Consider the following 85,691-nt stretch of genomic DNA (forward strand, 5'->3'; position numbering starts at 1 on the left):
TCTCACTCAGCACATCAAGCAAGTGATGCGCCTTTTTTTGCCCGAAGCGCTCTTGTATGGCTTTCTGGACTTCAAAGGGAAATAGATTGTCTTCACTCACGGCGCGCTCCTCTAGGGATTCACATATCGTAGGCTAGGATGCGTGGCCACAGCTGTCAATAGCCGTGGCCACGCCACTTAGCCCACCCTCACAAAAATGAATAAATCAGCAAAATTGCTGCCTAACCAACCTGTTTCAGCCTACTCGTCCGTGTTGTGGCAGATAGGAAGCGGCTCTTCATTGGTCATCAACTCGGCATTAATGGCCCAAGCAAGTTTTGAATGACAAGCCTCAGCCAACGCCGTCGGACTGAACTCCGTCTCATACGCATGGGCATGCTCCTGCCGGTCCGACAACTCGTGCCCGGTGTATTCCTCCCGCATCTCCCGGTGGACCCCAGCCGCCTTCAACGCGCCGATGACCGTGTCCCGGAAGCTGTGGTGCCCCACCCTGCCACCGCCGCGCGCCTTGATGCCCAGCTTGACCAGGTAGCGTGAGAACGCGTGTTGGGTCCGGCCCGCAGGCCCGTTCTTGGCGTCGAAGCTGAGCTCCGGGAAGAGCTTCGTCTCGCCGGCGGCCTTGAGCCGCTCCACACGCTCCCACAGCCCCAGCTTGATGAGGTCCGGGTGCACCGGGGTCTTCCGATCGCTGGCGTCGGTCTTAAGGCTCTTGTCCTCGCCCATCCAGGTGAAGTGGAAGATCGGGATGCCGTCTTCCTCTCGGCAATCTTCCAGCTCCAACCGGGCCACCTCGTTGGAGCGCGCACCCGTGTAAAGCAGGATGAGCGGGAGCCACCGCGCCGCATCGCCCTTCAACTGCTTGAAGTTCTCCGGGTCGAAGATGCGCTTGACCTGGTCCGGGGTGAACGCCTGCGAGCCATGGCTTTTCGCCCGCTGCTTCTTCAGCTGCTTGGGCACAGAGGCATGACCAGACGCAGGGTTGTCGCCTTGCGGGTAGTGGCCAGCCGTCTGCGCCCACTTGATGAAATCCGCGCAGGCCGAGAACCGGTTGGTGATGTATGTGATGACGCGCTTCTGTGCGGTCTCGTGCAGGAACCACTCCGAGAAGTCGGTCCGCGTCAGTTCCTTCAACATCACCGACTGTTTTTCTTTGCTCTTGCCCTTGCGCTGGCTCGCCACGAAGGCCTCGAGGTCTTTGAGGGCGCGGGTCTTCTGGACGATGGTCTTGGCGGTGTTCTTGCCCTGGATGCTGACCAGATACTTGTCGCGCGCAGCCGCGAGGGTCAGGCCAGCGGGGCGAGCCTCACCGATGGGCTTGACGACCCTGCGCGGCGGGAACGGTGTGGGCGACGGCACGGGCACCGCGTGCTGCGCCGCCAGCTTCTGGAACAACGACAAGTCGTTCTGGTCGTTGATCTCCACCTGGCCGAACGAGGCCCCACCCGGCAGCTTCACGTCCTTGAGGATGAGCTCGAGCGACGACGTGCCCTCCAGGCTCCTCAAGAGCTCATCCAGCTCCGATCCCATGCTGCCGTTCCTGATGGCTGCGAAGGCTCGAGCATAGCGCTGCTGCAGGAGGAGCGCGTAGCCAAGCGCGGCGCGATCGCACGTCGTGCCGGCACTGCGTTTGATGACCTTGCGCCCGAAGCGCGCCTGCAAATCAGCAGGAATGCGCAAACGAACGTAGTAGCGGCCGGTCTCGCCGCGGGTGAGGTAGTGCGCGACTCGCATGGAAGTGTCCAAGCGAGTGTCCAAGGTGGCGAAAAAGAAAAACGCCCACAAATCGTTGATTTGCGGGCGTTTCCTTGACACTGGCGGAGTGAGAGGGATTCGAACCCTCGATAGAGCTTTTGACCCTATACTCCCTTAGCAGGGGAGCCCCTTCAGCCACTCGGGCATCACTCCGGATTTCTGCGCTGCGGATATTCCGCGACCGGGCGCGAAGAATACCGGGTTGTGGGGTCTCAGGTAAACCCTTTCGACGCATCAATCGGCAGATTGATCGCCGTGACCACCGCCGTGGGAGTTCGGCTCGTCGCCGCGCTGGATGCGCTGGTAGATCTCTTCGCGATGCACCGCCACGTCCTTCGGCGCGGTGATGCCGATACGCACTTGATTGCCCTTGACCCCAAGCACCGTCACGGTGACCGAATCGCCGATCATCAAGGTTTCGCCTACCCGGCGAGTCAGGATCAACATTTTTAGAATTCTCCAGGGAACCGGTGGGTCTCACCGGCACGGCGCCCGCGCTGCGGCACGCCCCATAATGAAAGTGAAAAGAGGGGTGATGTTACGGGAAGCCGCGCCCTGCCAGCAAGGCACGGCGTTCGGATGTTCAGGGGAGATGTTGCTTGACCCAGGCGGGGACGCCGGCGAGTGCGGGGGCAAGGGCGGGCCCGTCCTCGCCACCACCCTGGGCGAGGTCCGGGCGGCCGCCGCCCTTGCCCGAGATCTGACCGGCGATATGGCTCAACAGTTCCCCGGCCTTGACCCGTCCCATTGGGCTGCCGTTCACGCCGGCGACCAGGGCGACCTTGCCCTCGCTGGCGCCGGCCAGGACGATCACGCTATCGCCCAGCTGCTGCTTCAGACGGTCCATGGCCTCGCGCAGGGCCTTGGCATCGAAGCCTTCCAGCCGCACCGCCAGGACCTTCACGCCGTCGACGTCGACCGCAGAGCCGGCCAGGTCGGCGGTAGCGCCGGACGCCAGCTTGGCCTTCAGCGCCTCCAGCTCGCGCTCCAGGCGCTTGTAGCGGTCGCCGAGCTGACGGATCTTGTCGACCACGTCATGGCTGTTGCCGCCGACCAGGTCGGCCGCCTCGCGCAGCCGGGCCTCCTCGGCCGCCACGTAGTCCAGCGCGCCCTGCCCGGTCACCGCCTCGATGCGGCGGACGCCGGCGGAGACGCCGCCTTCGCTGGTGATCTTGAACAGGCCGATGTCCCCGGTCCGGCCGACGTGCGTGCCACCGCACAGTTCGGTGGAGTAGTCGCCCATCTTCAGCACGCGCACGCGCTCACCGTACTTCTCGCCGAACAGCGCCATCGCGCCGAAGTCCAGCGCTTCCTGCATGCCCATCTGGTGCACTTCGGCCGCATTGTTGGCGCGGACCTGCTGGTTGACCTTGCGCTCGATCAGCGCCAGTTCCTCGGCCCCGATCGACTGGAAATGCGAGAAGTCGAAGCGCAGCCGATCCGGCGCCACCAGCGAGCCCTTCTGCTGGACGTGGGTGCCCAGTACCTCGCGCAGGGCCGCATGCAGCAGGTGCGTCGCCGAGTGATTGAGGATGGTGGCGCCGCGGCGCTCGGCATCGACCTCACCGGCGAGCACGTCGCCGAGCTTCAGGCTGCCTTCTTCCAGGGTGCCGACGTGGCCATGGAACTGGCCGGCGAACTTCTGCGTGTCGGTGACTGTCACCCGGGTGCCGGCGGCAGTCAGTGTGCCGAGATCACCGACCTGGCCGCCGGATTCGGCATAGAACGGCGTCTTGTCGGTCAGCACGATCACCGCATCGCCGGCCTGGGCCGACTGGACCGGACGACCGTCCTTGAGCAGGGCGACCACGCGCAGGCCGTCGGCCTGCAGGCTGTCGTACCCCAGGAACACGGTCGGGGCCAGCGTCGCCACCAGATCCGCCGGCAGCTGCACGCCGCCGCCGAACTTGCCGGCTTCGCGCGCGCGCCGGCGCTGCTCGTCCATCGCCGTCTCGAAGCCCTGCTCGTCCACGCGCAGATCGCGCTCGCGGGCGATGTCCTGGGTCAGGTCCAGCGGGAAGCCGTAGGTGTCGTACAGGCGGAAGGCGTCCTCGCCGGCGATCATCCCGCCCTGCGCCTTGGCGGCGACGTCCTCGAAGATCTTCATGCCGGCATCGAGGGTTTCGGCGAAGCGCTCTTCCTCGGCCTGCAGGGCGCGCAGCACGGTGTCCTGGGCGGCGGTCAGTTCCGGATAGGCCTCGCCCATCAGTTCCACCAGGGTCGGCACCAGCTTGCTGAAGAACGGCTGGCGCACGCCGAGCATCCAGCCATGGCGCAGGGCGCGGCGGATGATCCGGCGCAGCACGTAGCCGCGACCTTCGTTGGACGGCAGCACGCCGTCAACGATCAGGAATGCGCAGGCACGGATGTGGTCGGCGATCACGCGCAGCGACTTGTTCTCCAGGTCGGCGGTACCGGTCAGCTCGGAGGCCTTGCGGATCAGCGTCTGGAACAGGTCGATCTCGTAGTTGGTGTGCACGTGCTGCAGGATCGCGGCCAGGCGCTCCAGGCCCATGCCGGTGTCCACGCAGGGGGCCGGCAGCGGCACCAGGGTGCCGTCGGGCTGACGATCGAACTGCATGAACACCAGGTTCCAGATCTCGATGAAGCGATCGCCATCCTCGTCGGGCGACCCCGGCGGGCCACCGGCGATGTGCGCGCCGTGGTCGTAGAAGATCTCGGTGCATGGGCCGCAGGGACCGGTGTCGGCCATCTGCCAGAAGTTGTCCGAGGCGTAGGGCGCGCCCTTGTTGTCGCCGATGCGCACGATGCGCTCGGCGGGCACGCCGATCATGTCGCGCCACAGGCCGTAAGCCTCGTCGTCGGTATGGTAGACGGTGACCAGCAGGCGCTCGGCCGGCAGCTTCCAGACCTGGGTCAGCAGCTCCCAGGCCCAGGCGATGGCGTCCTTCTTGAAGTAGTCGCCAAACGACCAGTTGCCGAGCATCTCGAAGAAGGTGTGATGGCGGGCGGTGTAGCCGACCGAATCCAGGTCGTTGTGCTTGCCGCCGGCGCGCAGGCAGCGCTGCACGTCCGCTGCGCGCACGTAGCTGCGCTTCTCGGCGCCCAGGAACACGTCCTTGAACTGCACCATGCCGGAATTGGTGAACAGCAGCGTGGGATCGTTGCCGGGCACCAGCGGTGCGGACGGCACGATGGTATGGCCCTTGCCCTTGAAGAAGTCGAGGAAGTCGCTGCGGATCTGGGAGGTGGAGAATTTGGCGGGTGCGTTCATGGGCTGGCTATAGACGAGCGGACGGGCGTCCTGGCGCTCCCTCGTAGATGAGGGCGCCACGGAAACCGGACAAGACAACTCGCCAAGGGTAGCAGGCCCGGCCCGCTCAGTCCTCCGCAGCGTCGCGCACCGCGGCGCGGATGCTGTCCCCATCGAAACCGCGCCGCGCCAGCAGATCGGCAGCCTTGCGCTGCTGCGGCAGGTCCATCGCCGCGGCAGTACCGAAGCGGCGCCGGACCAGATCCCGCGCGTTTTCGGTCCAGTCGCCCTCGAAGGCCCCCATCGCGGTGGCGATGACCTCACTGTCCAGGCCGTGGGTCCCAAGCTCGGCACGGATATGCAGCGGGCCATACCCTGCTCCGGCGCGGCTGCGCACCAGCAGTTCGGCAAAGCGCCCGTCGTCCTGCCAGCCCTCGCCGCTCAGGCGTTCCACTGCCTCCGCGGCGGCGTCGGCTTCCACGCCACGCGCACGCAGCTTGCGGGTCAGCTCCTTGCGCGAATGCTCGCGCCGCACCAGCAGACCCAGCGCCTTCTGCAGCGGCGTCTGTTCCGGTTGCCGGCGACGCCGACGTGGTGCTTCTTGTGCCTGTTCGTCGCTCATGGGCGATGCCACCCCATTCAAAATGCGCCGTCCCTGGCGCGCGCCCTCCTGGCTTGCTCAAGACTGCCGAGGGAGACGAGCGGCACTGACTCCACCGCTCCCCCGGCAGAAAACCATTACGCGTCGTCGTCTTCCGCCTCGGCCTCGCTCGGGGCGATTTCCGTGGGCTGGAACTTCTCGCGCAGCTCGCTTTCCAGCTTGGCGGCGACCTGCGGGTTGTCGCGCAGGTAACCGCGGGCGTTATCCTTGCCCTGGCCGATGCGCTCGCTGCCGTAGCTGTACCAGGCACCGGCCTTCTCGACCAGCTTGGCTTCCACGCCCATGTCGATCAGTTCGCCCTCGCGGCTGATGCCCTCGCCGTAGAGGATTTCGGTGACGACCTGCTTGAACGGCGGCGCCAGCTTGTTCTTGACGACCTTGATCTTGGTCTGGTTGCCGATGATCTCGTCGCCCTTCTTGATCGCGCCGATGCGGCGGATGTCCAGGCGCACCGAGGCATAGAACTTCAGCGCGTTGCCGCCGGTGGTGGTTTCCGGGCTCTGGCCCGGCATCATCACGCCGATCTTCATGCGCAACTGGTTGATGAACACCACCAGGGTGTTGGAGCGCTTGATGTTGCCGGTGAGCTTGCGCAGCGCCTGGCTCATCAGGCGCGCCTGCAGGCCCGGCAACTGGTCGCCCATCTCGCCTTCGATTTCGGCCTTGGGGGTCAGCGCGGCGACCGAGTCGACCACCACGATGTCCACCGAGCCCGAACGCACCAGCATGTCGGCGATTTCCAGCGCCTGCTCGCCGGTGTCCGGCTGCGACAGCAGCAGCTCGTCGACGTTGACGCCCAGCTTGGCGGCGTAGATCGGGTCCAGCGCGTGCTCGGCGTCGATGAACGCGGCGGTGCCGCCGTTCTTCTGGCACTGCGCGATGGCCTGCAGGGTCAGGGTGGTCTTGCCCGAGGATTCCGGACCGTAGATCTCGACCACGCGGCCCTTCGGCAGGCCGCCGATGCCCAGTGCGATGTCCAGCATCAGCGAGCCGGTCGGAATCACTTCCACCGCTTCGATGACGCGATCGCCCATCCGCATCACCGAGCCCTTGCCGAACTGCTTCTCGATCTGGCTCAGGGCGGCAGCAAGCGCGCGCTTCTTGTTCTCGTCCATTGTGGTGTCCTTGGAAGGTGAGGAGGATTTGCGGAGTGAGGTCAATGTAAGGGCCTGGTATCGCACGGACTGAGACAGTGCGTGGCGAGATGAAAATAATTCGTCCGGACCGGGCGACGGCAGCGGCGAATGGCGATATCCGGGGTCGGAAAAGTCCGGCCGGCGCTGTAGTGGATGCCCTGCTCCACGCGCGGCATCAGCGGTTGGGGCGCAGCAGGCCGCAGTACAGGCCTTCGATGGCGAACTCCTGGTCCGGCAGCACCTCGATCGGCGCATAGTCCGGGTTACGCGGGAGCAGGCGGATGCGGTCCTTGCCGATCTTCAGCAGCTTGACCGTGATCTCCTCGTCGATGCGCGCCACCACGATCTGCCCGGAGCGTGCATCGCGGGTGCGGTGCACGCCGATCAGGTCGCCGTCGAAGATGCCTTCGTCGCGCATGGAGTCGCCCTGCACCTTCAGCAGGTAGTCCGGGGCCGGCGAGAAGAACACCCGGTCCAGCACCACGAAGTCGTCGGAGCCGATGTCCGCGCCGATCGGCAGGCCGGCCGCGACGCGCCCGAGCACTGGCAGGCGCAGCACGTCGGCGCTGTCCACCTGCGGCGCGGGGGCCGGGGCGGCTGCCCCACCCAGCAGGCGGATGCCGCGCGCCTGCCCGGGCACCCGGCGGATCGCGCCGGCCTGTTCGAGCGCTTCCAGGTGGTACTGGGCCGCGCGCACGCCTTTGAAGCCGAAGGCACGGGCAATCTCGGTCTGCGACGGCGGCACGCCGTCGTGTTCGATGCGCTCGGCGATCAGGTCGAGGATCGCCTGCTGGGTTTCGGTCAGGTCCATGGTTAGTAGTAATACTACTAAATTAGCTGGCGAGCAACTGGCGCGTGGGTCTGGAGTGCCGGCGCGCTTCGCTGCCGCCAATGATGGATGCTCCGCGCGACCGCCCGCAATGCCGTCGTCGGCAGGCGCGCGGCTTCTGATCATGGCGGCCTTTTTGGACCCCGCACAGCGTCAGTGCGATGTGTACCGGGTGATTCGAGTGCATCGCGTCGGGGCTGAAGCCCCTCCCACAAGGGATCGCGTGCGCGCCGACACTCCTGTGAAGCGGGGCGCTGCCTGCGAACCAGCCGCCTCAGCTTCCGGCGAACCGTGCTTGAGAGCATGCGCCGCGCTCAGCGCCCGCTGCGCCAGATCGAGAACAGGATCCACACCCCCGACAGTGCCGCGCCGACGAAGCCGCAGACGCCGATCGCCAACAGCCAGCGGCTGGAAATGCCGCCGACGCTGTTCATCACGATCGACGAGCCGATGATCAGCGCGGCGGTGACGATGCCCATGGTCAGGCGGTTGGCGGCGCGGTTGACCTGGTCGCCGAAGCCCTTCAGCGAGCCGGTCTCCACGTTCAACTGCAGGCGCCCGCGCCGCGCCGCCTGCAGCAGCCGGCGCGTGTCGCGCGGCAGGTCGCCGAGCAGTTCCAGCGCGCCCAGCACGGTGCGGCGGCCGCGCCTGGCCATCGCCCGCGGCGCGAACCGCTGCAGCATCACCCGCTCCAGGTACGGGGCGGCGGCGCCGGCCATGTCGAAATCCGGATCGAGCTGGCGCCCGACCCCTTCCAGGGTCAGGAAGGTCTTGATCATCAGCGCCAGGTCGGCCGGCAGCGCCAGCGCGTGCTGGCGCAGCAGCGCGGTGACGTCGCCGAGCATCGCACCGACCTGCAGATCCTTCAGTGGCACGCCGCGGTACTGGTCGACGAAGGCGGCGATTTCCAGGTGCAGGCGCGCCTCGTCGACCTCGACTTCGCCGTCGGTCCACTCCAGCAGAATGTCGGCGACCGCCTCGGCGTCCTGGGTGACCAGCCCGTGCAGCAGTTGCACCACCTGGTAGCGGCGCTGTTCGGAGATGCGCCCGACCATGCCGAAGTCGATCACCGCGATGCGCTCGCCGGGCAGGTAGAAGATGTTGCCCGGATGCGGATCGGCGTGGAAACAGCCGTCCTCCAGCACCATCTTCAGCACGATGTCGGCCCCTGTGCGCGCCAGTTGGCGACGGTCCAGGCCGGCGGCGTCGACCGCGGCCAGGTCGCGGCCGCCGATGCCGTCGACGAAGTCCTGCACATTGAGCGTTTCGCAGGTCCACTGCCAGTGCACCCGCGGGATCACGATCTCGTCGTGTCCCTGGAAGTTGGCGGCGATGCGCTCGGCATTGCGGCATTCGCCGGCGAAATCCAGCTCGCGGCGCAGCGACAGGGTGAACTGGTGCACCACCGCGGCCGGGTGATAGCGCTTGAGGTCCGGCGCGCGCGCTTCGACGATCTCCGCCAGCCGCGCCAGCAATCGCAGGTCGGCCTCGATCACCTCGCGGATGCCGGGGCGGCGCACCTTGATCACCACGGCGGTGCCGTCGTGCAGCCGGGCGCGATGGGTCTGCGCCAGCGAGGCGGCGGCCAGCGGGGTTTCCTCGACCTCGGCGAAGATCGCTGTCGGCGCCTCGCCGAGCGCCTCGATCAGCTGCGGCAGGATCTGCGGGTAGTCCAGCGCCGGCGCGGCGTTCTGCAGTTCGCCCAGTTCGTCGATCCACTCCGGCGGCAGCAGGTCCACGCGCGTGGCCAGCACCTGGCCCAGCTTGACGAAGGTCGGGCCGAGATCCTGCAGGGCGCGCCGCACCCGCTGCGGGGCCGACATGCGCAGCATCTCCTCGGCGTTGTGCCAGTGCAGCAGGCGCCCGGCGCGCTCCAGCACGTCGGCCATGCCGATGCGCCGGACCACGTCGCCGAACCCGTAGCGGATCAGCACCGAGGCGATTTCCTGCAGGCGTCCCAGATCGCGGACGGTGCTCAACGCCTCCCACATCGCGCTCATCCTCGGGGAAGGCGCGCGGCCACGATCACAGCAACGCGTCCAGGCCGCGCAGGGCCGCCGCCACGGTCTGCCGGCGCACCGCGTCGCGGTCGCCCGGGAACTGGAACAATTGCGCGCTGGCATAGCCGCCGCGGCGCTTCCAGCCCAGCCAGACGCTGCCGACCGGCTTGTCCGCCGAGCCGCCGCCCGGCCCGGCGATGCCGGTCACCGCGACCGCGACGCTGGCGCCGGAATTGACCAGCGCCCCGGACACCATCTCGATCACCGTCTCCCGGCTGACCGCGCCATGATGCTCCAGCGTCTGCGGACGCACGCCCAGCAAGGCCTGCTTGGCCTCGTAGCTGTAGGCGACGATGCCGCAGTCGAACCAGGCCGAAGACCCGGCGACGTCGGTCATCACCTTGGCGATCCAGCCGCCGCTGCAGCTTTCGGCGGTGACCAGGCGCTCGCGCGCGGTGCGCAAGCGATCGCTGAGGGCGGTGGCCTGTTGCAGCAGATCCGAATCGGTGGGAAGCGTCATGGCACAGCTCGGGAAACCAGTGCGCTTTGTAGCCCAATTCGCCGTGGCTGTCGCGCCTGCGCGTGCCGGCGGATGGCCGGCCGTCAGCCAACGCGGCGCATGGGCCGCGACCACGCCGGCCCGCCCATCGGCGTCGAGCGTGCCGACGCCGGCGTCGACGCGGCACTCAGCGCTGCTGCCACTCCTCCTGCTCGCGCGGCGGCAGCAGCACGCGGATCGGTGCGCCGTCGGCCGCGGCGGCCAGACGCTCGGCCTCGGTGATCGGGATGTCCACCTGCAGCAGCCAGCCGTCCTCGTCGGCCTGCTCGCTGCGGATCACCTGCAACTGGTGCAATTGCGAGCGCAGGCGCCCGGCGCTCGGCGGCAGGCGCAGGCTGCCCTGCACGTGGCGCAGGCCCAGGCGCTGGCCGAGCACGTGCTGCAGCAGGTCCAGGCCGCGCCCGTCGCGCGCGGAGATCCACACCCGCTCGCGCCGCGCCGTGTCCGGCACGCCGTCCTGCGCATCGTGACGCACCTCGGCGCCCTCGATGCGGTCGATCTTGTTGAACACCAGCAACTGCGGCAGTTCGCCGGCGCCGACCGCGTGCAGCACCTCGTCGACCTGGGCGATGCGCTCCTCGCGCAGCGGATCGGCGGCGTCGACCACGTGCAGCAGCAGATCTGCCTCGCGCGCCTCGGACAGGGTCGAGCGGAACGCCGCCACCAGCTCATGCGGCAGGTTGCGCACGAAGCCGACGGTATCGGCCAGCATCGCGTTGCCGCCGGGCAGCGCGATGCGCCGCACGGTCGGGTCCAGGGTCGCGAACAACTGGTCGGCGGCGTAGGCTTCGGCGCCGGTCAGCGCGTTGAACAGGGTCGACTTGCCGGCGTTGGTGTAGCCCACCACCGCGATCCGCGGCAGCTCGCTGCGCACCCGCGCGCGGCGCATCTGGGTGTGCTGCACCTCGACCTTCTCCAGCCGCTTCTGCAACTGCTCCACACGCTTCTGCAGCAGGCGGCGATCGGTTTCCAGCTGGGTTTCGCCGGGGCCGCGCAGGCCGATCGAACCGCCGCGCTGGCGCTCCAGGTGGGTCCAGCCGCGCACCAGCCGGGTGGCCATGTGCCGCAACTGGGCCAGTTCGACCTGCAGCTTGCCTTCGTGGCTGCGCGCGCGCTGGGCGAAGATGTCTAGGATCAGCCCGGTGCGGTCGATCACGCGCCGCTCCAGGTATTTCTCCAGGTTGCGCTCCTGGCCGGGGCTGAGCGCGTGGTTGACCAGAACCAGGTCGGCACCGCTGGCGTCGGCGGCGGCCTTGACCTCTTCCAGCTTGCCGCTGCCGATCAGCGTCGCCGGACTCGGCTTGTCGATGCGCGCAGTCACGGTGGCGGCGATGCTGGCACCGGCCGAGCGCGCCAGGTCGGCGAACTCCTCCAGCACATCGTCTTCCAACGGACCGCCCGCGTAGGGCTGGATCAGGAGTGCATGTTCGCCGCGGCGGGACCGATCAAACACCCGCGGCTCCGCACTTCGTTACGGTACTACTCGACTTCATCATCACCCGCACTGCCACCTTCGTTCTGCTGCACATAGCCGCCGCCCGGTCCCACGCGCACGTTGCGCGCCGGCACCACGGTGGAAATGGCGTGTTTGTAGACCATCTGGCTGACGGTATTGCGCAGCAGGACCACGAACTGATCGAACGACTCGATCGTGCCCTGCAGCTTGATGCCGTTGACCAGATACACCGAGACAGGGACCCGTTCGCGACGCAACGCGTTGAGGAAAGGATCCTGCAAGGATTGCCCCTTGGACATGCTTCACTCCCAAATTATTGTTTTTATTGTCCGGGACGGCACCGCAGCTCCCCTGCCGTGGTCCGGAACGTCGATGTTACACAACCGCGGGCGCCAGCACAGCGCGGCGGCGCGCCCGATCAGCCGAGAAAGGCGTCCAGGGCCGCCTGCAGGCGCCCGGCGTCGCGCGCCGGGTCGAACCAGCGGGCATCCTGCTCGCCGCGCAGCCAGGTGAGCTGGCGTTTGGCCAGCTGCCGGGTGGCGGCGATGGCGCGGACGCGGAAGTCCGCCGCATCGCCGACGCCGTCCAGGTACTCCCAGGCCTGGCGGTAGCCGACCGCGCGCACCGCCGGCAGCGCCAGCGGCTGCGCCACCGCCTGCATCCCGGGCAGCGCGCGCAAGGCGCGCACTTCGTCGAGGAAGCCCTGCCCCAGCATCGCGTCGAAGCGGGCCTCGATGCGCGCGTGCAGCACACTGCGCTCGGCCGGCGCCAGCACCAGCTTCAGCACCCGCAGCGGCAGCCGCGGCGGACCCGGGTCCGCCTGCCAGGCACTGATCGGCCGGCCGCTGAGCCGGTACACCTCCAGCGCACGCTGGATGCGCTGCGCGTCGCCGGGACGGATGCGCTGCGCGGCCGACGGATCGATCCGCTGCAGTTCCGCGTGCAATGCCGCCCAACCCTCGGCATGCGCCTGCGCGGTCAGCGCCGCGCGCAGTTGCGGGTCGGCCGCCGGCATCGGCGCCAACCCTTCCAGCAGCGCCTGGAAGTACAGGCCGGTGCCGCCGGCCAGGATCGGCAGGCGGCCGCGGGCCACGATCGCCTCCAGCGCGGCGCGCGCGTCGGCGGCGAATTCGGCCGCCGAATACGTCTGCCAGGGATCGCGCAGGTCCAGCAGATGGTGCGGCACCCGCGCGCGCTCGGCGGCATCGGGCTTGGCCGCGCCGATGTCCAGGCCACGGTAGACCAGCGCCGAATCGACACTGACGATCTCGCCGCCGCAACGTTCGGCCAGGGCGATCGCCGCGGCGGTCTTGCCCGAGGCGGTCGGGCCCATCAGCGCGATCGCGCGCGGGCGCCGGTCGGCCGCCATCAGTCCTCGTCCGGCCAGCGGATCGTCGCCGCGGCCGACGCTGTGGCGGCGCGCGGCAACGGCACGGCCTGCAGCGCCTGCCAGACCTTTAGCGCGTCGACGGTGGCAGCGACGTCGTGCACGCGCAGCAGCGCGGCACCGCGCTGTGCAGCCAGCAGATGCGCGGCGACCGAGCCGGCCACCCGCTGCTCCGGCGCCTCGCGCCCGGTCAGCTCGCCGATGCTGCGCTTGCGCGACAAGCCGGCCAGCACCGGCACGCCCAGCTCGACCAACCGCGCCAACTGGGCCAGCAACTGCAGGTTGTCGGCGGTGCTCTTGCCGAAGCCGAAGCCCGGGTCGACCAGGATGCGTCGCTTGTCGATGCCGGCCATCTCCGCGGCGAAGATGCGCTCGGCCAGGAACCGGTGCACCTCGCCGACCACGTCGTCGTAGCCGGGCGCGCTGCCGGCGGCATAGGCATCAGCGGGCATGTGCATCAGCACCACCGGCACCCCCAGTTCCGCGGCAGCGTCCAGTGCGCCGGGCTGGCGCAGGGCCTGCACGTCGTTGATCATGCCGGCGCCCGCCGCGACCGCGGCGCGCATCACCTCCGGCTTGAAGGTGTCCACGCTCAGCGGCAGCGCGGTCTGCGCGGCCAGCCGCTCGATCACCGGAATCACCCGCCGCAGTTCTTCTTCCACCGGCACCGGCGTCGCGCCCGGACGGGTCGACTCGCCGCCGATGTCCAGCACGTCGGCGCCCTCCCCGGCCAGGCGCAGGCCGTGCGCCACCGCCGCGTCCACGCTGGCGTGGGCGCCCCCGTCGGAGAACGAATCCGGGGTGACATTGACGATGCCCATCACCCGCGGGCGATCGAGCAGCAGCCGGTGGGCGCCGCACTGCAGGCTGGGCGAGGTGTCGAACATCGGTGAGTCTCCTGGTAGTGGCCGTGGCGGGCGGCGGAATGGCGCTGCGCAGCGCCATGCGGCATCCGCGACACACGCATGGCGGCAGCGGCGTGCGCGACGTTTCCGCGGCACATCGCATCGACGCGGCAACCTGCGGCCAGCGCAGTGCCATTGTCGCCCACGCGCATGCAGGCGGCGAGTCGGCGTAAGCCGATGCGACCGGCCCCGCACCGCCACCAACAAAAAAGCCAGGGATCGCTCCCTGGCTTTTCGACGCTTGAAGGGCGCTCCTGCGCTTACACCTGCTCGGCAGGCCCGGCGATCGGCGGCAGCGGACGCGAATTGCCCTTGTCGTTGTTGCCGCCGTCCTTGCCGGACTTGTTCCAGCCCATCGGCGGCGGCGGATCGCGGCCTTCCATGATCGCCTCGATCTGCGGCGCGTCGATGGTCTCGTACTGCAGCAGCAGCTGCGACATGGTGTGCAGCTTGTCCAGATTCTCGGTGAGGATCTGCGTGGTCTTCGCATACGCCTTGTCGAGGATCGACCGCACCACTTCGTCGATGCGCCGCGCGGTGTCGTCGGAGACGCTCTTGTGCTGGGTCACCGAACGGCCCAGGAAAACCTCGTCGTCCTCCTCGCCGTAGGCGATCGGCCCCAGCTCGTCGGACAGGCCCCACTTGGTGACCATGTTGCGCGCCATCTTGGTCGCGCGCTCGATGTCGTTGGACGCGCCGGTGGTGACCTTGTCGGTACCGAAGATCAGTTCCTCCGCCACGCGGCCGCCGTACAGCGAGCACAACTGCGACTCGATCGCCACACGGTTCATCGAGTACTTGTCGCCTTCCGGCAGATACATGGTCACGCCCAGCGCGCGGCCGCGCGGGATGATCGTGACCTTGTAGACCGGGTCGTGCTCGGGCACCAGGCGGCCGACGATGGCGTGGCCGGCTTCGTGGTAGGCGGTGAGCGTCTTCTCGTCCTCGCTCATGGCCATCGAACGACGCTCGGCACCCATCAGGATCTTGTCGCGGGCACGGTCGAAGTGGTCCATGCGCACTTCCTTGACCGACTCGCGCGCGGCGAACAGGGCCGCCTCGTTGCACAGATTGGCCAGGTCGGCGCCGGAGAAGCCCGGCGTGCCGCGCGCGATCACCATCGGCTCGATGTCGTCGGCCAGCGGCAGCTTGCGCATGTGCACCTTGAGGATCTGCTCGCGGCCGCGCACGTCCGGCAGGCCCACCACCACCTGGCGATCGAAGCGGCCCGGGCGCAGCAGCGCCGGATCCAGCACGTCCGGACGGTTGGTCGCGGCGATCACGATCACGCCTTCGCCGCCCTCGAAGCCGTCCATCTCCACCAGCAACTGGTTGAGGGTCTGCTCGCGCTCGTCGTGACCGCCGCCCAGGCCGGCGCCGCGATGGCGGCCGACCGCATCGATTTCGTCGATGAAGATGATGCACGGCGCATGCTTCTTGGCCTGCTCGAACATGTCGCGCACGCGGCTGGCGCCGACGCCGACGAACATTTCCACGAAGTCCGAACCGGAGATGCTGAAGAACGGCACCTTGGCCTCGCCGGCGATGGCCTTGGCCAGCAGGGTCTTGCCGGTACCCGGCGGGCCGACCATCAGCACGCCGCGCGGGATCTTGCCGCCGAGCTTGGTGAACTTGGTCGGATCGCGCAGGAAGTCGACCAGTTCGCCGACCTCTTCCTTGGCCTCGTCGCAGCCGGCGACGTCGGCGAAGGTGATCTTGATCTGGTCCTCGCCCTGCAGCTTGGCGCGCGACTTGCCGAAGGACATCGCGCCCTTGGCGCCACCGCCGCCACCCTGCATCTGGCGCATGATGAACAGCCAGAAGCCGATGATCAGGATGACCGGCAGGAAGTTCAGCACCAGCGACCAGAAGCCCGGACCGTTGTCGGGCTTCTGCCGGGTGATGTCCACGTTCTTGCTGTACAGCACGTCGATCAGCTTGCCGTCGCTCGGGCCGTACACCGAGCCTTCGCTGCCGTCAGCGCGCTTGAAGCGGATCGCGTTGACCGACAGGTTGGTGGCATCGGTGAAATCGACCGACTTCACCCGCCCGGCGTCCACGTCCTTAAGGAACTGGGAGTAGGTCACGTTGTCGGTGCCCGCGCCGCCGGCGAGCCGCGGCGAGAAGCTCTGGAACACCACCATCAGCACGACGGCAACGACTACCCACAACAGCAGATTCTTGGTCAAGTCGTTCATCCTCATTGGCTCCGGTGTCCCTTCAACTCTGTCTCGATGCGTGGCATTGCGGATTCAGCCTTACGTTCAGCTTACTTGATCTGGGCGCGCTTGCCCTGTCCGAGGGCGTAGACCTCCGGCGAGCGCTTGCGCGACGCGGCCGGCTTGCGGATGGTCACCTTCTCATAGCGGCGGCGCATGTCGCGGATGTAGTCGTCGAACCCCACGCCCTGGAACAGCTTGATCAGGAACGCGCCGTTCGGCTTCAGGTGGCTGTCGGCGAACGCCATCGCCAATTCCGCCAGATGCATCATCCGCGGCTGGTCGACCGCATCCATTCCGCTCTTATTGGGGGCCATATCCGACAGCACAAGGTCCACCGGGGTATCGCCCAGCATGGCCTCGAATTGCGATAGCACCGCGTCCTCCCTGAAGTCACCGTGAAGGAACTCCACGCCGGCCAGCGGCGGCATCTCCAGGATGTCCAGGGCCAGCACGCGACCGCGGTCGCCCATCGACTTGCGCACCTGCTGCGACCAGCCGCCCGGCGCGGCGCCGAGATCGACCACCACCATGTCCGGCTTGAGCAGCCTGTCGCGCTGCAGCAGTTCCTCCAGCTTATAGGCCGCGCGCGAGCGCATGCCTTCGGCCTGGGCCTTCTTCACGAAGGGATCGGCGAAATGTTCGCGGAGCCAGCGTTGGCTGCTTTTGCTGCGGGTGGCCATGGACGCACGGTCGGGAGGGGCGGCCATGATACCCTGATCGCCCTTGCCAACCCTGCTCCCACCTGCATGTCGATCAGCCTGACCTCGGCCCAGAACCGCTTCCTGCGCGGCCTGGCCCACGACCTCAAACCCCTGCTGCAGATCGGCAGCAAGGGCGTCACCCCGGCCTTCCTGGCCGAACTGGACGAGGTGCTGGAGCGCCACGAACTGGTCAAGGTGAAGGTCGGCGGCGACGACCGCGAGGCCCGCGACGCCGCCATCGGCAGCCTGGTGGAGCAGTCGCACAGCGTGCTGGTGCAGCGCATCGGCCATACCGCGATCCTGTATCGCCCGGCCAAGGAAGACCGGCAGATCGTGCTGCCGCGCGCCTGAGCGCGCTCCGGTGACCTCATGCAACTGACCCAGGACCTGCCCGACTACGCCTATGCCCTGCGCATGGCCGACGGCCGCCAGGCCAAGGTGAACGACCGGCTGTTGACCCGCAGCTTTGTCCTCGCGCCGGACACCCTGGTCGAGGACTGGCAGGCCCCGCCGGCCGGCGACCTGCAGCCGCAACATCTGCAGCCGCTGCTGGAGCTCAACCCGGCCCTGGTGATCCTCGGCACCGGCGAACGCCAGGTGTTTCCCGCCGCGGCGGTGATGGCGCTGTTCCTGACCCGCGGCATCGGCATCGAGGTGATGAACAATGCCGCTGCGGCGCGCACCTACAACGTGCTGGCCGCCGAAGGCCGTCGCGTGGCGGTGGGGTTTCTGCTCGAAGGCTGAGCCAGGCGTCGCGGGCCGGGCACTGCGACCTCCTCATCGTTGACCTCAGCGGCCTCAACCACGGCCTGGCCGCGCCGCGGACAACATGCGATCGAGGCAGAGAGGACGCCTGTCGTTCCTTTCGTCTCTTGCAGATCGCTGCGCGGCGTCTGCCGCGCGATGCGAGCACAGCGCGTCGGGGCTGAAGCCCCTCCCACAAAAGAATGCATGCACGGTGGCACCCCGTATGAGCCGGCGGCGCTTGCGGCCCACTGGGCCGCGCCGATGGCGAACGCCCGGCGCGCTGCGCCGGGCCGGGGATCCGCCCACGTAACGACGCAACCGGTTACTTCGGCGGCAGATACAGCAGCGGGTCGACCGGCTTGCCGTTGTAGCGGGTGAGCCGGCGGCGCTTGCGGCCCACTGGGCCGCGCCGTTGGCGAACGCCCGGCGCGCTGCGCCGGGCCGGGGATCCGCCCGCGCAACGACGCAACCGGTTACTTCGGCGGCAGATACAGCAGTGGGTCGACCGGCTTGCCGTTGTAGCGGATCTCGAAGTGCAGCATGTCGCGCGCCGCGCCGCTGTGGCCCATTTCGGCGATCTGCTGGCCGGCCTTGACGTTCTGGCCTTCGTTGACCAGGCGCTTGCGGTTGTGGCCGTAGGCCGACAGCCACTGTTCGTTGTGCTTGACGATGATCAGTTCGCCATAGCCGACCAGGCCGGCGCCGGAATAGACCACCACGCCGTCCGCCGCGGCGCGCACGGCCTCGCCGTTGCTGCCGCCGATGTCGATGCCCTGCTTGGTCGCCTCGCCGCCGACGAAGCGGCTGACCACCACGCCATCGGCCGGCCAGCGCCAGGGGAAACCGCTGCTGACCGGCGCCGGCACCGGAACAGACGGCGGCCGAGCGGCGGCGCCGGCACCGGAGGCCGGCGGCGTCACCGGGCCGCTACCGGGCCGCACGGCGACTGCCCCACCCGGCGGATACAGCTTCAGCGACTGCCCCGGATAGATGGTGTACGGCGGCTGCAGGCCGTTCCAGCCGGCCAGGTCCTGCGGGGTGATGTTGTTGGCGCGGGCGATCGCGTACAGCGTGTCGCCGCGCCGAACGGTGGCGCTGACTCCGGGCTTGGGCACGGACACGCGAGGCGCCGAGGCAGCAGCGGTGCCGCGCACCGGCGCGCCGCCCGGCGTGCGCACCACCGTGGCGCTGCTGCAGGCGCCGAGCGCCACCGCCACCAGCACCCCCAGGCCGCAACGCAGGCCGTTCCGCACCACCCGATCCACGCTCATCCGACCTTCGCTCTCCATATGACCCACACCACCAGCAGCGCCAGGATCGCCGAGGCGACCCAGCCGAGCGGCTCGATCCAGCGGCGCAACGCGGCTTCCGCGCGCGGCCCGCCGAGACGGATCGCCCCGGCCACCAGGTACACGCGCTTGCCGCGCCCCACCAGCATGCTCGCCAGGAACGGTAGCAGCGGCACCCCGACGATGCCTGAGGCCCAGGTGAATATCTTCAGCGGGATCGGGGTGAAGCCGGCCAGCACCAGCAGCCAGAACGCACGCCACGGCGACTCGGCGATGACCTCGCGCAAGTGGTTCACCTGCGCGTCGATCTTCTGCGTCCAACCGAGCCATTCGATCAGCGGCTGCACCGCGGCGAAGGCGAAATGCCCGAGCAGATAGCCGATCACCGCGCCAGCCAGGGAGCCGAGCAGGCTCAACGTGGCGAACCACAGCGCGCGCCGCGGCTGTGCCAGCGACATCGGCGCCAGCATCACTTCCGGCGGCACCGGGAACACGATGGCCTCGGCGAAACTGAGACCGGTCAGCAGGGCCGGCGCGCGGCGATGCCGCGACCAGGCGATGGCGCGTTCGTACAACGGCCCGAAAATCTTCATCCAGTGCGGCTCCGGGAGGTCAATCCAGCATGCCCGACAGCAACGGGACGAAGGTCACCGGCGCCAGGACGTCTTGTTCGATCTGGCCGTCGGCGGCGCGGCGCAGGCGGATCAGCGATTGCGCGGACGGGCCACCGACCGGCGCCACCAGGCAGCCGCCCGGGGCCAGCTGTTCGATCAGTGCGTCGACCAGCGCCGGTGCCGCCGCCGTGACCACGATCGCGTCGAACGGGCCATGCTCGGGCCAGCCGATGCGGCCGTCGTCGTGCTTGCTGCGCACGTTCATGCCGAGCTGGCGGAAACGCTTGCGCGCCTGCCGCAGCAGATCGCCGATGCGCTCGACGGTATGCACTTCCAGACCCAGCGCGGCCAGGATGGCCGCCTGGTAGCCGGAGCCGGTACCGACTTCCAGCACCCTCTTCGGCGCCGCTTCCAGCACCGTCTCGGTCATGCGCGCCACCACCCACGGTTGCGAGATGGTCTGGCCGTGGCCGATCGGCAGCGCGGTGTCCTCGTAGGCGCGCGAGGCCAGCGCCTCGTCGATGAACAGATGCCGCGGCACGGTGCGCACCGCGTTGAGCACGCTCTCGTCGCGGATGCCGGCCTCGCGCAGGCGCTCGACCAGGCGGTCGCGCACGCGCTGCGAGGTCATGCCGATGCCGATCGCTTCCGGCTGCAGGCGCAACCGCGGGGTCATGCCGGGCGGCCCAGCGCGGCGGTCAGGCCGCCGACCCAGCTGGCGACCTTTTCCAGTGCCTGGTAGCGGGTCAGATCGACCTGGATCGGGGTGATCGAGATGAAGCCGGTGCGTACCGCGTGGAAGTCGGTACCGGGACCGGCGTCCTGCTCGCGCCCGGCCGGGCCGATCCAGTACACGGTGCCGCCGCGCGGGTCGGTCTGCGGCAGGCACGGTTCGGAGCGGTGGCGGTTGCCGAGCCGGGTGACCTCGAAGCCCTTGATCTCCTGCCACGGCAGGTCGGGCACGTTGACGTTGAGGATGGTGTCGGCCGGCAGCGGATCGGCCTTGAGCTGGGCCACGATCTCCACTGCGGCGCGTGCGGCGGTCTGGAAATGCCTGGGGTCGTGGTTGTGGCTGACCAGCGACACCGCCACCGCGGGCAGGCCGAGGAAGCGGCCCTCCATCGCCGCCGAGACGGTACCGGAATAGATCACGTCGTCGCCGAGATTGGCGGAATTGTTGATGCCGGAGACCACGATGTCCGGGTCGAACTCCAGCATGCCGGTGAGCGCCAGATGCACGCAGTCGGTGGGCGTGCCGGCGACGCTGCAGGTGTAGTGGTCGATGCGCTTGAGCCGGATCGGCAGATCCAGGGTCAGCGAATTGCTGGCGCCGGACCGGTCGCGGTCGGGTGCGACCACCGTCACCTCGTGGCCGGCGCCGCGCAACTGCTCGGCCAGCATGCGGATGCCGGGGGCGTCGACGCCGTCGTCGTTGCTCACTAATACGCGCATGGTGCTCCTCGAAAACCGGGGGCATGATACCGGATGCGCCCTGCCAGGTCGCTGACAGCGCGACGACGACCGCGGTGACGGCCATCGCGCCGCGCACTGGAGCGGCGTCGCGCCGTGCGACCGCAGCGCACTGGTCCGCACGCCAGACGCTGCCGGCAACGCCGCGCTCACCTCAAACCGCGCCGCACGCTCTAAGCTGTGCGCATGGCGCATTCCGACGACGAAGATCCCGCCGCGCTGTTCCGCGCGGCCATCGGCAAGGTGGCCCCGCTCAACGCGACGCCGCCGGCCAATGCCAAGCCGCGCCCCAAGCCGCGCGCGCGCATGGCCGAACGCGACGACGCCGAGGCGCAGGGCGAGTTCCAGCAATTGCTGCGCCAGAGCACGCCACTGGAAGCCGGCGACGTGGCCAGCTACCGCCGCGAGCATCTGCCGGCGCGGGTGTTCCAGCGCCTGCGCAAGGGGCAGTTCTCGGCCCAGGACGAACTGGACCTGCACGGTGCCACCGCGGCGCAGGCCGAGACGCTGCTGCGCCAGTTCCTGGCCGAGGCGCACGCGCACGAGTTCGGCTGCGTGCGGATCGTGCACGGCAAGGGCCTGCAATCGGGCGGCGTGCCGCTGCTGAAGAACCTGGTGGACCGCCTGCTGCGCCAGCGCAACGACGTGCTGGCCTTCCATTCGGCGCCGACCGCGCAAGGCGGCACCGGCGCGATGCTGGTGTTGCTGGCGCGGCGCTGAGCGGCGCCGCAACTGCTGCGGGCACCGCGGCTCGCGGGCCCCATCGGGAACCTGTGCATGGCCGAGGTGGAGGGCGCCGGATCGTGGCGCCGCCGAATCCGGCATCGCCCACTGATCTGTCATTCGCGTGCAAGAGCGGCTTCACCGCGACCGGCGTGAACGGGAACGCCCGTCGCGGCTATCGCGCGCGCCCGCTGCCTGCATGACGCAGATCCGGCCAGGCCGGGACGCCGCGGACGCGGCCGAGCACCGCGCGTGCGGACCCATTTCAATTTTCGCCCCTTGAAACGTCTTGTCAGAGAGCACCGTCCCTCTGCGAGCCGAACGTGACCGAAGCGACCACCGAATTCTTCCTGCAACCCACTGATCTGGTGGACGTTTCCGCGAGCGCCGCAGCGTTCGAAACGGCGCCGACCCGCCTGGCCCGGCCTGCGCCGCCACCCCGGCCGAGCGCCGATGCCGCACCGTCACGGTGGTGGCCGCTGTTCCTGGCCTCGTTCCAGCGGCGCACGGACTGGCACGGCAACCGCCTGCAGCGAGGGATCAAGGCGACCAAGTACCTGCTGCGCGCGTTGAGCATGCCGACCGAGCACGGGCGGTTCCTCGACGCAGTGCGCCGCGATCCGCGCATGCGTGGCTATGCCGAGCGCGACCCGCGCCTGCTCGAGCGCCACCTGCACCGCTTCGTCAATACCCGCTGGAGTAGCAAGGCGCGGCTGCGTCACCTCCGGCAGCACTACCGCCTGATGCTCGAGCGCCTGCCGGCCGCGTTGTTCGACGCCATCTACCGTCAAGGCCAGGCGGACCTGGGGACGCTGCCGCTGCACGATGGCAGCCTGCTGACGCTGTCGCTGCTGCCGCCGGCGCCGATGAGCTGCGAAGGCGAGCTCTGGTTGCAGCTCAGCGACGCGGCGGGACGCGAACTGTATCGCCTGGTGCTGACCGTGACCGGCGACGACGCCCATCCGACGGTACTGATCGGTTGCCTGCAGGGCCCAAAGGGTGCCGACGCCCGCGACGTGGTGCGCGCGCTGACCAAGCAGATGCACGGGCTGCGGCCCAAGCAACTGATGCTGTCCCTGGCCTGCACCTTCGCCGAGCGCCTCGGCGCGCACGCGATCCGCGCCGTCTGCAATGGCGCGCATCCGCTGCAGCGCAAGCGAGACGTGTTCCTGTCCGACTACGACGCGTTCTGGATCGAGCAGGGCGGTACGCCCATCGTCGATGGCTGGTTCGCGCTGCCGCTGACCCCGGCACGCAAGACCGCAGCCGATGTACCCAGCCAGCACCGCTCGGCGTTTCGCCGCCGCGAGGCATTGCGGACGCATGCGGAAGGCTTGCTGGCCGCGGCGCTGCCGGCCGCTTGCGGTGCTGCGTCGCGTGGCGGCCAGTGAGCCTGGCTATACTGCCGCGGCCGCTTCCCTCCAGGAGCATCAGCAGTCGTGAGCCGGGCCGAGCACACCGAGGGCGCGCCGTCGCCGGAGCAGGCGCCTGCGCACCAGGTCGACGCGCTGTTCAAGGAACATCACCGCGCCCTGCTCGCGTTCCTGCACTGCAAGCTCGGCTCGATGGCGGACGCGCAGGACGTGGCGCAGGAGGCGTACATGCGCATCGTGACGCTTGAGCGTCCCGACGCGCTGGCATCGCCGCGCGCCTACCTGTTCCATGTCGCCTCGAACCTGGCGGTGGACCGGCTGCGCATGCGCAAGGTCCGCGAAAACGCCGCAGTGGAGCTGCCGGAACACGATCTGCCGCTCCCGCCGGTTCCGGAGCGGCACGCCACGGCCAGCGAGCAGCTGCGCGCGTTGACCCGGGCGTTGAAGGAACTTCCCGCAAAGACCAGCCGCGCCTTCGTGCTGCACGTGATCGAAGGCAAGGACTTCGGCATGATCGCCAAGGCGATGAACGTGAGCGAACGGATGGTCCGCTACCATGTGGCCAACGCGCTCGCGCATTGCCGCAAACGCTTCGACGAAGCGGAGATCCCGTAATGGACAGCGGCATCGACCAACACATCCTCGACGACGCCGCGCGCTGGTGGGCCCTGCTGCGCGAACCCGACAGCAACGAGGACACCGTGGCGCGCTGGCTGGACTGGACGGAGGCCGACCCGCGGCATCTGCAGGCGTTCGAACGCATCAATGCGCTCGGCGGCGACCTGGCGACGCTCGATGCGACAGCGCGGGACGAGGTGGTGCGCAGGTTCGCGCCGCCGCGTTCGCGCTGGCGGCCGCTGCAGGTCGCGGCCTGCGTGGGCGTGCTGGCGCTCGGCGGCGCCCTGGCCTGGCGGCAGCTGCACCCGCCGCCACTCACCCAGGTCTACAGCAGCGCGACCAGCCGCCACCAGGACATCGTGCTGGCGGACGGGTCCAAGATCGCGCTCGGCGGCGCATCGAAGTTGAGCACCCGCTTCAGCGCCGCGCAGCGCCACGTGGACCTGATCGCCGGCGAGGCTTTCTTCGACGTGGCGCACCACGCCGGGCGCCCGTTCGTGGTCGACGCCGGCGGCGTGTCGATCCTGGACGTGGGCACCGCCTTCGACGTCAGCCGCGACGGCGAACGCGTCGAAGTCGCGGTCACCGAGGGCCGGGTCCGCATCTACGGTGCCGGCCAGGTGCCGGCCGACGGCAGCGGCGGGCTGGAAGCGGTGGCCGGACAGCGCGTGTCCTACGATCCGGCCAAGCCCGCGCTTCAGGTCGGCCAGATCGACGTGGCGCAGGCCACCGCCTGGCGCGATCACCGGCTGGAGTTCGTCGATACGCCACTGGACACGGTGATCGCGCGGGTCAACCGCTACAGCGACCGGCCACTGCGCCTGGACGACCCGGAGCTTGCGCGGCTGAGCTTCACCGGTACCGTCGACACCCAGGCGACCGCGCAGTGGATCGAGGCCTTGCCGCAGGTGTTCCCGCTGCGGGTGCGCCAGGGCAAGGACGAGATCGTGCTGAGCCGCCGTTAGGCGATACCGCGCGCCGCCCGGGCTTAGGGGCGGCGGGCGCCCCCGCGTCGACGTCGCCGCGCGTGGCATAATTCGCGCTTCCGCTGGGGGGCGACGGGCAGTGCGTGGGCTGAGGCGACTGATCATCTGCGGCAGCCTGGCATTGCAACTCGCACCCTGCCCCCCTGCCCTCGCCGTGCCACTCGCGCCCGACGCACGGCAGATCGGGTTCTCGATCCCGCCGCAGGCGCTGTCCACGGCGCTGATCGCGTACGGCAAGCAGGCCAACGTGCAGGTGCTGACCGCCAGCCCGACCCTGGCCGGGATGCGCAGCGACGGGCTGCAAGGCATGTTCACCCCGGACGCGGCGCTGCAGCGCCTGCTGCAATCGAGTGGGCTCGCGTACCGCATGCTCGATGCGAACACGGTGGCGGTCACCCCCGCCGCCACGGCGCCGGTCGATCCTGCGGATGCCGCCGATGCGCACCGCGCCGGCGCGCCAGCCAAGCTGCTGGAACAGGTCGACGCCGCGGCGCTGACCGATCACGCCATGGGCGACGTGCCAGCCTATGCCAGCGACGCGCTGCGTTACGCCGCCGATTCCATCGCCGTGCCGCAGTCGGTGAATGTGGTCGCTCCGCATCTGCTGGCCTCGCAACAGGTGCGCACCGTCGCCGACGCCCTGCGCAACGTGGCCAGCGTGCAGCAGATCGAAAATCCGTTGCGCGCGCCGCTGTTCAAGATCCGCGGCATCTACACCGGCAACGGCATGACCGACGGGATGCCGAACAGCTTCGTCGGCCTCGGCGGCTACCCGCCGATGATCGGCGTGGAGCGGGTCGAAGTGCTCAAGGGCCCGGAATCGATCCTCGGCGACAGCAACGGCGGCGACATGAGCGGACTGATCAACGTCGTCACCAAGCAACCGCTGCGCACACCGAAGCGCGAACTGAGCTACGTCCTCGGCGAGCGCGGCGACGTGCAGGCCGGGCTCGATGCGACCGGACCGATCGGCGCCACGCCGCTGAGCTATCGGCTCGTCGTCTCCGGCCAGCATGCCGATTCCACGGCGCAAGGCTACGGCCCGCGCAATGCCGCCTACCTGGCGCCGTCCATCGCCTGGCAGGGAGACGACAACCGCCTGGTGCTCGGCGTGCAGCGCGTGACCGATCGGCAGCCGGCCGCCGACCATGCCCTGCTGCTGCGCAACCGCGTGTCGGCGATGACGCCCAGGAGCTTGCGGCTGGGCAACGCACAGGACCATACCGCCTACCGCACCCAGCGCGCCTATTACCTGTTCGATCAGCGGCTCAGCGACCGCTGGCAACTGCGCAGCCGCGGCCAGTACGTGACCCAGGCGATCGACGCGCGCAACTGGGGCATGCTGTCGCCTTCGCCGAAGGGCGCCGTGCGCGCCTATGCCGAGGCATACCGCAATACGACGGCGTACTACACCATCCAGAACGACCTGGTCGGCAGCTTCGGCGACGGGCCGCTGCGGCAGACCGTGACCCTGGGCCTGGATTACACGCGCGCGCGGCTGGGCAGCAGCGATTACTTCATCCGCATGCACCGCAACCGCTACGACGTGTTCGGCGACGAGCGGCTGGGTCCGGTGCACTGGCCGCATTCGCGGCGCGGGATTCTGCATTACCCCGGCAGCCCATGGTCGAGCCGCAGCGGCATCCTGCTGCAGGACCAGATCAGCATGGGCGAACGCTGGGACGTGCTGCTGGCGCTGCGCCGCTCGGCGTACGAGATTTCCAGCTACGATGCCAAGGGCAAACTGCGCCAGTTGCGCCGGCGCCGCTGGGTGCCCAACGTCGGCGTGGTCTACAAGCTGACCCCGGAGGCGTCGCTGTACGCCAGCACCATGAACGGCTTTGCGCCGAGCGCCGTGCTCGGCAAGAACGGCCGGCCATTGCCGCCCGCGTTGTCGCGGCAGGTGGAGGTGGGGGCGAAGATCGATCTGTTCGAGCACCGGGCGCGGCTCAGCGCCGCCTACTACCAGATCACCGTCGACCGCAGCTTCGACCTGGTGCTGGCGCATCCGTCGTACTTCGCCAGACCGATCGACAGCCAGAGCAACCACGGGCTGGATCTCGACTTCGTCGGCGCCCTCGCCCCCGGCCTGGAACTGAGCAGCAGCCTGGCGCTGGCCCGCATCGGCCGGCGCGACGGTACGCCGACCCTCGGCGTGCCGCGCACCCGTTTCACCCTGTGGAGCAGCTACCAGTTCCAGGATAGCCGCTGGAGCGGCTGGGGCGTGGCCGGCGGCATCCTGGCGCGCGATCACACCCTCGGCCGCCGCCTGGCCGGCGGCTATTTCAAGATTCCCGGGCAGGCCAGCGTGGACGCGAACGTGTCCTATCGCACCGAGACCTGGGGCGTGACCGTGGGTATGCGCAACGTCTTCGATCGGCGACTGTACGCCGACGAGTTCGACGAAACCTTCGTGCCGCTGCCGGACGGCAGCAGCCTGCTGCTGACCGGCACCTATCGGTTCTAGCGCGCGTCGTCGCGACCGACGCGGCAGGCGTCGGCCGCGCTCAGGCCTCGGTGGAGGCCTGCGGCGCCTCTTCGACCTGGCCGAGTTCGTGCAGCAGTGCCGTGGCGTAGCTGCCCGGCGGCAATGCGAAGCGCAGTTCCAGCGCGTCGTCCTGCCCGTCCAGCCAGCGCCATTGCAGGTCGGCCACGCGCAGGCGGGTCGCCCGCCGCTCCTGCTTCAGGCCCTCGCGCTCCAGGCCGTCGCGCAGACGCTGCGCGACCGCCTCGTCCAGCACCGCCAGTTCCAGCGCACGCGCCGCCTCGGCGCTGCGCAGCTCGCCGGCGCCCCACAGCGGCGCGGACGGATGGATGTCGAAGCGCTGCAAGCGCTCGGCCAGCGCCTCCGACCACGGCTCCGGACCGAACACGCTGCGGCTGCCGTCGAGCATCCACACTTCGCCGTCCAGCGCGCTGTCCCAGTTGCCGGCGGCCACGCGGGCGGCCAGCACCCGGTTGAACAGCTCCGAACGGGCCGCCGACAGCAGCAGCGAGCGCTGCTCGCGGCGCACGCGGCGGCCGCCGAACATCGCCAGCGCGGCGCCGACGTTGCCGCCATCGCGGCCGAAGCGCTGTTCGCCGAACCAGTTGGGAATGCCGCGCGCGGCGATCTGCGCCAGCCGCGTCTCGATCGCGCCGCGCTCGCCGCGCACCTCGCGCAACACCAGCACGAAGCCGTTGCCGGCCAGCGCGCCACGCGGCAGCTTGCGGTTGTGCCAGTGCGCTTCCAGCACCTGCAGATCCGCGTCCTGCAAGCTGTCCAGCGCCGGCGCCACACGCTTGGGCAGATGCACCGAGAAGCGCTGGGTGGTGACCGCATGGCGGTCCTTCATGCCGGCGTAGCCGATCGCCAGTTCCGCCACCCCGGCCCACTGCGCCAGGCGGCGCGCGGCGAAGGCGGTGTTCATGCCGCGCTTGCGCACGGTCAGCAGCAGGTGCTCGCCCTCGCCGCTGGGCGCGAACGCGGGCAGTTCGTCGACCTGGAAATCCTCGGCGGTGCTGCGCATGCGCGCCTGCAACGGCGCGGCGCCGAACGCACGCGGCAACTCGCTCACAGCGCCACCAGCAGGGCCACGGCCTGCGCCGCGATGCCTTCGCCACGGCCGGTGAAGCCGAGCTTCTCGCTGGTGGTGGCCTTGACGCTCACGCAGTCCAGTTCGACCTGCAACAGCGCCGCAAGGCGCTCGCGCATCGCCTGCGCATGCGGGCCGACCTTGGGCCGTTCGCAGATCACGGTGATGTCGGCATTGCCCAGGCGCCAGCCGCGCGCGTGCAGCAGGCCGACGCAGTGATCGAGAAACTGCGCACTGTCGGCGCCCTTCCAGCGCGGATCGGATGGGGGAAAATGCTGGCCGATGTCGCCCAGCGCCAGCGCGCCGAGCAAGGCGTCGCACAGGGCGTGGATCACCACGTCGCCGTCGCTGTGGGCAAGCACGCCGCGCTCATGCGCCACGCGCACGCCGCCGAGCATGATGTGGTCGCCCTCGCCGAAGGCGTGGACGTCGTAGCCCTGGCCGATGCGGAAGGGAGGAACGGAAAGGGAATCGTGTGACATGGGAATCCTGTTCGTAGAAGCGTCGACGCCGTCCGGCGGTCAGACGCCGGAGTGCAGCGTGCGCACGTAAACCGGGAGCGGCTCGGAAGCCGGCATGGCCTCTCGTTCGTCCGCTGCGCCCCACAGCGGGTTGAGCCAGTCGTCATGGACGATGCGTGCGACCAGCGCCGGCAGCGGCGTGTGCCGGGTCGGCACGCGGAACGGCAGACGGCCGTGCGCCGACGACACCAGGCTGAAGCGCAACTGCCGCGCCTGGCCATCATGCCAGCAGTAGAAGGTCATCGCCGGCGCCGCCTGCGCGCGCAGCGTGGCCTGGCGATCGTCGGCGGCCGCCTCCACGAACCGCGCCACGCTCGCCACGTCGATGCCTGCGGCGTGATCCTCGCGCGGCGAGAACGCCCACAGGTTGGCATTGGCCTCGTGCTGGATGTCGTCGCCATCGACCACGATCGCAGCGTTCGCGGCCTGCTGCAGCCAGGCGTGCGCCACCGCGTCCTCGAACCGCATCAGCCGCCCTGCCGCTGGAACAGTTCGAACTCGAAACGCGCCAAGTCGGCCGGCGTGGTGATCTTGAAGTTGTCTTCGGCGCCCTCGACCAGCAGCGGCCGCAGCCCCAGCAACTCCATCGCCATCGCGTCGTCGGTGACCTCGACCCCGGCCGCGGCGGCCTGCTCCAGGGCCCGGCTCAGTTGCATGCGCCGGAACAGTTGCGGGGTCAACGCGCGCCACAGGCGCTCGCGCGGTTCGGTGCCATCGATGCCGCCGTCGTCGCCAGCGCGCTTGAGCGTGTCGCGCACCGGTGCAGCCAGGATCGCGCCGACCGGATCGCCGCGCCCCGCCTCCAGCAGCCGGTCCAGGTCGGCCAGCGCCAGATTCGGCCGCGCCGCATCGTGCACCAGCACGAAGTCGTCCGCCTTCACCGACTCCGGCAAGGCATGCAACGCGGCCAGCACCGAGCCGGCACGGCTGCCGGCGCCCAGGCAGGTCAGGACCGGCTTGCCAGCCAGTTCGGTCCAACCCGGCCACTGTGCATCGTCCACGCCCAGCGCCACCATCGCCCCGGCCACCGCCGGATGCGCCAGCAGCGCTTCCAGCGCATGCGCCAGCAACGGGCGCCCGCCCGCCTGCAGGTACTGCTTGGGCGTGGCGCCGCCGAAACGGGTGCCGCGGCCAGCCGCCGGGACCACGGCCCAGACGGTGGCCATCAGGGCTGCTCGCCCGGCGCCGGCGTCACAGGCGCCGGCTGCGCGCCGGCTGCCGTACCGGCCGGCGCGGTCGACACCGGCGCGTTCTCGACCACGCGGTAGAACTTTTCGCCCGGTTTGATCATGCCCAGTTCGCTACGCGCGCGCTCCTCGATCGCCGCCTCACCGTCCTTGAGGTCCTTGACCTCGGCGGCGAGCGCGGCGTTGCGTTGCTGCAGACCTTCGTTGTCGCGCTTCTGGTGCTCGACCTGACTTTCGAGCACCAGCACTTCGCCGGAATTGCCCGGGCCGAGCCAGAAACGGTACTGCAGCCACGCCAGCAGTCCCGCCAGCACCAGCAGCAGCCAGCGCCAGTTGCGCACGGCTTATCGCTTGAGCGAGACGAACGCGTCGCGCCCGGCGTAGCGCGCGGCGCTGCCGAGCGCTTCCTCGATGCGCAGCAGCTGGTTGTACTTGGCCACGCGATCGCTGCGGCACAGCGAGCCGGTCTTGATCTGGGTGGCGGTGGTGGCCACGGCGATGTCGGCGATGGTGGTGTCCTCGGTCTCGCCGGAACGGTGCGAGACGATCGCCGCATAGCCGGCCTTGTCGGCCATGGCAATGGCTTCCAGGGTCTCGGTCAGGGTGCCGATCTGGTTGACCTTGATCAGGATCGCGTTGGCGGTGCCGGACTCGATGCCCTGCTTGAAGATCTTCGGGTTGGTCACGAACAGGTCGTCGCCGACCAGTTGCACCTTGCTGCCGACGCGGTCGGTGAGCAGCTTCCAGCCGGCCCAGTCGTCCTCGGCCAGGCCGTCCTCGATGCTGACGATCGGATACTGCGCGGCCCAGTCGGCGAGGAAGTCGACGAACTGCTCGCTGGTCAGGCGCTTGCCCTCGCCCACCAGGTGGTACTTGCCGTTGTCGTAGAACTCGCTGGAGGCCACGTCCAGGCCCAGCAGCACGTCCTCGCCAGCGGTGTAGCCGGCCTTGCCGATCGCTTCCAGGATGGTGTCCAGCGCTTCCACGTTGCTGCGGAAGTCCGGGGCGAAGCCGCCCTCGTCGCCGACCGCGGTGGACAGGCCGTGGCCCTTCAACACCGACTTCAGCGCGTGGAAGATCTCGGTGCCGGCGCGCAGCGCCTCGGAGAACGAGGCGGCGCCGACCGGCAGCACCATGAACTCCTGGAAATCGACGTTGTTGTCGGCATGCGCGCCGCCGTTGATGATGTTCATCATCGGCACCGGCAGCGCCAGGTTGGCGGTGTTGCCCGCGGCCAGCGACTGCCACAGCGGCTGCTTGCGCGAGGCGGCAACGGCATGCGCGTTGGCCAGCGAGACGCCGAGCAGCGCATTGGCGCCCAGGCGGCCCTTGTTCTCGGTGCCGTCCAGGTCGATCAGGCGGCGGTCCAGGCCCTGCTGGTCGGCGGCGTCGAAGTCCTTCAGCGCGCCGGCGATGGTGGTGTTGACGTTCTCCACCGCCTTGCGCACGCCCTTGCCCAGGTAGCGGGTCTTGTCGCCGTCGCGCAGCTCGACCGCTTCCTTGGTGCCGGTGGACGCGCCCGAAGGCACCGCGGCACGACCGAACGAACCGTCCTCCAGGATGACATCGGCTTCCAGCGTGGGATTGCCGCGGCTGTCGAGGATTTCACGGGCGTGGATGCTGCGGATCGTACTCATGGGCGGGCCGGTTACCTGTAGGAAGAGGGGGCGGAAACGAATGCCGGCTGATTATCCCCGGCCGCCGGTTCCTTGCCAAATCCCGCCTCAGCCGGCGCCCATCAGGCCCAGCGGGATTCCGCTGAGGAAGAGCAGGATCAAGACCAGCATCGCCAGCAGCAGGCCGCCGGCGATGCCGGCTAGGAGGCGGCCGCGGCGCTGCGTCCAACTCAGCGCGGCGGCGATCGTCGCGCCCACCGCAGCCACTGCCACTACCAGCAGGGCGATCACCATCCAGAACAGCATGGCCAGGAAATGATCGCCGTGGCTGGGCGTGCCAATCCCACTGGAGAAGGCGAACAGCGCCACGACCAGCGCCGCCCACGCCAGCAACGACAACAACAAGGCACACAGCCCCCAAGGCCAGGCGCCGGCCCGCTCGGGTGCGGTCATCGCCGCGGCTCCGAGAAGGCGGCGAACACCCGGCAGCCCGCACCCGGCCAGGATCGGCACAGCCGCAGCGGCGGCGGCGCGCGCCTCACGCGAAGCGCGAGAACCCGTGTTTCTTGGTCACCGCGTCCAGTTCCATCAGCGTTTCCAGCAACGCTTCCATCTGATCCAGCGGCCACGCATTGGGGCCGTCGGACAGTGCCTTGGACGGGTCCGGATGGGTCTCGGCGAACACGCCGGCCACGCCCACGGCCACCGCCGCGCGCGCCAGCACCGGCACGAACTCGCGCTGGCCGCCGGAACTGCCGCCCTGCCCGCCCGGCAGTTGCACCGAATGGGTGGCATCGAACACCACCGGGCAGCCCGTCTCGCGCATCACACTCAGCGAGCGCATGTCGCTGACCAGGTTGTTGTAGCCGAAGCTGGCACCGCGCTCGCAGACCATGATCTGCTCGTTGCCGGTGGACTTGGCCTTCTCCACCACCGGCTTCATGTCCCACGGCGACAGGAACTGGCCCTTCTTGATGTTGACCGGCTTGCCGGCGGCGCACACGTTCTTGATGAAATCGGTCTGCCGCACCAGGAACGCCGGCGTCTGCAGCACGTCCACCACCGCCGCCACCTCGTGCATCGGCGTGTACTCGTGCACGTCGGTCAGCACCGGCACGCCGATCTGGGTCTTCACCGCCTCCAGCACCTTCAGCCCTTCCTCCAGGCCGGGGCCACGGAAGCTGGTACCGGAGGTGCGGTTGGCCTTGTCGAAGCTGGACTTGAAGATGAAGTTGATGCCCAGCCGGCCGGTGATCTCCTTGAGCCTGCCGGCCACGTCGAGCTGCAGTTGCATCGACTCGATCACGCACGGGCCGGCGATCAGGAACAGCGGCCGGTCCAGGCCGACGTCGAATCCACAGAGCTTCATTGATTACCTTCCGGAGGTTCAGAGGGGCGCGGGAGGGGCGCAGGGACGGAGCCGCCGCCGAACCTGCCGGCAGCCCAGATGAGTGCGCCGATCAGCGCCAGCGGCGCAGCTAGCCCCACCGCCGCGATCAGGCAATACATCAGCCCCATCCCATAGCTATCGGCCAAGCCGGTGCTGCTGCGCCAGGAGAAATAGACCAGCAAGGCCGCAGGAAACACCAGCACCGCCGCCGCAAAGAACCAGCGCGCGACCCTGCTCTCGCTGCTGCGCCCGGTCGCAGTCACGCCCTGGCTTCCTTGAGCAGCTTGCCGCCGGCCTTGCGCTCGCGCGCGGCGCGCACGAAGCCGATGAACAACGGGTGGCCGTCGCGCGGCGTGGACAGGAATTCCGGGTGCGCCTGGCAGGCCAGGAACCACGGATGCGTCTCGCGCGGCAACTCCACCATCTCCACCAAGGTGTCGTCCATCGACTTGGCGGCAATCACCAGGCCGGCGTCCTCGAGCTGGGTGCGATAGCGGTTGTTGAACTCGTAACGGTGGCGATGGCGCTCGGCGACCACGTCCTTGCCGTACAGCTCGCGCGCCAGCGTGCCCGGCTTGAGCCGCTGCTCCTGCAGGCCCAGGCGCATGGTGCCGCCGAGATCGGACTTCTCGTCGCGCTTCTCGACATCGCCAGTGGCGGTGCGCCATTCGGTGATCAGGCCGATCACCGGGTACGGCGACTGCCGGTCGTTCTCGGTGCTGTTGGCCGCGTCCAGCCCGGCGACATGCCGCGCATAGTCGACCACCGCAGCCTGCATGCCGTAGCAGATGCCGAAGTACGGCACGCCGTGCTGGCGGGCGTAGCGCGAGGTCAGCACCTTGCCTTCGAAACCGCGGTCGCCGAAGCCGCCCGGCACCAGGATGCCGTCCACGTCGGCCAGGGCCCCCATGTCGCTGCCTTCCAGGTCCTGCGCTTCCAGCCACTTCAGGTTGACCTTGGTGCGCTGGCGCAGACCGCCGTGCTTGAGCGCCTCGCCGACCGACTTGTATGCGTCCTGATGGTCCACGTACTTGCCAACCACGGCGATGGTGACCTCGTCGAGCGGATGCTTGATCGCGTCGACCACGGCTTCCCACTCCGACAGGTTGGCCGCGCCGACCTTGTCGCGCAGCTTGAACTGGTCGATGACGATCTCGTCCAGGCCCTGCCGGTGCAACTCCAGCGGCATGCCGTAGAGCACGTCGATGTCGGCGGCGCTGATCACCGCGCGCTCGGAGACGTTGGTGAACAGCGCGATCTTGCGCCGCTCCGAATCCGGGATCGCCTGCTCCGAGCGGCACAGCAGCACGTCCGGCTGGATGCCGATCGAGCGCAGTTCCTTGACCGAATGCTGGGTCGGCTTGGTCTTCAGTTCGCCGGCCGCGGCGATGTACGGCACCAGGGTGAGGTGCATGAACATGGCCTTCTCGGCGCCGCGCTCGGTGCGCACCTGGCGGATCGCCTCCAGGAACGGCAGCGACTCGATGTCGCCGACGGTGCCGCCGATCTCGACCAGCGCCACGTCGTAGCCGGCGGTGGCTTCATCCACGCAGCGACGGATCTCGTCGGTGATGTGCGGAATCACCTGCACGGTGGCGCCGAGGTAGTCGCCGCGGCGCTCCTTGCGGATCACGTTCTCGTAGATGCGCCCGGTGGTGACCGAATTCTTGCGCGACAGGCGCGTGCGCACGAAGCGCTCGTAATGCCCCAGGTCCAGGTCGGTCTCGGCGCCGTCGTCGGTGACGTACACCTCGCCGTGCTGGAACGGGCTCATCGTGCCCGGGTCGACGTTGATGTAGGGGTCCAGCTTCATCATCGTGACCGACAGGCCACGTGCTTCGAGAATGGACGCAAGCGAAGCGGCCGCGATGCCCTTGCCTAGCGAGGACACTACGCCGCCGGTAACGAAGATCAGGGGGGTCATGGCTCAAAGGCCTCCCGGAAAGCCATAGTTTAACGGGTGAAGCGGATTTGCCCAAGCGCTTTTGCGCAACAGCCGCCCCACAAAAAAGCGACGCCCCGGGCGACCGGGGCGTCGTGTGCAGGAAACCGTGCGCAGACTCAGGGCTTGCGCGCTTCCTCTTCCTCTTCCTTCTTCGGCGCGGCCGCATCCTTGCCGGCCTTGTGCTCGGCGGCCGCGGCGGCGCGGCGCTTGGCCTTGGCATCGGCCTCGGCCTTTTCCTTGGCGACCTGCGCCTCATAGGCGGCGGCACCGGAGGCGGCCGGATCGGCGCTCTGCGCCTGGGCCATCGCGACCGGCACGGCCACCGCGGCGGCGACCAGGGCGGCCAGGGTCAACAGCTTGCGAACGTTCATGGCGGACTCCTTTGGGACGTGCGACGAAGATGTGGGCGACGTCGCGGTTTTTCCAGGGCCAGCGTAGCGTGGAGCCCCCGCACCCGCCCTGAACACCGGCGACGTGCAAAAAACCGCCGCAGACCGCACACTTCCGGATCTGCTTCGCGCCACCTGCTGAGACGCATGAATACCCGCTACAACGCCGCCGACATCGAAGTTCTCTCTGGCCTGGACCCGGTCAAGCGCCGGCCCGGCATGTACACCGACACCGCACGCCCCAACCACCTGGCCCAGGAAGTCATCGACAACGCCGTGGACGAGGCGCTGGCCGGCCACGCCCGGCACATCGAGGTGACGCTGTACAAGGACGGCAGTTGCGAGGTGTCCGACGACGGCCGCGGCATGCCGGTGGACATCCATCCGGAAGAGAAGATCTCCGGCGTCGAACTGATCCTCACCCGGCTGCATGCCGGCGGCAAGTTCAGCGACCGCAACTACACCTTCAGCGGCGGCCTGCACGGCGTCGGCGTCAGCGTGGTCAATGCGCTGTCCAATCGGGTGGAACTGTTCATCAAGCGCGAAAGCAACGAGTACCGCATGGCCTTCGCCGACGGCCACGCCGCCTCCAAGCTGGAGATCGTCGGCAGCGTCGGCAAGAAGAACACCGGCACGCGTCTGCGCTTCTGGCCGGATCCGAAGTACTTCGACACGTCGAAGTTCGCGGTGCGCGCACTGCGCCACCTGCTGCGCGCCAAGGCGGTGCTGTGCCCCGGCCTGACCGTCAAGCTGCACGACGAGGCCACCGGCGAGCAGGACACCTGGTACTTCGAGGACGGCCTGCGCGACTACCTGCGCGGCGAACTGGCCGAGCGCGAGCTGCTGCCGGCGGAGCTGTTCGTCGGCAGCCTGAAGAAGGACCGCGAGATCGTCGACTGGGCGGTGGCCTGGGTGGTGGAAGGCGAACTGGTGCAGGAGAGCTACGTCAACCTGATCCCCACCGCGCAGCACGGCACCCACGTCAACGGCCTGCGCAGCGGCCTCACCGACGCGCTGCGCGAGTTCTGCGATTTCCGCAACCTGCTGCCGCGCGGCGTCAAGCTGGCACCGGAAGACGTGTGGGACCGCGTGGCGTTCGTGCTGTCGCTGAAGATGACCGACCCGCAGTTCAGCGGCCAGACCAAGGAACGCCTGTCCTCGCGCCAGGCCGCCGGCTTCATCGAGGGCGCCGCACACGACGCCTTCAGCCTGTGGCTGAACCAGAACGTGGAGACCGGCACGCGCATCGCGCAGATCGCCATCGACCGCGCCAGCGCGCGGTTGAAGACCGAGAAGCAGATCGTGCGCAAGAAGGTCACCCAGGGCCCGGCGCTGCCGGGCAAGCTGGCCGACTGCATCAGCCAGGACCTGTCGCGCACCGAACTGTTCCTGGTCGAGGGCGACTCGGCGGGCGGCAGCGCCAAGCAGGCCCGCGACAAGGATTTCCAGGCGATCCTGCCGCTGCGCGGCAAGATCCTCAACACCTGGGAAGTGGCCTCCGGCAGCGTGCTGGCCTCGGAGGAAGTGCACAACCTGGCGATCGCGATCGGCTGCGACCCGGGCAAGGAGGAGATCGACGGCCTGCGCTACGGCAAGGTGGTGATCCTGGCCGACGCCGACTCCGACGGCCTGCACATCGCGACCCTGTTGACCGCGCTGTTCCTGCGCCACTTCCCCGCCCTGGTGCGCGCCGGCCACGTGTTCGTGGCGATGCCGCCGCTGTTCCGCGTGGACGTGGGCAAGCAGGTGTTCTACGCGCTGGACGAGGAAGAGAAGCGCTCGCTGCTGGACAAGATCGAACGCGAGAAGATCAAGGGCCAGGTCAGCGTCACCCGCTTCAAGGGCCTGGGCGAGATGAATCCGCAGCAGTTGCGCGAATCCACCATCCACCCCGACACCCGGCGCCTGGTACAGCTGACCGTGGACGACGGCGACCAGACCCGCTCGCTGATGGACATGCTGCTGGCCAAGAAGCGCGCCGGCGACCGCAAGCAGTGGCTGGAGACCAAGGGCGACCTGGCGTCGCTGGAGGTCTGAGGCGACGCAAGCGCGGCTGCTTGCTGCCGTCGCAGGAGCGGCTTCAGCCGCGACCTGGCGTTGTCGGGAAAGCCCTGTCGCGGCTGAAGCCGCTCCTGCGACAGGCGGCGGCGGAGCCTGGGCTTTCGCACCAGCACGCCTGTTAGTCGGGCATCCAGCGATCGACCGCCATTCTGGGGCTTAGCCGCGCGCAGGCGCCGCCGGCACCACGCCGGTGCAGTCGTGATCCTGCAGTTCTTCCGCCCCGACCCCATCACCGGGAAGCGCGGTGGCGGCCAGCAGCACGAAGCCCGGACGGCCATCGAACTCCGCGCCGACCACCGCCAGGGTCTGGTGGGCCATGTGCTGGTGCGGCGGCAGGGCGCGCGCCAGCAGGGTCAGCGGATTCGCATCCAGCGCCTCGCCTTCCAGGCGCATGGCCCGATAGGCGTGCCCGTGCAACGGCTGCGGCAACGGCGCCCAGGTAGGGCCGATCGACGCCTGCATCGCCTGCAACTGATCGCGCACCTGCGGCGCCAGGCAATCGATATGGACATGCAACTGGTCCTGCGAACGCGCCGAGGGCGGGTTGATCGTCAGGCTGGTCAGTTCGCGCGGCAGCGGCCGGTTCAACAGCCGCTCGACCCGGGTGCGCGCCTGCCAGGCCAGGCCCAGCCAGTTCGGCGCGCCGGCGGCACGCGCGCGCGGATCTTCGATCCCGCTCACCGGCACCGTCGGAATCAGCAGGTACTGGTAGTCGCCGCGCAGGTCCTTCATCAAGGCATAGCGTTGGCCTGGCTCGGCATGCACTTCGCTGCAAGGGGCCGGATCGGCGCCGGCGCGCGCCTGCGGCAGGCAGCGCGTGCTCAACAGCCGCCACAGGCGCTGGCGATCGTGGGCATGCGGATCGTGCGCCGCCGGCGACTCGGCCACGGACGGCGGCGCTGGCACGCTGGCGCAGCCGGCCAGCAACACCGCCAGGAACAGGCTTAGCGGCAGGCGAAAACGAAGGACGGGCATGCGCAGCGGACCGGACACGGGACGGACCGGCGATTGTAGCCAGCGCCGATGAACCGGCATGACTAGGGCGTGTCACCCATCCCCGAGCATGCCGCGCCGCGATTGCGCGTGCCTGTGGCAAGGAAGAGCGAGGAAGTGGACGTCCGTCCACGCCCGAGCGATGACGCGGCCACGGGCGCGCGCAACCGCGGCCCTTCGGGTTGGGCCTGGCAGGCGCGCTGCCGGCGCCGCGCGGCTTGACCTGACGGCCAGTCAGGCGCTGCGCCACGCAACGCCGGCAACGCGCCTGCCAGACCCAACGCGGCATACTCGGGGATGGGTGACACGCCCTAGGCCGCGCCGCCACCGACCATGGCTTTGTGCACATCCGCCGCGCCGACGCCGCGGCCTAGCATGCCGGCTCCCTCCCTGCGAGCGACCGCCCGTGCCGACCTTCCCTTCCGTGCTGCTGGCCGTGCTGCTGGCGGCGATGCCGATGACCGCGGCGCTGGCCGCCGATGCCGATGCGGGCAATGCCGACAAGGGCGACAAGCCCACCACCGCCGAACCTGCGCCACTGCCGGCCGACGCGCAGACCAGCCAATCCACCCAGCTCGACGGCCGCACCCTGCGCTACACGGTCAAGATCGGCACGCTGCCGGTGAAGGACAAGCAGGGCAAGGTCGTCGCCGACGTGGTCTACACCGCCTACACCATGGACGGCAAGGACCGTCCGGTCACCTTCGCGCTCAACGGTGGCCCCGGCGCGGCCTCGGTGTACCTCAACCTGGGCGCGATCGGGCCGAAGGTGGTGGCGTTCGGCAGCGAGGGCGACAGCGCCTCGGCGCCGGCGCAGCTGCGCGACAACCCCGGCACCTGGCTGGACTTCACCGACCTGGTGTTCATCGACCCGGTCGGCACCGGCTTCAGCCGCTCGCGCGTACCCGACGAGCAGGCCAAGAAGCAGTTCTACAACCCGCAGGCCGACATCGAATACCTCTCGCGCACCATCTACGACTGGCTGCTGAAGAACCAGCGCCTGCAGTCGCGCAAGTACCTGGTCGGCGAGAGCTACGGCGGCTTCCGCGGCCCGCGCATCACCCACTATCTGCAGACCAAGCTCGGCGTGGCGATGAACGGCGTGGTCCTGGTCTCGCCGTATCTGAACCCGACCCTGGACGACAACGGCGACGTCTCGCCGCTGCCGTGGATGCTGACCCTGCCGTCGATCGCCGCCGCACGCCTGGAACGCGAGGGCAAGCTGACCCCGGAAGCGATGCGCCAGGTGATCGACTACACCCGCGGCGACTACGTCACCGCGCTGCTGCGCGGCCGCTCCGACCCGGCCGGCACCACCCGCATGATCCAGCAGGTGACCGCGATGACCGGCCTGGACCCGGCCTTCGTGCGCCGCGCCGGCGGCCGCCTGGAGACCCAGGCCTACCTGCGCGAGGTGTTCCGCGACAAGGGCGAACTGGGCAGCCGCTACGACTCCAACGTCACCGCCTTCGACCCGTTCCCCAACGCCCCCGAGCAGCGCGCCAACGACCCGCTGCTGGACAGCATCATCGCCCCCACCACCACCGCGATGGTCGATTTCGTGACCCGCGTGGTCGGCTGGAAGGTCGACGCCCGCTACGAGGCGCTGAACTACGACGTGAACCGGCTGTGGGACTGGGACGACGAACTGCGCAAGGGTTCGGTGACGCAGTTGCGCCAGTCGGTGGCGATCGACCCGAAGCTGCGCGTGCTGATCGTGCACGGCTGGAACGACCTGTCGTGCCCGTTCATGGGCTCGGTGCTGACCGTGGACCAGATGCCGGTGATGGGCAACGACCCGACCCGCGTGCAGGTCAAGAACTACCCCGGCGGCCACATGTTCTACAACCGCGCCGACAGCCAGCGCGCGTTGCGTCAGGACGTGATGGCGATGTATCGGGCGAATTGATGGGAATGGGGAATTGGGAATGGGGAATCGCAAAAGCGGTTCCCCAGTCGTCGAGACAATACCCCGACCTGCGTGGTTCGGGAGTGCTATCGCGATGGAGTCACTTGGCTACGCGACGTCGCCACGCAGGCAACACTCGTTGCGACAAGAGGACGTAAGACGTATCCAGATTCCTTTCGGAGGGCGACATCGTCACCGTTCGCGGGAAATCTACGCTTTTACGATTCCCGTTTCCCCACTCCCGATTCCCGACTCCCTCACACCCACCCAGCCAAGGCGAATCCGCGGAAAATCAGGTACGCCACGCCGGCAGCGGCCGGGATCGTCAGGATCCAGGCCCAGACGATGCGTTCGATGACGCCGAAGCGCAGCGAGCGCGGATTCTTGGCGAAGCCCACTCCCATGATCGCGGTGGAGATGCTGTGGGTGGTGGACACCGGCATGCCGAAGTGCGCGGCCAGGGTCAGGATCGTGGCCGAGCTGGTCTCAGCGGCGAAGCCGTGGATCGGATGCAGCTTGACCATCTTGTGGCCCAGGGTCTTGATGATCTTCCAGCCGCCCGAGGCGGTGCCGGCAGCCATCACCACCGCGCAGGTCAGCACGATCCAGGTGGCGATGCCCTGCCCCTGGCTGGCGTCGGGATGCAGGAACGCCAGCCACGACGGCAGGTCGTCCAGGGCGCCGGTGCTCTGCGCGCCGATCAGGGTCATGGCGATGATGCCCATGGTCTTCTGCGCGTCGTTGTGGCCGTGCGCGTAGCCCATGTACGCGGCCGAGGCGATCTGCGCCTTGCCGAAGAAGGCATTGACCCAGCGCGGCCGCGCCAGCCGCCCGAGCGGGCCGCCCAGCCTGGCCAGGCCGGCGATCGCCGCCCACAGCAACAGCATCACCGCGATGCCGAGCAGGAAGCCGGCGATCGGGGAGGTGACCATCGGCACGAACACCTTCCACAGCAGGCCCTTGTTCTTGGCCCAGTCGCCGAGGTTCTGCGACCAGATCAGCGCGCCCCAGTTGTTGTGCGCGGCAGCCAGGCCGGCGCCGCACAGGCCGCCGATCAACGCATGCGAGGACGAGGACGGGAGGCCCTTCCACCAGGTGATCAAGTTCCAGACGATGCCGCCGAGCAGCGCGCACAGCACCACCTGCGGGGTCACCGCGATCACGTCGGTATTGAGCAGGCCGGAGGCGATGGTCATCGCCACGGCGGTGCCGGTCAGCGCGCCGACCAGGTTCATCGCCGCGGCCAGCATCACCGCCCAGCCGGGGCTGAGCACCTTGGTGGCGACCACCGTGGCGATCGAGTTGGCGGTGTCGTGGAAGCCGTTGATGAACTCAAACACCAGCGCCGCCAGGATCACGATCAGGACCAGGGTCAGCATCGGCGCGCCTCCACGCACGCGGCGGCGGCGGCCGGCGCGCGCAGGGCGCCACGGCCGCGCAGGCAGCAACTCCGCAGCGCGTCCATCAGGAGTTCTTCAGCACGATCTGGTAGACCACCACGCCGGCCTCGCGGCAACGGTCGATGGCCTTCTCCAGGATTTCGAAGAACTCCTTGAGCAGGAACATCTGCAGGTTGTCCAGGCGCCCGGAGTAGATGTCGCGGTACAGCTCCAGCATCAGCCGGTCGGCCTCGTTCTCCAGCGAGCGCAGCTTGTCGTTGAGCGCGCTCATCCGGTCCAGGTTCATGTGGCGCAGGTCGTGGACCATCTCCACGACCACCGCCGCGGCCTGCTCCAGCATCGCCGAGCGCGGCGCGAAATCGATGTGCTCCAGGTGCTGGATCGCCAGCGAATAGCGATCGGCGAACTTCTCCACCTGCTTGGGGATCTTGTACAGGGCCGAGCCCAGGGCCTCGATGTCCTCGCGCTCGATCGGGGTCATGAAGCTGTCCACCAGCGCCTGGCCGATCTTGTCGGACGCGGCGCGCTCGCGCAGGCGCGCCAGCTTGAAGCCGTCCAGCGCCGGCTGCCGGTCGGACTCGCGCATCATCGCGTGCAGGGCCTTGGTGCTGTCGTAGGCGGCCTGTGCCGCCTCGTCGAGCAGGGTGTAGAACTGCTTGCCGGAACCGAAGATGGTCTGCAACGAAAACATGCAACGCGCTTCCCGCCGTCGCGGGGAGGACGGCACTGGGGCGGAATTATGACTGTTTGCTGACATCTGCGGGTAGTCGCGGCCCCGGGCCGGACCTGGCGACGTCGGCGAGGCGTGGACGCGGCCCCCGCCCGGGTTTGTTACCATCGCCGCCGCGCCCTTCGCGGGCGCACCCTATGGACGACCACCCCACACCCCCTCCCCCGCGCCGCAACGGCGCCCATGTCCCCGCTTTCCTTGGCGCCAAGGAGCGCGCGCATGCTTGAACTGTTGATCGTTGCAGCCCTCATCCTGCTCAACGGTTTCTTCGCGATGTCCGAGATGTCGCTGATGACCTCGCGCAAGAGCCGGCTGAAGCAGATGGCCCAGTCCAGCACGCGCGCGGCCAAGGCCCTGGCGCTAGCCGAGAACCCCGAGCACTTCCTGTCCACCGTGCAGATCGGCATCACCGCCATCGGCATCCTGACCGGCACCTTCGGCGGCGAAGCCATGGGCGTGGCGATCGCGGCCAAGCTGCAGGCGCTGTTCCCGGCGCTGGCGGCCAACTTCACCCTGTTCGGCGATCCGCAGCCGTGGTCGGCGCTGATCGGCAAGACCCTGGCGATCGTGCTGATCACCTTCCTGACGCTGATCTTCGGCGAACTGGTGCCCAAGCGCCTGGCCCTGACCCGTTCGGAGGTCATCGCCGGCGTCGTCGCCATCCCCATGGGCTGGCTGGCCAAGGCCGCCGCGCCGTTCGTCTGGGTGCTGTCGCGCTCGACCCGGCTGGTGCTGCGCCTGCTCGGCCTGGGCAAGGAGGAGTCGGCCTCGGTGACCGAAGAGGAGATCCGCATGCTGGTGGCCGAGAGCCACGAGGCCGGCGTGATCGACGCGCACGAGCGCGACATGATGAACCGGGTCATGCGCCTGGGCGACCGCACCGCCGACAGCCTGATGACCCCGCGCAACCGCATCGCCTGGCTCGATGCCAACGCCGAGCCGCAGCGCAACCTGCAGGTGATGCGCGAACACGAGTTCTCGCGCTACCCGGTGTACCGCGGCAGCGACCAGGACATCGCCGGCGTGCTGGAGGTGAAATCGCTGGTCACGCGCATGGACGGCGACGCCACCCAGTTGTTCCAGAGCCTGCGCGACACCTTGTTCGTGTCCGAGTCCACCCACGCGATGAAGCTGCTGGAGATCTTCCGCGAAGAGCAGCAATCGATGGCGCTGGTGGTGGACGAGTACGGCGAGATCCAGGGCCTGGTGACGATCAGCGACCTGATGGGCGCGGTGGTCGGGCGCCTGCAGTCGGCCGACACCGCCGACGAGGACGCGCTGGTGGTGACCCGCGCCGACGGCTCGCTGCTGATCGACGGTTCGCTGGCGATCGAGGACCTGCGCGAACTGCTGGGCGGCGCCGAGCTGCCCAGCGCCGAGGAAGGCGACTACAACACCCTGGCCGGCCTGTGCATCTACTACTTCGGCCGCATCCCGCACGCCGGCGAGTTCTTCGACTGGGCCGGCTGGCGCATCGAGATCGTGGACCTGGACGGCGCGCGCGTGGACAAGCTGCTGCTGCGCAGGCTGCAGGACGAGAACAGCGATGACATCACCGGGTGACGCACCCGGCGGTGCGCCGCACGAGGGCGACCACGGCTACAGCGCCGAGGGCATCCGCACCCTGCTCGACACCTTCGTCCTCGGCGACCCGGACGAACACCTGCGGCTACGGCTGATCCTCGCCGACCTGCAGCAGAGCGCGTTCGGCGTGTTCCTGTTCGTGGCGATCCTGCCGGCGTTCCTGCCGGTGCCGGGCCTGGCCGGCGGCATCAGCGGGCCGCTGGTGACGCTGATCGGCCTGCAGATGCTGATCGGCCTGCGCAAGCCGTGGCTGCCGCGCTTCATCGGCGAGCGCGGGCCGCGCCGCCGCACCATGCAGCGCTTCGTCGGCCGCATCGCGCCGTGGCTGCGGCGCCTGGACCGACTGCTCAAGCCGCGCCTGCCGATGCTGGTCGATACCCTGCCGGCGCGCGCCTTCAGTGGGCTGCTGCTGATCGTGCTGGGGATCCTGCTGTCGCTGCCGATTCCGTTCACCAACTACGCCTTCGGCGCGATGCTGTTGCTGTTCGCGCTGGCGCTGCTGGAACGGGACGGCGGACTGATGCTGCTGTCGTGGCTGGGCAGCATCGCCGTGGCGCTGAGCCTGGGATTGGCCTCGGACCAGGTGGTCGACCTGGGCCGGGAGTGGATGCACAAGCTGCGCTGAGCGCAGGCGGCAGTGGAGCGCCCGCTGTCCGCTTACTTCACCAGGTACAGTTCCGTCTCGCTGGCGAACACGTTGCGCATGTGCGACGGCCGCACGGACGCACCCTTGGCTGGGCGTTCCGGCGTCTGGGCGCGCAGGCGCTCCAGGCATTTGCTCATCTGTTGCAAGGCCGCCTCCAGTCCACATTCGTGCACCGGCGCCATCGGATGCTGTGCGTTCATTGCCGATCCCCCTGTTCGCGTCAGTTGTACGGCCGTGTCCCGAGGCCGAACGCCACGCTGATGCGCGACGCGAAACGATGACATACCCGGGAAAATCAAGACATCGTGAAAGCGGCGCGCGATGTGATGCCCATCAACGCAAATATGGCAATGAGCGCCCGCGCGCGTCTGCGCGTGTAGACACCCGCGCAGATACGCGCATCACGCGGCCGCGGCGACCTGCGTCCAGGCGTCCGACGCCAGTTGGAACGAGCGCAAGCGCGCCGCGTGATCGTGGATGTTGGCGGTCAGCAGCAACTCGTCCGGGCGGTGCCGCGCGACGAAGTCCGACAGCCCCTGTGCGACCGCGTTGACATCGCCCAGCACCGTGCAGGCCAGTGCGCGTTCCACACCAAGCTTCTCGTGCGGTGCCCAGAACGCCTCGATGTCGTCGATCGGCGGCGGAATCAGCCCGGGACGGCCGCGGCGCAGGTTGACGAAGCTCTGCTGTTGGGTGGTGAACAGACGCCGCGCCTCGGCCGTGGACGCGGCGGCCACCACGTTCAGGGCCAGCACCGCATATGGCGCCTGCAGGCGCGTGGAAGCGCGGAACTCGCGGCGATACACCGCCAGCGCCTCGTCCATCGCATCCGGGGCGAAATGCGAGGCAAAGGCGAACGGCAGGCCCATCGCCGCAGCCAGGCGCGCGCTGAACAGGCTGGAGCCGAGCAGCCACACCGGCACCTCGATGCCGGCACCGGGCACGGCGCGCACCAGTTGTCCGTCGACTGCCGGCTCGAAATAGCGCAGCAGTTCGGCCACGTCGTGCGGGAACTGGTCGGCACTGTCGAAGTAACGGCGCAACGCGCGTGCCGTGGCCTGGTCGGTGCCGGGTGCGCGCCCCAGCCCCAGGTCGATGCGACCGGGATACAGCGAGGCCAGCGTGCCGAACTGCTCGGCCACCTGCAGCGGCGCATGGTTGGGCAGCATGATGCCGCCGGCGCCGACGCGGATGCGCCTGGTGCCGCCGGCCACATGCCCGATCAACACCGCGGTGGCGGCGCTGGCGATGCCGGGCATGTTGTGATGCTCGGCCAGCCAGTAGCGGTGGTAGCCCCAGCGTTCGGCGTGCTGGGCCAGGTCCAGCATGTTGGCGAAGGCGGCGCTGGTGTCGCTGCCTTCGCAGACCGGGGCGAGGTCGAGAATGGAGATCGGCATCATGGTGAGGCGGGTTCCTGCAGGCGATGCCGACGAGATGGGGGCGCGCGGCGCCGCTTGCAGGGCGCGCGACCGGAACGCTGATTTGCGCTGGGTGTGGGTGTGGGCAGGAGGATGCTTGGCTGGCGGTCGTACCCTCACCCCAACCCCTCTCCCGGCGGGAGAGGGGCTTTGGCTCTCCCTTCTCCCGCCGGGAGAAGGTGCCCCGCAGGGGCGGATGAGGGTACGGGCGAAGCCCCGCATCGTCAGATCCGCGCGAGCGCTACGCGCTCCGTCCCCTCACCCCCTCTCCCGGTGGGAGAGGGGCTTTGGCTTCTCCCTTCTCCCGCCGGGAGAAGGTGCCCCGAAGGGGCGGATGAGGGTACGGGCGAAGCCTCGTGTCGCCAAACCCCCGCGAGCGCTGCGCGCCGTACCCTCACCCCAACCCCTCTCCCGAGGGAAAGGGGCTTTGGCGAGCTGCACTACGGCGCTACCACGCCGGTTGCACGGTGCGCCGGCTACGCTGGCGCCCCCTGCTTTTCTCCTGGTCGCCGCCATGCCGCTGATTCCATCGCCCGCCCCCGTCCCAGCCCTGCCCTTACGCGACCGTGTGGTGCTGGTCACCGGCGGCGCCCAGGGCATCGGCCGCGGCGTGGTGCAGGCAGTGCTGGGCGCTGGCGGCAACGTCGTGTTCGGCGATCTCGATGCCGATGCCGGGCGTGCCTGCGTGGCCGAGCTGGACGTCGGCGAACGCCTGCTGTTCCGTCGCGTCGACGTGGCCGCCGAAGCGAGCGTGCGCCGCTTCGTCGATGCCGCGCTGACCCGGTTCGGCCGCATCGATGGACTGGTCAACAACGCCGGGATCGCCGATCCGCATACCGGCCCGCTGGCGCAATTGTCGCTGCGCGAATGGAACCGGCGGCTGGGGGCGAGCCTGGGCGGTGCGTTCCTGTGCAGCAAACATGCCCTGCCGGCGTTGCGCGACAGCCGCGGCGGCGGCGCCATCGTCAACATCGCCTCCACCCGCGCGCAGCAGTCCGAACCGGACACCGAGGCGTACGCCGCGTCCAAGGGCGGACTGGTGGCCTTCACTCATGCGCTGGCGATCAGCGCCGGGCCGGCGGTGCGGGTCAACTGCATCAGCCCCGGCTGGATCGCCACCGACGCCTGGCGCAAGCCGAATGCGCGGCGCACGCCCAAACTGTCGCGCCAGGACCATGCGCAGCACCCGGCCGGGCGGGTCGGTGAGCCGCCGGACATCGGCTCGCTGGCAGTCTATCTGTTGTCGGCGCAGGCCGGCTTCATCACCGGCCAGGAATTCGTGGTCGATGGCGGGATGACGCGCAAGATGCAGTACGCCTGACGGCGTGGGGATTGGGGAGTCGGGATTGGGGATTCGTTAAAGCGGGTGTTGCCTTACCTGACGGGCCACGTGCATAGCTGGCAGCAACCCGCCTTTGCCAATCCCCAATTCCGACTCCCCAATCCCGCGGCAATCAGCCGCCCACCATCGGCTCCAACTGCGAATCCAGCGCCACGCGCTCGTCGAAGACGAAGCAGCGGCCGTCGTAGCCTTCGCCCCCCACTTCCTCGAAGTAGCCGAGGATGCCGCCGTCCAGTTGCAGCACGTTATCCATGCCGTCGGCGCGCATCCACAGCGCGGCCTTCTCGCAGCGGATGCCCCCGGTGCAGAAGCTGACCACGGTGGCGTCGGCCAGCGCCGCGCGATGCGGGGCCAGCGCTTCCGGCAGGTCGGTGAACTTGACGATCGGCAGGGTCAGCGCACCGGCGAAGGTGCCGTAGGCCACTTCCTGCGCATTGCGCGTATCCAGCAGCACCACACGCCGGCCGGCGTCGTCGTGGCCCTGGCGCAGCCAGCGCTGCAGGGTGGCCGGCGCCACCGCCGGCGCGCGCGCCGCCTCCAGCGGCGAGGCGGCGTCGCGGCGGAAGCTGATGATCTCCGGCTTGACCTTGACCTTCAGCCGCGCGAACGGCTGCTGCGCGCTGGGGCTGGTCTTGACGCGCAGATCGGCGAAGCGCGGGTCGGCGCGCAGCTGCGCGTAGAAGCCGTCGATCGCCGCCGGCGTGCCGGCCAGGAACAGGTTGATGCCCTCGCCCGCCACCAGCACCGTGCCGCGCAGGTCGCCGTCCTGCGCCCAGGCGTGCAATTGCGCGGCGAGCGCGTCGGGGTCGGCGATGGCGACGAAGTGGTAGGCGGCGGTGTTGGCGATCATCGGTGCATTTTAGAGCCTGCGACGCATGCCCGCTGCAGGAAACGGCCGCCCCACCGCACACCGGCACCTCGGCGACGCGTGTTGCAGCGCGCGCCGCTAGCCGCGCAGCAACAGGAACGGCAGCAGCACCAGCGAAGCGACCAGCAGCATGCCCAGCAGCGTCGCCAGCACGAACAGCGGGCGCTGCCGCAGCAGGCGGGCGAAGGTCTCCGCGCTGCCGTCGCGCAGCGCCGCGGCGCGCTCGGCGCGGGCACGTTCGCCGCGCTGGGCCTGGTACTCGGCCAGCAGCGCCTTGGCCCGCGCCTGCTCGGCGTCCTCGCGCAGCCAGATGCCACCGGCGGAGATGCCGAAGGTGCCGGCGCGGGTTTCGTAGTAGCCGATGCCGGCGGCGTCGAGCAGCGCGCAGACCTCGGCGCGTTCGTCGCCGGGCACGTGACGCAGATTGAGCAGCAGTTTGGCCATGCGCCGCATGATAGCCGCTGCGACGATGCGCTACCCTTGCACGCCCTGCCCGCCGTGGACGTCCCGCATGCGCCGAATCCTGCTGCTGTTGAGCCTGTCGTTGCCGGCGTGGCTGCTGATTGGCTGCACCCCGCCGGGTCCGCCGCCTGGCGGCAGCATCGCCGCGTTCCAGGCCACCGACGAGCGCGTCGGCGACGGCGCCGAGGCCCGCCCCGGCAGCCGGGTCACCGTGCACTACACCGGCTGGCTGTACGACGAGCACGCCAAGGACAAGCGCGGCGAGAAGTTCGACGCCTCCGCCGACCACGGCCAGCCCTTCAGCTTCGTGCTGGGCGGCGGCCAGGTGATCCGCGGCTGGGACGAGGGCGTGGCCGGCATGCGCGTGGGCGGCAAGCGCCTGCTGATGCTGCCGTCGGACTACGGCTACGGCGCCAGCGGCGCCGGCGGGGTGATCCCGCCGGGCGCCTCGCTGGTGTTCGAGGTCGAACTGCTCGATGTCCAGCCGCGTTGAGTCGACTGCGCCGATGCCCGCCAGCAAGCACGCCGCGCCGGTGCGCGGCCGTCTCGCCATCGTCGGCGGCGGTCCGGCGGGGCTGATCGCCGCCGAGACCGCGCGTGCCGCCGGTGCCGAGGTCGACGTGTACGAGGCCAAGGGCTCGGTGGGACGCAAGTTCCTGATCGCCGGCAAGGGCGGCCTCAACCTGACCCACTCCGATCCGTTCGAGCGCTTCGTCGCGCGCTATCGCGAGCGCGCGACGGCGGTCGGCGAGTGGCTGGCCGACTTCGATGCCGACGCGCTGCGCGCCTGGGCGCAGGCGCAGGGCGTGGAGACCTATGTGGGCAGCTCCGGCCGGGTGTTCCCGCTGGATCGCAAGGCCGCACCGCTGCTGCGCGGCTGGGTGCGGCGGCTGAAGGACGCCGGCGTGCGCTTCCACGTGCAGCAGCGCTGGCTAGGCTGGGACATGGACGGCGCGCTGCGTTTCGCCGGCGCCGACGGCGAGCAGCGCGTGCAGGCCGATGCCTGCGTGCTGGCGCTCGGTGGCGGCAGCTGGCCGCAGCTCGGCTCCGACGGCGCCTGGCAGGACACGCTGCGCGCGCGCGGCGTGGAAGTGGCGCCGCTGCAGCCGGCCAACTGCGGCTTCGACGTGGACTGGAGCGCGCACTTCCGCGAACGCCACGCCGGCGCGCCGCTAAAGCCGGTGGTCGCGCACTGGCACGATGCGCAGGGCCAGGCGCAGTCGCTGCAGGGCGAATGCGTGGTCGGCGAACACGGCATCGAAGGCAGCCTGATCTATGCGCTGGCCGCGGACCTGCGCGAGTCCATCGCCGCGCACGGCCCGGCCACGCTGTGGCTGGACCTGGCGCCCGGCCGGGATCTGCCGCGGCTGCAGGCCGAACTGGGCAAGCCGCGCAGCGGCCGCAGCTTCGGCGAGCATCTGCGCCGCCAGGCCGGCATCGACGGGGTCAAGGCGGCGCTGCTGTTCGAGATCCTCGGCAAGCAGGCCGGCCAGGATCCGGCGCTGGCCGCGGCCACGCTCAAGCGCCTGCCGCTGACCCTGCTGCGCCCGCGCCCGCTGGCCGAGGCGATCAGCAGCGCCGGCGGCGTACGCCTGGAGGCGCTGGATGCGCAGCTGATGCTGCGGGCGCTGCCCGGCACCTTCTGCGCCGGCGAAATGCTCGACTGGGAAGCGCCGACCGGCGGCTACCTGCTCACCGCCTGCTTCGCCAGCGGCGTGCGCGCCGGGCGCGGCGCGGTGGCCTGGCTGCAGCGTCAAGCCGCGCACTGACCTCCAGCGCACGCGGCACGCGGCGCTCAGAGCACCGCAATCTGTACCCGCGCCTGCGGATCGCGCTTGGCCACGTACATGGCCTCGTCGGCGCGCTGCGTCAGCAGCACCGGATCGAAACCGGGCCCGGCCTGCACGGCGATGCCGATGCTCGGCTGCAACGGCAGGTGCCGACCACTGACCTCGCAGCCGTCCGCGCACGCCTCCATGATCCGCGCCGCGGCCGCCAGCACTTCGCGCCTGGCGTCGGCCAGGCCTTCCAGCAGCACCACGAACTCGTCGCCGCCCAACCGCGCGATGCTGTCCTGCCCGCGCAGGCAACGCTGCAGCAGCCGCGCGAAGTGCACCAGCAGCGCATCGCCGACGTGATGGCCGAAACGGTCGTTGACGCTCTTGAAGTCGTTCAGATCCAGGAACATCACCGCCACCTGGCCCTGGCCACGGCGCTCGTTCATGCGCCGCCGCAGGGTCTGGTTCCAGGCCATGCGGTTCGGCAGCCCGGTCAGTTCGTCGCGCAGCGCGCGCTCTTCCAGCAGCCGCGCCAACCGGGTCTGCCCGGTGATGTCGCTGATCATCAGGTGCAGGCCGACCCGCTGCGGCGCCAGCGCCACATCCGGGATGAGGCTGAAATGCATGATGCGCAGGGCATCGGCGGCATCGCACAACTCCGCATCGAACTGCGCCGGCACGCCCTGCAATGCCGCCGGCAGATGCGGTTGCAGCAAGGCCAGTTGCTGCGGGTCCAGCACCTCGTGCAGGCGGCGGCCGATGATGCGCTCCGGCGCCAGCCCGAACCATGCCGCATACGGCCGGTTGACGAACTGGTAGCACAAGTCGTGGTCGAGGTAGGCGATCAGCGCTGGCGCGTTGTCGGCGATGGTGCGCAGCTGCGCTTCGCTGTCGCGCAGGCGGTGTTCGGCCAGATGCTGCTCGGTGATGTCCTGGATATGGGTGACGAAGTGCAGCGGACGCTGCTGTTCGTCGCGCACCAGCGATACCGAAAGGCGCGCACGCACGGTGTGGCCGTCGCGATGGCGATAACGCTTTTCGCTGCGGTAGTCGCTGCGGCGGCCGGCGATCAACGCGGCCACCTGTTTCATGTCCTCGGCCAGATCTTCGGGATGGGTCAGATCCTGGAAACGCAACTCCAGCAGTTCCTCGCGGCTGTAGCCGAGCATCGCGCACAAGGCGTCGTTGACGTCCAGCCAGTGCCCTTCCAGCGACACCAGCGCCATGCCGTGCGCGGCCGCCGAGAACGCGCCGGAGAAACGCTGCCCGGCCAGCAGCGCCGCATGCGACGCCGCGCGTTCGACGCTGACGTCGCGCATCACGCACACCGCGCCCAGGCTGCGCCCATCGCCGCCGTCCAGCCGTTCCGCATTGCACAGCACGCTGCGCGGCGCCTGCCCCTTGGCGGCGATCACGATCTCCGCATCGCGCACCGATTCGCCGCGCCAGGCACGGACCAGCGGCACCTCGTCACTGGTCAGCAGCCGCTGGCCGCTAGCGTCGAACAGGTCGAAGTACTTCGCCCACTGCTCGGGCGGCAAGGCGCGCGGATCGGCGCCGTGCCACTGCCGCGCCACCTGGTTGAACTCGCCCAGTGTGCCGTCGGCCTGGCACGACACCACGCCGTCGGGCATGGTTTCCAGCAGCAGGCTCAGCGTCTTGGCCTGGTCGTGGGCGATGCGCGCATCGCGGCGCGCCTCCAGATGCGCGGTGACCTGCCTGGCCAGGCGCTGCAGACCTTCGCGCTGGCGTGCGTCCAACTGCCGCGGACGGATATCGATCACGCACAGGGTGCCGTAGCTGTAGCCCTGGTCGCCGATCAGCGGCATGCCAGCGTAGAAACGCAGGTGTGGCGCGCCGCACACCAGCGGGTTGCCGGCGAAACGCTGATCCAGCGTGGCGTCCGGCACCTCCAGCAACTGCGGCTCCAGCAAGGCATAGGTGCAGAACGCCATCTCGCGCGGATACCCGGTGGTGCCGGCAGGCAGGCCGCAACTGGCCTTGAGCCATTGCCGGCGCTCGTCGATCAGCGAAATCAGCGCGATCGGCACCTCGCACAACTGGCTGGTCAGCCAGATCAGGTCGTCGAACGCCGGTTCCGGTGCAGTGTCCAGCATCCCCAGCTCGGCCAGCGCGCGCAGGCGCTCGGCTTCGTCGACGGGCAGCGGCGCGGGAACGACGTCGGGGACCGAGGGCTGATTCATGCGCGGCACGCTGAGAAGGAACCGGCACGATAACGGGCGGCGGCAGCGATGGCGAGCATGCGTGACCGATGCGGCGATGCAAAAAAGCGAACGCCCTGCCCCGCCGCCGACACAACGCACCGGTTGTGGGATGCCTACCTCACGGCACCGCCGGCGCGGCGCGCTTCTCCATGAACACGCAATCGAGGACGATCCCGCTGGGATGGGGGTAGGCTCCCTCGCGCAGCACGGCATAGCCCTGCGCAAGGTAGAACGCCACCGCATTCAGCGCCGCGGCGAGATGGATGCGCGGACACGGCGCCAAGCGCTGCTCCAGCGCCTGCAGCAGGCGCCGGCCGAGACCGCTGCCACGCAGCGCCGGGTCCACGAACAGTCCGTCGATCTCGGCACCGGCCAGGTCGACGACACCGAAGCCGAGCACGCGACCTTCACGGTCCTCGGCGACGATCGCGCCGCCCGCAGCCACCAGACCGCAATACGATGCCGGCGGCGGCGCTGCGGACCAGCGCACGATCACCTCCGGTGGGTAGTGGCTGCTGCAGACCTCGCGCACACAGCGGGTGCGCAACGCCCACAGCGTCGGGATGTCTTCGGGCACCCCGGGCCGCAACCGTATCGGCGACACCGCCGTGCTCATTGCGACTTGCTGTCGCGCAGGCGGCGGATCCGTTCCGGTGGCTGGAACGAATCGCTGCGCGCGTCGCCCCAGTAATCGTGGAAGACCGCATGGTCGGGGACCGTGCGCAGCAGTTCGCCCGGCTCCAGGTAGCGGTACAGCGAGGCCAGCGAGCGGATCTCCACCTGCGAGATGCGGCGCAGGATGTGCTCCGGCCCCAGTTGCGACGGATGCGTCAGCCCGGCGGCGCTGAGCAGTTCGCGCAGGGCCTTGAGCGTGTTGGCGTGGTAGTGCGCGACCCGGGTGGCCTTGTCGGTGGGATCCAGATGCTGCCAGCGGCGCCGGTCCTGGGTGGCGATGCCGGTCGGGCAGCGGTCGCTGTGGCAGCTCAGCGACTGGATGCAGCCCAGCGCGAACATGAAGCCGCGCCCGGCGTTGCACCAGTCCGCGCCCAGCGCCAGGGTGCGCGCGATGTCGAAGGCGCTGGTGATCTTGCCGGCGGCGCCGAGCTTGATGCGCTCGCGGATGTCCAGCCCGACCAGCGTGTTGTGCACCAGCAGCAGGGCTTCGTGCATCGGCACGCCGACGTGGTCGATGAACTCCGCCGGCGCCGCGCCGGTACCGCCCTCGGCGCCGTCGACGACGATGAAATCCGGATACAGGCCGCTTTCCTGCATCGCCTTGGCGATGGCGAACCACTCCCAGGGATGGCCGATGGCCAGCTTGAAACCGGTCGGCTTGCCGCCGGACAGTTCGCGCAGCCGCGCCACGAACTGCAGCAGTTCCAGCGGCGTGGTGAACGCCGAATGCCGCGACGGCGAGACGCAATCCTGGCCCATGGCGACGCCGCGGGTGGCGGCGATCTCCGCGCTGACCTTGGCCGCCGGCAGCACCCCGCCGTGGCCCGGCTTGGCGCCCTGCGAGAGCTTGATCTCGATCATCTTGACCTGCTCCAGCGTGGCGTTGGCGACGAAGCGCTGCGGGTCGAAGCGCCCCTCCTCGTCGCGGCAGCCGAAGTAGCCCGAGCCGATCTCCCACACCAGGTCGCCGCCGCACTCGCGGTGGTAGGGCGAGATCGAGCCCTCGCCGGTGTCGTGGTAGAAGCCGCCCTGGCGCGCGCCGGCGTTGAGCGCGCGAATGGCGTTGGCCGACAGTGCGCCGAAGCTCATCGCCGAGATGTTGAACACGCTGGCCGCGTATGGCTGTGCGCAGTCGGCGCCGATGGTGACGCGGAAGTCGTGGTCGGCGATCTCGCTGGTGGCCAGCGAATGGTTGATCCATTCGTAGTCCGGCGCGTAGGTGCTGCGCTGGGTGCCGAACGGCACCACGTCCATGACGTTCTTGGCGCGCTGGTAGACCAGGGCGCGCTGCTGCCGCGAGAACGGCGCCTCCTCGATGTCGCTCTGCAGGAAGTACTGGCGCATCTCCGGGCCGACCGATTCCAGGCCGTAGCGGAAATGCGCCAGGATCGGGTAGTTGCGGCGCAGGGTGCTGCGGGTCTGCAGCAGGTCCACGGTGCCCAGCACCGCCAGCACCGCGAAGGCGGCCACGCCCCAGCCCCACAGCGGCCAGATCGCGCACAGGGCGATGGACAGCGCCAGCAGCACGCAGCTGGCGATATAGGCTAGGTAGCGGTGCATTGCGGTCCTCGCAGGCGTCGTAAGCCGGCGAGTGTAGAGGGTGTCGCGGTCATGGCGTTGCAACCGCCGTCGCGGCCGCTTGGCGCAGGTACAGCCAGCGCATGCCAATGCGCCGGTGACACCAGACGGTACGCGCGCCCGGGAACTGCGCTACAGGCGGTCGTCCACCGCCGTGCGCGGCCACACCGACTTGACGTCGTAGACCACCAGATCGGGCGTGCCGAGCGCGCGGATCTGCGCTGCCTCCAGGTCACGGTAGGCCGCATGCGCCACCGCCAGCACCACCGCGTCGTAGCGGCCGGGCACCGGTTCGGGCAGCAGGTCGACGCCATGCGCCTGCGCCGCCTGCGGGTCGGCCCAGGGATCGCAGGCGTCGACGCGGGCGCCGGCCGCGGCCAGCGCCTGCACCAGCTCCAGCGCGCGGCTGTTGCGCAGGTCCGGGCAGTTCTCCTTGAAGGTGACGCCGAGCACCAGCACGGACGCATCGGCCATCGCCACGCCCTTGCCGGCCAGCAGCGCCTGCACCCGCGCGGCGACGTGCGCGCCGACCCGGTTGTTGACCTGGCGCGCGGTGTGGATCAGATCCGGGTGGTAGCCCACGCTCTCGGACTTGTGCAGCAGGTAGTACGGATCCACGCCGATGCAGTGGCCGCCGACCAGGCCCGGCCGGAACGGCAGGAAGTTCCACTTGGTGCCGGCCGCGTCCAGCACGTCCTGGGTATCGATGCCGAGGCGGTCGAAGATGAGGGCGAGTTCGTTGACCAGGGCGATGTTAACGTCGCGCTGGATGTTCTCCACCACCTTGGCCGCCTCGGCCACGCGGATCGACGGCGCGCGCCAGGTACCGGCGGCGATGATGCCGGCGTACAGCGCGTCCACCGCGTCGGCCGCGGCGGGGTTGGAGCCGGAGGTGATCTTGCGGATGTCGGCCAGGCGGCGCTGGCGGTCGCCGGGGTTGACCCGCTCCGGGCTGTAGCCGCAATGAAAGTCGACGTCGCAGCGCAATCCCGAGCCCTGCTCCAGCAACGGCACGCAGACTTCCTCGGTGGTGCCCGGGTAGACGGTGGACTCGTAGATCACCAGGTCGCCGCGCTTGAGCACGCCGGCCAGCAACTCGCTGGCCTGGCGCAGCGGCTGCAGGTCGGGCTGCTCGTGCGCGTCGATCGGGGTCGGCACGGTGACGATGTACACGTTGCGGTCGCGCAGCGCCGCCGCGTCGTCGCTGTAGCGCAGGTGCACGCCGGCGCGCAGTTCCTCGGCCTCCAGTTCCAGGGTCTGGTCGTGCTCGGCGCGCAGTTGCGCCACGCGCTGCGCATCGATGTCGTAGCCGAGCGTGTCGTGGCGGGCGCCGAACGCCACCGCCAGCGGCAGGCCCACATAACCGAGGCCGATCACGGCGATGCGCGGCGGCGCGGAGTCGAGCACGGGAGCAACGGGCATGCCAGTCCTTTGCGGGCACCGGCAGCGGCGGCCGTCGGCGCGTGAGGGGAGAAACGAGATGCCTGCGGACGCGGGCACCGTCCATGGTAAGCCGCTCAAGCGGCGCGGACCAAGTCGATCCGCGGAACGCCGGGGCTACGCTTGCGTGTCGCGCATTCACATGCCGCGCGTGCCGCCTCACAACGCCGTGTGTGAAAGTCGGCGTCCAACATCACGCTTTGTGGCCGTGTGAGCGCACGTCTTGTCATGCACACCACATGAGCACCACCTCACCTTTACGCGCCGCGGCCTAGGGTGATGGAGCGGTGGCTGCCAGGGGGGCATCCTCCGCCTCCCTCTTTCCTCTCACTCAAGGAGAACTCGCGTGAGTCACGCTCCGAGCCTGCTCGTGGATGTCGAAGCCGAATTGGCGCATTGGAAGGCGCTGCACGCGGCGGGCAAACTGGGGTCGCAGTCGTTCAGCGAACATGCGCGCCTGATCAAGATGGCCTGCGATGTGTTCCTGCAGTTGCCGCGCGAATCCAACGACGTGCGATTGCAGCGCCTGCGTCAGCGCTACGACGCCGAACACCCCTGGCCGCGCATCGCCTGGAGCGATGCCGAAACCCTGGTCGTCGCCTGCTGGGCACGCCTCGACGGCTCCGAGCAGCACGACCGCCATCCGGATCCGGCGCCCACCCCCGCCTGATCCAGGAGGTTCGTCATGTCCCCGTCCGCCAACCGTGACAACGCCCACGATTCCCAGCAACGCAGCCACACGCCGGACAAGATCCACAACGACGACGCGCAGTGGAAGGATCGCGACCAACCCGATAGCGACCCCAAGCGCGACCACGCCGATCCCGAGCACGACTACCCGCGACCGGACGGCAGCGAGTAAGGACGCCAAGACTCCCGCTGCGGCACACCACGGTCGCCGCAGCGGCACCCCTGCCCAACCGCACCGAACGCCGACGGTCAGCGCAGGCTCGATCCGCGCACGATGCAACGGCCACTGAGCACCACCTTGCGGGTCGGCTGCGTCGGCGCGTTCATCCGCTCCAGCAGCAACGACATCGCGGTGCGCCCCATCTCCTCCACCGGCTGCTCGATCACGGTGATGCCGGGTTCGACCAGGTCGGTCCAGCTTTCGTTGTCGAAGCCGGCCAGCGCCAGATCCTGCGGAATGCGCAGGCCGGCGCCGCGCGCGGCCTTCAGCGCGCCCATCAGCAGCAGGCTGTTGCTGGCCACCAGCGCGTCCGGTCGCGGCGTCTGCGCCAGCCAGGCCTGGACCTCGGCGATCGCCGCCTCCGCGCTCGGTGCCACCTCGCGGTAGTCCGGCGTCAGGCCGTGCCCGCGCATCGCCTCCAGATAGCCGTCGCGACGCTCGGCGGCAGTGCTGCTGGTCTTGCCGAACAGGCCGCCGATGCGGCGCACGCCGCGGCCGACCAGGTGATCGACCAGCGCCGCCATCGCCGCGGCGTTGTCCAGCACCACGCTGTCGTGCGTACCGCTCTTGCCGGCGCGGTCCAGCAGCACCACCGGATGATCGAAGGTCAACTTGCCCAGTTGGCTCTGGGTGGTGCGGGTGGGGGCGAAGATCAGCCCGCTGACCCGCTCTTCCTGCATCAGTTGCAGATACAGCGCCTCGCGCTGCGGATCCTCGTCGGTATTGCACAGGATCACGCGCATCCCGGCGCGGTAGGCCACGTCCTCGACTGCGCGAATGGCCGCGGTGAAGAACGGATTGCGGATGTCGGCGACGATCAGCCCCACCACCCCGGAGTGCTGCGAGCGTAGCCGCCGTGCCATCAGGTTGGGCCGGTAGCCGGTCTCGCGCACCGCCGCTTCCACCCGTGCCCGCACCTCCTCGCTGACCGGGCCGTGGCCCAGTGCGCGCGACACCGTCGAGGTCGAGACGCCGGCGACCCGCGCCACGTCGTGGATGCTGACGCTCACTGGCAACGTTCCCGCTTGTTTTCCATGTCGACCCCCTGTCTTTGTGGCGCCTCCAGATAGTAGCACCAGGCTTTTCCGAAAGAATTGTGCACTGCACATTGACGATTGACTGGGAACGTTCCCACACTGCGCCCACTCGTCGCCCACCTTCAAGGACTCCGCGTGTCCCAGACGCCCTCCTCCTCCCTGGTTTCCAGCGACCTGGTCCGGGTCGATGCCCAGGCCCACGACAAGGCCGACGCGATCGCCCAGGCGGCGCAGTTGCTGGTCGCCGCCGGCTGCGTGCCGCCGGCCTACGAGGCCAGCATGCTGCGCCGCGAAGCGCTGGCCAACACCTTCCTGGGGCATGGCGTGGCGATCCCGCACTGCACCGGCGAGGACCGCCACCTGGTGCGCCGCGACGGCATCGCGGTGCTGCAGCTGCGCGACGGCGTGGAGTGGAACCCGGGCCAGACCACGCACCTGGTGGTCGCCATCGCCGCCCAGTCCGACACCCACATCACCGTGCTGCGGCGCCTGACCCGGCTGATCCAGGATCCGCCCAAGCTGGAGGCGCTGTTCGCCAGCAACGACCCGCAGGCGATCGTCGCCGCCCTGAGCGAGGATGCGGCCGCCACCGCGCCCGCCGCCCCGGCCAGCGACCTGGCCGAGCGCTTCGACTGGACCGTGCGCTACCCCACCGGGCTGCACGCGCGCCCGGCCACGCGCTGGGTGGAAACCGCGCGCGGCTTCGCCGCCCGCATCCAGGTGCGCGCCGGCGACCAGGTCGGCGACGCCAAGAACCTGGTGTCGCTGCTGCAACTGGGCCTGCACGCCGGCGACACCGTGACCATTTCCGCCGAGGGCCAGGACGCCGCGGCGGCGCTGGCGCGGCTGCGCAGCGTGATCGACGCGCTGACCGCGCAGGAGCAGGCCGATGCCGACGCCGCGGCGCAACGTCGCGCCGCGCCGGTCGCCGGCTGGACCCCGCCGCAGGCGCAGCCGGCCATCGTCGGCATCGGCGCCAGCCCCGGCCTGGCGATCGGCGTGGTGCACAAGCTGGCCGGCCACGACGTCGCGGTGGCGGACACGCCCGTGCCGCTGAGCGACGGCGGCGCGCTGCTGCACGACGCCCTGCAGCGCACCCGCACGCAACTGCAGGCCATCGAAGAGGACACCCGGCGCCGCCTCGGCGCCGGCGATGCGGCGATCTTCCGCGCCCAGGCCGAACTGCTCAACGACACCGACCTGATCACCCTGGCCTGCCAACTCATGGTCGAGGGCCACGGTGTCGCCTGGTCCTGGCAGCAGTCGGTCGAGCGCCTGGCCAACAAGCTCTCGGCGCTGGGCAATGCGGTGCTGGCCGGACGCGCCAGCGACCTGCGCGACGTCGGCCGCCGGGTGCTGGCACACCTGGATCCGAGCCTGGCCGGCGGCAGCCTGGCGCAGTTGCCGGCCGTCCCGTGCGTCCTGCTCGCCCACGACCTGTCGCCGTCGGATACCGCCAACCTCGACACCGGCCGCGTACTCGGCCTGGCCACCGCGGTGGGCGGCCCGACCTCGCACACCGCGATCCTCTCGCGCACCCTCGGCCTGCCGGCGCTGGTCGCCGGCGGCGCCGACCTGCTGGACCTGGAGGACGGCGCCACCGTCATCGTCGACGGCAGCAGCGGCCGCCTGTATCTGGCGCCGTCGGAGGCCGACCTGGCCTCGGCCCGCGCCTACATCGAGGAACAGCAGCAACTGCGCGCGCGCGAGGCCGAGCAGCGCAACCAGCCGGCACAGACCGAGGACGGCCATCGCCTGGAGATCGGCGCCAACGTCAACCTGCCCGAGCAGGTCGCCGCGGCACTGGCGCAGGGCGCCGAGAGCGTGGGCCTGATGCGCACCGAATTCCTGTTCCTGGAGCGCGGCAGCACGCCCAGCGAGGACGAGCAGTACGCCACCTACACGGCGATGGCGCAGGCGCTGGACGGCCGCGCGCTGATCGTGCGCGCGCTGGACATCGGCGGCGACAAGCAGGTCGCGCACCTGAACCTGCCGCGCGAGGACAACCCGTTCCTGGGCGTGCGCGGCGCGCGCCTGCTGCTGCGCCGCGCCGACCTGCTGCAACCGCAGCTGCGCGCGCTGTACCGCGCCGCCAAGGACGGCGCGCGCCTGGCGATCATGTTCCCGATGATCACCTCGGCGGCGGAACTGCTGACGCTGCGCGCCGAATGCGAGCGCCTGCGCGCGGAACTGCAGGCGCCGGAGGTGCCGCTGGGCATCATGATCGAAGTGCCGGCCGCGGCGATCCAGGCCGATGCGCTGGCAAAACACGCGGACTTCTTCTCGATCGGCACCAACGACCTGACCCAGTACACCCTGGCCATCGACCGGCAGAACCCGGACCTGGCCGCCGAGGCCGACAGCCTGCACCCGGCGGTGCTGCGCCTGATCCGCACCACCGTCGAGGGCGCCGCGCGCCACGGCCGCTGGGTCGGCGTGTGCGGCGGCCTGGCCGGCGATGCGTTCGGCGCGGCCCTGCTGGCCGGCCTGGGCGTGCACGAGCTGTCGATGACGCCCAACGACATCCCCGCGGTGAAGGCGCGCCTGCGCGGCAGCCGTCTGGATGCGCTGCAGGCGCTGGCGCAGCGCGCGCTGGACTGCGAAAGCGCGGCCGAGGTGCGCGCGCTCGACGGAGCCGGCGCATGAGCGTCGATGCCGTCACCGTCACCCTGAATCCGGCGATCGACCTGACCGTGGCGATCGACCGGCTGCAACCGGGCCAGGTGCACCGTGCGCGCAGCGCCCACGCCATCGCCGGCGGCAAGGGCATCAACGTCGCCGCCTGCCTGGCCGATGCCGGCCTGCGCTGTGCCGCGCTCGGCGTGCTCGGCGCCGGCAATGCGCCGGTATTCGAAACCCTGTTCGCCGAACGTGGCATCGACGACCGTTGCCTGCGCGTGCCCGGCGACACCCGCAGCAATCTCAAGCTGGTCGCCGCCGACAGCGGCGCCACCACCGATATCAACCTGCCCGGCCTGGCCCTGGACCAGGCCCAACTCGATACCGTCGGCGCGCGCTTGGCCGAGCTGCTGCGTCCCGGCCTGCCGGTGGTGCTCAGCGGCAGCCTGCCGGCGGGCCTGGCCGAGGACACCTGGCGGCAACTACAGGCGCAGGCTGCCGCCGCCGGCGCACGGGTGCTGCTGGACACCAGCGGTGCGCCGCTGCACGCCGCCCTGGATGCGCCGCGCGCGCAACTGCCGTTCGCGATCAAGCCCAACCGCCACGAGCTGGAGGAATGGGCCGGCGCGCCGCTGGCCAGCACGGCCGAGCTGCTCGGCGCCGCGCGCGCGCTGCTGGCGCGCGGCATCGGCCTGGTCGTGGTGTCGCTGGGCAGCGATGGCGCGCTGTTCGTGCGCGGCGAGCAGGCGCTGCTGGCGCAGCCGCCGCAGCTGACCGGCGGCAGCAGCGTCGGCGCCGGCGATGCGATGGTCGCCGGCCTGGTCGCGGCCTTGCGTGCCGACGCCGACCTGGCCACCTGCGCGCGCCAGGCCACCGCCTTCGCCGTGGCCACCCTGGGCAGCGGCGTCGCCCGCCGCCTGCCGCGCGAGCGCCTGGCCGACCTGGCCGCCGCGGTCCGCGTGGAGACCCTGGCATGACTTCCGCCGCGTCGCTGCCGTGCGCCGCGTCCTCTTGCGCTCATCGGGAGCCCGCATGAATCCGATCCTCGTGGTGATCGCCGCCGGCGATCGCAGTACCGAAGCCGTCCTCGCCGCCGAAGCGCTGCGCCATGCCGCCACGCTGCGGGGTGCGACGCTGCAGGCCGAGGTGCGCACGCCGCAGGGCGTGATCGCCCCGCTGGACCTGGCCGCCGCTCCCACCGCCGCGCCGCTGCTGCAGGTCGGCGACGGCGACGTCGATGCCGCCCGCTTCGCCGGCCGCAGCGCGCAGCGCAGCAGCCTGGACGCGGTGCTGGCCGATGCCGGCGCGGTGCTGGCGCCGCTGCTGACCGCGGCCACCGCCACCGCCGGCGCGGCCGCTGTCGGCGGCACCGAGGGCGCCGGCAAGCGCATTGTCGCCATCACCTCCTGCCCCACCGGCATCGCCCACACCTTCATGGCCGCCGAGGGCCTGCAGCAGGCGGCCAAGGCGCTGGGCCACCAGATCCGGGTGGAAACCCAGGGCTCGGTCGGCGCGCAGGACGCGCTCAGCGCCGAGGAGATCGCCGCCGCCGACCTGGTGCTGATCGCCGCCGACCGCGAGGTCGACCTCGGCCGCTTCGGCGGCAAGCGCCTGTTCAAGAGCGGCACCAAGCCGGCGATCAACGACGGCCCGGCACTGATCCGCAAGGCCCTGGCCGAGGCCAGCGTGCACGCCGCCGGCAATGGCGGCAGCGCCCCGGCCAAGGCCCAGGGCGGCCGCTCCGCCGGCCCGTACAAGCACCTGATGACCGGCGTGTCGTTCATGCTGCCGTTCGTCACCGCCGGCGGCCTGCTGATCGCGCTGGCGTTCGCGCTCGGCGGCATCTACGCCTTCGACGACGCGCACAAGGGCACCCTGGCCTGGTCGCTGTTCCAGATCGGCGCCAAGGCCGGCTTCACCCTGATGGTGCCCGCCCTGGCCGGCTACATCGCCTACTCCATCGCCGACCGCCCCGGCATCGCCCCCGGCATGATCGGCGGCATGGTCGCGGCCAACCTCGGCGCCGGCTTCATCGGCGGCATCCTGGCCGGGTTCATCGCCGGCTACGGCGTGGCCGCGCTGAACCGGGCGATCAAGCTGCCGCGCACGCTCGAGGGCCTGAAGCCGGTGCTGATCCTGCCGGTGCTGGGCACCCTGCTGGTCGGCCTGGCCATGCTCTACGTGGTCGGCCAGCCGGTGGCCGAGCTGCTGGCCTGGCTCACCGAATGGCTGCGCGGCATGCAGGGCAGCAGCGCGGTGCTGCTGGGCCTGCTGCTGGGCGCGATGATGGCCTTCGACATGGGCGGGCCGGTCAACAAGGCCGCCTATGCCTTCTCCACCGGCCTGATCGCCAGCCAGGTGTACACGCCGATGGCCGCGGCGATGGTCGCCGGCATGACCCCGCCGCTGGGCATCGCCCTGGCCACCTGGGTGTTCCGCAGCCGCTTCACCCAGGACGAGCGCGGCAGCAGCGCCGCCACCGGCGTGCTCGGCCTGGCCTTCGTCACCGAAGGCGCGATCCCGTACGCCGCACGCGATCCGCTGCGCACCATCCCCGCGCTGATGCTCGGCTCGGCGCTGGCCGGCGCCATCTCGATGGCCGCCGGCGCCGAGCTGAAGGTGCCGCACGGCGGTGTGTTCGTGCTGCCGATCCCCAACGCGGTCAGCCACCTGGGCATGTACCTGGTGGCGCTGCTCGCCGGCACCGTGGTCACCGCGGTGGCGCTGCGGGTGCTGAAGAAGCCGGTTCTCGCCTGATCCCGTCCATGCGCCGGCGCGTCGCCACGCGATGCCCCTCCCCCCGTCGCCGCTGGCGGCGCGCCGGCCTTTCCCTGCTGAGGAGTTCCGCCATGTCCCGTCCCCTCGTCTCGTCCCTGCCCCTGGCCACCCTGGCGCTGGCGCTCGCCGCACCGCTGGCCCATGCCCAGGACGCCAGCGACGCCTTCAAGCTCAAGCTCGCCTACACCGGCGAAGGCGCGGTGTCGCTGGACGGCGGCAAGCATGAGGGCAGCGCCTACGCCGGGCAGCTGATGTTCGGCACCGACGTTGACCTGCAACGGCTGATGGGCTGGAACGGCGCCACGCTGAAGGTCTACGGCATCAATCGCCATGGCACCAACCTGGCCAACGGCAATATCGGCAACAGCACCTCGGTGCAGGAAATCTACGGCGGCCAGGGCACGCGCCTGGCCAACTTCACCATCGACCAGAAGCTGTTCAACGACCGCCTGGAACTGGAGGCCGGCCGCAGCGTGGCCAACATCCACTTCCTGGGCTCGGAGCTGTGCGGCTACTTCCAGGGCAACTCGGCCTGCGGCAACCCGACCTTCGTGTTCCGCACCAGCAACTTCACCTACTGGCCGGTGTCCAGCTGGGCCGCGCACGCCAAGGCCTGGGTGACCCCGAACGTGTATGTCCACGTCGGCGCCTACGAGGTCAACCCGACCCAGGCCGAACGCGGCCAGCACGGCCTGAACTGGAGCACCAACGACCGCACCGGGGTGATCGTGCCGTATGCGATCGGCTACAGCACCCAGGCCAGCGGCGCGCGCCTGCCGGCGATGTACGAGCTCGGCGGCTGGCAGGACAATTCGGACTACCGCGATCCGCTCAACGACCGCAACGGCAATCCGGCGCGGCTGAGCGGGCTGGACTACGCCACCCGCAACGGCCGCTCCGGCGCGTTCTTCCGCTTCGAACAGCAGGTCACCCGCCCCGATCCGGACAGCAATCGCGGGCTGGTGCTGTTCGGCTCGGTGCTCAAGGGCACCTCCGGGCAGTTGATCGAAGACCATTTCCTGGAGTTGGGCCTGGTCCAGCGCGGCACCTTCGCCAGCCGCCCGCAGGACAACATCGCCTTCGTCGTCACCCAGCAGCACTACAGCGACGACGCCCTGGAAGACCTGCGCCTGGCCCGCGCCGCGGCCGGCGGCAGCGGCACCCCGCACCGGTCCCAGACCATGATGGAGCTGAGCTACGGCATCCAGGTGACCCCGCAACTGCGCATCGCCCCGAACCTGCACTACATCGTGCACCCGGACCAGTTCAACGAGCCGGCCCGTACCCGCGACCTGCCCAATGCCTTGGTGGCCGGGTTGCGGCTGGACTGGGCGCTCTGAGGGGCCGGGATTCGGGAGTCGGGATTGGGGATTCGCAAAGGCGGGCGGACTGCGGCCTGAAAGTTTGCGTGCAGACGCGGCGCGCGGTCTGACGCTGACAGCATCAGTGCAGACCGACCCATCCGCGCAGATGCCGACATGATTCACTCTCGATAGCGGCACGTTGAACGCACGAGGCCCCGGCATGCCGGGGCCTCGTGCGTTTTCTTCCCTTCGATTCCGATCGCAGTGGCGCTGCGCCGATCCGTCGGCGCCTGCGGGAGCGAAACGTGGCCGGCGAATCGAGATCCGTTCGATTCCGTGCGAGCCGTCTCCCTGGCGCGGGAGCGGTGACGTTGCCGACCCGTTTATGATGCCGCGGACCCGGGGGCGTGAGGATCGGCGGATGCCGCGGCCGGCTATAGGGTTTTTCCTACCCGGCGGATCAGGACCGGCGAGCGCGCAGCGATGTCATGGATGATAATGGTCATCACCGCATCGCAGAATCTGGATACGCACTCCATCGAAGCTACATCGACGTATGTGAACGTAGTGACTTCGCCGCCGCCGATTACGACGGTTTTCCCACATCCCCGTTGCAAGCATTTCGCATCATGCGCATCCTGGTCGCCGAAGACGATACGTCCATTGCCGTTGCATTGCGCGACTCGCTCGCCGAGTGCGGCCACGTAGTGGACCATGTCGGCGACGGTGCCGCCGCCGAGCGCGCGCTCGGTAGCGAAAGCTATCAACTGCTGGTGCTGGACCTCGGTCTGCCGCGCCGCGACGGGCTACAGGTGCTGCAGCGCCTGCGCGCGCGCCGCGACGAGATCCCGGTGCTGGTGGTGACGGCGCGCGATGCCGTGGAAGACCGCATCCACGCGCTCGACCAGGGCGCCGACGACTACCTGATCAAGCCCTTCGAACTGTCCGAGTTCCTCGCCCGCACCCGCGCGCTCCTGCGTCGCAGCAGCAGCGGTGGCGTACCGGAACTGGTGCTGGGACAGCTGCGCATCAATCTGGCCGGGCGCCGGGTATGGCTGCAGGACCAGCCGCTGGACCTGACCGCGCGCGAGTTCGCGCTGCTGGAGACCCTGCTGCTGCGCAGCGGTCGCGTGGTCAGCCGCAGCCAGCTGACCGAAGCGCTGTGCGACTGGCAGCACGAAATCACCGACAACGGCCTGGACATCTCCATGCACCGCCTGCGGCGCAAACTGCACGGCGCCGGCGTCGGCATCCGGACCATCCGCGGCCTGGGCTATCTGCTGGAGGAGTCGCGCGCCGCCTCACCGGCCGCCGACCACGCACAGCTGCCGCAGTGAGCGCGACCGCGGCCGCGCAGTCGCCGGCATACCGCCACCCCAGCCTGCGCCAGCGACTGCTGGCGTTCCTGCTGATTCCGACCATGCTGCTGATGCTGGTGGTGTCGGCGCTGTTCTACCTGCTGATGCTCAAGTACACCAATCACGTCCACGACATGGACCTGAAGGAGGACACGCAGGGCCTGGCGAATGCGGTCAACGACCCCGGCGAGCGCATGCCGCTGACCCTGCAGGCGCGGCAACTGCTGGAGTACAGCAGCGACGGCCGGGTGTTCTTCAAGCTCGACAGCCGCCGCCACGGGGTGATCAGCGGCAGCACCCAGCCGATTCCGGCGCATCCGGATCCGGCCGAAGTCGGCCGGGTGATGCTGTACGACGACCGCATGGACAACGGCGTGCCGGTGCGTGTGGCCAGCCTGTTGCTGCCCTCGGCGCTGGAACCGGGCGACTGGCTCACCGTGTCGGTGGCCGAGACCCTGGACGACCGTCACCGCCGCGCCCGCGAGATCCTGGTGCTGATGCTGCCGACCGAACTGCTGCTCACCTGCTCGCTGCTGGTGCTGGTCTGGCATGGCGTGCGGGTCGGCCTGCGCATGCTGGAGCCGGCGGTGCGGCGGCTCGACGACAGCCAGCGCGACCTCAGCCCGGTGTCCGGTCCCGACATCCCGGTGGAGATCGTGCCGCTGACCCAGGCCATCGACGGCCTGCTCGGCCGCCTCAAGCACATGATGGCGCTGCAGGAACGCTTCCTCGCCGACGCCGCGCACCAACTGCGCACGCCGCTGGCCGGGCTGAGCATGCACGTGCAGCGCGCCCAGGCCAGCCAGCGCCCGGAAGACACCGCGCAGGCGCTGCAGCACATCCGCCAGCTGACCGACCGCGCCACCCGCACCTCCACCCAGCTGCTGGCGCTGACCCGCACCCAGGCCCCGCGCGAGAGCATCCGCCCGCTGCTGCCGCTGGATCTGGCGCAATGGCTGCCGCAGGCGCTGGCCGAGCGCATCCCCGACGCCCTGCACGCCGGCGTGGACCTGGGCTACGACGGCGGCGACGACGACGCGGCTGCGGCCTGGGTCGCGGCCGACGCCTATGCGCTGCGCGAACTGCTCGACAACCTGCTGGACAACGCGTTCCGCCACGCCGCCGGCCGTGTGGTCACGGTCAGCCTGCGGCGCGATCCGCTGTCCGTGCGCCTGGCCGTGGACGACGCCGGCAGCGGCATCGACGAGGCCCTGCTGCCGCGCCTGGGCGAGCGCTTCTTCCGCGCCCCGGACGCGCCCGAAGGCGGCACCGGCCTGGGCCTGGCGATCGTCGCCAACATCGCCGCCCGCCACCACGCCACGCTGCGCTACCGGCGCTCGGCGCTGGGGGGCCTGCGTGCGGAGCTGGACCTGCCGGCCGGCGCGGAGCCGCAGGCATGAGCCGGATCCGGATCCGCCCGGCCAGCGTGCTGACGCTGGCCGCCGCGCTGGCCCTGGCCGGCTGCGCCAGCACGCCGTTGCCGGACCTGCCGCAACAGTCGCTGCCCGCGCGATGGAGCAGCCCGACGCCGCAGGCCGCGGTCCCGCGCCCACCCGGCACGGCCTGGTGGCAGGACTTCCACGACCCGCAGCTCGATGCGCTGGTCGCGCAGGCGCTGCGCGACGACCTCAACGTCGGCCAGGCACTGGCCAAGCTGCGCGCGGCGCGGCGCCTGGATACCGTGGCCGGCGCATCGCAACGCCCGCAGCTGCGTGCGCGCACCCTCGACCCGATCGATCCCGACGCCAGCGCCTCGTTCCTGGTGGTCGGGCTCGACTCGGAATGGGAGTTGCCGCTGTTCGGCCGCGGCGAGGCGACCCGGCGCATGGCCCGCGGCGATCTGGACAATGCCCAGGCCGACCTGGCGCAGGTACGCGCGGCGACCATCGCCGAGGTGACCCGCAACTGGATCGACCTGCGCCACGCGCAACAGGCGGAGCGGCTGCAACAGGACGTCGTCGCCGCCCGCCAGCGTCAGGCGACCCTGCAGGCGACGCTGGTCGACCTGCATCTGGCCACGCCGGCTTCCGCGGCGCAGGCGCAGGCCGCCGCACTGCAGGCGCAAACCGCCCTGGACGAGCCGCGCGATGCCGCCGCCGCAGCCGCGCGGCGCCTGGCGGTGCTGCTGGGCCGCGACACGCCCGACCCGGCATGGAGCACGGCCGCGGCCAGCGCCGCGCCGACGGCGTTGCAGATCGCCGCGGTCGACAGCATCCCGGCCGACCTGCTGCGCCGGCGCCCGGACATCGCCACGCGCGAAGCCGAGGTGCTGAGCGCGGCCGGCGCGCTGGATCTGGCCCGCGCCGATCAGTACGGCAGCATCGGCCTGGGCGGTTCGATCCGCTGGTCGACCACCCTGCTGAGCCATCGCCGCACCGCCACCCACGGCATCGCCTCGTTCGGCCCTGTGATCGACATTCCGCTGTTCGACTGGGGCATCCGCCATGCCAAGGCCAAGGCGCGCGGCGACCTGCTGGAAGCGGCCACCCTGGCCTACCGGCAGACCGTGCTGGAGGCAGTCAACGAGGTCGAGGACGCGCTGACCGCACTGGAACAGCAGCGGCGCAACGTCGAGACCCAGCAGCAGGTGCTGCAGGCACAGCAGCAGGCCAGCGAGGTCGCGCAGCAGCGCCGGCGACTGGGCCTGGGCAGCGACCTGGACGTGGCCACGCAGCAGGCCGCGCGCGACCAGGCCGCCCTGGAACTGCTGGAAGCGCAGCGCCAGCGCGACCTGGCCTACGTCGCCCTGCACACCGCACTGGGCAGCGCCACAGCGCCGATCCCCGGCACAGACGCCGTCAGCAACCACGAAGGCGCGCAGCCCTGATGGTCGCGCTGGCCCGCCAGACCCTGCGCTACGAGTGGCGCCGCTTCCTGCCGGTGGTGGTGTCGGTCGGCTTCGCCAGCCTGTTGCTGCTGCTGCAGACCGCGCTGGTGCTGGGCATCTTCGGCAGCGCCAGCGTCTATGTGTCCGGCTCCGACGCCGACTTGTGGCTGGGCTATCCCGGCACGCAGAGCGTGGACCAGGGCCGCGCCATCGATCCGGACGCGGCCGCGCCGCTGTACCTGGACCCGCGGGTGGCGCAGGTCGAGCCGTTCATCTGGTTCGACGGCGACTGGCGCGGCCCCGGCGACACCGGCGCGGTGTCGGTCTACATCTCCGGCATCGACACCCGCGACGGCGGGCTGATGTTCTCCCGTCTGCTCAGCCCCGCCCTGCGCGCGGCGCTGCGCGAACCGGACACCGTGGTGGTGGACCGCGCGGAACTGGACAAGCTCGGCGTCGGCGTCGGCAGCAGCGCGCGCATCAATGGTCATCGCGTGCGGGTGATCGGGGTCGGCCGCGGCCTGCGCGCGCTGGGCGGGGTCAACGTGCTCGCCTCGCTGGACACCGCGCGCGCGCTCAACAGCGACACTGCGCATCCGGACTGGCCGACCTACATGGTGGCCAGGCTGCGCCCCGGCGCCGACCCGCAGGCGGTGGCGCAGGCGATCGACAGCGCGGTCACGCGGCCGCGCGTGGAAGCCTGGAGCGCCGACGATTTCGCCCGGCGCAGCATCCTGTTCTGGATGTTCGACACCGGCGCCGGCTCCGGCGTGCTGTTCCTCGGCGGCATCGTGCTGCTGGTCGGCGTGGCCATCACCAGCCAGACCCTGCTCGGCACCGTGCTCGGCGCCGCGCGCGAGTACGCCACGCTCAACGCGCTGGGCGTGAGCATGCGCAACCTGCGCTGGGTGGTGCTGGAACAGGCCGCCTGGGTCGGTGCGCTGGGCCTGATCGGCGCCAGCGCGCTGGGCGCGGCGCTGGTCGCGCTGGCCCGCGCGCACGACGTGCCGGTGGCGTTCAACGCCAGCGGCTGGGGCCTGTGCGTGTGTGCGGTGATGCTGCTGACCGTGGTCTCGGCCCTGGCCGCGCTGCGCGGCCTGCGCCGCGCCGATCCGGCGTTGCTGCTGCGATGAGCCGCATCGTCGCCCCCGCCGCGCTGCATCCGGCCGCCGCCACCCTCAGCGGCAGCGGACTGTGCAAGAGCTTCGTCTCCGGCAGCCTGCGCACGCCGGTGCTGCGCGACGTGGAACTGCAGGTGTGGCCGGGCGAGCTGACCCTGATCTCCGGCCCGTCGGGCTGCGGCAAGAGCACCCTGCTGTCGATCCTCAGCGGCCTGCAGCGCGCCGACGCCGGCCGGGTGCTGGCGCTGGGCGAGGAACTGGGCGCGCTCGGCGCCACCGCGCTGGAGCAGTTCCGCCTGCGCCACACCGGCTTCATCTTCCAGGGCTTCAACCTGTTCCCGGCGCTGTGCGCGCTGGACCAGGTGCGGCTGCCGCTGCAGTACATGGGCCTGGCCCCGGCCGAAGTGCGCAGCCGTGCGGAGGAGGCGCTGGCCGAGGTCGGCATCGCCCACCGCCAGCACCTGCGCCCGGCCGAACTGTCCGGCGGCGAGAAGCAGCGCGTGGCGATCGCCCGCGCGCTGGCCAAGCACCCGGCGCTGCTGTTCGCCGACGAACCCACCAGCGCGCTGGACGCCGGCAACGGCCAGATCGTGATCGACCTGTTGCATCGCATCGCGCGCCGCCACAACACCATGGTGCTGTGCGTGAGCCACGACCCGCGCCTGATCCGCCACGCCGACCGCGTGCTGTCGATGGAGGACGGCCGCATCCTCGACGACCGCCGCGTCAACGCGCCGCCCTCGCCCCTGCCCTCACGGAATCCCGCACCATGAAAGCGTTCGCCGCCGCGCCCCTGCTGAGCCTGCTGCTGGCCGCATGCGCGCCCTCGGACCGCACGCCGGCCCCGGCGCCGGCCGCCACCCCGGCCTACCTGGCGGTGGCGCGCGGCCGCATCGATGTGGAAGGCGGCGTGCTCAAGCTCGGCCTGCCGGTCGCCGCGACCCTGCGCGAGGTACCGGTGCACGAGGGCGACGCGGTGCAGAAAGGCGCCGTGCTGGTCGCCGGCGACGACCGCGCCGCCGCGGTCGACCTGGACATCGCCCGTACCCGCGCGCAAGCCGCGGCGACCCATCTGAAACAACTGCAGCAGCGCCTGCAAAGCGCCCAGCAGAAGCAGCGGCGGCTGGCCGAGGCCGCGCGCCTGGGCGCCGGCGACGGGCAGACCGCAGACGATGCCAGCGACGCGGTACAGAGCCTGGCCGACGCGCTGGACACCGCACGCAGCGACGCGGCGCTGGCCGACGCGCAGGTGCGCGCGGCCGAACTGCAGCGCGCGCAGTACCGGCTGCAGGCGCCGGTCGCCGGCCGCGTCCTGCAGCTGTCGGCCGCGGTCGGCGCGCGCAGCGAGGCCAACGCGCCGCTGCTGACCCTGCTGCCGGACGCGCCGCGCCTGGTCCGCGCCGAATTGAACGAGAGCTATGCCGGCAGCGTCACCCCGGGCATGGCCGCCGAGGTCATCAGCGACGACGGCCGCCAGACCGTGCTCGGCCAGGCGGTGGTGCGTTGGCTGGCGCCGGCCTACGGCCCGACCCAGTTGCACGACGACGCCACGCCCGCCGGCAACGACCGCAGCGTGGCCTGCGTGCTGGCCTTCACCCAGCCCTCGACCCTGCGCCTGGGCCAGCGCGTGCTGGTGCGCTTCCGCAACCCGGCCGCAGCCAAGCATTGAGCTTGCACGCCGCCGCGGCGGCGAAAGGCTGCTGAAACGCGCAGCGGCGACCCTGCACGGATTGCCGAGACTGCGCAGCCGCGCCCATTCACATGATCCAATCTGCCGAGTTCCACTTCGAAGGCGGCCGCAATGGCGTGCTGCTGATCCATGGCCTGACCGGCACGCCCAGCGAAATGCGCCTGCTCGGCAAGAGCCTGAACCGCGAAGGCTTCAGCGTCCATGGCGTGCAGCTGGCCGGCCACTGCGGCGACGAGGACGATCTGCTCGCCACCAACTGGCGCGACTGGTACGCCAGCGTCGAGGCGGCGGCCGCGCGCATGCGCCCACAGGTCGACCGGCTGTTCGTGGCCGGGCTGTCGATGGGCGCGGTGCTGGCACTGCGCCTGGCGCAGGAGCGTCCGCAATGGGTGGACGGCGTCGGCGTGCTCGGCGCCACCTTCCGCTACGACGGCTGGAACATCCCCAAGCGCGCGCGGCTGGCGTTCCTGCTGCCCTGGTTCAAGCGCCTGGGCATCGGCAAGCGCCGCATGTTCCTGGAAGAGCCGCCGTACGGCCTGCGCGACGAGCGCATCCGCGCCCAAATCAGCAGCGCGATGCTCGGCGGCGACAGCAGCGCCGCCGGCCTCCCCGGCAACCCCTGGCACGCCCTGGCCGAGATGTACCTGCTCGCGCGCGCGGTGCGCCGCGACCTGTCCAAGGTCGTCGCGCCATGCCTGGTCGCGCACGCGACCGAGGACGACATCGCCGACCTGCGCAATGCGCGGCTGGTGATCGCCAACGTGTCCGGGCCAACGGAGCTGCTGCTGCTGCACGACAGCTATCACATGATCACCCTGGACCGCGAACGGCGCGTGCTCGGCGCGCGCCTGGCGCAGTTCTTCGCCGCCCTGTGCGCGCCGCAGCGGGCCGCCGCCTGATGGCGATGACCGGCTCGGTAGTGGGCATCTGGCTGGCGACGGTGGCGCTCGACACCGCCGGCCAATTGGCCTTCAAGTATGTGGCCAGCCACCCGCAGGGCACCGGCATGGCGCGCTGGCAGCGCATGGCGCGGCAGCCGCAGCTGTGGTTCGGCGTGGCCTGCTACGTGCTCGAATTCCTCGCCTGGACCGCGTTCCTGTCGCTGGTGCCGCTGGGCCGCGGCGTGCTGCTGGGTTCGATCAACATCGTGGCGATCATGCTGGCCGGGCGCTGGCTGTTCGGCGAACGCCTGGGGCGCATGCAGGTGGCCGGCATCTGCCTGGTCAGCGCCGGCGTCGCCGTAGTGGGGCTGGGCTCATGAGCCGGCCGCCGCTGCATCGCTACGCGGTGGGCTTCGCCCTGCTGCTGAGCTTCGACACCCTGGCGCAGATCGGCTTCAAGCTGGCCGGCACGCACGCGTTCCCGCCGCAGGCCGAACTGGCCTGGGTGCTGCGCCTGCTCGGCAGCCCATGGCTGTACGCGGCGCTGCTCGGCTATATCGGCGCCTTCTTCACCTGGATGAAGCTGCTCGAGCACGCGCCGATCGGCCCGGCGTTCGCCGCCTCGCACCTGGAAGTGGTCAGCGTGATGCTGCTGTCGGCCTGGTGGTTCAACGAACACATCGGCCTGTTGCAGGCGCTGGGCGCGGCGCTGATCGTCGGCGGCATCGTCTGCCTGGCGATCGGCGAGCGCGCGGACCCCGCCGATGCGCACTGAAATCCCACCGACCGCCGGCCTGCCGCTGCAGTGGGGCGACCTGTGGCCAGGCCGGCCGCGCGAACGCCTGGCCAGCGCGCTCGGCCTGCCGCAGGCCCTGCTGACCTGCTCGGGCACCGCCGCGTTGATCGTGGCCCTGCGCACCCTCACCGCGGCCAACCGGCGCCGGCAGGTGCTGGTGTCGGCCTATACCTGCCCGCTGGTGGCGCTGGCGGTGGCGCACTGCGGTCTGCAACTGGTGCTGTGCGATCTGCTGCCCGGCTCGCTGGAACTGGACCCGGTGCAGCTGGCGCAGCGCTGCGGCAGCGACACCCTGGCCATCATCGCCACTCATCTGGGCGGGCGTCTGATCGACCTGGCGCCGCTGCGCCGCGCCGCCGAAGGCTGCGGCGCGCTGCTGATCGAGGACGCGGCGCAGGCGCTGGGCGGCGTGCACCCCGACGGCCGCCCGGCCGGCCTCGGCGGCGACATCGGCTTCTGCAGCCTGGCCGCCGGCAAGGGACTCACGCTGTACGAAGGCGGGCTGCTGATGTCGCGGCATGCGCCGCTGCAGCGCAGTCTGGCCGACACCGCCGCGCGCCTGGGCCAGCGCGACTGGCGCTGGGAACTGCGGCGCAGCCTGGAACTGCTCGGCTACGCCGCGCTGTACCGGCCGCAGCCGCTGCGCTGGGCGTACGGCGCACCGGTGCGCCGCGCGCTGCGCCGCGGCGACCGCATCGGCGCGGCCGGCGACCGCTTCGGCACGGCCATCGCCCAGCACGCGGTCGGCGCCTGGCGCGAAGGCGTGGGCGTGCGCGCCAGCGCCCGCTGGCCGGCATTTCTTGCGCAGATCCGCGAACAGGGCCGGCGCCGCAGCGCACGCCTGGCCGGCATCCCCGGCCTGAGCGTGATCGCCGATACCCCCGGCGCCCAGGGCAGCTGGCCGATCCTGATGGTGCTGCTGCCCCATGCGGCCGCACGCGAATCGGTGCTGGGTGCGCTGTGGCCGCGCGGACTCGGGGTGGCGGTGCCGTTCGTGCATGCCCTGCCCGACTACGACTACCTGGACGGCATCGTCGAACGCACGCCGATGCCCAACGCCAGCGACTTCGCCGCGCGCTGCCTGAGCATCAGCAACAGCCCCTGGCTGGAAGAGGCGCGCTTCGAGACCATCGTGGCCACGCTGCAGGCGGCCTGCGCCGGCGCGGTCGGGCCGGCGCCGCTGGATGTCGACCTGGTGCACGCCGCTGCGCCGAGCGCTTGATCGGGCGACGTGCGACTTCGCCAGCGTCGCGATGACAACGCGCCGGTCGTAACGACGACAAAGTCCTGCAGGCGCGGCTTCATCCGCGAGAAGCGATACCGGTCATGTCCTCGCGGCGGAAGCCGCGCCCACAGAAACAGGCCGCGCTAGCCGACGCTGGCCGCATCCAGCGCCGCGAGCAGCCGCAGGTTCAACGCGTGCTGCTGCGCCTGCCAGGCCGCCAGATCCGTCGGCGACGGTTCGGGTTGCGCATCCAGCGCCGCCAGTTTTCGCTTCCACCATTGCGGGTAATGGGCCAGCGAGACTTCGCCGGTGATGTCGCTGCCGCACACCTGCCCGCGCAGCGCCTCGATCGCCTGCAGCAACTGCGGTACGCGCAGTTGGCCCTGGTCCCAGTTGGTGCGCACGTCCTGCGGATCCAGCACGTCCTTGTCCAGCGACAGATAGGTCGGCATCGGCGTGCGCTTCAGGTGCTCGACGAAGGCGTCGCTCAGCGCGCTCACGCTGTCGAAGCCGCGCACCGCCTGACCCAGGCCCAGCCGCCGCGCCCAGCCCACGTCCACGCCACTGCACCAGTAGCGTAGCTTGCCGCGGTACAGCGGCAACAGGTGGTTTTCCCAGGCATGGCCAGGGCCGACGTCGCCGGAGGTGATGCCGGCCACCTCGACCTGCGCCACCTGCGGCAGCGCGGCGATGCGGCGCACCCACGAGCCGCAGTGCACGCCGAACGGGAAGCGCATGTTGTCCGGATGGTTGTCGAACACCACCACCCGCAACGGCGCCTGCGCACGCTGCGCCAGGCGCACGATCAACGGCAGGCTCAGGTGATGGAAATCGCCGCTGCCCAGCAGCACGGTGCCGTACCGCGTCGGCAGCGCCTGCTCCAGCGCCGCGCCGAAGCGGCGCAGCCGCGCAATCGAGCAGGCGAAGCGCAGACCATCGCACCAGTCGCGCAGCGGCAGGCGCACGGCATCGGGTACGACGCCCAGCGAATCATCGAGATCGAGCAGGACCGGGGTGCGCATCTCAGTCCTCCTCGGCGGTATCGGCGGCCGGCCCGACGTCGTCGGATTCGAACAGCGGCCGCAGCCGCCGCAGCACGGCGCGCAGCAACGGATTGCGCAGGTACACCGCATGCCAGGTGTAGGTGAAGCTGGCGCCGAGCTGGGCCTTCACCTCCGGATCGGTCCAGCCGGCGACGTAGGCGGTGAGGCCATGGCGGCAGGCATAGTCGAGGTTCTCGATCCAGCTCAGCGCGTACAGGTTGTGGTCGCGCGCATCCGGGTAGTGCAGACCGATGTACTTGTCGATCAGCCGACCCTCGTGCACGTAGCACAGATTCCAGCCGATGATGCGGCCCTGGTGCCGGTACACGAACACCTGCCCGCCCGAGTCGGCGTCGGTCAGCAGTGCGTCGAAGAACGGTTCGGTCAGCAGGTCGAAATGGATCTCGCTCTGCGCGTACACCTCCTGGTACAGCGCATAGCAGTGCGCGCGCAGCGCCGGATCGGCGAAGGCCAGGCCGGTCGGCAGCACCTCGATCTCCAGATCGGCGCGCGAGCGCAGCTTGCGGCGGATGTTGCGCCGGCGCCCGCGCGAGAGCCGCGCCAGGTACTCGTCGGTGGAGGCGAAGTCGATCGGCACCCAGGCCAGCGCCTGCCCGCGCAGCAGCACGTAGCCGTTGCGCTCGCAGGCGTCCAGGAACGCCTGCGCCCAGGCGTTGTCGGCCTCATCCAGCAGCGGCGAGCGCTGCGGCACGTCCTTGACGATCATCAGTGCGCGGCGCCGGCCCAGTTGCGTACGCCACTGCCGCGGCAACTGCACCGGGTCGGCCGCGCGCGGCAGCCAGGCGTATTCGCTGACGGTGCTGCCGACGAAGCTGGTGCGCGGCCGCAGCAGGCGCTGCCACAGCCGCTGCAGCGGCAGTCGCGCCACCTTCGCGCGCAGCGCGGGTTCGGCGGTGGTGAGCAGGTCGAACTCGGCCTCGAAGGCCGGCACCCCGTGCTCCAGGGGCTGGATCAGGAAACCGGCTGGCGGGTGCTGCAGGAACTGCCGCTGCAAGGCCTGCGGCTCGAGTTGGTTGACGAAAGGCATCTGCAAGATTGATCGTCTAGCGTGGAGAATGGATGCTGCGGCCCAGGCCGCAGCGTGCGATCCACCGGCGGCGGGCGCCGCACGGTGGCCCTTCATTTCGCGGAGCACTGCCATGACCCCGTCCATCGAGTCGCAAATCCACAGCATCGTCGCCAAGCATGGCGAGATCGACCCGGCGCGCCTGACCCCGGATGCCAAGCTGCAGGACCTGGGCGTGGATTCGCTCGAGGCCATCGAAATCCTGTTCGACATCGAGGAACACTTCGACATCACCTTCCCGCAGCGCGACCCGAACCTGGACGACGGTTCGCTCGGCAAGCTGGTGCAGGCGGTCGAGGACGCGCTGGCGGCCAAGGCGGCGGCCGGCGCGGCGCAACCGGCGCACTGACGCGCCATGGGCGCCTCCCCGCACGCGCGGCGCGTCGTGGTCACCGGCATGGGCGCGGTCAGCGCGCTCGGCCTGGGCGCCGAGGCGCTGTGGAGCGCGATGCGCGAGGGCCGCAGCGGCATCGCCGCCCTGCCCTCGCCCGATCCGCTCAGCACGTTGAAGATGCGCGTGGCCGCGACCCTGCAAGGGTTCGCTCCGGATGCCACGCAGACCGGCGGCATTGCCCCCGGCCAACTCGATCGCATGACCCAGATGGCGCTGGTCGCCGCCCGCGAGGCGATCGCCCAGGCCGGCCTGCCGCACGGCGATGCCGCGCTCGGCGCGCGCTGCGCGGTGGTGGTCGGCACCGGCGTCGGCGCCGAACTCAGCCGCGACGAACAATCGCGCCGGCTGTACCGCGACCAGGCCGAACGCCTGCATCCGCTGACCATCGTGCGCAGCATGGCCAACGCGCCGGCCAGCCAGATCAGCATCGCCTTCGGCCTGCGCGGCCCGGCCTTCGCCGTCTCCAGCGCCTGCGCCTCGGCCAATCACGCCTTCGCCCAGGCCGCGCTGATGGTCCGCCATGGCCTGGCCGACGTGGCCATCGCCGGCGGCAGCGAAGCCTGCCTGAGCCTGCCGCTGGTCCGCGCCTGGGAAGCGATGCGGGTGGTCAGCGACGACACCTGCCGGCCGTTCTGCGCGCAGCGCAGCGGCCTGGTGCTGGGCGAAGGCGCCGGTATGTTCGTGCTGGAAAGCGCCGAGCACGCGGCCGCCCGCGGCGCGCTGCCGCTGGCGGAACTGGCGGGGTTCGGCATGAGTTCCGATGCCGGCGACATCGTCGCGCCCAGCGTCGACGGCGCCGCCACGGCGATGCGCCTGGCGCTGCAGGACGCCGGCCTGGCGCCGGAGCAGATCGATTACGTCAACGCCCACGGCACCGGCACGCAGGCCAACGACCGCTGCGAAACCCAGGCACTGCGTCAGGTGTTCGGTGCGCACGCCGAGGCGCTGGCGGTCAGCTCCACCAAGGCGGTGCACGGCCACGCGCTCGGCGCGGCCGGCGCGCTGGAACTGGTGGCGGCGATCGGCGCGCTGCGCGAGCAGGTGGTGCCGCCCACGGCCAACTTCCTCGATGCCGATCCCGAATGCGATCTGGACTACGTGCCCAACCAGGCGCGCGCCCGCCAGGTGCAGGCGGTGCTGAGCAATTCCTTCGCCTTCGGCGGACTCAATGCGGTGATCGCGCTGCGCGCGGCGGGCTGAAGCGCCCGCCGCCGCAAACAACGGCGGGAGGCAACGCGAACCGCGCGCGTCGTCTCCCGCCCGGCTCATGCGACCTGCTTGGCGCGGGTCAGCAACTGGTCCAGCAAGGACAGGCCCAGGTCGATCTCTTCGTGGCTGATGTGCAGCGACGGCGCCAGCGTGATCACGTTCTTGTAGTAACCGCCCACGTCCAGAATCAGGCCGATGCGCTTGCCGTTGTGGCGCAGCTCGCCTTCCAGGCCCATGTCGACCATGGTGTCGAGCAGCTTGCGGTTCGGCGTGAAGCCGTCCGCCTGGCAGATTTCCGCACGCAGGGCCAGGCCCAGGCCGTCGACGTCGCCGATTTCCGGGTGGCGCTTCTGCAGGTCGCGCAGGCCGTCCAGGAAGTGCGCGCCCTTCGCCATCACCATCGACTCGTAGTCGGTCTCGGCCAGCATGCGCATGGTCTCCAGGCCGACCGCGGTGCCCAGCGGGTTGGAAGCGAAGGTGGAGTGGGTCGAACCCGGCGGGAACACGGTCGGGTTGATCAGCTCCTCGCGCGCCCAGATGCCGGCCAGCGGGTTCAGGCCGTTGGTCAGCGCCTTGCCGAACACCAGCACGTCCGGGGTCACGCCGAAATGCTCGATCGCCCACAGCTTGCCGGTGCGGAAGAAGCCCATCTGGATTTCGTCCACCACCATCAGGATGCCGTACTTGTCCAGCACCCGCTTCAGGCCGGTGAAGAAGTTCGGCGGCGGGATCACGTAGCCGCCGGTGCCCTGGATCGGCTCGACGTAGAACGCCGCGTACTCGCACTGCCCGGCCTTGGGATCCCACACGCCGTTGTACTCGGTCTCGAACAGGCGCTCGAACTTGGCCACGCACTGCTCGCCGTACTCTTCCTTGGACATGCCCTTGGGGCCGCGGAAGTGGTACGGGAATTCGATGAACTGGGCGCGGTCGAAATGACCGAAGCGGCGGCGGTAGCGGTACGACGAGGTGATCGCCGAGGCGCCGAGGGTACGGCCGTGGTAGCCGCCTTCGAAGGCGAACACCAGGCTCTTGCCGGCGCTGGCGTTGCGCACCAGCTTCAGCGAGTCTTCCACCGACTGCGCGCCGCCGACGTTGAAGTGCACGCGGCCCTTGCGGCCCCACTTGCGCTCGGCGTCGACCGCGATGGTCTTGGCCAGCTCGATCTTGGTCGGGTGCAGGTACTGGCTGGCGACCTGCGGCAGGGTCTCGATCTGGCGGGTCAGCGCCTGGTTCAGGCGCGGATTGGCGTAGCCGAAGTTGACCGCCGAGTACCACATCTGCAGGTCCAGGTACGGCACCTCTTCGGTGTCGTACAGGTAGCTGCCGTCGCAGCGACCGAAGATACGCGGCGGCTCGCTGTAGTGCACGGTGTCGCCGTAGGAGCAGTACTGGGACTCGTCGGCCAGCATCTGCGCATCGGTCAGCGCGCGCTGGTGGTCGGCACCGGTGCGCAGCAGCGCCTCCGGATCGGGCGCGGCATCGCCATGCAGCGGTGCGAGCGAGGAAAGCGAAACATTCCGGTTCATCGGGATCAGGCTCGTTGGGTGACGGGAAGCGGGAAGGACACGGTAGTGGTCGCCGGCACCGCCAGATCGGGCAGCAGGGCGATGGCGTCGTCGAAACCGGTGATCGCGCAATGGGCGATCCCGTTGGCGCGGCAATGGCGCAGCAGACCGTCCTTGGCGAACACCAGGTCGGCCTTGCCGGCCAGGCAGAAATCGGAACGGCCGTCGCCGATCAGCAAGGTCGCGCGCTCTGGCGGCTGCTGCGCCATCACCGCGCACTTGCAGGTGCCGCTGGGGCAGTCCGGGCGCGCATGCGGCGAGGCCATGCGCCATTCGCCCGCGTCGGTACGCAGCAGGCGGTTGGCGATGATCGGCAGATGGTGCAGGCCATGGCGGGCCAGGATCCGGGCGATGCCGTAGTCCAGGCCGTCGCTGACGATGCTCAGCGGGATGCCCAGGCGTTCGGCCAGCGCCACGAAGCGCACGAAGGCCGGGTCGATCCGCACCGCATCCAGCACTCGGTGCAGCGCATCGACGTCGCCGTCGAGCAGCGCGACCTGCTTGCTCATGCACTCGCGGGCGCCGATCCGACCGGCGACCCAGTCGTCCTCCAGCTCCTGCCAACCGGGGCGCCCGAGGTGCTCGAGCAGGCTGTCGGTCACGTCCTGCAGGGACACGGTACCGTCAAAATCGCAAAGGATGTTCCATTGGGCGCGCAAGGTGGCTCTCCGGCTGATGGGGGCAGAGCCTAGGCACGCTGTCTTTCGCACTCCTTTCGGCGAAGTGAAAGAAAGCGGAGCGTTCACATTGGGCGTGGTAGGTCGCCGCCTGCCAGGCACGCACGCACGGAAGCGGCAGCCCGGGCAGGACGCGATGACGCCCGGGTTTGCTCCCAGCGTTCCGGGGCGCAGTTGCGCGTGGTTTCGGCGAAGAATCTCGCAAAGAGGGAGATTCGTCGAAGACGGCGATGCGGCCACTCCGGGGCCCGCCTTCGGGACGTAAAGCGACGTCCATCCCAACGCAAAGCCGCCTCACTGCGTGCCAGGCAGTGGCTCATTGCCATCAGGAAACCAAGCCGCACCGCCGCCCACCATCCGTTGCGGATTGAGACCGGCGGCGCGCCCGCATGCGACAACGGCTACACCTCCAGACAGGCGACCTTGAGGAAACATCACGCCGCCGGCATCGATCTCCCGGCGCGGCGGGCTGCCAGATGGCTTGCGCACGGCACCGCGATCGAGGCTCGCCGCCGAGGCCAGCCCCTCTCCTCAGCGATTGACGTCCACCACCAAGCGTCCGCGCACCTTGCCGTCGAGCAGATCGCGTGCGGCGCCGATGGCCTCACCCAGGCCGATGAAGTCTCCCCCAGGGGAGATGGCCAATGCCGAAGCAGGCATGAAAATCATCAGTAAAGATATGATTGGAGGTTTCATTTCAAGGCTTCTCCATGCCAAAAATCTAATAGGCCGCCAATGATTCGCTGGCGGCCTATTTTTCATTCTCAACCCCTGATTATTTACCCCAAGCCATCCTTAGCAAGTCGACCTGTGGATGCGAGATCTAAAATATGGACCAGCCCATGAATATCATGAATCACAGCATCCGCTCCCACCTTTTCGACGAAGATCTTTTTTTCATCGCCCATGGGATGAATTTCATCAAAATACATAACCGCCACGCCACGCCCATCGATCTCTTCACCGATATATCTCAACGTTTGAATCAGCGGGATTTTCAGATCAAAATCAAAAAAATTTACCATGTAATAAAAAGAGCCTTTTTCAAGACTGACCACATGTAACTCCTTTGATTTAGTTGGCGACTGGATTCAGCCCCAGGACACCACCTATCGTATACACAACAGCCCCGCATACCAATATGGTCGCCCACACTACTTTGCCGGCGGTACAAGTGTTTGGGTTTTTCTGGCAAAAGTTCTCTTGGCAACTACAACTCAAGTCATTCGGAATCCAGCCCTGAACAGGTACGCCTCCGACAACAGAGGTACCAATGATCCAGCGTCGCCGGCAACTTCCAACTGGCCGAGGGGAGCATTGGCCTTCGCAAGCTTTCATATCACTTGCCGTGCAAGAAGACCAACGCTCTACGACCCTGTCCTTATCCAGTCCAGTAGAGTCAGACCAATTCAGAGGCTGTGCACCAACGTAGCTAAAGGTGTTTACTCCTGCCAGTAACCCGACTGGATCACTCTGCACATACCGCCCCGCACCCGGCTCATAGTCGCGGAAGTAGTTCTGATTGAGCCCACTCAGCGCGTCATAGCGCTGCCCCGGGAAGCGCATATCGAACACGAAGGCGGTTCCGTCCTTGTCCGGATCCTGGTCCGGCGCGGTGGTGCCGAAGGCTTCGCCCTTCAGGTCCCAGCGCCAGATCGCCACGTCGCGGACCGGGTCGATCACCGCGCGCGGCGTGCCCAGGTGATCCGGCTGCACGTAGCGCAGCGTGGTCTTGGCCAGCACGCCGACCGGCAGATCGTCCAGCCAGATCGCCTGCTGCACGACTGCACCATTGGCATCGTAGTCGCCCAGCCATTGGCCGTTCTCGTCATACAGCGTGTAGGTGTAAGTGTTGGTACTGCCCACCCGCCGCACCTGCTCGCCACGGCCGTTGTAGGCATAGTTCGCCACCACCGTGCCGCTGCGCTTGACCTGCGTCATCCGGCCATGGGCTCCGTACACCTACTGAACAGCCGTGCCACCGATCGCGGCGGTGTTGCCGGCCGCGTCATAGCTGCGTGCGGTGCCTGTCACGCTGCTCAGGCGGTGGCTGGTGGTGGGGCTGCAGTGATGGACGCGGCGAACATGTCCACCTGCCCGCTCGCCAGATCGGCCCAGGCCGCGCCCCTGCCAACTAGAGGCTAGAGGCGCGGCACTTCCGATCACTTCCAGTTGGCTGCCAGGGTCGTCTCCAGGTTGCTATGGTAGTTTGTCGGCAGCTGCGTCTGCCCCGCGGCAGGCGGCGAGAACGACGCCATCGCCTGTACGAGGTTCTGCACCTGGCTGGCCTGCAAAGCCTTGCCGTCGCCCGCCTCGAACCGCTCCACCTGGTAGCGCGAGCCCAGGTACCAATCGGTCACCAGGAAATTTGTCGCTCGTGCCGGTGGCGCTCACCTCCAGGTTGTTGCCCGATTTGCGGAACCACAGCTGGGCGAGGACACATCGCCCGCGAACTTCACCAGCATTACAAACAAGCTACTGCAAGATCACTAAATCGTCCATGAGAAATTAGCCAGTAAGACTGGCCCAGATCAACGATAACGAATAATCCGCCGGCGGAATGCTGGCGGATCTATCCGATTTCTTACATCACCAGTTGATGGCAACTCCATTTTCATCAACAATCTTGGCATCACCCAACATGGACCTGGCAAAATTAGCTGCCAGCTCGCTTGCCTGGGCCGCATCAATTCCTAGAATTTTTTTATCTTTTGCCAACACTCCAGGCATATGTACGACACAGTAAAAGTCATCTTCACCCGAAGGAATTGGCTCGGATATTTTAAGCGAAAAAGGCTCAATACCTCCATCTTTATGAATAAAAGCATTGATATCAATATCTTCACTCATTTTAATTATTCCATGTATTTAATGGAGGCATAGGGCGTCCAACCAAGCAGGCCGAATAGCGCTCTGCCGCAGAAGCATAGCATACAGTACCTGCAGCTTTTCCTCGCGCCCTACCTATTGCACGACAAGTCGGAATATCAACATTGTAATACTGATGATCGCACTGCTTATCATCGGGCTCGTCCTCATCACTGCAAACCGCGTTAGCGGCTAGCATGGATAACTTCCACAAAAGCCCATTAGGCCCTATAGCATTTTGCGGACTCACCATCATGGTGAGCTGAAATGCCGCCTGCACTTCCGGGCTGTCTACTTTAGGCCCGTATTGATCAAGATTATAAGGATTTTCTGGATCGTTCTGATTCCTTGCCGCCACCACTGCCGCAGAACCATTCAGAGCGGGATTTACGGGATAAAAAACCTGAAGTCCGCTGGGATCAATTAGATGCAACGGACTCGTCAACGCATAGGAATATGTGCTCAAACCACCCTCTAGCCCAATCGGATCACTCTGGATATAACGTCCAGTGCCCGGCTCATAGTCACGGTGGTAATTCTGGTTCAGCCCACTCAGTGCGTCATAGCGCTGCCCCGGGAAACGCATGTCGAACACGAAGGCGGTGCCATCCTTGTCCGGGTCCTGATCCGGCGCGGTGGCGCCAAAGGCTTCGCCCTTCAGGTCCCAGCGCCAGATCGCCACGTCGCGTGTCGGATCGATCACCGCGCGCGGCGTGCCGAGATGGTCCGGCTCCACATAGCGCAGCGTGGTCTTGGCCAGCACGCCCACCGGCAGATCGTCCAGCCAGATCGCCTGCTGTACGACTGCACCGTTGTTGTCGTAGTCGCCCAGCCAGTGGCCGCTCTCGTCGTACAGCGTGTAGACGTTGGTCTTGCCCACCCGCCGCACCTGCTCGCCGCGGCCGTTGTAGGCATAGTTCGCCACGGTGGTACCGCTGCGCTTGACCTGTGTCAGCCGGCCGTTGGCGCCGTATACGTACTGCACGGCCGTGCCGCCGATCGCGGTGGTGTTGCCGGCCGCATCATAGCTGCGTGCGATACCGGCCACGCTATTCAGCCGATGGCTGGTGGTCGGATAGCTGTAGGTCTGAGTGCTGGTATTGACCTTTGCACTGAGGCGGTTGCCGGTGGCGTCGTAGGTATAGCCGTCGATCAGCGTGTCGGTCGGGCCGTCCTTGAAGGCGGTCAGCCGGCCCAGCGGGTCGTAGTCCAGTTTGATGACCGGTGCGGTGTTGCCCGGTGCGGTCAGCGCGCTGAGGTTGCCGACAGGATCAAACGCGAAGCCCATCGCCAGCCCATCGCTACGGGTGTCGTTGACGGCCAGCGGGCGGTAGTCCTGATCCAGCACCCGCTGCATCGGACGGCCGTTGCCGTAGGTCCAGCCAGCCACCGGGCCGAACGGATAGTAGGTGGCCTGGTTCAGCAGCACCTGGCGCGTGCCGCCAGATGGGGTCACCCCGACCTCGGTGGTCTGGCCCTGGGCGTTGCGCACGTAGTCCACCACCGCGCCATCCGGGTAAGTCAGGCGGCTCAGCTGCCCAGCCTTGGTGTAGGCGTAGCGGACCACGAACACCTTGCCGTTGGTGGTCTGCACCTTACGCACCAGATCGCCGAAGCGGTCATAGCAGTAGTCGGTGCTGCCGCTGCCGTCCTGCATCCGGGTGAGGCGGCCCACCGCGTAGGTCTCGCCGCTGGCGCAGGTCGTCTGACTGACGTCGTAGGTATAGCTGACGTTGAGACTGGTGGTCGGATAGGTGACCTGGGTCAGCCGGTTCAGCGCGTCGTAGCCGTAGCTGGCCTTGATGTTGCGCGCATCGGTCTGGGTGGCGCGGTTGCCGGCGCTGTCGTAGGTATAGGTCGTGCTGCCGGTGTCCGGGCTGGTGAGCTTGGTCAGGTCGCCCAGGCCGTTGTAGGCGTAGGTGGTG

83 protein-coding genes, 1 tRNA gene and 1 pseudogene (1 of these 85 only partly in view) are annotated in these 85,691 nt (G+C 69.4%); 32 read left to right on the forward strand and 53 right to left on the reverse strand.

Going from position 1 to position 85,691, the window contains the following annotated elements:
• The 16 genes from ACHWVH_RS11470 to rlmE form a co-directional block, all read right to left on the reverse strand.
• Window positions 1-100: the beginning of a hypothetical protein gene (locus ACHWVH_RS11470; protein WP_394687205.1), read on the reverse strand. Its footprint begins 317 nt before the window's first position; the window shows 100 of its 417 coding nt (coding positions 1-100); its start codon is at window positions 98-100; the stop codon falls past the left edge of the window.
• Between the two features lie 140 nt (window positions 101-240).
• Window positions 241-1,743, reverse strand: coding sequence for a DUF6538 domain-containing protein (locus tag ACHWVH_RS11475; RefSeq protein WP_394687206.1), 1,503 nt, complete (start codon window positions 1,741-1,743; stop codon window positions 241-243).
• 69 nt (window positions 1,744-1,812) lie between these two features.
• A tRNA-Ser gene (locus ACHWVH_RS11480) sits at window positions 1,813-1,905 on the reverse strand.
• Window positions 1,906-1,986: 81 nt separating this feature from the next.
• Window positions 1,987-2,199: a carbon storage regulator CsrA gene (csrA, locus tag ACHWVH_RS11485; protein WP_010341308.1), complete on the reverse strand. Its 213-nt coding sequence runs from the start codon at window positions 2,197-2,199 to the stop codon at window positions 1,987-1,989.
• Between the two features lie 136 nt (window positions 2,200-2,335).
• Window positions 2,336-4,987, reverse strand: a complete 2,652-nt coding sequence (gene alaS, locus ACHWVH_RS11490; protein WP_394687207.1) for an alanine--tRNA ligase — start codon at window positions 4,985-4,987, stop codon at window positions 2,336-2,338.
• Window positions 4,988-5,093: 106 nt separating this feature from the next.
• The gene (gene recX, locus ACHWVH_RS11495) at window positions 5,094-5,588 is read right to left on the reverse strand and encodes a recombination regulator RecX (RefSeq protein WP_295926413.1); all 495 of its coding nucleotides are present in this window, start codon (window positions 5,586-5,588) and stop codon (window positions 5,094-5,096) included.
• A 116-nt stretch (window positions 5,589-5,704) separates the two neighbouring features.
• Window positions 5,705-6,742 carry a recombinase RecA gene (gene recA, locus ACHWVH_RS11500; RefSeq protein WP_017910627.1) on the reverse strand — a complete coding sequence of 346 codons (1,038 nt, stop codon included), beginning with the start codon at window positions 6,740-6,742 and terminating at the stop codon, window positions 5,705-5,707.
• A 196-nt stretch (window positions 6,743-6,938) separates the two neighbouring features.
• Entirely contained in the window at window positions 6,939-7,574 is a 636-nt protein-coding gene (gene lexA / locus ACHWVH_RS11505) for a transcriptional repressor LexA (RefSeq protein WP_017910626.1), read from the reverse strand.
• Between the two features lie 332 nt (window positions 7,575-7,906).
• The gene (gene ubiB, locus ACHWVH_RS11510; protein WP_394687208.1) at window positions 7,907-9,583 is read right to left on the reverse strand and encodes a 2-polyprenylphenol 6-hydroxylase; all 1,677 of its coding nucleotides are present in this window, start codon (window positions 9,581-9,583) and stop codon (window positions 7,907-7,909) included.
• Between the two features lie 34 nt (window positions 9,584-9,617).
• A complete protein-coding gene (locus tag ACHWVH_RS11515) occupies window positions 9,618-10,112 on the reverse strand; it encodes a CinA family protein (RefSeq protein WP_017914255.1) in 495 nt (164 codons plus the stop codon).
• 166 nt (window positions 10,113-10,278) lie between these two features.
• Window positions 10,279-11,604 (reverse strand): ribosome rescue GTPase HflX, encoded by a 1,326-nt coding sequence (gene hflX / locus ACHWVH_RS11520; protein WP_295926410.1) that lies wholly within the window; start codon window positions 11,602-11,604, stop codon window positions 10,279-10,281.
• 26 nt (window positions 11,605-11,630) lie between these two features.
• On the reverse strand, window positions 11,631-11,906 hold the full coding sequence (gene hfq / locus ACHWVH_RS11525; RefSeq protein ID WP_010341316.1) for an RNA chaperone Hfq: 276 nt from the start codon (window positions 11,904-11,906) through the stop codon (window positions 11,631-11,633).
• Between the two features lie 119 nt (window positions 11,907-12,025).
• A complete protein-coding gene (gene miaA / locus ACHWVH_RS11530; RefSeq protein ID WP_394687209.1) occupies window positions 12,026-12,976 on the reverse strand; it encodes a tRNA (adenosine(37)-N6)-dimethylallyltransferase MiaA in 951 nt (316 codons plus the stop codon).
• Complete coding sequence (folP, locus tag ACHWVH_RS11535) at window positions 12,976-13,881, reverse strand: dihydropteroate synthase (RefSeq protein ID WP_152236380.1); 906 nt, start codon at window positions 13,879-13,881, stop codon at window positions 12,976-12,978. The genes miaA and folP overlap by 1 nt, the downstream gene beginning before the upstream one ends.
• Window positions 13,882-14,159: 278 nt before the next feature.
• Window positions 14,160-16,097, reverse strand: a complete 1,938-nt coding sequence (gene ftsH / locus ACHWVH_RS11540; protein ID WP_017910619.1) for an ATP-dependent zinc metalloprotease FtsH — start codon at window positions 16,095-16,097, stop codon at window positions 14,160-14,162.
• Between the two features lie 71 nt (window positions 16,098-16,168).
• Entirely contained in the window at window positions 16,169-16,801 is a 633-nt protein-coding gene (rlmE, locus tag ACHWVH_RS11545; RefSeq protein WP_017910618.1) for a 23S rRNA (uridine(2552)-2'-O)-methyltransferase RlmE, read from the reverse strand.
• A 66-nt stretch (window positions 16,802-16,867) separates the two neighbouring features.
• Here rlmE and yhbY point away from each other — a divergent pair, with 66 nt between their 5' ends.
• Together yhbY and ACHWVH_RS11555 are read left to right on the forward strand one after the other, a co-directional pair.
• The gene (gene yhbY / locus ACHWVH_RS11550; protein WP_010341321.1) at window positions 16,868-17,173 is read left to right on the forward strand and encodes a ribosome assembly RNA-binding protein YhbY; all 306 of its coding nucleotides are present in this window, start codon (window positions 16,868-16,870) and stop codon (window positions 17,171-17,173) included.
• Window positions 17,174-17,191: 18 nt separating this feature from the next.
• Window positions 17,192-17,566, forward strand: a complete 375-nt coding sequence (locus ACHWVH_RS11555) for an Mth938-like domain-containing protein (RefSeq protein ID WP_017910617.1) — start codon at window positions 17,192-17,194, stop codon at window positions 17,564-17,566.
• 476 nt (window positions 17,567-18,042) lie between these two features.
• On the opposite strand, the gene ACHWVH_RS11560 is transcribed toward ACHWVH_RS11555, so the two are convergent.
• Genes ACHWVH_RS11560 through surE form a run of 4 tightly spaced genes read right to left on the reverse strand, consistent with a single transcriptional unit; the run spans window position 18,043 to window position 20,924 of the window.
• Window positions 18,043-18,840 carry a peptidoglycan DD-metalloendopeptidase family protein gene (locus ACHWVH_RS11560; protein WP_150409700.1) on the reverse strand — a complete coding sequence of 266 codons (798 nt, stop codon included), beginning with the start codon at window positions 18,838-18,840 and terminating at the stop codon, window positions 18,043-18,045.
• Window positions 18,837-19,451: a YqaA family protein gene (locus ACHWVH_RS11565; RefSeq protein WP_017917495.1), complete on the reverse strand. Its 615-nt coding sequence runs from the start codon at window positions 19,449-19,451 to the stop codon at window positions 18,837-18,839. Before ACHWVH_RS11565 ends, ACHWVH_RS11560 begins: the two co-directional genes overlap by 4 nt.
• Window positions 19,452-19,470: 19 nt before the next feature.
• Window positions 19,471-20,148 (reverse strand): protein-L-isoaspartate(D-aspartate) O-methyltransferase, encoded by a 678-nt coding sequence (locus ACHWVH_RS11570; RefSeq protein WP_017914224.1) that lies wholly within the window; start codon window positions 20,146-20,148, stop codon window positions 19,471-19,473.
• On the reverse strand, window positions 20,145-20,924 hold the full coding sequence (gene surE, locus ACHWVH_RS11575) for a 5'/3'-nucleotidase SurE (RefSeq protein WP_043091456.1): 780 nt from the start codon (window positions 20,922-20,924) through the stop codon (window positions 20,145-20,147). Before surE ends, ACHWVH_RS11570 begins: the two co-directional genes overlap by 4 nt.
• A 204-nt stretch (window positions 20,925-21,128) precedes the next feature.
• On the opposite strand from surE, the gene ACHWVH_RS11580 reads away from it, so the two are divergent.
• From ACHWVH_RS11580 to ACHWVH_RS11600, 5 genes are all read left to right on the forward strand, one after another.
• Window positions 21,129-21,662 (forward strand): Smr/MutS family protein, encoded by a 534-nt coding sequence (locus tag ACHWVH_RS11580; RefSeq protein ID WP_017911056.1) that lies wholly within the window; start codon window positions 21,129-21,131, stop codon window positions 21,660-21,662.
• Between the two features lie 326 nt (window positions 21,663-21,988).
• Window positions 21,989-23,056: a VirK/YbjX family protein gene (locus ACHWVH_RS11585; protein WP_394687210.1), complete on the forward strand. Its 1,068-nt coding sequence runs from the start codon at window positions 21,989-21,991 to the stop codon at window positions 23,054-23,056.
• Between the two features lie 48 nt (window positions 23,057-23,104).
• A complete protein-coding gene (locus ACHWVH_RS11590) occupies window positions 23,105-23,653 on the forward strand; it encodes an RNA polymerase sigma factor (protein ID WP_017911058.1) in 549 nt (182 codons plus the stop codon).
• Entirely contained in the window at window positions 23,653-24,621 is a 969-nt protein-coding gene (locus ACHWVH_RS11595; protein WP_394687211.1) for a FecR family protein, read from the forward strand. Before ACHWVH_RS11590 ends, ACHWVH_RS11595 begins: the two co-directional genes overlap by 1 nt.
• Before the next feature lie 175 nt (window positions 24,622-24,796).
• Window positions 24,797-27,109, forward strand: a complete 2,313-nt coding sequence (locus ACHWVH_RS11600; RefSeq protein ID WP_394687212.1) for a TonB-dependent siderophore receptor — start codon at window positions 24,797-24,799, stop codon at window positions 27,107-27,109.
• Window positions 27,110-27,149: 40 nt separating this feature from the next.
• On the opposite strand, the gene truD is transcribed toward ACHWVH_RS11600, so the two are convergent.
• From truD to ACHWVH_RS11655, 11 genes are all read right to left on the reverse strand, one after another.
• Window positions 27,150-28,199: a tRNA pseudouridine(13) synthase TruD gene (gene truD / locus ACHWVH_RS11605; RefSeq protein ID WP_152236375.1), complete on the reverse strand. Its 1,050-nt coding sequence runs from the start codon at window positions 28,197-28,199 to the stop codon at window positions 27,150-27,152.
• A complete protein-coding gene (gene ispF / locus ACHWVH_RS11610) occupies window positions 28,196-28,699 on the reverse strand; it encodes a 2-C-methyl-D-erythritol 2,4-cyclodiphosphate synthase (protein ID WP_394687213.1) in 504 nt (167 codons plus the stop codon). The genes truD and ispF overlap by 4 nt, the downstream gene beginning before the upstream one ends.
• 39 nt (window positions 28,700-28,738) lie before the next feature.
• Window positions 28,739-29,206 (reverse strand): hypothetical protein, encoded by a 468-nt coding sequence (locus tag ACHWVH_RS11615; RefSeq protein ID WP_394687214.1) that lies wholly within the window; start codon window positions 29,204-29,206, stop codon window positions 28,739-28,741.
• Window positions 29,206-29,904, reverse strand: a complete 699-nt coding sequence (gene ispD, locus ACHWVH_RS11620) for a 2-C-methyl-D-erythritol 4-phosphate cytidylyltransferase (protein ID WP_394687215.1) — start codon at window positions 29,902-29,904, stop codon at window positions 29,206-29,208. The genes ACHWVH_RS11615 and ispD overlap by 1 nt, the downstream gene beginning before the upstream one ends.
• The gene (gene ftsB, locus ACHWVH_RS11625; RefSeq protein WP_043095785.1) at window positions 29,904-30,266 is read right to left on the reverse strand and encodes a cell division protein FtsB; all 363 of its coding nucleotides are present in this window, start codon (window positions 30,264-30,266) and stop codon (window positions 29,904-29,906) included. Before ftsB ends, ispD begins: the two co-directional genes overlap by 1 nt.
• 3 nt (window positions 30,267-30,269) lie before the next feature.
• Complete coding sequence (gene eno, locus ACHWVH_RS11630) at window positions 30,270-31,562, reverse strand: phosphopyruvate hydratase (protein ID WP_394687216.1); 1,293 nt, start codon at window positions 31,560-31,562, stop codon at window positions 30,270-30,272.
• A gap of 87 nt (window positions 31,563-31,649) precedes the next feature.
• Complete coding sequence (locus ACHWVH_RS11635) at window positions 31,650-31,994, reverse strand: hypothetical protein (protein WP_026143441.1); 345 nt, start codon at window positions 31,992-31,994, stop codon at window positions 31,650-31,652.
• A gap of 85 nt (window positions 31,995-32,079) precedes the next feature.
• Window positions 32,080-32,910, reverse strand: coding sequence for a 3-deoxy-8-phosphooctulonate synthase (kdsA, locus tag ACHWVH_RS11640; protein WP_017911068.1), 831 nt, complete (start codon window positions 32,908-32,910; stop codon window positions 32,080-32,082).
• Window positions 32,907-33,194 (reverse strand): hypothetical protein, encoded by a 288-nt coding sequence (locus tag ACHWVH_RS11645; RefSeq protein ID WP_017912624.1) that lies wholly within the window; start codon window positions 33,192-33,194, stop codon window positions 32,907-32,909. Before ACHWVH_RS11645 ends, kdsA begins: the two co-directional genes overlap by 4 nt.
• Window positions 33,191-34,855, reverse strand: a complete 1,665-nt coding sequence (locus ACHWVH_RS11650; protein ID WP_394687217.1) for a CTP synthase — start codon at window positions 34,853-34,855, stop codon at window positions 33,191-33,193. Before ACHWVH_RS11650 ends, ACHWVH_RS11645 begins: the two co-directional genes overlap by 4 nt.
• Before the next feature lie 137 nt (window positions 34,856-34,992).
• A complete protein-coding gene (locus tag ACHWVH_RS11655; protein ID WP_010343426.1) occupies window positions 34,993-35,247 on the reverse strand; it encodes a hypothetical protein in 255 nt (84 codons plus the stop codon).
• 165 nt (window positions 35,248-35,412) lie between these two features.
• Here ACHWVH_RS11655 and parE point away from each other — a divergent pair, with 165 nt between their 5' ends.
• Window positions 35,413-37,302 (forward strand): DNA topoisomerase IV subunit B, encoded by a 1,890-nt coding sequence (gene parE / locus ACHWVH_RS11660; RefSeq protein ID WP_394687218.1) that lies wholly within the window; start codon window positions 35,413-35,415, stop codon window positions 37,300-37,302.
• 180 nt (window positions 37,303-37,482) lie between these two features.
• Here parE and ACHWVH_RS11665 read toward each other — a convergent pair whose 3' ends face one another.
• Complete coding sequence (locus ACHWVH_RS11665) at window positions 37,483-38,301, reverse strand: CDP-diacylglycerol diphosphatase (RefSeq protein WP_394687219.1); 819 nt, start codon at window positions 38,299-38,301, stop codon at window positions 37,483-37,485.
• Window positions 38,302-38,770: 469 nt separating this feature from the next.
• Here ACHWVH_RS11665 and ACHWVH_RS11670 point away from each other — a divergent pair, with 469 nt between their 5' ends.
• Window positions 38,771-40,228 (forward strand): S10 family peptidase, encoded by a 1,458-nt coding sequence (locus ACHWVH_RS11670; protein ID WP_394687243.1) that lies wholly within the window; start codon window positions 38,771-38,773, stop codon window positions 40,226-40,228.
• Between the two features lie 257 nt (window positions 40,229-40,485).
• On the opposite strand, the gene ACHWVH_RS11675 is transcribed toward ACHWVH_RS11670, so the two are convergent.
• Both ACHWVH_RS11675 and ACHWVH_RS11680 read right to left on the reverse strand, forming a co-directional pair.
• Entirely contained in the window at window positions 40,486-41,607 is a 1,122-nt protein-coding gene (locus ACHWVH_RS11675) for an inorganic phosphate transporter (protein WP_267093980.1), read from the reverse strand.
• 85 nt (window positions 41,608-41,692) lie between these two features.
• Entirely contained in the window at window positions 41,693-42,319 is a 627-nt protein-coding gene (locus ACHWVH_RS11680; RefSeq protein WP_017911076.1) for a DUF47 domain-containing protein, read from the reverse strand.
• A 258-nt stretch (window positions 42,320-42,577) separates the two neighbouring features.
• On the opposite strand from ACHWVH_RS11680, the gene ACHWVH_RS11685 reads away from it, so the two are divergent.
• Both ACHWVH_RS11685 and ACHWVH_RS11690 read left to right on the forward strand, forming a co-directional pair.
• A complete protein-coding gene (locus ACHWVH_RS11685; protein ID WP_394687220.1) occupies window positions 42,578-43,921 on the forward strand; it encodes a hemolysin family protein in 1,344 nt (447 codons plus the stop codon).
• Window positions 43,905-44,567 carry an exopolysaccharide biosynthesis protein gene (locus tag ACHWVH_RS11690; protein WP_152238038.1) on the forward strand — a complete coding sequence of 221 codons (663 nt, stop codon included), beginning with the start codon at window positions 43,905-43,907 and terminating at the stop codon, window positions 44,565-44,567. The genes ACHWVH_RS11685 and ACHWVH_RS11690 overlap by 17 nt, the downstream gene beginning before the upstream one ends.
• A gap of 32 nt (window positions 44,568-44,599) precedes the next feature.
• On the opposite strand, the gene ACHWVH_RS11695 is transcribed toward ACHWVH_RS11690, so the two are convergent.
• A complete protein-coding gene (locus ACHWVH_RS11695; RefSeq protein ID WP_148829894.1) occupies window positions 44,600-44,788 on the reverse strand; it encodes a hypothetical protein in 189 nt (62 codons plus the stop codon).
• Window positions 44,789-44,989: 201 nt separating this feature from the next.
• Entirely contained in the window at window positions 44,990-45,988 is a 999-nt protein-coding gene (locus tag ACHWVH_RS11700; RefSeq protein WP_152238039.1) for an LLM class flavin-dependent oxidoreductase, read from the reverse strand.
• Window positions 45,989-46,520: 532 nt separating this feature from the next.
• Between ACHWVH_RS11700 and ACHWVH_RS11705 the strand changes: the two genes are divergently transcribed.
• Window positions 46,521-47,327 carry a glucose 1-dehydrogenase gene (locus tag ACHWVH_RS11705; RefSeq protein ID WP_295968796.1) on the forward strand — a complete coding sequence of 269 codons (807 nt, stop codon included), beginning with the start codon at window positions 46,521-46,523 and terminating at the stop codon, window positions 47,325-47,327.
• A gap of 133 nt (window positions 47,328-47,460) precedes the next feature.
• Here the strand turns inward: ACHWVH_RS11705 and ACHWVH_RS11710 are convergent, their stop codons facing one another.
• A complete protein-coding gene (locus ACHWVH_RS11710) occupies window positions 47,461-48,198 on the reverse strand; it encodes a sulfurtransferase (RefSeq protein WP_394687221.1) in 738 nt (245 codons plus the stop codon).
• Window positions 48,199-48,294: 96 nt separating this feature from the next.
• Window positions 48,295-48,660, reverse strand: coding sequence for a DUF6164 family protein (locus tag ACHWVH_RS11715; protein ID WP_394687222.1), 366 nt, complete (start codon window positions 48,658-48,660; stop codon window positions 48,295-48,297).
• 67 nt (window positions 48,661-48,727) lie between these two features.
• On the opposite strand from ACHWVH_RS11715, the gene ACHWVH_RS11720 reads away from it, so the two are divergent.
• Together ACHWVH_RS11720 and ACHWVH_RS11725 are read left to right on the forward strand one after the other, a co-directional pair.
• Entirely contained in the window at window positions 48,728-49,171 is a 444-nt protein-coding gene (locus tag ACHWVH_RS11720; protein ID WP_152181117.1) for an FKBP-type peptidyl-prolyl cis-trans isomerase, read from the forward strand.
• Window positions 49,172-49,184: 13 nt separating this feature from the next.
• Entirely contained in the window at window positions 49,185-50,447 is a 1,263-nt protein-coding gene (locus ACHWVH_RS11725) for a TIGR03862 family flavoprotein (RefSeq protein ID WP_394687223.1), read from the forward strand.
• Window positions 50,448-50,473: 26 nt separating this feature from the next.
• Here the strand turns inward: ACHWVH_RS11725 and ACHWVH_RS11730 are convergent, their stop codons facing one another.
• From ACHWVH_RS11730 to ACHWVH_RS11745, 4 genes are all read right to left on the reverse strand, one after another.
• Window positions 50,474-52,660 (reverse strand): diguanylate cyclase domain-containing protein, encoded by a 2,187-nt coding sequence (locus ACHWVH_RS11730; protein WP_394687224.1) that lies wholly within the window; start codon window positions 52,658-52,660, stop codon window positions 50,474-50,476.
• Between the two features lie 139 nt (window positions 52,661-52,799).
• Entirely contained in the window at window positions 52,800-53,276 is a 477-nt protein-coding gene (locus tag ACHWVH_RS11735; RefSeq protein ID WP_394687244.1) for a GNAT family N-acetyltransferase, read from the reverse strand.
• Window positions 53,277-53,293: 17 nt separating this feature from the next.
• The gene (locus ACHWVH_RS11740) at window positions 53,294-54,916 is read right to left on the reverse strand and encodes an FMN-binding glutamate synthase family protein (RefSeq protein ID WP_394687225.1); all 1,623 of its coding nucleotides are present in this window, start codon (window positions 54,914-54,916) and stop codon (window positions 53,294-53,296) included.
• 150 nt (window positions 54,917-55,066) lie between these two features.
• Complete coding sequence (locus ACHWVH_RS11745; RefSeq protein WP_394687226.1) at window positions 55,067-56,356, reverse strand: nucleotide sugar dehydrogenase; 1,290 nt, start codon at window positions 56,354-56,356, stop codon at window positions 55,067-55,069.
• A 364-nt stretch (window positions 56,357-56,720) separates the two neighbouring features.
• On the opposite strand from ACHWVH_RS11745, the gene ACHWVH_RS11750 reads away from it, so the two are divergent.
• Window positions 56,721-57,044, forward strand: a complete 324-nt coding sequence (locus tag ACHWVH_RS11750) for a hypothetical protein (RefSeq protein WP_017911090.1) — start codon at window positions 56,721-56,723, stop codon at window positions 57,042-57,044.
• Between the two features lie 15 nt (window positions 57,045-57,059).
• Window positions 57,060-57,236, forward strand: coding sequence for a hypothetical protein (locus tag ACHWVH_RS11755; protein ID WP_394687227.1), 177 nt, complete (start codon window positions 57,060-57,062; stop codon window positions 57,234-57,236).
• 77 nt (window positions 57,237-57,313) lie between these two features.
• Here the strand turns inward: ACHWVH_RS11755 and ACHWVH_RS11760 are convergent, their stop codons facing one another.
• On the reverse strand, window positions 57,314-58,294 hold the full coding sequence (locus ACHWVH_RS11760) for a LacI family DNA-binding transcriptional regulator (RefSeq protein WP_295909467.1): 981 nt from the start codon (window positions 58,292-58,294) through the stop codon (window positions 57,314-57,316).
• A 162-nt stretch (window positions 58,295-58,456) separates the two neighbouring features.
• Between ACHWVH_RS11760 and ptsP the strand changes: the two genes are divergently transcribed.
• The 14 genes from ptsP to ACHWVH_RS11830 all read left to right on the forward strand — a co-directional run bounded on the left by ptsP (window position 58,457) and on the right by ACHWVH_RS11830 (window position 74,917).
• Window positions 58,457-60,967, forward strand: coding sequence for a phosphoenolpyruvate--protein phosphotransferase (ptsP, locus tag ACHWVH_RS11765; RefSeq protein WP_394687228.1), 2,511 nt, complete (start codon window positions 58,457-58,459; stop codon window positions 60,965-60,967).
• On the forward strand, window positions 60,964-61,917 hold the full coding sequence (pfkB, locus tag ACHWVH_RS11770; protein ID WP_394687229.1) for a 1-phosphofructokinase: 954 nt from the start codon (window positions 60,964-60,966) through the stop codon (window positions 61,915-61,917). The genes ptsP and pfkB overlap by 4 nt, the downstream gene beginning before the upstream one ends.
• A gap of 55 nt (window positions 61,918-61,972) precedes the next feature.
• A complete protein-coding gene (locus ACHWVH_RS11775) occupies window positions 61,973-63,697 on the forward strand; it encodes a PTS fructose transporter subunit IIC (protein WP_394687230.1) in 1,725 nt (574 codons plus the stop codon).
• A gap of 92 nt (window positions 63,698-63,789) precedes the next feature.
• Window positions 63,790-65,058: a carbohydrate porin gene (locus ACHWVH_RS11780; protein ID WP_267084265.1), complete on the forward strand. Its 1,269-nt coding sequence runs from the start codon at window positions 63,790-63,792 to the stop codon at window positions 65,056-65,058.
• Window positions 65,059-65,651: 593 nt separating this feature from the next.
• On the forward strand, window positions 65,652-66,359 hold the full coding sequence (locus ACHWVH_RS11785) for a response regulator transcription factor (RefSeq protein ID WP_017912289.1): 708 nt from the start codon (window positions 65,652-65,654) through the stop codon (window positions 66,357-66,359).
• A complete protein-coding gene (locus ACHWVH_RS11790; protein WP_152181110.1) occupies window positions 66,356-67,780 on the forward strand; it encodes a sensor histidine kinase in 1,425 nt (474 codons plus the stop codon). The genes ACHWVH_RS11785 and ACHWVH_RS11790 overlap by 4 nt, the downstream gene beginning before the upstream one ends.
• Complete coding sequence (locus ACHWVH_RS11795) at window positions 67,777-69,207, forward strand: efflux transporter outer membrane subunit (RefSeq protein WP_394687231.1); 1,431 nt, start codon at window positions 67,777-67,779, stop codon at window positions 69,205-69,207. Before ACHWVH_RS11790 ends, ACHWVH_RS11795 begins: the two co-directional genes overlap by 4 nt.
• A complete protein-coding gene (locus tag ACHWVH_RS11800) occupies window positions 69,207-70,340 on the forward strand; it encodes an ABC transporter permease (RefSeq protein WP_017910964.1) in 1,134 nt (377 codons plus the stop codon). Before ACHWVH_RS11795 ends, ACHWVH_RS11800 begins: the two co-directional genes overlap by 1 nt.
• Window positions 70,337-71,101 carry an ABC transporter ATP-binding protein gene (locus tag ACHWVH_RS11805; protein ID WP_017910965.1) on the forward strand — a complete coding sequence of 255 codons (765 nt, stop codon included), beginning with the start codon at window positions 70,337-70,339 and terminating at the stop codon, window positions 71,099-71,101. The genes ACHWVH_RS11800 and ACHWVH_RS11805 overlap by 4 nt, the downstream gene beginning before the upstream one ends.
• The gene (locus tag ACHWVH_RS11810) at window positions 71,098-71,997 is read left to right on the forward strand and encodes an HlyD family secretion protein (RefSeq protein WP_394687232.1); all 900 of its coding nucleotides are present in this window, start codon (window positions 71,098-71,100) and stop codon (window positions 71,995-71,997) included. Before ACHWVH_RS11805 ends, ACHWVH_RS11810 begins: the two co-directional genes overlap by 4 nt.
• A 92-nt stretch (window positions 71,998-72,089) precedes the next feature.
• Complete coding sequence (locus tag ACHWVH_RS11815; protein WP_394687233.1) at window positions 72,090-72,917, forward strand: alpha/beta hydrolase; 828 nt, start codon at window positions 72,090-72,092, stop codon at window positions 72,915-72,917.
• A complete protein-coding gene (locus ACHWVH_RS11820; RefSeq protein WP_017914162.1) occupies window positions 72,917-73,279 on the forward strand; it encodes an EamA family transporter in 363 nt (120 codons plus the stop codon). The genes ACHWVH_RS11815 and ACHWVH_RS11820 overlap by 1 nt, the downstream gene beginning before the upstream one ends.
• A complete protein-coding gene (locus ACHWVH_RS11825; protein WP_017914161.1) occupies window positions 73,276-73,674 on the forward strand; it encodes a multidrug efflux SMR transporter in 399 nt (132 codons plus the stop codon). The genes ACHWVH_RS11820 and ACHWVH_RS11825 overlap by 4 nt, the downstream gene beginning before the upstream one ends.
• Window positions 73,664-74,917 carry a DegT/DnrJ/EryC1/StrS family aminotransferase gene (locus tag ACHWVH_RS11830; protein WP_394687234.1) on the forward strand — a complete coding sequence of 418 codons (1,254 nt, stop codon included), beginning with the start codon at window positions 73,664-73,666 and terminating at the stop codon, window positions 74,915-74,917. The genes ACHWVH_RS11825 and ACHWVH_RS11830 overlap by 11 nt, the downstream gene beginning before the upstream one ends.
• Window positions 74,918-75,063: 146 nt before the next feature.
• On the opposite strand, the gene ACHWVH_RS11835 is transcribed toward ACHWVH_RS11830, so the two are convergent.
• Complete coding sequence (locus tag ACHWVH_RS11835; RefSeq protein ID WP_394687235.1) at window positions 75,064-75,942, reverse strand: arginase family protein; 879 nt, start codon at window positions 75,940-75,942, stop codon at window positions 75,064-75,066.
• A gap of 1 nt (window position 75,943) precedes the next feature.
• Window positions 75,944-77,011 (reverse strand): GNAT family N-acetyltransferase, encoded by a 1,068-nt coding sequence (locus tag ACHWVH_RS11840; RefSeq protein ID WP_394687236.1) that lies wholly within the window; start codon window positions 77,009-77,011, stop codon window positions 75,944-75,946.
• Between the two features lie 112 nt (window positions 77,012-77,123).
• Between ACHWVH_RS11840 and ACHWVH_RS11845 the strand changes: the two genes are divergently transcribed.
• Complete coding sequence (locus ACHWVH_RS11845) at window positions 77,124-77,399, forward strand: acyl carrier protein (protein WP_010342598.1); 276 nt, start codon at window positions 77,124-77,126, stop codon at window positions 77,397-77,399.
• Between the two features lie 6 nt (window positions 77,400-77,405).
• Window positions 77,406-78,644: a beta-ketoacyl-[acyl-carrier-protein] synthase family protein gene (locus tag ACHWVH_RS11850; RefSeq protein ID WP_394687237.1), complete on the forward strand. Its 1,239-nt coding sequence runs from the start codon at window positions 77,406-77,408 to the stop codon at window positions 78,642-78,644.
• A 65-nt stretch (window positions 78,645-78,709) separates the two neighbouring features.
• Here the strand turns inward: ACHWVH_RS11850 and ACHWVH_RS11855 are convergent, their stop codons facing one another.
• The 8 genes and pseudogenes from ACHWVH_RS11855 to ACHWVH_RS11890 form a co-directional block, all read right to left on the reverse strand.
• Complete coding sequence (locus tag ACHWVH_RS11855) at window positions 78,710-80,065, reverse strand: aspartate aminotransferase family protein (RefSeq protein WP_198526533.1); 1,356 nt, start codon at window positions 80,063-80,065, stop codon at window positions 78,710-78,712.
• Window positions 80,066-80,187: 122 nt separating this feature from the next.
• Window positions 80,188-80,880, reverse strand: coding sequence for an MtnX-like HAD-IB family phosphatase (locus tag ACHWVH_RS11860; protein ID WP_026143941.1), 693 nt, complete (start codon window positions 80,878-80,880; stop codon window positions 80,188-80,190).
• A gap of 549 nt (window positions 80,881-81,429) precedes the next feature.
• Complete coding sequence (locus ACHWVH_RS11865) at window positions 81,430-81,594, reverse strand: hypothetical protein (protein ID WP_295933265.1); 165 nt, start codon at window positions 81,592-81,594, stop codon at window positions 81,430-81,432.
• Between the two features lie 83 nt (window positions 81,595-81,677).
• The gene (locus ACHWVH_RS11870; protein WP_295933267.1) at window positions 81,678-81,956 is read right to left on the reverse strand and encodes a hypothetical protein; all 279 of its coding nucleotides are present in this window, start codon (window positions 81,954-81,956) and stop codon (window positions 81,678-81,680) included.
• Window positions 81,957-82,284: 328 nt separating this feature from the next.
• Window positions 82,285-82,959 (reverse strand): annotated as a pseudogene (locus tag ACHWVH_RS11875) (RHS repeat-associated core domain-containing protein); the annotation flags it as partial.
• Window positions 82,960-83,060: 101 nt separating this feature from the next.
• On the reverse strand, window positions 83,061-83,258 hold the full coding sequence (locus tag ACHWVH_RS11880) for a hypothetical protein (RefSeq protein ID WP_394687238.1): 198 nt from the start codon (window positions 83,256-83,258) through the stop codon (window positions 83,061-83,063).
• A 229-nt stretch (window positions 83,259-83,487) separates the two neighbouring features.
• Complete coding sequence (locus ACHWVH_RS11885) at window positions 83,488-83,748, reverse strand: hypothetical protein (RefSeq protein WP_394687239.1); 261 nt, start codon at window positions 83,746-83,748, stop codon at window positions 83,488-83,490.
• 1 nt (window position 83,749) lies between these two features.
• Window positions 83,750-85,691: RHS repeat-associated core domain-containing protein (locus ACHWVH_RS11890; RefSeq protein WP_394687240.1), on the reverse strand; the 1,942-nt coding region annotated here is incomplete at its 5' end.

The sequence above is a fragment of the uncultured Xanthomonas sp. genome (assembly GCF_964278005.1).
GTDB lineage: Bacteria > Pseudomonadota > Gammaproteobacteria > Xanthomonadales > Xanthomonadaceae > Xanthomonas_A > Xanthomonas_A sontii.

What these genes read in the sequence shown, in the direction of transcription:
- recX (WP_295926413.1), bottom strand. Translation starts at nt 5,588, where the DNA reads ATGAGCGACGAACAGGCACAAGAAGCACCACGTCGGCGTCGCCGGCAA.
- ubiB (WP_394687208.1), bottom strand. Translation starts at nt 9,583, where the DNA reads ATGTGGGAGGCGTTGAGCACCGTCCGCGATCTGGGACGCCTGCAGGAA.
- ACHWVH_RS11680 (WP_017911076.1), bottom strand. Translation starts at nt 42,319, where the DNA reads ATGTTTTCGTTGCAGACCATCTTCGGTTCCGGCAAGCAGTTCTACACC.
- ACHWVH_RS11810 (WP_394687232.1), top strand. Translation starts at nt 71,098, where the DNA reads ATGAAAGCGTTCGCCGCCGCGCCCCTGCTGAGCCTGCTGCTGGCCGCA.
- ACHWVH_RS11745 (WP_394687226.1), bottom strand. Translation starts at nt 56,356, where the DNA reads ATGCCCGTTGCTCCCGTGCTCGACTCCGCGCCGCCGCGCATCGCCGTG.
- ACHWVH_RS11775 (WP_394687230.1), top strand. Translation starts at nt 61,973, where the DNA reads ATGAATCCGATCCTCGTGGTGATCGCCGCCGGCGATCGCAGTACCGAA.
- ACHWVH_RS11570 (WP_017914224.1), bottom strand. Translation starts at nt 20,148, where the DNA reads ATGACCCCGCGGTTGCGCCTGCAGCCGGAAGCGATCGGCATCGGCATG.
- rlmE (WP_017910618.1), bottom strand. Translation starts at nt 16,801, where the DNA reads ATGGCCACCCGCAGCAAAAGCAGCCAACGCTGGCTCCGCGAACATTTC.
- ACHWVH_RS11685 (WP_394687220.1), top strand. Translation starts at nt 42,578, where the DNA reads ATGCTTGAACTGTTGATCGTTGCAGCCCTCATCCTGCTCAACGGTTTC.
- surE (WP_043091456.1), bottom strand. Translation starts at nt 20,924, where the DNA reads ATGCGCGTATTAGTGAGCAACGACGACGGCGTCGACGCCCCCGGCATC.
- folP (WP_152236380.1), bottom strand. Translation starts at nt 13,881, where the DNA reads ATGTTCGACACCTCGCCCAGCCTGCAGTGCGGCGCCCACCGGCTGCTG.
- ftsH (WP_017910619.1), bottom strand. Translation starts at nt 16,097, where the DNA reads ATGAACGACTTGACCAAGAATCTGCTGTTGTGGGTAGTCGTTGCCGTC.
- ACHWVH_RS11800 (WP_017910964.1), top strand. Translation starts at nt 69,207, where the DNA reads ATGGTCGCGCTGGCCCGCCAGACCCTGCGCTACGAGTGGCGCCGCTTC.
- ACHWVH_RS11705 (WP_295968796.1), top strand. Translation starts at nt 46,521, where the DNA reads ATGCCGCTGATTCCATCGCCCGCCCCCGTCCCAGCCCTGCCCTTACGC.
- eno (WP_394687216.1), bottom strand. Translation starts at nt 31,562, where the DNA reads ATGAGTACGATCCGCAGCATCCACGCCCGTGAAATCCTCGACAGCCGC.
- ACHWVH_RS11820 (WP_017914162.1), top strand. Translation starts at nt 72,917, where the DNA reads ATGGCGATGACCGGCTCGGTAGTGGGCATCTGGCTGGCGACGGTGGCG.
- ACHWVH_RS11650 (WP_394687217.1), bottom strand. Translation starts at nt 34,855, where the DNA reads ATGACCCCCCTGATCTTCGTTACCGGCGGCGTAGTGTCCTCGCTAGGC.
- parE (WP_394687218.1), top strand. Translation starts at nt 35,413, where the DNA reads ATGAATACCCGCTACAACGCCGCCGACATCGAAGTTCTCTCTGGCCTG.
- lexA (WP_017910626.1), bottom strand. Translation starts at nt 7,574, where the DNA reads ATGGACCTGACCGAAACCCAGCAGGCGATCCTCGACCTGATCGCCGAG.
- ispF (WP_394687213.1), bottom strand. Translation starts at nt 28,699, where the DNA reads ATGTCACACGATTCCCTTTCCGTTCCTCCCTTCCGCATCGGCCAGGGC.
- ACHWVH_RS11560 (WP_150409700.1), bottom strand. Translation starts at nt 18,840, where the DNA reads ATGAGCGTGGATCGGGTGGTGCGGAACGGCCTGCGTTGCGGCCTGGGG.
- ACHWVH_RS11555 (WP_017910617.1), top strand. Translation starts at nt 17,192, where the DNA reads ATGCAACTGACCCAGGACCTGCCCGACTACGCCTATGCCCTGCGCATG.
- pfkB (WP_394687229.1), top strand. Translation starts at nt 60,964, where the DNA reads ATGAGCGTCGATGCCGTCACCGTCACCCTGAATCCGGCGATCGACCTG.
- ACHWVH_RS11720 (WP_152181117.1), top strand. Translation starts at nt 48,728, where the DNA reads ATGCGCCGAATCCTGCTGCTGTTGAGCCTGTCGTTGCCGGCGTGGCTG.
- ACHWVH_RS11835 (WP_394687235.1), bottom strand. Translation starts at nt 75,942, where the DNA reads ATGCGCACCCCGGTCCTGCTCGATCTCGATGATTCGCTGGGCGTCGTA.
- ACHWVH_RS11665 (WP_394687219.1), bottom strand. Translation starts at nt 38,301, where the DNA reads ATGCCCGTCCTTCGTTTTCGCCTGCCGCTAAGCCTGTTCCTGGCGGTG.
- ACHWVH_RS11865 (WP_295933265.1), bottom strand. Translation starts at nt 81,594, where the DNA reads ATGAAACCTCCAATCATATCTTTACTGATGATTTTCATGCCTGCTTCG.
- alaS (WP_394687207.1), bottom strand. Translation starts at nt 4,987, where the DNA reads ATGAACGCACCCGCCAAATTCTCCACCTCCCAGATCCGCAGCGACTTC.
- ACHWVH_RS11785 (WP_017912289.1), top strand. Translation starts at nt 65,652, where the DNA reads ATGCGCATCCTGGTCGCCGAAGACGATACGTCCATTGCCGTTGCATTG.
- ACHWVH_RS11675 (WP_267093980.1), bottom strand. Translation starts at nt 41,607, where the DNA reads ATGCTGACCCTGGTCCTGATCGTGATCCTGGCGGCGCTGGTGTTTGAG.
- ACHWVH_RS11715 (WP_394687222.1), bottom strand. Translation starts at nt 48,660, where the DNA reads ATGGCCAAACTGCTGCTCAATCTGCGTCACGTGCCCGGCGACGAACGC.
- ispD (WP_394687215.1), bottom strand. Translation starts at nt 29,904, where the DNA reads ATGGCCACCGTCTGGGCCGTGGTCCCGGCGGCTGGCCGCGGCACCCGT.
- ACHWVH_RS11885 (WP_394687239.1), bottom strand. Translation starts at nt 83,748, where the DNA reads ATGAGTGAAGATATTGATATCAATGCTTTTATTCATAAAGATGGAGGT.
- ACHWVH_RS11830 (WP_394687234.1), top strand. Translation starts at nt 73,664, where the DNA reads ATGCGCACTGAAATCCCACCGACCGCCGGCCTGCCGCTGCAGTGGGGC.
- yhbY (WP_010341321.1), top strand. Translation starts at nt 16,868, where the DNA reads ATGTCGATCAGCCTGACCTCGGCCCAGAACCGCTTCCTGCGCGGCCTG.
- ACHWVH_RS11840 (WP_394687236.1), bottom strand. Translation starts at nt 77,011, where the DNA reads ATGCCTTTCGTCAACCAACTCGAGCCGCAGGCCTTGCAGCGGCAGTTC.
- ACHWVH_RS11700 (WP_152238039.1), bottom strand. Translation starts at nt 45,988, where the DNA reads ATGATGCCGATCTCCATTCTCGACCTCGCCCCGGTCTGCGAAGGCAGC.
- ACHWVH_RS11670 (WP_394687243.1), top strand. Translation starts at nt 38,771, where the DNA reads ATGCCGATGACCGCGGCGCTGGCCGCCGATGCCGATGCGGGCAATGCC.
- recA (WP_017910627.1), bottom strand. Translation starts at nt 6,742, where the DNA reads ATGGACGAGAACAAGAAGCGCGCGCTTGCTGCCGCCCTGAGCCAGATC.
- ACHWVH_RS11710 (WP_394687221.1), bottom strand. Translation starts at nt 48,198, where the DNA reads ATGATCGCCAACACCGCCGCCTACCACTTCGTCGCCATCGCCGACCCC.
- ACHWVH_RS11850 (WP_394687237.1), top strand. Translation starts at nt 77,406, where the DNA reads ATGGGCGCCTCCCCGCACGCGCGGCGCGTCGTGGTCACCGGCATGGGC.
- ACHWVH_RS11815 (WP_394687233.1), top strand. Translation starts at nt 72,090, where the DNA reads ATGATCCAATCTGCCGAGTTCCACTTCGAAGGCGGCCGCAATGGCGTG.
- ACHWVH_RS11780 (WP_267084265.1), top strand. Translation starts at nt 63,790, where the DNA reads ATGTCCCGTCCCCTCGTCTCGTCCCTGCCCCTGGCCACCCTGGCGCTG.
- ACHWVH_RS11730 (WP_394687224.1), bottom strand. Translation starts at nt 52,660, where the DNA reads ATGAATCAGCCCTCGGTCCCCGACGTCGTTCCCGCGCCGCTGCCCGTC.
- csrA (WP_010341308.1), bottom strand. Translation starts at nt 2,199, where the DNA reads ATGTTGATCCTGACTCGCCGGGTAGGCGAAACCTTGATGATCGGCGAT.
- ACHWVH_RS11755 (WP_394687227.1), top strand. Translation starts at nt 57,060, where the DNA reads ATGTCCCCGTCCGCCAACCGTGACAACGCCCACGATTCCCAGCAACGC.
- ACHWVH_RS11725 (WP_394687223.1), top strand. Translation starts at nt 49,185, where the DNA reads ATGCCCGCCAGCAAGCACGCCGCGCCGGTGCGCGGCCGTCTCGCCATC.
- ACHWVH_RS11825 (WP_017914161.1), top strand. Translation starts at nt 73,276, where the DNA reads ATGAGCCGGCCGCCGCTGCATCGCTACGCGGTGGGCTTCGCCCTGCTG.
- ACHWVH_RS11565 (WP_017917495.1), bottom strand. Translation starts at nt 19,451, where the DNA reads ATGAAGATTTTCGGGCCGTTGTACGAACGCGCCATCGCCTGGTCGCGG.
- ACHWVH_RS11805 (WP_017910965.1), top strand. Translation starts at nt 70,337, where the DNA reads ATGAGCCGCATCGTCGCCCCCGCCGCGCTGCATCCGGCCGCCGCCACC.
- ACHWVH_RS11635 (WP_026143441.1), bottom strand. Translation starts at nt 31,994, where the DNA reads ATGACCGCACCCGAGCGGGCCGGCGCCTGGCCTTGGGGGCTGTGTGCC.
- ACHWVH_RS11855 (WP_198526533.1), bottom strand. Translation starts at nt 80,065, where the DNA reads ATGCTGGCCGACGAGTCCCAGTACTGCTCCTACGGCGACACCGTGCAC.
- ACHWVH_RS11845 (WP_010342598.1), top strand. Translation starts at nt 77,124, where the DNA reads ATGACCCCGTCCATCGAGTCGCAAATCCACAGCATCGTCGCCAAGCAT.
- ACHWVH_RS11795 (WP_394687231.1), top strand. Translation starts at nt 67,777, where the DNA reads ATGAGCCGGATCCGGATCCGCCCGGCCAGCGTGCTGACGCTGGCCGCC.
- ACHWVH_RS11690 (WP_152238038.1), top strand. Translation starts at nt 43,905, where the DNA reads ATGACATCACCGGGTGACGCACCCGGCGGTGCGCCGCACGAGGGCGAC.
- ACHWVH_RS11655 (WP_010343426.1), bottom strand. Translation starts at nt 35,247, where the DNA reads ATGAACGTTCGCAAGCTGTTGACCCTGGCCGCCCTGGTCGCCGCCGCG.
- ACHWVH_RS11515 (WP_017914255.1), bottom strand. Translation starts at nt 10,112, where the DNA reads ATGACGCTTCCCACCGATTCGGATCTGCTGCAACAGGCCACCGCCCTC.
- ACHWVH_RS11595 (WP_394687211.1), top strand. Translation starts at nt 23,653, where the DNA reads ATGGACAGCGGCATCGACCAACACATCCTCGACGACGCCGCGCGCTGG.
- hfq (WP_010341316.1), bottom strand. Translation starts at nt 11,906, where the DNA reads ATGTCCAAGGGGCAATCCTTGCAGGATCCTTTCCTCAACGCGTTGCGT.
- miaA (WP_394687209.1), bottom strand. Translation starts at nt 12,976, where the DNA reads ATGGCGGCCGACCGGCGCCCGCGCGCGATCGCGCTGATGGGCCCGACC.
- ACHWVH_RS11740 (WP_394687225.1), bottom strand. Translation starts at nt 54,916, where the DNA reads ATGCACCGCTACCTAGCCTATATCGCCAGCTGCGTGCTGCTGGCGCTG.
- ACHWVH_RS11695 (WP_148829894.1), bottom strand. Translation starts at nt 44,788, where the DNA reads ATGAACGCACAGCATCCGATGGCGCCGGTGCACGAATGTGGACTGGAG.
- ACHWVH_RS11580 (WP_017911056.1), top strand. Translation starts at nt 21,129, where the DNA reads ATGGCGCATTCCGACGACGAAGATCCCGCCGCGCTGTTCCGCGCGGCC.
- kdsA (WP_017911068.1), bottom strand. Translation starts at nt 32,910, where the DNA reads ATGAAGCTCTGTGGATTCGACGTCGGCCTGGACCGGCCGCTGTTCCTG.
- ACHWVH_RS11615 (WP_394687214.1), bottom strand. Translation starts at nt 29,206, where the DNA reads ATGCGGTTCGAGGACGCGGTGGCGCACGCCTGGCTGCAGCAGGCCGCG.